The following is a 115343-nucleotide window of genomic DNA, read 5'->3' on the forward strand; positions in this document are numbered from 1 at the left end:
CCTCCCGGAGTACCCCTTGAGCAGCGACACCGGCCACATCCTCGACGTGCAGGCGATCCGTGACTGCTTCCCGGCGCTGAAGGCGGGCACCGCCCGCTTCGACGCGCCGGGTGGCACCCAGACGCCCCAGCAGGTCATCGACGCGATCACCGAGGCCCTCACCCGCCCGCTGGCCAACCGCGGCGTGCTCACGGAGGGCGGACGCAACGCCGAGGCGATCGTGACCGGCGCGCGGCAGGCCCTGGCCGACCTGCTCGGCTCGGAGGCCGGCTCCGTGGTGTTCGGGCGCAGCGCCACCCAGCTCGTCTACGACCTGGCGCGCACCCTGGCCAAGGACTGGGGTCCCGGGGACGAGGTCGTGGTGTCCCGGCTGGACCACGACTCGAACATACGGCCCTGGGTGCAGGCCGCCGAGGCCGTCGGGGCGACGGTCCGGTGGGCCGACTTCGACCCCGCGACGGGTGAGCTCGGCGCCGAGCACATCGAAGCCGTGCTGTCCGGCCGCACCCGGCTCGTCGCCGTCACGGCCGCCTCCAACCTCATCGGCACCTGCCCCGACATCCCGGCTCTCGCCGCGCTGGTGCACGGGGCCGGCGCGCTCTTCCATGTCGACGCGGTGCACTACGCCTCGCACGCCACGGTCGACCTGGCCGCACTCGGCGCGGACACCCTGGTCTGCTCGCCGTACAAATTCCTCGGACCGCATCTCGGCGTGCTCACCGGGCGGCGGGAACTGCTCCACAGCTTGCGGCCGGACAAGCTGCTGCCCTCCAGCGACGCCGTCCCCGAGCGTTTCGAACTGGGCACGCTGCCCTACGAACTCCTGGCGGGCGCGACGGCGGCCGTGGACTTCCTCGCCGCGCTCGTCCCCGGAACCGGCAGCCGACGGGGGGACCTGGTCCGCGCGTTCACCGCGCTCGCCTCGCACGAGAGCCGTCTGCACGGCCGCATGGAGGAGGGCCTGGCGACGCTGGACGGCGTCACGGTGCACTCCCGCGCGGCACGGCGCACCCCGACCACGCTGTTCACGGTGGCGGGCAGGAAGCCGGAGGAGGTCTCCCGGCACCTGGCCGAGCGAGGTGTCGACGCGCCGGCGGGCTCCTTCTACGCGTTGGAGGCGTCCCGCAGGCTCGGACTGGGCGAGAAGGGCGGTGTACGGGTCGGTCTCGCGCCCTACTCGTGCGACGAGGACATCGACCGGCTCCTGAACGCGCTGGACGTGCCCCGCCGCTGACACGGCGGCAGGCGCCGGGTGAGAGGCGCTCCCGGACGACCGCCGGTCAGCGCCAGTCGGGGGCGCCGGACGCGGGGGACAGGACACTCTCGATCTTCGTCCGGATCTCCCGCATCACCGCCACGACCCGGGTCTCGTGCTTCTCGCTGAGCCGCGCCACCGGCACCGAGCAGCTGATGGCGTCGATGGCCGGAGAGTCGTACCGGAGGGCGAAGCCGAAGCCCGCGATGCCCGTCACCGTCTCCTCGCGCTCGATGGAGTATCCGCGCTCGCGCACACCTGCGAGGTCGGCGACCAGCGTGGAGCGCTCGGTGTGCGTGTTCTCCGTACGGGCCGTCAGGGGGCCTTCGGGGAGCGGTAGCCGGTGGTCGGGGCGCTCGGCGAGCAGGGCTTTTCCGAGCGCTCCGGCATGGGCCGGGATCCGGCGGCCGACCCGGCTGATGGTGCGCGGGTACTCGTGGGACTCGCGCGTCGCGAGGTAGACGACGTTGGTGCCGTCGAGACGGGCCAGATGGATCGTCTCGCCGAGCGCGTCCGAGGCCTCGTCCAGATAGGGGCGGGCCGCGCGCACATGCGGGTCGCTGTCCAGGTAGCTCGTCCCCGTGTGCAGGGCACGGATGCCGATGCCGTACAGCGAGCCGGTGGTGTCGGTGCGCACCCAGCCGCAGTCGATGAGGGTCCGCAGCAGTTGATACATGCTGCTGCGCGGTACGCCGAGTTCCTCGGCGAGTTCGTCCAGGCGGGCCGGCCGGTCGCCCCGGGCGGCGAGGAGTTCGAGCAGCGCGACGGTGCGGGACGCCGACTTCACCCCACGTACCCCGTTGTTCTCCGGCATGTCCACATCCTAAATCCGCGTGGTCGCACCCATTGACCGCGTCGCGTTCACACGCCTAACCTCCGTTCTCATACATGTACGTCATCTGCATACAGGGATGAGTCGCGCGGTCCCCGAGGCGTCCCCACGCCGACGGCGCCGCGGAGGAGCCTCCGCAGGCCGGGGTTCCACAGCCCGACAGTCCGACAGTTCAAAGGGGAACTGACATGCCGCTCCTCGTGGTCGGGATCAGCGTTCTGGTGCTGCTGCTCCTGATGACCCGTATGAAGCTCAACGGCTTCGCCGCACTCCTGCTCGTGGCGGTCGGCGTGGCGCTGGTCCAGGGAATCCCCGCGGTCGAGATCCCGGACGTCCTCTCGGCCGGCATCGGGGACCAGATCGGCGACACCATGCTCACGATCGGCCTGGGCGCCATGGTCGGCCGGGTCATGGGCGACTCCGGAGCCGCCCAGCGGATCGCGGGCAAGCTGCTCGACGCCTTCGGGCCGCGCGGTGTCCAGGTGGCCATGGTGGTCACGTCCATGCTCATCGGCGTGACCATGTTCTACGAGGTCGCCTTCATCATCATCGTGCCCATCGCGTTCACGCTCGTCAGGGTCACCGGGGTGAACCTGCTCTGGGTGGGCCTGCCGATGTCGATCGCCCTGTCCACGATGCACAGCTTCCTGCCGCCGCATCCCGGTCCCACCGCCGTCGCAGCGACCTTCCACGCCTCCGTGGGCCACGCCCTCTTCTACGGCCTCTTCATCGCCGTGCCGGCCGGTGCGCTCGTCGCGCTCGTCTGGCCGCGGCTGCCGTTCGTCAGGGCGATGAATCCCTCCATCCCCAAGGGCCTGGTCAGTGAGCGCGAGTTCACCGACGAGGAGATGCCCGGCATGGGCTGGTCGCTCTTCGTGGCCCTCTTCCCGGTGGTGCTGATCGCCGGCGCGGCCGTCACCGACATGCTCACGTCCGGCGAGAGTGCCTTCCTGCACGGTGTCGCCTTCATCGGCTCGGCACCGATCGCGCTGCTGCTGGCCCTCCTCCTGGCGGCCTGGGCGTTCGGACCGCGGATCGGCCGCAGTCTGGCCGACGTCAGCGCCTCCTGCGCCTCGGCGGCCCAGGCCATGGCGATGATCCTCCTGGTCATCGGCGCGGGCGGCGCCTTCAAGAACGTCCTGGTCGAAGGCGGGATATCCGACTACATCAAGGACATCACCGAGCACTGGGCCGTCTCACCGATCATCCTGGCCTGGCTGATCGCCGCCATCCTCCGCATCGCGCTCGGCTCGGCGACCGTCGCCGTGGTCACCGCCTCCGGCGTGGTGCTGCCGCTCCTCGCGGGCAGCGGCGTCCACCCCGAGATGATGGTGCTCGCGGTCTCGTGCGGATCGATCGCCTTCTCCCATGTCAACGACCCCGGATTCTGGCTGTTCAAGGAGTACTTCAACCTCTCGGTCATCCAGGCCATCAAGGTCCGTACCGGCTACACGACGGTGCTCGCCGTCCTGGGCCTCGGCGGCGTCCTGGCAGCCGAGTGGGCCCTCGACGTCATCGGCCTCTGAACGCCCCCCTCCCATCCCCCTCCCGTACCCAAGGAAACGGACCAGCATGAACCAGCCGACCGTCACCCAATTCGCCGTCTATCCCGTCGCGGGCCGCGACTGCATGGAGCTGAACCTCTCCGGCGCCCACGGCCCCTTCTTCACCCGCAACATCGTCGTCCTCAAGGACTCCGAAGGCCGTACGGGACTGGGGGAGGTGCCCGGGGGCGAGAAGATCACCCGGACCCTGCGGGATTCCGAGTCGCTCGTCGTCGGCGCGAAGGTGGGCGACTACAAGCGCGTCCTGCGCGAGATCGGGAGCCGGTTCGCGGACCGCGACGCGGGCGGACGAGGCGCGCAGACCTTCGACCTGCGGACCACGGTGCACGCCGTCACGGCCGTCGAGTCGGCGCTGCTCGACCTGCTGGGCCAGCACCTCGACGTACCGGTCGCGGCGTTGCTGGGCGACGGCCTGCAGAGGGAATCCGTGCGGGTGCTGGGCTACCTCTTCTACGTCGGCGACCCGGACCGCACCGATCTGGAGTACGTCCGCGAACCAGGCTCCGAGGTCGACTGGTACCGCATCCGGCACGAGGAGGCCCTCACGCCCGAGGCGATCGTGCGCCAGGCCGAGGCCGCCTACGACCTGTACGGCTTCCGGGACTTCAAGCTCAAGGGCGGAGTCCTCGCCGGCGCGGAGGAGGTGCGGGCCGTACGCGCGCTCAAGGACCGCTTCCCCGAGGCGCGGATCACTCTGGACCCGAACGGTGCCTGGTCCCTCCGCGAGGCCGTCGAGCTGTGCGCCCCGCTGGTGGGCACGCTCGCCTACGCCGAGGACCCCTGCGGGGCGGAGGACGGCTACTCGGGGCGCGAGGTCCTCGCCGAGTTCCGCCGCGCCACGGGCCTTCCGACCGCGACCAACATGATCGCCACCGACTGGCGGCAGCTGACCCACGCCCTGGCTCTCCAGTCGGTGTCCATCCCGCTGGCCGACCCGCACTTCTGGACCATGCAGGGCTCCGTGCGGGTGGCGCAGCTGTGCAACGCGATGGGCCTGACCTGGGGCTGCCACTCCAACAACCACTTCGACATCTCTCTCGCCATGATCACGCACTGCGGCGCCGCCGCCCCGGGCGAGTACAACGCCCTCGACACGCACTGGATCTGGCAGGAGGGGCTGGAGCGGCTCACCGTCGAACCGCCGCGCATCGCCGGTGGCGAGATCGCCGTGCCCGACGCCCCCGGCCTGGGGGTGGAACTCGACATGGACCGCCTTCTCGCGGCCCACGAGCTCTACCGGAAGGAGGCGCTGGGGGCGCGGGACGACGCCGAGGCCATGCAGTACCTCGTACCCGGCTGGACCTTCGACGCCAAGCGGCCCTGCCTGGTGCGGTAGGGCATCGCCCCGTCAGGACGCGCGTGCCGCCGCCGCCATGAGTTCCGCCGTCCACCTGCGCACGGCCTCGGTGAGTTCAGGTGTGACGAACGCCAGGAGGGTGTCGTCCACGGTTCCGTCGGGCCCGACGACCAGGCCGGTCCGCCCTTCCAGGGCAGGATCGGTGGCGGCGGCCAGCGGGCCCTTCGCGGCCGACGTGACCGGAGCCGAGACGCCCTTCAGGACCTGCTCCCAATGGGGACGCAGCGCCGGCGGCAGGATGTCGATGGTCATGAGCGCGGCGTTGTCGGTGGCGGCGGCCCCGGGGTCGGCCGCGAGCACCGAGACGCCTCTGGATGCCAGACGCCCCGCCAGCTCCACGGAGTGCGCGAGGTGGGCCAGCTTGGCCCGCCCCGTGGCGGCCAAACCGTAGTGGGGACCCGCCGGTTCGACGTCGTCGAACACGCTCTCGGCCGCGGCGATGGCGCTCGACGTGACGTTCACGATGCGGCTCGGGGCCGCGGCGGCGAGCGCGTCGAGAAGCGTCTCGGTGAGGACGTAGGGCGAGAGGTGATTGAGTGCGATGCTCGCCTCGATGCCCTCGGGGCTCTCCCACCGTTCGGTCCACATGCCGCCCACGTTGTTCACCAGGAGGTCCAGGGCGCCTTCGCCGGCGAGGCGCTCCCCGAGCCGCCGGGTCTCGGCGAGCGACGACAGTTCCGTGCGGACGAAACGCCCCGCGCGGCGCCCGGCGGCCTCGTCGACACGGGCCACCGCCGCCTCCCCCCGAGCCGGGTCGCGGGCGACGAGAGTGACGTCCCATCCTTGCCGTGCCAGCCCCACGGCCGTCTCCAGGCCTATGCCGCCGGTGCCGGCCGTCACCACTGCCTTCGGGGTGTGCTCAGTCATTTCCGTGCTCCCATGCGCCGCGTCGTCCGTGGGCGGGTGAACCCCGTCCGTGCCTCCAGCAGACAGGCCACGCGCCGATCATGGAAGTTCCGGTCCGGCATGGGCCGATGCCGGGGCGGCATGGCCACAGGTGGGAAGATGTGCGCATGGGTGATGTGGAGATCCGGCAGGTCCACTACTTCATCGCTGTGGCGGAGGAAGGTAACTTCACCCGTGCCGCACAGAGGCTGTCGATGACACAGCCCGCGCTCTCCCGGGCGATCCTGGCCCTGGAGAGGACCGTTGGCACCACCCTGTTGCTGCGTACCCCGAAGGGCGTCACCCCCACCGCCGCCGGTCACGCGATGCTCGAAGAGGGCAGGTCGCTGCTGGCGCAGGCGGGGAACGTCACTTCGCGGGTACGCCGGGCGGCCGAGCAGCGGAACTCCGTGACGGTGACCGGGCCCGGCTGTGACGCCGCTCTGCTGGACGGCATGATCCGGGCGTACAACGAGACCGGTCCGCGGCATCCGGCCCGGATGACCGTCGGCACGATCGACGACCAGCTCGACCGGTTGCGGTCGGGGCAGGCGGACATCGCGCTCCTGCGCGCCGCCCTGCCCGGGCACGGCCTGGACAGCGTGGTGCTCCGCCACGAAAGCGTCAGCGTGCTGATGGGGGCCCGGCACCGGCTGGCGGACCGGGAGACCCTGACGATCGCCGACCTCGCAGACGAACCACTGCTCGGCTGGCTGGGCCCGGGCGCCCAGCTCAACGACCCGGGCCTCTGGCCGGACGGACTGCCGGGCACGCCGGGGCCCCAGGTGAGCGACGGCCTGCAGATGCTGGCGGTGGTCCGGCTCGGGCAGGCCGTCGCGCTCGCGGCCCCGCCGGCCGACGGCACCGGTGCGCCCGAGGGGACTGTCGGGATCCTCCTGGAGGACGGGCCTGCCGTGCCCCTGCGGCTGGTCTGGCCGCGGGAGCGTACGACACCGGCCGTCCGACGCTTCGTCAGGCACACCGTCGCAGCGGTCGGCTGAACCACCGGCGCAGGTCCTGAGAATCGCCTGAACGTTCTACGGCCCTTTATGTGGCGCATTCTCGTATGGCCGCCGCCTAGTTCCTGTGCGTCAACAATGAGTTGACCAATGAAGTCGTCAAGATTGTTGACACTTTTCCTCGAGGTCACCTACGTTCGCAGCGCAGGATCCGACGGCCGCGAGAGGGAGAGACCGTGAAGCACCGGGCAGTGAGGCGCAGGACCGTCGTCATGGGTGTGGGTGCGGCCGCAGGGGCCGTGGCAGGGGGCGGCTTCGCCCTCAGCGCCCATGCCTCGGGCAGCGCGGGATCGAAGCCCTCCGGTGGTGCCGGTTCCCTTGTCTTCGACAAGGACGGCTTCACCGAACTGACGACGACCATCACCACGGACGACGGCGACAAGGAAGTGACCTACCACTTCTACAAGGCTGTCACCTACGTAGCGCGTCCCGTGGACGAGAAATACCAGAGCCTGAATGTCAGCGTTCCCGTCGAAATCGACGGACAGCCGGTGAACGCCTCCGGCGCACCCATTCTCCTCGCCAACTCCGTGGGCGGCTACATGCCCTCGTCCGTGGCGGACGCGACCGGCGTCGGCGGTGGCGGAATGGGCGGCGGCATGCCCCCCGGCGGGGGTGGCGCAAGTCCCTCTCCCGGCGCCCCGGCGGCCGGCGGCACCGGTGAGGTGCCGTCCGGCGGCAACGGGCAGCTCGACGACGCCGGCAAGAGGGTCAGCAACGCCGAGCTCGCCCTGGCCGCGGGATTTGTCGTCGTGGAGCCCGGGGCGCGCGGCCGTACCCTCACCGACGCGGAAGGCACTTACTACGGCACGGCGCCCGCCGCGATCGTGGACCTCAAGGCGGCGGTGCGGTACGTCCGCTTCAACAAGAGCCGTATACCGGGCGACACCGACCGCATCGTCACCTCGGGCACCAGCGCGGGCGGCGCCCTCTCCGCTCTCCTCGGAGCATCCGGCGACAGCCCGCTGTACGCGGAGTACCTCGAGGAGATCGGTGCGGCCGACGCGAGCGACGCCGTCTTCGCCAGCGGAGACTGGTGCCCGATCGCCGACCTCGAGCACGCCGACATGGCGTACGAGTGGAACTGGGGCGCCAACGAGCTGAGTGGCGGCGGGCTCGTCGACCGGACCGTCTCCAAGGAGCTGGCCACCGCGTTCGCCGACTACCAGGCGTCCCTCAAGCTGCGTGCGAAGGGCTTCGGGAGCCTCACCGCGCGCAACCTCGACGACTACCTCCTGGAGACCTACCTCCGGCCGTCGGCGACCGCCTACCTGAAGGGCCTCCCGGAATCCGACCGTTCGGCCTACCTGGCCGCGAACCCGTTCATCACCTGGTCCGGTGGCAGGGCCACGTTCACGTGGGACGGCTTCCTGCAGCACGTGGGGGCGCGGAAGAAGAACACGCCGGCCTTCGACGCCTTCGACCTGTCCTCGGGCGAGAACAACCTGTTCGGTACGGGAACCACTCAGGCCAGGCACTTCACGCTGTACAGCCTTCGGCACGAGAAGGGCGGCAGCGCGCGGCTGGACCCCGACCTGGGCGAGAAGCTCAAGCTGATGAACCCGATGCACCACATCGTCAAGGAGCGCAACCCCGGCCGTTCCAGGCACTGGTGGATCCGCGTCGGCACCAAGGACAGTGACACCTCGCTCACGGTCGTCGCCAACCTCGCCGCGAGCCTGGAGCAGTTGGGCGACGACGTCGACGCGTACTACTACTGGGACCAGGGCCACGGGGCCAACACCGACGCGGCCGGCTTCATCGCATGGATCGCCGAGGTGACGGGTCACGACAGGAAGAAGGAGAACGGCGGCTCCGGCCGCTGAGGCCGACAACGGCCGGGGTGACGCGCTCCTGGTGAGCGCGTCACCCCGGCCGTGCGCCGGGCCTCAGCCGGCCCGGCGGCTCGTCCGCACGCTCCACCGGCCCTCGAAGCGGGTGAGGTGGACCGGGTGGTCGAAGCATTTGCTGATCTGATCGCTGGTCAGCACCTCGTCGGCGGGGCCCGACGCCAGGCACCGCCCGTCACGCAGCAGCATCACATGCGTCGTGCCGGGAGGAAGCTCCTCCAGGTGGTGCGTGACCAGGACCGAGGCGAGCTCCGGTGAGCTCTGCTGAAGGGTGTCGATCCGTTCGATCAGCTGCTCACGCCCCGCGACGTCCAGCCCCGTCGCCGGTTCGTCCAGGAGCAGCAGCCGTGGCCGCGGCATGAGCGCCCGCGCGATCAGGGCGCGCCCCCGTTCGCCCTGGGACAGGGTCGGCCACCTCGCCTCGCGGCGTCCGGCGAGGCCGAGCAGGCCGGTGAGACTGTCGGCCAGGGCCAGCTGTTCCGCCGTCGGCCGCCAACGGGGCGCCGGCTCGATGCTGTTGGTCAGGCCCGTCAGGACGACGTCCCTGACCTTCAGCGGCGAGCGCAGCGCGTGACGGGGGTCGACATGGCCGACGTACGTGCGCAACTGGCGCAGGTCGACGCGCCCCAGCTCGTGTCCCAGGACCTCGACCGTGCCCCGGGTGGGGTGTGCGAGCGCCCCGAGGAGGCCGAGGAGCGTGCTCTTGCCGGCGCCGTTGGCGCCGAGCAGGGCCCAGTGCTCGCCGGCGCGCACGGTCAGCGAGACCTCGCTCAGGATGTGGTTCCCGTCGCGGACGACGTCCACGTCGTGGACGCGGAGGACGGGGGTGTCGTCGGTCATCGGGTCTGTACTCCGGTGCGGTTGACGGCGGCCATGACCGCGTGGACGGAGGCGGCCAGGACCGAGGTGTCCCAGCCGGATCCCCAGCAGGTGGCCCCGTCCACACGGCACTCGGCGTAGGCGACCGCGGGGCTGCCCGGCCCGGTGGCGGTGGAGTGCTCGGCGTAGCCCAGGACGTCGACCGTGACACCGGCCGTACGCAGGGCGTCCGTCAGGGCGGAGAGGGGACCGTTTCCGGTGCCCTTGCAGGAGCGGACCCTCCCGTCGGCGCGCAGTTCACAGGTGAACTCGTGCTCACCGGGCCCGGTCTCCGAGGTGGTCCAGGCCTCCAGCGTGAGCGGACCGTCCTGCGCGGGGGTGATGTACGTGGTGCGGAAGAGGTCCCACAGCTCCTTGTGGGAGAGCTCGCGCCCGGTGCTGTCCGTGAGGTGCTGCACCGTACGCGAGAAGTCCGGACGCATCGCCTGCGGCAGGTCCAGCCCGTGGTGGGTGCGGAGCAGATGCGCGATTCCTCCCTTCCCGGACTGGGAGTTGATGCGGATGACCTCCTCGTACGTACGGCCGATGTCCTCCGGGTCGATGGGCAGGTACGGCACCTCCCAGGGCGCCTCCCCGGCGCTCACCCCGGACTCGGCTGCCTGCTTCGCGTGGTGGGCCATGCCCTTGGCGATGGCGTCCTGGTGGGTGCCGGAGAACGCCGTGTGCACGAGTTCACCGCCGTAGGGGTGCCTGGGGTGGACCGGGATCCGGTTGCAGTGCTCCACCACGTCACGGACCGCGTCGATGTCGGAGAAGTCGATCATCGGGTCGACGCCCTGAGCGTAGAGATTGAGCGCCAGAGTCACCAGGTCGACGTTCCCGGTGCGCTCGCCGTTGCCGAACAGGCAGCCCTCCACCCGCTGGGCGCCCGCCAGCACGGCGAGTTCGGCGCAGGCGACGCCGGTGCCCCGGTCGTTGTGCGGGTGCACGGAGAGGATCACGGAATCGCGGCGCGCCAGATGGCGGTGCATGTACTCGATCTGGTCGGCGTACACGTTCGGCGTGGCGATCTCCACCGTGGCCGGCAGGTTGTGGATCACCGGCCGGTCCGGGCTCGCCTCCCACAGCTCGGTGAGGCCGTCGCAGATCTCCAGGACGAAGTCCGGCTCGGTGAGGTTGAAGACCTCGGGGGAGAACTCGAACCTGACGTCGGCACCCGGTCGTTCCTCCACGCGGCGCATCAGATGCGTGGCGGCGTCCCTGATCAGCGCGTGGACCTCGGCGCGGGCCCGGCCCAGGACGACGTCCCGCCACACGGGCGCGGTGGCGGTGTAGAGGTGGATCAGGGTGCGGGGGAGCCCTTCGACGGAGTCGACGGTCCGGTCGATCAGGTCCTTGCGGGCCGGCGTGAACACCGAGATCGTCACGTCGTCCGGCACCGCCCCGCTCTCGGCGAGGTGGCGTACGAAGTCGAAGTCGGTCCGGCTGGCGGACGGGTAGCCGACCTCGATCTCCTTGAAGCCCATGGTGACCAGGAGATCGAACAGGCGGCGCTTGCGCTCGGTGTCCATGGGCTCGGCCAGCGCCTGATTGCCGTCGCGCAGGTCGACGGGCACCCACAGGGGAGCGCGCTCGAGCCGGCGCGAGGGCCAGGTGCGGTCCGTCAGGGGCAGGGCCACCCGGTCGTGAGCCGGGCGGTAGCGGTGGTGGGGCATCGCGCTCGGGCGCTGGGGATTCCAGGCCGGTGCGTCCGCCGGGAGGCCCCCGGCGGGAGTGCGCAGGGTGGGGAACGGCGTGGCCCCGGGGGGAGCCGGAGTGCCGGAGGAAGAAGTCATCGCGGAGAGAACTTTCGGTCGGCCATGATGACCGGCACAGCCCGACACCCGCTGCGGGGGGCCGGTCGGTCGTGTCAGGCCCCGCAGCGGCGGACGAGGAGAAGGAGCTCGTTCGGCGGCATGCCGGGTACAGTAGCCCTGACGAACTCCTCAGACAACCTGAGGTGTACATCGGAAAGTGACCTCACATGCCGCTGGGACCCCTGAGACCCTCGCCCCTGGTCGAGCAGGCAACCGAGCATCTGCGCGAGCAGATCAGCACGGGCGCCTGGCCGGTGGGGACGAAACTCCCTGGTGAGACGAGCCTGGCCGCCTCCCTGGGGGTCGGACGTTCCACGGTCCGCGAGGCGCTGCGCGCACTCGCGGGGGCGGGGCTGGTGCAGGCGAGACAGGGGGCCGGTGTCTTCGTCATCGCGACCGAGCCCGAGGAGGACTGGGCCACGCGGCTGCGGCGCGCGGCCGTCACCGACGTCTACGAGGTCCGCATCGGCATCGAGGTCGAAGCCGCGCGGCTGGCCGGACGGCGCCGGACGGACGACGACGTCGCCGCCCTCACCGCCGCCCTGGCCGGACGCCGCGCCGCCGCCGGATCGGGCGACGCCGCGTTCGTCGACGCGGACATCGCCCTGCACGCGGCCGTGGTCGCGGCGGCACACAACCCCGTACTCTCGGCGCTGTTCACCGAATTCGTCCCCACGCTGCGCAAGGGGCTGATCGACATGCTCGCCCTGCTCGAACTGCGCTCCGGGGACCCGAACCACGGCGACGAGGACCACGCCTCACTGGTGGACGCCGTCGCGCGGGGGGACGGCGACGCGGCAGGCCGCACGCTCCGCGAGGAACTGGAGCAGACGCTGGCCCGGCTCACGTCGCTGTAGCGGGACTCGCCGTCGGCCGAGAGGGAGGGGAGTGGGGATGAGCACGCCGAGAATCCGTGTCGCCGCGTATGTGATCCGGCGTCGCGAGAGCGCGGAGCTCCTGGTGTTCGACCACGTCGGCATGGCTGACGCCGGAACCCAGGTTCCCGCCGGGGGAGTCGAGCCGGGCGAGGAGCTGTCCGACGCCGTTCTGCGGGAGGTCGCCGAGGAGACCGGCCTGCTGACCGCCGACGTGATCCGGCCGATTGCCGTCGACGGGAGCCCGCACCCGCAGACGCGGCAGCCGCGCCGGACCACGTTCTTCCTGCTGCGGGCACCGGAGGGCTCGCCCGACGCGTGGGTCCACCGGGTGCGGGGTGACGGCGTGGACGCCGGCCTCACCTTCGCCTGCCGGTTCGAGGCCCTGCCGCTGCGGCGGTCCCTGGCCGACGGGCAGGACGCGTGGCTGGGGAACCTGGAGCTCTGAGAGGGACCGGGAAGCCGCACCGGCAGCCTCCGCACGTCAGTGGCCGTGGCCCCCGTCCGTGGTGCTGTCGTCGTGCCCGTCCGAAGGGGTCGCCGGACGGGGGGTGTCCGCCCCGGCCCGGGACGGGACGGTGAAGGCCGCCGTCCGGACCGTGCCGTCGTGCTTGAAGTCCAGGAACAGCCGGTAGGCGGCGGAACCGGGCGCCGTCGCGGTGAACGCGACCTCCGGTCCGGCTTCCGTGGAACCGTCGCCGGGCTCCCCGTCGGGGTGCACGTGGAGATAGGCGAGGTCGCCCGCGCGCAGGGCGACGAGATGCCCGTACGCGCCGAGATAGGGCTGCAGGTCGGTGACGGGCCGGCCGTCCTTCCGCACCGTGAAGGTGAGGTGCTCCGGCACGCCGGGGCGCAGGGTGCCGTTCAGGGAGACCGTGTACCCGTCGACCTCGGTCGTCGGAGCGGGCTTCGGGAGCTCCGCCTCCTTGTGCGTCCCGGACACGGCCAGATCTGCACCCAGGGTCAGGTCCACGGCGTTCCTGTCGGCCGGCGTGAAATCTGCGAAGACCCGGTAGTCGCCGGCCGCGGGCAGCTCCACGGGGGTGCTCCACGTACCGTCGGCCGCCCGCGTGGGGTGCAGGTGGCGGTAGGTCGCCAGGTCGCGGGAGGCGAGGATCAGATGCATCTCCCTGTCGTGCTCACGCTGGAAGTCGGTGACCGGACCGCCCGACCGGTCGAGAACGGCGAAGCGCAGCTCGCTGCGCCGGTCCGCCTTCACGCGTGGGGTCCTCAGGTCGAGCGTGTAACCGCCCTCGGAGATCTGGAGGCCCCCGGCCGGAGGCCCGGTGCGGCTGCCCTCGGAGTGTGGCGCCGCACTCTCCGTGCGGCTGGAAGGCTCGGTGGTGCCGGCACCCGGGTCCGTGACGGCTCCGATGCCGTATGCGGCGCCGAACGACGCGGCCAGAGCGGCGGTGAACGCGGTGATCTTCGCGGCGGGATTCATGACTGCTCCTGTTGCCTTCTGCGTGGAGGGCTCGCGACGGTCCGACGACTCAGACCATATACCCGTGGGGGGTATCTGCAAGTGATGCTGATGAGGCTTGCGATGCATACGGGTGGGGGGTATACCTGACCGACGGGAAAGATACCCGTGAGGGGTATACTGGGTTCCGTTCGGACGAGGAGCAGTAAATGACTTCAGCCACTACCGGCGCCGACCGGGTCGAGCTCGCCATCGGCGGCATGACCTGCGCCTCGTGCGCGGCGCGGATCGAGAAGAAGCTCAACCGCATGGAGGGGGTCGAGGCCACGGTCAACTACGCCACGGAGAAGGCCAGAGTCGACTTCGCCGGGGACGTCTCGGTCGACGACCTGATCGCCACGGTCGAGGCCACCGGCTACACAGCCCGGCGCCCGGCCCCACCCCTCCCCGAGCCCGGCGGCTCCGGCGAGCCCGCCGCCGGCCGGGGCGAGGACGAGCGCGCCGACGGCGAGCTGCGGTCCTTGCGCCAGCGGCTCGTCACCGCGGTGCTGCTCGCCGCGCCGGTCGTCGCGATGGCGATGATCCCGGCCCTCCAGTTCGAGTACTGGCAGTGGCTCTCCCTCACGCTGGCCGCCCCGGTCGTCACCTACGCGGCCTGGCCCTTCCACCGTGCGGCCTGGACCAACGCCCGTCACGGTGCGGCCACCATGGACACCCTGATCTCGGTCGGCACATCGGCGGCGTTCCTCTGGTCGCTGTGGGCGCTCTTCTTCGGAACCGCCGGGATGCCGGGCATGACGCATCCATTCGAATTCACGATCAGCCGCGGCGACGGAGCGGGGAACATCTACCTGGAGGCCGCCGCCGGAGTGACGGCCTTCATCCTGGCCGGCCGGTATTTCGAGGCCCGCTCGAAGCGCAAGGCGGGCGCCGCCCTCAAGGCGCTCATGGAGCTGGGCGCAAAGGAAGTCACCGTGCTGCGCGAGGGCCGTGAGATCACCCTGCCCACGGCCGGTCTGCACGTGGGGGACCGCTTCCTGGTCCGCCCCGGCGAGAAGATCGCCACGGACGGGACCGTCGTCGAGGGCTCCTCGGCGGTCGACGTCTCGATGCTGACCGGCGAGTCGGTGCCCGTCGAGGTCTCCACAGGTGACTCCGTCACCGGGGCGACCCTCAACGCCGGCGGCCGCCTGGTCGTCGAGGCCACCAGGGTCGGCGCCGACACCCAGCTGGCCCGGATGGCCACGCTCGTGGAAGAGGCCCAGAGCGGCAAGGCCTCCGCGCAGCGCCTTGCCGACAGGATCTCCGCGGTCTTCGTGCCGGTCGTCATCGGGCTGGCGCTCGCCACGCTCGGTTTCTGGCTCGGCTCGGGTGCGGCACTCACCGCGGCCTTCACGGCGGCCGTATCCGTACTGATCATCGCCTGCCCCTGCGCACTGGGCCTGGCCACACCCACCGCCCTGCTCGTCGGCACCGGCCGCGGGGCCCAGCTCGGCATCCTGATCAAGGGACCGGAGGTCCTGGAGAACACCCGCAGGGCCGACACGATCCTCCTCGACAAGACGGGCACCGTCACCACGGGCCGCATGACGCTGCTGAAGGTCCACGCGGCCGCCTCCACGGACGAGGCCGAAGTGCTGCGCCTCGGGGGCGCACTGGAGCACTCCTCCGAACACCCGATCGCCCGGGCCGTCGCCGAGGGCGCCGCCGGGACCGTGGGCGCGCTGCCCACGCCCGAGGGCTTCACCAACGTCCCCGGCCTCGGTGTGCAGGGCGTCGTCGAGGGCCGTGCGGTCCTCGTCGGCCGGGAGAAGCTGCTGGCCGACTGGTCGATCGAACTTCCCGAGGAGCTCAGGAAGGCCAAGGACCTGGCCGAGCAGGACGGGCGGACCGTGATCGCGGTGGCCTGGGACGGCGAGGCGCGTGCGGTCCTGGAAGTCGCCGACGCCGTCAAGGAGACCAGCGCCGAAGCGGTCCGGCGGCTGCGCGGCCTCGGGCTGACCCCCGTCCTGCTGACCGGTGACAACAAGGCGGTCGCCACAGCCGTCGCGGCCGAGGTCGGCATCGACGAGGTCATCGCCGAGGTGATGCCGCAGGACAAGGTCGAGGTCGTCAAGAGGCTCCAGGCGGAGGGACGCAGCGTCGCCATGGTCGGCGACGGGGTCAACGACGCGGCCGCGCTCGCCCAGGCGGACCTGGGCCTGTCCATGGGGACGGGCACGGACGCCGCCATCGAGGCCGGCGACCTGACTCTCGTACGCGGGGACCTGCGGGTGGCCGCCGACGCGATCCGGCTCTCCCGCAGGACGCTGGGCACGATCCGCTCGAACCTGTTCTGGGCCTTCGCCTACAACGTGGCGGCCCTCCCGCTCGCCGCCGCCGGCCTGCTCAACCCCATGATCGCCGGTGCGGCCATGGCGTTCTCGTCGGTCTTCGTCGTCGGCAACAGCCTCCGGCTGCGCGGCTTCCGCGCCGCCGGCTGAGAGGACGTCCGCGCCCCGCGGACCCGCGTCCCTCGACGGGGGCGCGGGAATCGGTGAGCGGGTAGGTTCAAGGCGTGGCCACTCTGCTGATCGTGCATCACACCCCCTCGCCCAACTGCCAGGCGCTGTTCGAGGCGGTGCTCTCCGGCGCGACGACGGAGGACATCGAAGGCGTCCGGGTCGTGCGACGGGCGGCGCTCTCCGCCACGGCCTCCGACGTGCTCGCGGCCGACGGCTACCTCCTCGGCACCCCGGCGAACCTCGGGTACATGTCCGGCGCCTTGAAACACTTCTTCGACCAGGTCTACTACCCGTGCCTGGACGGGACGAAGGGCCGGCCCTTCGGCTACTACGTGCACGGCGGCAACGACGTCACCGGCGCCGTACGGGGCATCGAGACGATCACCACGGGCCTCGGATGGCGGCGTACGGCCGACGCCGTGACTGTCACCGGTGAGCCGGGCAAGGCCGACACGGAAGCGTGCTGGGAACTGGGGGCGACACTCGCCGCCGGACTGATGGGCTGACAGACTCCCGGCTACGGTCACCCTCGCACCACCCGGGCCGGCACCTCCTGGGCATGCCGCCGTACCCGGACGGCAGATGCCGCGTCAGGTGCGGTCGATGTGCACGCTGGTCGACTTCACGCGGGCCGTGGCCTGCATGCCGACCTCGAGTCCCAGTTCCTCCACGGCTTCCCGGGTGAGCAGCGAGACGAGGCGGTGCGGGCCGGCCTGGATCTCGACCTGTGCCGCTACGTCGCCCAGCTTCACCGCGGTGACGATGCCGGGGAAGGCGTTGCGGGCCGAGGTGTAGGGGACCTCTTCCTCGCCGGGGGAGGCCTGACCGACCTCGATCGAGAACGCGGCCAGATCACGGCCGTCGATGAGGCGGCGCCCGCCCTCGTCGCGATGGGTCGCTACCCGGCCCGCGTCCGCCCAGCGGCGGGCGGTGTCCGGGCTCACGCCGAGAAGACGTGCCGCCTGCCCAATGGTATAGGTCTGCATGTGCTGCACGATATGGCTCAACGGCTTGCATTTGCAAGGTACTCATGAAGTCAGCCTCGCATCTGCGAATCCTTCTCAGGTCCGTTGCGCGACCTGCGGGCTTCCGCCGGGCGCCTGAGTCGACGCCCCCCGCCCGCCCCGTCTCAGTGCGGCCTCCAGGTGAGCTTGCCGCCGCCCACCCAGCGGATGACGGCCGGGTCGTCGAGGTCGTGGACCGGAATGCCGGCCGCCGCGGCGGCGATCAGCACATCCGTCATCGCCGTCGCACTCCCGATCACCTCTCCGTCGATCTCCACGATCCGGAAGGGGGGATGGCCGGGCTGGACGGGCAGGACGGTGATCCGGGGCGCCGAGGCGAGAGGGCTTTCAGTCATAGGCGGATCGGTTCCACGCGGGCGCCCTCGGTATGCGCCTGAGCCTCAGCTGTGAGTCGTATGCCCGATTTGAGGTAGTTTTTTGGAATTAATCCTGTAATCCATAAAAGGCCATTTCGTGTGACCTGGGGCCTTCGCGCGGGCGCAAAACGCCCGAATCGGACTCCGTGACCAGGGTCACTTCATGGGTCCCGGACGCAGGGGTGCGGTAGTCGGTTCCCTTCTGCGCCAAGAGAAATGGGCGACGCGATGTGGGGTGGATTACATGAATTCCCGAGAATTGATCTTGCGAATGAATTGTGATCATCGCGCCAGGCTTGTTCCTTTCCCTATTTCTCGCCTACGGTCACCATCACTCCGGGCGGAACGCCGAATCCTGCCGCCGTCCGGTTACCCGACCACTTCTCGTACGGCAGGAGCGGGGGACCCAAGTAAGCGCCGATCCGGTTTCCGGAGCGGCTCGGGGTGAAGTCGCATTCGCATGCGGCCGGGCATCTCCAGCCCGAACCCGACAGCTCACTTCGCAGGCGACGGAGAGGAATTCAGCATGCCCGAAAACGGTAAGCACCGTCGTTCCAGGACCAGTTCGCTCACCCGCGGCATCATCGCCGTGAGCACGGGCGGAGCCGTCCTGGCCCTCCCTGTGATCGGTGCGACCGGAGCCTTCGCGGCCCCGGCCCAGCCGGCCGCCGTGGAAAAGGCTGCGACGTCGACTGCCGCGTCCGGCAAGGGAATTGCCGCGCAGAAGTCCAAGTCCACCACCTATTCCGTGATCTTGGGTGACACCCTTGCGAAGATCGCACGCGAGCATTCCGTGAACGGTGGCTGGAAGGCCCTGTACGAGAACAACGAGAAGGCTGTCGGCGGAAACCCCGACCTGATTCACCCCGGTCTGAAGCTGACCATCGGCGGCAAGGCCGAGAACAAGTCGGCGGACAAGGGTGGGAAGGCCGAATCCAAGGCCTCCGCCTCGTCCGACCGTGCCTCTGAGGGCGCCGACCGCGCCGACCGGTCGGAGCGCACGAGCACCCCCACCGCCGCGGAAGGCGCACCTGCCGCCGCCGAGGCCGCTCCGGCCGCCGAGCCGGTCTCGTACACGAACGACCTCGACGGCTGGATCAAGGAGTCGCTCGCCGTCATGGCCGAGCACGGCATCCCCGGCAGCTACGAGGGCATCCACCGGAACATCATCCGCGAGTCCGCGGGCAACCCCCAGGCCATCAACAACTGGGACATCAACGCGATCAACGGCGTGCCGTCCAAGGGTCTGCTCCAGGTCATCGACCCGACCTTCCAGGCCTACCACGTGCCCGGTACGTCGATGGACAGCTACGACCCGGTCGCCAACATCACGGCCGCGTGCAACTACGCCGCGGACAGGTACGGCTCCATCGACAACGTCTTCGGGGCCTACTGAGCCTCGCCCAGGCGGGACCGCTGCCGCACGGGCGTGTGACAGAGGGACAGTAGTGACGGGTGGTGCGGGTTCGGCGGAACCCGCACCACCCGTCGTCCGTTTTCGGCGGGCCGATCGGCTCCGGAGGCCCCCGCGCCGTCGGCATCACGACGGCCGAGGTGTCGCCGACAGGCCGGGCGGGGTGCGGGTGACTGGTTTCGTACAGGTTCGTCGTCCATACTGCCCGCCGTGGAGCAGCGCATAGATTCGAACACCAAGCCCGAGTTCGCCGCAGGGACAGACCCGGCGTACATCCCTGGCCTGACGGCCCCTGTCCCCGCGCGGACGGAGGCGGAGAAGGCGGCGCCCCAGGAGCCCGAGGAGGCCCAGGAGACCCGGGAGACCGGGACTGCGGACGCGCTCGCCGACGGGGCCCCGGACGAGTCCGCGGCCGCCCCCGAGGACGCCGCCGTGGACGACAAGGCCTCCGACGACACGGCCGGGGGTGACGACGAGGCCCCGGCCGGCGGGACGGCCCCGGAGGCCGAGCCCGTGCCCGCCGGCAGGAGCGCCGTCGATGAGGACGGCCCCGTCTTCGAGGTCAGCGACCGGCGCGGATCCATCAGGGTGGACGCGGACGGCGTTCGCTTCCGCCTCGACGACCAGGAGGCGGAGTTCGACTGGGCCGAGATCGGTGCGGTCGAGGTCAAGACCGGCCGCTTCGGGCGCCGGTTCACCGTGACGGTCCACCTGTCGAGCCGCCGGTGGTTCAACGCCGAGGTCGAGGCCGGATCCCGGGGCGACCTCAAGGGGTGGACGGCGGAGCTCGACGAGGCGCTGGACGCTTACTTCGAAGAGGCCTGACCTCTTCGGGGCATGCCTGAGCACCGGGCCGGACGGCCGGCCCGGTGCTCAGGCACGCCGTGGAGCCGTCAGGCTCCCGGAGCCGTGCCGAGCACCACCGACCGGGTCAGATGGCGCGGCAGGTCGGGGTCGAGGCCACGGGCCGCCGCTCGGGCGATCGCCAGCCGCTGGACCCGGACCAGGTCGGCCAGCGGGTCCAGTCCGCTCTCCACCCAGCGGGCCCCGGTCGCCAGCACCTGCTCCCGCAGCCCCTCCGGAGCGGCGCCGAACATCCAGGTCGCCGTCCCGGCCGTGGCGATGCTGATGGGGCCGTGGCGGTACTCCATCGCCGGATACGACTCCGTCCAGGACAGGGACGCCTCCTTCATCTTGAGCGCCGCCTCGTTGGCGATCCCCACTGTCCACCCCTGCCCCAGGAAGCTGAACTGGTCGCATTCCAGGAGCCCTTCGGGCAGCGGCTCCGCCAGCGCGGTCTCCGCGTCCCGTACGACGTCCTCGGTGTGCAGCCCGAGATGGGCGCGGAACAGCGTCAGCGCGGTCGTCGCGAACCTCGTCTGGACCACGGACCGTTCGTCGGCGAAGTCGAGGACCACCACATCGTCGGCCGCGGTCATCACCGGGGTCCGCGGGTCCGCGGTGACGGCGACGGTCCGGGTGGCGCCCCGCAGTCGGTTCAGCAGGCCGAGGATCTCCGTGGTCGTCCCCGACCGCGTCAGCGCGACGACCCGGTCGTACGTGCGCCCGAACGGGAACTCCGAGGCGGCGTAGGCGTCGGACTCGCCCTGTCCGGAAGCCTCGCGGAGCGAGGCGTACGCCTGCGCCATGTAATACGACGTTCCGCAGCCGACGACGGCGATGCGCTCACCGGCGGCGGGCAGGGCCGCCTTCCGGTCGGCAGCGACCTCCGCGGCACGGCGCCAGCACTCGGGCTGGCCGGCTGTCTCGGTCTCGACATGCGACATGTCCGCACTCCGCTTCCACTGCTTCTCGCACCTGGTGGGACGGGGGTGTGTGAAATCGACGCCCGCTTGTTCAATTCTGCATATTACATGGGTCAATCGAGCAAGAACAAGCAAAGTGTTCACGCCTCCGTAACCCGAGCGGGGTCGGTTTTCGGCCATGCTCGGTGGGTAGCCGACTCGATCCGGTTCCGTCGAGGCTGTGTGGGTATCGGTCGCATGGCGCGAACTCCGCTGCCGACATCCCGTACATCAGGTGGAAAATGCCCCGTGGGGCTGTTTCTCGACAACCCCGGACGGTCACGGGGCGGCGGCGGGTGGCTCCGGTGAGGGGCGATTTCACGTCATCGGGCACGCACGTTGGCCGAGTTCGAACGCGCGGCCGGAATGCGGTCGGCATAATCAGCCCATGTCGATCACGGGTGGGGAAGTCGTGGACCTCGGCAGGGGTCTGTACGCCTGGCTGCCGCCGCAGCGGGGCTGGGGCCTGGCCAACTGTGGCCTGCTCGTGTCTCCGCGCGGGGGGCTGTGGATCGACACCCCGTACGACACGATGATGGCCGGTCAGTTCCTGGTGGAGAGCCAGAAACGGCTGCCCGACGGGGTGGGCGTCGACCGTGTGATCGTCACCCACGCCAACGGCGACCACTTCTGGGGCGCCGGGGTGCTTCCGGACGCGGAGATCATCGCGACCCGCGAGGCCCGGGAGCACATCCATTACGACCCCACCCCGCAGCAGCAGCACGCCCTGGTGGCCGGAAGTGATCCCTCCACTCCCCTCGGCGCTTATCTCCGCCGTCACTTCGGCGTCTTCGACTGGTCCGCCACCGACGAGGTGTCTCCGACGACCTACTTCACCGGTGAGCTCGAACTGACCCTGGGGGAGCACACGGTCCAGGTGTCGTCCCTGCCGCCCGCGCACACCGGGGGCGACCTGATCGTGTATCTGCCCGCGCAGCGCGCCGTGTTCAGCGGGGACGTCATCTTCTCCTCCACCTCCCAGCAGCCCGGGGACCACCCGGTGCACTGGGCGGGGCCGCTGGACAACGTGATCGACGCCTGCGAACGCGTCCTGGCCACCGGCGCCGAGGTGATCGTGCCGGGGCACGGGCCGGTGCTCGACCCTGCCGGAGTGCGCGGGCACATGGACTACCTCGCGTACGTACGCGACCGCGCCCACGCCCTTCACGCGGCGGGAGTGCCCGCGCTCGAGGCGGCCCGCCGGGTGATCGCCGAGGGCCGGTACCCGGAGCTCGGCCTGTCCGAACGGCTCGTGGTGACCATCGGGAGCGAGTACCGCCACCTGGACGGCTCCGAACTCCCCGGTGTACTCCAGGTGATGGCCGACGTGGCGGCCGTCGCCCAGGAGACCGGCGCGGCGTGCACCGGAGGGGCGGCGTGACGGCCCGCCGTTACGGCAGCCGGACGCCCCGCACCGGCGCGGGCTGTCGACCGTCCCCGACAACAGAGAGGCGATGACGCCGTGCTGGCATGGATCGTGGCCCTCATCGCCGTCGTGGTGGCGATCTGGTCGGCAGTACGCATGCACCAGGCGAGGCTGGACGCGTACGGTGCTACGGCCCGTGCGGAGCTCACCGAGCGGCAGTCCAAGGCGGCCGACGCCCGGACCCTCGCCCTCACCGAGGAGATCCGCCAGCTGGCCCGGAACCGGATACCCGCCGCGGCCACCGCACTCTCCCACCGCTCCGCGCCTGTCCCCGGGCTGCGGGAGGCCGCAGGGATCGAGGGGGACGCCGCGCGTCTGCTGACCGAGGCCGTACAGGCCGCGCGCACAGCTGTCCTGGAGGAACGCCGACGCGTCGACGCGGCAGCACGCTCGGCCATGCGCGGAACCTCCGCCAAGATCCAGTCGCTGCTCAACCAGTCGCAGCACCTGCTGCACGAGCTCCAGCACGAGTACGACGACCCGCGGATCCTCCAGCTCGACTTCCGCAACGAACTGGCGCTGCGCCGCACCCAGGCCACGGCCGTGCTCTGCGACGCCTGGCCCGGACTCGCCCGGCAGAACTCCTCGCTCGTCGAGGTCGTGCTCGGCGCCCAGTCCCGGGTGGCGGGGTACGAGCGGATCAAGGTCGCCAACCATCTGCGCCAGGAGCGGCTCGCGCTGGTCGCCCGGGCCGCCGAACCTCTCGCGATCGCGCTCGCCGAACTGCTGGCCAACGCCACGGCGTACTCGCACCCGGACACCGAGGTGCCGGTGACGGTCCAGCAGACCGCGGGGCGCGGGGCCCTGATCCTGGTCGACGACGCCGGGATCGGCATGGACGACGACGCGCTGAAGCGGGCCCGCGCACTGCTGTCGGGCCCCTCCGAGGTGCTGCTCACCGAGCTGGGGGACCCGCCGCAGACCGGCTTCGCCGTGGTGGGGCGGCTCGTCGCGCGTTACGGCTTCAGCTGCCACATCGAGTCGTCGCCGTACGGCGGGATGCGCGCGATGCTGCGTATTCCGGCGCATCTGCTGACCGTGATCGACGACGACCGCACCCTGTCCGTGCTCGCGCCGAAGCCGGTGCACGCGCGCGCCGAGGGCGTCACGGAGAGCCCCTTGCCCACCGGGCCCGCGGAACCCGTCGCTCCTGCCGCGCCCGCCGAGCCCGAACCCGCGCCGGCCGCCCCTGTCGAACCCGCCGCGTCCGTGCCCGCCGAACCCGCCGAGACCGCCCCCGCCGCAGGGGAAGCCGCGCCTCCGGCAGGCCTGCCCACCCGGCGGCGCAGATCCCGCCGGACGGCCGCCCCGGAGGCGCCGACGGCCCGGCAGCAGCCTGCCGAGAAGCCCGTGCTCCGTACGCCCGAGCAGGCCGGAGCGGCCTGGACCGCCCTTCAGGAGGGCACCCTCAGCGGCAGGAAGGCGCCCGCGCCCCCGGCGCGGACACCCTCAGCATCCCCATCGGACGACCAAGGAGACGACGAGACGTGAGCACCACCCCCACCGCCGGTGATCTCGCCTGGGTGCTGACCCCGCTGCTGGAGCTCCCCGGTGTGCAGCATGCCGTGGTCGCCACCGGCGACGGGCTCGTCGAGGGCGCGTCGCCCGGCCTGGACCGTGCGTCCGCCGAGCGCGTCGCCGCGATGACGGCCACCCTGCACGCGGCCGCCCGTGCCTTCACCACAGCGTTCACCGAGGCCGAGTCGCCGCGACTCGCCCAGACGGTCGTGGAGTCCGACCTGGGCTTCGCCGTCGTCGTACCGGCCGGCAGGAACACCACCCTGGCCCTGTTCGCGGCCCCCGACGCACACCTGGGGAACATCGCCTACCAGATGCAGGTGCAGGTGACCGCGCTGACCAGGGCCATGCACGCCCCCACCCGCCAACCGGACGCTGCCACCCGGCCATGACCCCCGGCCCAGGCCGCCGCCTGATTCCCCCCTACCTGGTCACCGGTGGCCGCTCCACGCCCACCGGCCCCGCGCTCGACCGGCTCGCCGTGCTCATCCGTACGGACTCGGCCCTGCCGGTGAACACCGGTTCGGAGCAGCGCAGGCTGTGTGAGCTCCTCGAGCCCGGAGCCCTCACCGTCGTCGAGTGCGCTGCCCATCTGGACCTGCCGGTCAGCGCCACCGTCTTCCTGGCCACGGATCTCGTGGCCGCGGGACATCTGCACGCTCGACCACCGATCCCCAGTGCCGGTGAGATCGACCGGTCGCTCGTCGAGAGGCTGCTCGTTGGACTCCGTTCCCTCCACTGACCGGGGCGGCATCGGTTATCTGCCGAGTGCCGCCGAGACCCTGATGAAGCTCGTCGTCACGGGTCCCTTCGGCGTGGGCAAGACGACCCTGATCCGTACCCTGTCGGAGATCCCGACCCTGCACACGGAAGAGGCGATGACGCAGTCCAGTACGGGACTCGACGACACCGCCGGGCTTCCGGAGAAGACCACGACCACGGTCGCCGTCGACTTCGGCCGGCTGACGGTCCAGGACGATCTGGTGCTGTACATGTTCGGCACGCCGGGCCAGGAGCGCTTCCTCCCCCTCTGGGAGGACATCGCGCGCGGTGCGCTCGGCGCCCTCGTCATGGTCGACACCCGGCGGCTCGAGGACTCCTTCGCCGTCATGGACATGGTGGAGGAGCAGGGGCTCCCGTACGCCGTCGCCGTGAACCGCTTCCCCGACGCCCCCGCCCACGCCGACGAAGTCCTGCGCAAGCACCTCGACCTCGATCCCCGCACCCCGCTGGTGCAGTGCGACGCGCGCGAACGCGGGGGCGGCATCGACGCCCTGATCGCCCTCGCCGAGCACGCGCTGACCTGCCTGCCCGCGCCCCAGGAATCGTCATGACGCCTCCCGAGACCGGCACCTCACCCGGCACCGCCCCCTCGCTCCACGAGCCCCTCGCGCTGTACGGGGCCGGCTTCGCCGCCGATCCGCACGGCCACTACCGCATGCTGCGCGACCAGGGGCCGCTGGCCAGGGTGCGGGTCGCCCCGGACGTCGACGCGCTGCTGGTCACCGACTACCACGCGGCCGTCGACCTGCTGCGGGACACCGAGACCTTCACCAAGGACCCGCGTGCCTGGCAGACGGGCGTGCCGGCCGACTCGCCGGTCCTTCCCGTGCTCGGCTACCGGCCCACCGCGCTCTTCACCGACGGCGCCGTCCACGCCCGTTACCGCGACGCCATCAACGACACCCTCGCCCTGATCGAACCCCACCTGCTGCGCGCGGAGGTCGCCCGGGTCGCGCAGCGGCTCATCGCCGGGTTCTCGGCCACCGGCACCGGTGACCTCATCGCCCAGTACGCCCGCAGGCTGCCCCTGCACGTCTTCACCGCCTCCTTCGGCGTGGCTCCCCAGGACACCGAGCGGGTGGTCCGCGGTACGGCGGGAATGATGGACTCCGCGGGGGACGCGACAGCGGCGTACGACGAGCTCGTCGGCGTCGTCACCGCTCTCGTCTCCGCACGGCGGCGCAGGCCGGGCCGCGATCTCACCTCGTACCTGCTGGCGCACCCGGCCGGTCTCGACGACGACGAGGCCGTGCGTCAGATCACGCTCATCATGAGCGCGGGCCACGACCCCACGACCAATCTGATCGGCAACGCCCTCCTGCGCATGCTCAGCGACACCCGTTACGGCGGCTCCCTGCACGGCGGCGCGATGACCGCGCACGAGGCGGTCGACGACGTCCTCTGGCGCGATCCGCCGCTGGCCAGCATGGGTGCGCACTTCCCGCGCCACGACACCGAGTTCCACGGGGTCCCGCTGCGCGCCGGGCAGTTGGTGCTGGTCTCCTTCGCCGCCGCCAACACCCAGTCGCCGCCGTCCGGATCGGACCCCGCGGTGCGCTCCGGCGACGGCGCCCACCTGGCGTGGTCGACGGGTCCGCACCGCTGCCCCGCCAAGCAGCCCGCCCTGCTGATGGCGATGACCGCGATCGAGCAGCTCACCAGCCAGCTCTGTGATCTGGAACTCGCCGTCGAACCCGGCGCGCTGGTCTGGCGGCCGGGACCTTTCCATCGAGCCCTGGCCCATCTACCGGTACGTTTCACACCGCTCGACACGCTTCCCGAACCGGGCGGTGCGGGCGCCCCGGAGGCCGCCGATCACGTTCCGACCCGTGTCGGTGGTACGCCGAACGGGTGAGGGGCGAGAGAATTGCCCGATGAACAGCGAGCGCAGCCGGCGCACAGCCAACCGGCATACGGACGGGGTGGTTCTGTGAGCAGGTACGACAGGTACGACAGATACGACGCCACCGACGAACAGTGGGAAGGGCTCGCCCAGGTCGTACCCCTGAGGGGCCGCAACGAATGGCCCTCCCGGGTCGACCACAGGACGGTCCCGGACCGGCAGGAGTCGGCCGAGCAGCGGCGCATGGTCGTCCTGCGCGTCCAGGTGTTCGCGGACGCGCGCGAGGTGGCCGAGTATCTGGTCGCCCAGATCCCGGTGCTGCTGGACCTGACCGGCGCCGAGAACGATGTGGCCAAGCGGATCCTGGACTTCAGCAGCGGTGTGGTCTTCGGGCTCGGCAGCGGGATGCACCGGGTGGACCGCAATGTCTTCCTGCTCGCACCGGTCGGCATGGAGGTCGAGGGAGTCACCGCGGCGGGCGTACCTCAATCGTAGGAAGGTCGTGCGGGCGGAACGGTTCGCCGCTCACGGGCGTGCGTACGGTCCGCTCATGACTGTTGTGATCTCCACGGGGAGGGCGGCCTCCGCGCCGTCCGGCGCGGGCCGACCCGCCCGCCCCTTCGTCAGCGAACTCCGCCTCGACGCCTTCGCGTCGCACCGCCGCACCGTCATCCCGCTCGGACCGCTCACGCTGCTCACCGGACGCAGCGGAAGCGGCAAGTCGACCGCCCTGCGCGGTTACGAGGCGCTCGCGCGGCTGGCCGCCGGCGATCCGCTGGAGGACGTCTTCCCCGACCCGGTGGCCTGGGTGCCCGAAGGGGCCGGGGCCGACGGGCAGGGGCGGCGCGGATTCAGACTCGGCTGCACGGTGGAGGGTCCGGCCGGTCCGGTGAGACTGGATCTCGCCGTGCAGGCCGAGCCCACCCTCCGCATCGTCGGCGAGCGGCTGACCGACAGCGGCGAGACGCTGCTGAGCACGGCGCTGCGGGATCCCCGGCGTTCCTCGGTCCAGGCGGCCTGGTACACGGCGGGGGCGGTGCCGGTGACGCGTGCTCCCTTCCCCGACGACCGCCTCGGCACGGCACTGCTGCCGTTGCGGGTCGCGGGAACGACGGACGGGCAGCTCAGGGTGCTGGCCGCCGCCGAGCAGGTGGTGGTGGCCCTGCGGTCGGCCTTCGTCTGCGATCCTCAGCCGGGGCGGATGCGTGCGGCGGTGCCGGTCGCGGAAGGGCGGCTGACCTCGTCCTGCGACAACCTCGCCGAGGTACTGCACCGCACCCACAGCCAGTGCGCGCAGCGGCACGCCCGACTGGTCGCCAGCGCGGACGCCGGGTGCGCGGGGCCGGTGACGGGACTGACCGCCGAGCGACTGGAGGGCGGCACCGTGCAGGCCCTGACGGGGCGGGGGCCGGGCCGGAGTACGCCCATCGGGCGCCTCGGCGACGGCGAACTCCGTTATCTCGCCTTCGCGCTCGTACTGCTGACCGGCCCTCATGTCCTGGTGGTGGACCCGGCGGCGGAGGTGCCGTCGGCCATGCAGGCCCTCACCGTGCTGGCCGACGGATTCGACCGGAGTCTGGACGCGCGGCAGAGTGGGGAGCTGCTGGCATTGGCCGCGTCGATCTGTGCGGACGGACACATGCGTCTGCTGGGGACGGTCGGTGAGGCGGCCGCGGCAGCCGCCCGGGAGACGGCCGGCGCGACAGTGGTAGACCTGACACGGTGAGCGAACTGGATGTAGCACAACTGCAGCGGCGGCTGGCCGACTTCGCGGCGGCACGGGCCTGGGAGCCGTACCACACCCCCAAGAACCTCAGCGCCGCGCTGAGTGTGGAGGCTTCGGAACTCCTGGAGATCTTCCAGTGGCTGACGCCGGAGCAGTCGGCGAGGGTGATGGAGGACCCTGCTGCGGCGTTCCGGGTCAGGGACGAGGTCGCGGACGTCCTGGCGTATCTCCTGCAGTTCTGCGAAGTCCTGGGAATCGACGCGCTGGCGGCGTTGGCGGCCAAGATCGACCGGAACGAGGAACGTTTTCCGGTGGCGACGGCGGGTGTTGAGCCGGTACCACCGGAAAGTATCGAGCAGGGCCAGGACGGCGGCGAGATGACTGCTCGTCACTCTTCGGAGTGATCGTTTTATTCACAATCGACTTCCTGTCCACAGATTTCCGATTTCCTCTGGCTTTCATGTGCCATGGCCCTCACTGTGGGTAATGAAGAAGTGAGCGGATTCTTGTACCGGCGGTGTCGGCGACGGGGGAGTGGCATGGAAGCGGAGCGACTGATCGCGGCGGGCCGGAGCGCGCTGGCGGGGAGCCGGGGGGTGCCGGCCGTCATGGCGGAGGCGTGGCAGGCCCAGGCGCTCGCCCGGGCGGTCGGCGGCAGGCTGGCGAGGTGCGGACCGGCGGAGTTGCGGACGGAGGCGCGCGAGCTCAGCGAGACCTGCGCCCTGGGGAGCGCCGTGCTCGACCACCCGATGGTCCCGGCCGGAGCCGTGCGGGCGTCCCAGCTCACCGAAGTGGATCACGTGCCCCGGGTGTTGGCCGCTCTCGGGCTGCTCCTCGGGGAGGCGGGCATCGCGCTGGTGGGTGTCGCCTGCGGCACGGAGGAGGAAGGGCTCTACTGGCAGTGCATCGAGGCGATAGACGCGGTCGACGAGTCCGTGGACCGGGTTCACGGGATGCTGAGGCGGCTTGCCGAGCAGGAGCGCGAGCGTGAGCACGAACTGGAGTTGGACCGGGAGCGCGACGGCCCCCACGGGGTGATCCACGGACCGGCCGGCTTCGTCGCCGGCCAGCCGTGAGTCGGGCGGCCCGGGGCACACCGGCCGCCCGGCAGGGGAAGAGTCCAAGAGAGGGGGCACAGCGGTTTCGAAGGTGCAGGATGGAGTCATGGATCTTCGAATCTTCACCGAGCCCCAGCAAGGGGCGAGCTACGACACCCTGCTCACTGTCGCCAAGGCCACCGAGGACCTCGGCTTCGACGCCTTCTACCGATCGGACCACTATCTGCACATGGGCTCCGGGGACGGTCTGCCCGGCCCGACCGACGCGTGGATCACCCTGGCCGGACTGGCCCGCGAGACCAAGAGGATCCGCCTCGGCACGCTGATGACCGCGGGCACCTTCCGTCTGCCCGGCGTGCTGGCCATCCAGGTCGCCCAGGTCGACCAGATGTCCGGCGGCCGGGTCGAGCTGGGCCTGGGCGCCGGCTGGTTCGAGGAGGAGCACAAGGCGTACGGCATCCCGTTCCCGAAGGAGAAGTTCGGCCGGCTCGAGGAGCAGCTGGCGATCATCACGGGGCTGTGGGAGACCGAGACCGGTAAGACGTTCAGCTACGACGGGACGTACTACCAGCTCACCGACTCGCCGGCCCTGCCGAAGCCCGCGCAGACGAAGGTCCCGGTCCTGATCGGGGGCCATGGCGCGGTCCGTACCCCGCGGTTGGCCGCGCGGTACGCGGACGAGTTCAACATCCCCTTCGCGTCGATCGAGGACAGCGCGAAGCAGTTCGGCCGGGTCAGGGACGCGGCCGTGGCGGCCGGGCGGGCCGCCGACGACCTGGTGTACTCCAACGCCCTGGTGGTGTGCGTCGGGAAGAACGACGCGGAGGTGGCGCGGCGCGCGTCCGTCATCGGACGGGAGGTCGAGGAGATCAAGGCGAACGGGCTGGCGGGCTCACCCGCCGAGGTGGTCGACAAGATCGGGCGGTACGCCGCCATCGGCTCGTCACGGATCTACCTCCAGGTTCTGGACCTGCACGACCTGGAACACCTGGAGCTGATCTCGTCGCAGGTCCAGTCGCAGCTGGGCTGACGGGAGGACCCGGCCCGCGGCAGGCCGGGCCCGTGTGGCCGCGGGACCGGCAGCAACCGCCCGACAGTGAGGAGCAGCTTTTGCATTCCGCCCGGACGCCGGGGGCCCCGCCCGGCCGTACGCTCGGCGAGGCGCTCGCCGAGGGGACCGTTCTGCTGGACGGGGGCCTCTCCAACCAGCTGGAGGCGCAGGGCTGCGATCTGTCCGACGCCCTCTGGTCGGCGCGGCTGCTGAGCGACGCACCCCAGCAGATCGAGGCCGCCCACGCCGCCTATGCCCGGGCGGGTGCGCAGGTGCTCATCACGGCCAGCTACCAGGCGACCTTCGAGGGGTTCGCGCGGCGTGGGATCGGGCGGGGCCGCGCGGCGGAGCTGATGGCCGGCAGCGTGGAGTCGGCGCGCCGGGCGGGCGCGGTGACGGGGCGCGAACTCTGGGTCGCCGCCTCGGTCGGGCCGTACGGGGCGATGCTCGCGGACGGGAGCGAGTACCGGGGCCGGTACGGACTCACCGTCCGGGAGCTGGAGCGCTTCCACCGGCCCCGGGCGGAGACGCTGGCCGAGGCGGGGCCCGATGTGATGGCTCTGGAGACGGTGCCGGACATCGACGAGGCCGAGGCCCTGCTGCGAGCGGTCGAGGGGCTCGGGGTGCCGGTCTGGCTCTCGTACAGCGTGGCGGGGGACCGGACCAGGGCCGGGCAGCCTCTGGCGGAGGCGTTCGCGCTCGCCGCCGGCATCGACCAGGTGGTGGCCGTCGGGGTCAACTGCTGCGAACCCGCCGACGCGGACCGAGCGGTGGAGGTCGCGGCAGCGGCCACCGGAAAGCCGGTGGTCGTCTACCCGAACAGTGGGGAGGAGTGGGACGCCGACGGCCGGGCCTGGACCGGGAGGGGAACGTTCGAACCGGGCAGGGTGCGGGACTGGCAGCGGACGGGCGCGCGGCTGGTCGGCGGCTGCTGCCGGGTCGGCCCGTCCGGGATCGCGGCGCTGGCCGAGCGACTGGAAGCGTCGGGAACCTGAAAATCCCTGGTGGGAGGCCGGTCGCCGGACCATACTCGGACGCGTGTTCCTGACTATCAGCACGACCGGCACCCCTGAGCGTCCCGCCACCGATCTCGGATACCTGCTGCACAAGCATCCCGAGAAGGCGCAGACGTTCTCCACCTCGCACGGGACCGCGCACGTCTTCTACCCCGAGGCGTCCGCGGAGCGCTGTACCGCCGCCCTGCTGCTCGAAGTGGATCCGGTGGCGCTGGTGAGGCGCGGCAAGGGCAAGGGCCGGGGCGGAGCCCCCGACGCGGCACTCGCGCAGTACGTCAACGACCGGCCGTACGCGGCGTCTTCGCTGCTCTCGGTCGCGATGACGACGGTGTTCAAGTCAGCGCTGAACGGGGCGTGCCGCGCAATGCCCGAACGGGCCGAGCAGCCGCTGCCGTTGCGGATCGAGGTTCCCGCGCTGCCCGCACGCGGTGGTGCCGAGCTGGTGCACAAGCTCTTCGCGCCGCTCGGCTGGACGCGGGTGGAGGCCGCGGCCGTGCCGCTGGACGAGCAGTTCCCGGAGTGGGGCGACTCGCGCTACGTACGGCTCGTGCTGGAGGGGGAGCTGAGGCTCGCGGATGCCTTGCGCCAGCTGTATGTGCTGCTGCCCGTGCTCGACGACGCCAAGCACTACTGGGTGGCGCCCGACGAGGTGGACAAGCTGCTCAGGGCGGGCGAAGGCTGGCTGGCCGGCCACCCCGAGCAGAAGCTGATCACCAGTCGCTATCTCTCCCGTCGCTGGGGACTCACCCGGCAGGCGATGGAGCGGCTGGAGCTGGTGCGGCTGGCGGAGTCGGACGACCTCGAGGTGGAGAGCGTCGACAACGCGGTGGACGAGACGACCGACACGGAGGAGAAGCCGGTGCCGCTCGCGGAGCAGCGCCGGGCGGCGGTCCTGGAGGCGCTCCGTGCGGCAGGGGCGACCCGTGTGCTCGACCTCGGCTGCGGCCAGGGTCAGTTGGTGCAGGCGCTGCTCAAGGACGTCCGCTTCACGGAGATCGTCGGGGTCGACGTGTCGATGCGCGCCCTGACCGTCGCCGCACGCCGGCTGAAACTGGACCGCATGGGCGAGCGGCAGGCCGGGCGGATCACCCTCCGCCAGGGCGCGCTCACCTACACCGACAAGCAGCTGAAGGGGTACGACGCCGCCGTGCTGAGCGAGGTGATCGAGCACCTCGACCTCCCGCGGCTCCCCGCCCTGGAGTACGCGGTGTTCGGCTCCGCGCGGCCGCGGACCGTGCTGGTGACGACGCCCAACGTCGAGTACAACGTCCGCTGGGAGACGCTTCCCGCCGGGCACGTACGCCACGGCGACCACCGCTTCGAGTGGACCAGGGAGGAATTCCGGGACTGGGCCGGCCAGGTGGCCGGGCGCCACGGCTACACGGTGGCATTCGTGCCCGTCGGGCCGGAGGACCCCGAGGTGGGGCCTCCCACACAGATGGCCGTGTTCACGATGACCACGGCCCAGGAGACGACGAAGGAGGCGAAGGCCGCATGACCAGTACCTCTCGCACGCTGCCGGTGACCGACCTGTCCCTCGTCGTCCTCATCGGCGCCAGCGGATCGGGCAAGTCCACCTTCGCCCGCAAGCACTTCAAGCCGACCGAGATCGTCTCCTCCGACTTCTGCCGGGGCCTCGTCGCCGACGACGAGAACGACCAGGGCGCCAGCGGTGACGCCTTCGACGTGCTCCACTACATCGCGGGCAAGCGTCTCGCCGCGGGCCGGCTCACCGTCGTCGACGCGACCAACGTGCAGCCGGAGAGCCGCAGACAGCTCGTCCAGCTGGCCCGGCAGTACGACGTGCTGCCCATCGCCATCGTGCTCGACCTGCCGGAGGAGCTCTGCCAGGCGCGCAACGCCGGCCGGCCCGACCGTGCCTCCATGCCCCGCCATGTCGTGCAGCGCCACCGCCGTGAGCTGCGCCGGTCGCTGCGCGGTCTGGAGCGCGAGGGCTTCCGCAAGGTGCACATCCTGCGCACCGAGGAGGAGGCCGACACCGCCGAAATCGTCCTGGAGCGCCGCTACAACGACCTCCGGCACCTCACCGGCCCCTTCGACATCATCGGCGACATCCACGGCTGCAGCTCCGAGCTGGACACCCTCCTCGGCAAGCTGGGATACAAGGACGGCACGCACCCCGAGGGGCGCACCGCCGTGTTCGTGGGCGACCTCGTCGACCGGGGCCCGGACAGCCCGGGTGTGCTGCGCCGCGTCATGTCCATGGTGGCGTCGGGGGACGCACTGTGCGTGCCGGGCAACCACGAGAACAAGCTCGGGCGTTACCTCAAGGGGCGCAAGGTCCAGCACAGCCACGGTCTCGCCGAGACGGTCGAGCAGCTGGAGCGGGAGGACGCCGAGCACCCCGAGTTCCGCAAGCAGGTCGCGGAGTTCATCGACGGACTCGTCAGCCACTACGTCCTGGACGGGGGCAAGCTGGTCGTCTGCCACGCGGGGCTGCCCGAGAAGTACCACGGGCGCACCTCAGGGCGGGTCCGCTCGCACGCGCTGTACGGCGACACGACCGGCGAGACCGACGAGTTCGGCCTGCCCGTGCGCTACCCGTGGGCCGAGGACTACCGGGGCAGTGCCGCGGTCGTCTACGGCCACACGCCCGTGCCCACCGCCTCCTGGGTGAACAACACCCTCTGCCTGGACACCGGGGCGGTCTTCGGCGGGAAGATGACCGCGCTGCGCTGGCCGGAGCGCGAGATCGTCGACGTACCGGCCGAGCGCGTCTGGTACGAGCCGGTGAAACCGCTGACCACCGAGGCGCCCGGCGGCCGGGAGGGCAGGCCGCTCGACCTCGCCGATGTCCAGGGCCGCCGCATCGTGGAGACCCGGCACATGGGCCGCGTCGCGGTGCGTGAGGAGAACGCGGCGGCGGCACTCGAGGTCATGAGCCGCTTCGCCGTCGACCCCAGACTGCTGGCCTACCTTCCGCCGACCATGGCCCCGACAGCGACCTCGCACGAGGAAGGCTTCCTGGAGCATCCGGCCGAGGCCTTCGCGCAGTACCGCGCGGACGGCGTCACCAAGGTCGTCTGCGAGGAGAAGCACATGGGCTCGCGTGCCGTGGCGCTGGTCTGCCGCGACGCCGGCACCGCGCGCGAGCGCTTCGGGGCCGACGGCCCCACCGGCGCCCTGCACACCCGCACCGGGCGGCCGTTCCTGGACGACACCGCACTCACCGAGGTCGTCCTCGGCAGGCTCCGCGCCGCCGTCACCGCGGCCGGACTCTGGGAGGAGTGGAACACCGACTGGGTGGTGCTCGACGCCGAGCTGATGCCCTGGTCCCTCAAGGCGGCGGGGCTGCTGCGCTCCCAGTACGCGGCGGTGGGCGCGGCCGCCGGCGCCGTCCTGCCCGTGGCTGAAGAGGCCCTGGCCGCGGCGGCCGCCCGCGGTGTCGACGTCGGCGCCCTGGCCGGCCGCCAGCGGGAGCGCGCCGAGGACGCCGCCGCGTTCACGGAGGCGTACCGCCGCTACTGCTGGAGCACCGAAGGGCTCGACGGCGTCCGGCTCGCGCCGTTCCAGATCCTCGCGGTGCAGGGCCGCTCGCTCGCCTCCGTGCCGCACGACGAGCAACTGGCGTGGCTGGACCGCCTCGTCGAGCACGACCCGACCGGTCTGCTCCAGGTCACCCGGCGCCTCGTCGTCGACACGGGTGACGAGGCCTCCGTCCGCTCCGGCATCGACTGGTGGCTGGAGATGACCGGCCGCGGCGGCGAGGGCATGGTCGTCAAGCCGCTCGGCGCGCTCGTCCGGGACGAGAAGGGCAGGCTCGTCCAGCCGGGCATCAAGGTGCGCGGCCGGGAGTACCTGCGGATCATCTACGGCCCCGAGTACACGCGGCCGGAGAATCTGGAGCGGCTGCGCTCCCGGTTCCTCGGCCACAAGCGGTCGCTGGCCCTGCGGGAGTACGCCCTCGGTCTGGAGGCCCTCGACCGGCTGGCCGACGGTGAGCCGCTGTGGCGGATCCACGAGGCGGTCTTCGCGGTGCTGGCGCTGGAGTCGGAGCCCGTCGACCCCAGGCTGTAGGACGACCGGTCGAAACCGGGTGGCGGTTCGCAGGGTGAACGGCGCCCCGCGCGGTGAGGATGAGGGCATGGGATTCCATGTCGATTCCGAGGCCGGGCGGCTGCGCCGCGTCATCCTGCACCGCCCCGATCTGGAGCTGAAGCGGCTCACCCCCAGCAACAAGGACGCGCTCCTGTTCGACGACGTGCTGTGGGTGCGCCGCGCCAGGGAGGAGCACGACGGTTTCGCCGATGTGCTGCGCGACCGAGGCGTGGAGGTCCACCTCTTCGGCGAACTGCTCCGGGAGTCCCTCGACATCCCGGTGGCGAGGAGGCTCGTCCTGGACCGGGTCTTCGCGGAGAAGGAGTACGGCCCGCTCGCCACCGAGCATCTGCGCGCCGCCTTCGAGGAGCTGCCCGCAGGGGAGCTGGCCGAGGCCCTGGTCGGCGGGATGACGAAGCGGGAGTTCCTGGAACGGCACAGCGAACCGACCTCGGTCCGCTTCCACGTCATGGATCTGGACGACTTCCTGCTCAGCCCCCTGCCCAACCACATCTTCACCCGCGACACCTCCGCCTGGATCTACGACGGTGTGTCCATCAACGCGATGCGCTGGCCGGCGAGACAGCGCGAGACCGTGCACTTCGAGGCGATCTACCGGCACCACCCCCTCTTCACCGGCCCCGACGCCGGAGTCTTCCACCACTGGTCACAGGGCCAGGACGACTACCCGTCCACCATCGAGGGCGGTGACGTCCTGGTCATCGGCCGGGGTGCCGTCCTGATCGGGATGAGTGAACGCACCACTCCCCAGGCCGTGGAGATGCTGGCCCGAGGGCTCTTCGACGCCGGGTCGGCCCGGACGATCGTGGCGCTCGACATGCCCAAGCGGCGGGCGTTCATGCATCTGGACACGGTGATGACGATGGTCGACGGGGACACGTTCACCAAGTACGCCGGACTCGGCATGCTGCGCTCCTACACGATCGAGCCCGGCGCTGGTCCACGTGAGCTGAAGGTCACCGACCATCCCCCGGAGCACATGCACCGTGCCATCGCCGCCGCGCTCGGCCTCGACAGGATCCGGGTGCTCACCGCCACCCAGGACGTGCACGCCGCCGAGCGGGAGCAGTGGGACGACGGCTGCAACGTGCTGGCCGTGGAGCCCGGGGTCGTCGTCGCGTACGAGCGCAACGCCACCACCAACACGTATCTGCGCAAGGAAGGCATCGAGGTCATCGAGATCCGGGGCAGCGAGCTGGGACGGGGCAGGGGCGGCCCCCGCTGCATGAGCTGCCCCGTGGTGCGCGATCCCGTGTGAGGCGGGGCCGGAGCGCGGAGCGCAGGGAGGCGCGGCACGCCCTGTATAGCAATACGGTGTCTCGTATAGACTTCCAGGACACCTGTCCGCATGCCCTCAGTCCGACCCAGGAGCAGTGACCATGGCCATAGACCTCACAGGCCGCCATTTCCTCAAGGAGCTGGACTTCACGGCCGAGGAGTTCCGCGGCCTGATCGCCCTGTCCGCCGAGCTCAAGGCCGCCAAGAAGGCGGGCGGTGAGGTGCAGCGGCTGCGTGGCAGGAACATCGCGCTGATCTTCGAGAAGACCTCGACGCGCACCCGCTGCGCCTTCGAGGTGGCAGCCGCCGACCAGGGTGCGTCCACGACGTACCTCGACCCCTCCGGCTCCCAGATGGGACACAAGGAGTCGGTCAAGGACACCGCCCGGGTGCTCGGCCGGATGTTCGACGGCATCGAGTACCGCGGCGACAGCCAGCAGGCCGTCGAGGACCTGGCGGTGTACGGCGGTGTGCCGGTCTTCAACGGGCTCACCGACGACTGGCACCCCACCCAGATGCTCGCCGACGTCCTCACGATGACCGAGCACAGCGCGAAGCCGCTGGAGGAGATCACCTTCGCCTACCTGGGTGACGCCCGCTTCAACATGGGCAACTCCTACCTGATCACCGGGGCCCTGCTCGGCATGGACGTCCGGATCGTCGCCCCGGCCGCCTACTGGCCGGCGCCGGAGATCGTGGACCGGGCCAACAAGCTCGCGGAGTCCAGCGGGGCCCGCATCACCCTCACCGAGGACGTCACCGAGGGCGTCCTGGGCGCCGACTTCGTCGTCACCGACGTCTGGGTCTCCATGGGCGAGCCCAAGGAGGTCTGGGACGAGCGCATCGCGGCCCTCTCGCCGTACGCGGTGACCATGGACGTCCTGCGCGCCACGGGCAACGAGGACGTGAAGTTCATGCACTGCCTTCCCGCCTATCACGACCTCGGTACGAAGGTGGCCAGGGAGATCCACGAGCGGCACGGCCTGTCGGAGCTGGAGGTCACCGACGAGGTCTTCGAGTCCTCGCACTCGGTCGTCTTCGACGAGGCCGAGAACCGGATGCACACGATCAAGGCGGTCCTCGTCGCGACACTGGCAGGTGGCGCGCACACCGCATGAACATGCACCCGATTGGGTGAACATGCGCACAAGTGGCTACGATGGTGCTACTTGGTGGGGTTCGGGCTCGCACGCCCGAACCCCTTTTCATGTGCCCCGTCAGGAGCGCGTGGCCAGGTGCGAGCCCCCCACAGGCTCATTCCCCCGCACCACCAGAGAAGAGACCCGTCCCCCCATGAGTCCCGCCTCCTCCACCCCGCAGAGCCCCCCGCGCAGGCCAGGGGCACGCGTCAAGAGTCCCGAACTGCTGCTCGCCGAGTCCGGAGCCGACCTGGAAGGGCACGGCCTGCGGCGCACCATGGGGCTGTTCCAGCTCGTCTGTTTCGGTGTCGGGGCGATCGTCGGCACCGGGATCTTCGTCGGGCTGTCCGACAGCGTCGCCGAGGCGGGCCCCGCCGTGGTGGTCTCGTTCGTCCTCGCTGCCGTGACCTGCATCTTCACCGCCTTCTCCTTCGCCGAGCTCGGCGGCGCCATCCCGGTCTCCGGCAGCTCCTACTCCTTCGCCTACGCCACACTCGGGGAGCGGGTCGCGTTCCTCGTCGGCTGGTGCCTGCTGCTGGAGTACGGCGTCTCGGTCTCCGCCGTCGCGGTCGGGTGGAGCCAGTACGTCAACGAGCTGCTGGACAGCCTCATCGGCTGGAACCTGCCGGCGGCGCTCTCCTCCGGACCCGGTGACGGCGGGGTGATCAACCTCCCGGCGGTCGTCGTGGTGATGATGGCGGCCACGCTGCTGGTGCGCGGCATCAGGGAGAGCGCGGGCGCCACGGCGGCGATGGCGGTGCTGAAGATCGGCATCCTCATCGCGTTCTGCGCGATCGCCTTCACCGCGTTCCAGGACGGACACCTCTCGCCGTTCGCCTCGCACGGCATGGCCGGGATCACCGCCGGTGCCTCGGTGGCGTTCTTCTCGTACATCGGCTTCGACGCCATCACGACCGCCGGTGAAGAGGTCAAGAACCCCCGCCGGAACATCCCGATCGCGATCATGATCTGCATCGGCCTGGTCACGCTGCTCTACTGCGCGGTCGCCCTCGGTGCCATCGGCGCGCTGGGCGCGGACGCCGTCTCCGACAAGCCGGCCGCGCTCTCGCTGGTCGTGGACAAGGTCACCGAATCGAGCGTCGGCGGTGGGATCATCGCCTTCGGCGCGGTCGTCGCCATCGCGTCCGTCGTCCTCGCGGTGATGTACGGCCAGACCCGCATCCTGATGTCGATGTCCCGCGACGGGCTGATCCCCCGGGTCTTCGAGCGGGTGTCGCCCAAGACCCGCACGCCGGTCGCCAACACCTGGATCGTGGCCGTCGTCTTCGCGGTCCCCGCCGCGTTCTCGTCCCTGGACGTCGTCGTGAACCTGACGACCATCGGCACGCTCGCCACCATGGCGGTGGTCAACATCGCCGTCATCGCCCTGCGCCGCCGCAACCCGGAGCTGAAGCGTTCCTTCCGGGTGCCGCTCTATCCCGTCAGCCCGATGCTGGGCGTCGGCTTCTGCGTGTACCTGATGTACGGGACGGGCTGGACGACCTGGGTGCAGTTCGTCGTCTTCCTCGCCGTGGGAGCCCTGGTGTACGCGGGATACGGCCGCAGCCGCTCCCGGCTGGTCAGCCCCGGGGAGCGGGCGGAGTCGGACCCGGCGGCAGGGTGAACCAGACCGCCTTGCCCTGCTCGGTGGGGCGGTGACCGCAGGCCGAGCTGAGGGCACGGATCAGGAGCAGCCCCCGGCCGTGTTCCTGCCACGGGTCCGGTGCGGAGCCGGGCAGGAGGCGGGACAGGTCGCCGGGCGGCCCCGGGTCGTGGTCGTGGACCTCCACCTGGCAGCCGGACGCCATGAGCTCGACCACCAGCTCGATGGGCCCCGCGCCGTCGGTGTGCTCCACGGCGTTGGCGACCAGCTCCGCGGTCAGCAGCTCGGCGGTGTCGCTGTCCGCGGGCGCATCGAGGTCCGCCAGTGCCGTACGGATGAGGGCGCGGGCGATCGGCACCGCGGCCGTCGAGTGCGGCAGGGCGATTCGCCAGGATGAGGGCGATGGCGCGGGGACGTCGGGCGGCAAGGCGGGAGTTTCCGTTCGGGAGCGGGACATCCGGCGGGGGAGCTTCGTTCCGGGGCGGCTGCGTCCGGGATGGCGTCCTCCGTCACCGGAGGGTACGGGGTCTGTACCAGGACTTCCTGCGCTCAACCATACGAAGCGCGACGCCGCAGACATAGAGGCAGTCGACCGTGACAAAGGGGACCTTCGCCACAGTGCCGCCCTATCGCGTACTCATGACGGAAGTCACAGATGAGTGATAGCTTCGAGGCGCATCAGCATCGGCCCGACGGCTGGAGGGGAACCTTCCATGAGCCCGTTCACCGGCTCCGCCCCGCGCACGGAGCGCTGGAAGCATCTGCGCCTCACCACGGACGACGGTGTGGCGACTGTGACGCTCGCCCGTCCCGAGAAGCTCAACGCGCTCACCTTCGGCGCCTACGCCGACCTGCGCGACCTTCTCGCCGAGCTCTCCCGCGAACGCTCCGTGCGGGCCCTCGTGCTTGCCGGAGAGGGCCGGGGGTTCTGCTCGGGCGGTGACGTCGACGAGATCATCGGCGCCACGCTCGCCATGGACACCGCGCAGCTCCTGGACTTCAACCGGATGACCGGACAGGTCGTACGCGCCCTCCGCGAGTGCCCCTTTCCCGTCATCGCCGCCGTCCACGGAGTGGCCGCCGGAGCCGGAGCGGTCCTCGCCCTGGCGGCCGACTTCCGGGTGGCCGCCCCGTCCGCTCGCTTCGCCTTCCTCTTCACCGCCGTCGGCCTGTCCGGCGGTGACATGGGCGCCGCCTACCTCCTGCCCCGTGTCGTCGGCCTCGGCCACGCCACCCGGATCCTCATGCTCGGCGAAGCCGTCCGCGCCCCCGAGGCCGAGCGCATCGGGCTGATCAGCGAGCTGACCGGCGAAGGGGAGGCCGACGCCCGCGCCGCCGCCCTGGCCAGGCGGCTCGCCGACGGGCCGGCCCTCGCCCTCGCCCAGACGAAGGCGCTGCTCACCGCCGAGCTCGACATGCCGCTCGCCGCCTCGGTGGAGATGGACGCCGCCACCCAGGCCCTCCTGATGAACGGCGAGGACTACGCCGAGTTCCATGCCGCCTTCACCGAGAAGCGTCCGCCGAAGTGGCGGGGCAGGTAGCGCGATGCCCTCCTCCGACACAGGACGCATCGCGGTCATCGGCGGCGGACCCGGCGGGCTCTACGCCGCCGCCCTCCTGAAGCGGCTGGACCCCGGCCGCGAGATCACCGTATGGGAGCGCAACGCCCCCGACGACACCTTCGGCTTCGGCGTGGTCCTCTCCGACGAGACGCTCGGCGGCATCGAGCACGCCGATCCCGTCGTGTACCGGGCGCTCAGCGACGCGTTCGTCCGCTGGGACACCATCGACGTCGTGCACCGGGGCGCCACCCTGACCTCGGGCGGCCACGGCTTCGCCGCGCTGGGCCGCCGTACGCTCCTGCGGATCCTGCACGAGCGCTGCGCGTCCCTCGGGGTACGGCTCCGCTTCCGGACCGAGGCGCCGCCCGCCGCAGAGCTCGCGGCCCGCCACGACCTGGTCATCGCCGCCGACGGGGTGCACAGCGCCACCCGCGAGGCCCACGCCCGTCACTTCCGCCCCACCGTCACCGACCACCGCAACCGCTACATCTGGCTCGCCGCCGACTTCGCGTTCGACGCCTTCCGCTTCGAGATCGCCGAGACCGAGTACGGCGTGATGCAGCTGCACGCCTACCCCTTCTCCCGCCCGTCGCCCGACCACGGCCCCTCGACGAGGCCCTTCGGGCCGCCGCGTGAATCCGGCGCCTCCACCGTCATCGTCGAGATGCGCGAAGAGGTATGGCGGGCCGCGGGCCTCGACACCTGCGACACCGCCCGGTCCGCCGAGCACTGCGCCAAGGTCTTCGCCGAGGCTCTCGGCGGCCGGCCGCTGCGCTCCAACAAGTCCTCCTGGCTCACCTTCGCCACCGTCACCAACGCGCACTGGTCGCACGGCAACACAGTCCTGCTCGGCGACGCCGCCCACACCGCCCACTTCTCCATCGGCTCCGGCACCAAGCTCGCCGTCGAGGACGCCCTCGCCCTGGCCGCCTGCGTCGGGGAACAGCCCGACCTGCCCACCGCCCTGGCCGCGTACGAGGCCGAGCGCCGCCCCGTCGTCCTGTCCACCCAGCGCGCCGCCGCGGCCAGCCTGCGCTGGTTCGAGGAACTCCCGCAGTACGTGGACCAGCCGCCCCGGCGCTTCGCCTTCAACCTCCTCACCCGCAGCCGCCGCGTCACCCACGACAACCTGCGGCTGCGCGACCCCGCCTTCACGGAGGCGGTCGAGGCAGAGTTCGGCTGCCCGCCCGGCACGCCGCCGATGTTCACCCCGCTGCGCCTGCGCGGCCTCGAACTCCGCAACCGTGTCGTCGTCTCGCCCATGGACATGTACTCCGCCGTCGACGGGCTGCCGGGGGACTTCCACCTCGTCCACCTCGGCTCCCGTGCGCTCGGCGGCGCCGGTCTCGTCATGACCGAGATGGTCTGCGTGAGCCCCGAGGGCCGCATCACCCCCGGCTGCACCGGCCTCTGGACCGATGAACAGGCCGAGGCCTGGACGAGGATCACGCGCTTCGTGCACGACTCCGGCTCCGGCGCCGCGATCGGTGTCCAGCTGGGCCACTCCGGCCGCAAGGGCTCCACCCGGCTGATGTGGGAGGGCATCGACCAGCCGTTGGACGAAGGCAACTGGCCGGTCAGCGCCGCCTCGCCCCTGCCGTACGCGCAGGGCGTCAACCAGATTCCTCGGGAGCTCGACCGGGCCGGGATGGACGCGGTCAGGGACCGGTTCACCGAGGCCGCCCGGCGCGCCGCCCGCTGCGGTTTCGACCTCCTCGAACTGCACTGCGCCCACGGCTATCTGCTCTCCGGCTTCCTCTCCCCGCTCACCAACCTGCGCACCGACGCGTACGGCGGGGTCCTGGAGAATCGGCTCCGCTTCCCCCTGGAGGTCTTCGACGCGGTCCGCGCCGTCTGGCCCGAGGACCGGCCCATGACCGTACGGATCTCCGCCACGGACTGGGCGCAGGGCGGCACGAGCGACGAGGACGCCGTGGCGGTCGCCCGCGCCTTCGCGGCCCACGGCGCGGACGCCATCGACGTCTCCACCGGCCAGGTCGTCCCCGACGAACGCCCCGAGTACGGCCGCTCCTACCAGACCCCGTACGCCGACCGGATCCGCAACGCCCTGGACGTGCCCGTCATCGCCGTCGGCGCCATCTCCTCCTGGGACGACGTCAATTCGCTGCTGCTCGCCGGCCGGGCCGACCTCTGCGCCCTGGCCCGCCCCCATCTGTACGACCCGCACTGGACGCTGCACGCGGCGGCCGAGCAGGGCTACGCGGGACCGGGCGCCTCCTGGCCGCTCCCGTACCGCGCGGGCAGCCGCACCCCGCCGACGGGCCGCACCGACGCTCCCAGGCCCCGGCTCACGCTTGACTGAGCGTCAGACACTCATGACAGCGGCACGGGCAGGGATGAGGCATGGCCCAGTGCGTGGTGCGGTACTCGACGGACAGCCGGCCGAGCAGGACCGCGACCTCCTCGGCGTCCTGACGGGACGTCCACCAGCCGCCCACCCCGGCCGCCTCGCACAGCCGCAGCACGGTCGGGCTGTGGACCTGCACGGCCCGGAAGGTGTGCAGATTGCGGGTCGACATGTCGATCGTGATGTATGTGCCGGTATGGCGGCCGCGCCCGATCGTGGTCAGCTGCTCGTGACCCGAGCCCGGGTAGGTCTCGATCACGTACACCTTGGAGCCGCCCCGGTAGGACTTGGTCCCGGGCCGCAGCTCCTGGCCACCCTCGCCGTACCGCCTCCACCGCACGACGTTCGCGGCGATCAGCCATGCCTGCCCGGCCGGTATCTCCCCGGCCCCGGCCGTCACTCCGGCTCCGCGGTGATCAGCAGACGGTCGCCGACGGCCTCGTAACCGATGCGCCGGTAGACGCCGTTGCTCGTCGGATTCGCGAGGTCCGTGAAGAGCAGCACCTCCCGGGCGCCCGCGTCCCGCGCCGCGCGGCTGACCTCCGCGGTCACCGCCGCCGCGTAGCCCCGGCCCCGGAGGCCCGGCGGCGTGTAGACGTTCGCCACCCGCACCGTGCCCGCGATCACGCGTGAGACGCCTGCCATCGAGACCGGCTCCCCTCCCGCCTCCCAGAGCGTCAGCCCGCCGTGCGCGGTGCGTTCGTCCACGATCCGCTCCGCCCGGTCGCCCGACTGGCCGGTCTCCTCGCCGAAGTCACGGATCCAGTCGACCAGCAGCGCCCGGTCGGCCGTGGTGGCGGTCCTGGGCCGGCCCGCGGGCGCGGGGGAGGGCGGCACCAACGTGCCCAGCCGGTACAGCCGGTGCTCCCCGTCCACGCGGTGGCGTGGCCAGTGGGCGGCCAGGGCCCGGGCGGTGTCACGGTCCGCGTTGACACCGGGGAGCGGCAGCGCGTCGGCCAGCGGGCCGAGCGCCTCCGGGTCCACCGTGCCCAGGATCGGCACGAAGGGCGGTGTGCGCACCAGCGCCCCGGCCACCTCCCCGTCCGCCCCGCGCCACCAGCCCAGCACCGGTGGCACGGTGCCGTAGGCGTGCGGCCCGCTCGCCCTCAGGGTGGCGGTGACGGTCAGCAGCAGGGTGTTCTCCGCGGGGCGGGCGGCCAGGGACGCCCCGGCCGCGGCCAGGAAGGCGTCCACATCATCGGTGAAGGTCCAGGGCATTGCCTCATCCTGGCGGGTCCCCCGGCCTCGGGTCATCCCGATTTCGCGGGCGGTTCAGGGCCCTCCCGGACGAACCGGGCGCCCGCGTCCCGCAGTCGGGCGTGCAGCAGCCCGAACACCTCCGCCGAGCGCCCGCCCGGCCAGTCCTTCGGCAGCAGCTCCCCGGGCAGTCCCGGGTCCGCGTACGGCAGTTGTCGCCAGGAGTCCAGCGCGCGGAGGTAGTCCCGGTAGGCCTCCTCCGGGTCCGGGGCTTCTCCGCCGGCCCGTGCCTCCCAGGACCGCAGCACCGGCTCCTGCTGTTCCAGGAAGTCCAGGTGGAGCCGGGCGATCGCATCCAGGTCCCACCAGCGCGCCACCGCCTCCCTCGTGGCGGCGAATCCTAGGTGCTCCCCGCGGAACAGATCGACGTACGGGGCGAGTTCGAGGCGCTCCAGCGTGTGCCGGGTCTCCTCGTGAAGACCGGCGGGCGCGATCCACACGCCGGGTGCCGCCGTGCCGAAGCCGAGCCGGCCGAGGCGGGAGCGCAGCAGGTGGCGCTTGTGGCGTTCGGCCTCGGGTACGGAGAAGACGGCGAGCACCCAGCCGTCGCCGGGCAGGGGGGCCGGACGCCGGTAGATCCGCCGGTCTCCGTCGTCCAGCAGCTGCCGGGCGTCGGACGACAGGGCGTACCCGGCCGCCCCGTCCGCCGTCCGGGCGGGGACGAGCAGCCCCCGGCGCTTGAGGCGGGACACGGACGAGCGCACGGACGGCGCGTCGACCCCGACCGCGTGCAGCAGCCGGATCAGCTCGGACACCGCCAGCGGGGCGTTGCCGGGGCGACGGCCGTACGCGCCGTAGAGGCTGACGATCAGGGAACGGGGAGTGTGCTCGGCCACGTGATCACTCTAGAGCGGTGCCGCGCAGCAGGAAGCGCTGGAGCTTGCCCGTCGCGGTCCTCGGGAGCGCGGGCAGGAATTCGATGGCCCGCGGACACTTGTGCGGCGCCAGCTCGGCCTTCATGTGCGCCCGCAGATCGTCGGCCGACAGCAGCGCGCCCTCGCGCGGCACGACGTACGCGGCCACGATCTGCCCGCGCAGGTCGTCGTCCCGGCCCACCACCGCGGCCTCGGCCACGTCGGGGTGGCGCAGAAGAGCCTCCTCGACCTCGGGGCCGGCGATGTTGTACCCGGCGGAGATGATCATGTCGTCTGCGCGGGCGACATAGCGGAAGTAGCCGTCGGGCTCGCGGACATAGGTGTCGCCGGTGATGTTCCAGCCGTGGCGTACGTACACCCGCTGGCGCTCGTCGGCGAGGTACCGGCAGCCGACCGGGCCGCGCACGGCCAGCAGGCCCGGCTCGCCGTCGGGCAGCTCCTCACCGTCGTCGTCCACCACGCGTGCCTGCCAGCCGGGCACGGGGACACCGGTGGTGCCGGGCCGGACTGCCCCGTCGGCGGCGGAGATGAAGATGTGCAGCAGCTCGGTGGCCCCGATGCCGTTGATGATGCGCAGCCCCGTCCGCTCGTACCAGGACCGCCAGGTCGCGGCGGGGAGGTTCTCCCCGGCCGACACGCAGCGGCGCAGCGCGGACAGGTCGTGGCCGTCGAGCGCGTCGAGCATCACGCGGTACGCGGTCGGCGCGGTGAAGAGGACGGAGACACGGTGCGCGGCGAGCGCGGGCAGCAGCTGCTTGGGTCCGGCGTGTTCCAGCAGCAGGGCGGAGGCGCCGGCCCGCAGCGGGAAGATGACCAGTCCGCCGAGCCCGAAGGTGAAGCCGAGCGGCGGGCTGCCCGTGAACACGTCGTCCGGACCGGGCCGCAGGACGTGGCGGGCGAAGGTGTCGGCGACGGCCAAGACATCGCGGTGGGCGTGCATGCAGCCCTTGGGCCGCCCGGTGGTCCCCGAGGTGAAGGCGATGAGCGCGATGTCGTCGGCTGCGGTGTCCACCGCCGGGCAGGGTCCCGGCCGGGCGGCCGCGAGCGCCGCCAGGTCGTCGGGGGAGCCGCCCCCGTACGTCGTGATGCGCAGGCCGGGCACCTCGGCGGCGGCCAGGTCGTCGACGGACCTGATGTCGCAGAGCGCGTGGCCGACACGGGCGAGGGAGCAGATGGTGGCGAGCTCCGACGCCCGCTGCTGCGCCAGCACCGTCACCGCGACCGCGCCGGCCTTCATCACGGCGAGCCAGCAGGCCGCGAGCCAGGGCGTGGTGGGGCCGCGCAGCAGCACGCGGTTGCCGGGCACGACGCCCAGATCGTGCGTCAGCACCAGGGCGATGCGGTCCACCCGGTCCCGCAGCTCCCCGTAGCTCCAGACGCCGCCGTCGGCGCTCCGGAAGGCCGGGCGGTCGGGGCCGAAGCGGTCGACGGTGCGGTCGAGCAGCTCGTACCCGCAGTTCAGCCGGGCCGGGTAGGCCAGCTCGGGGAGGTCGAAGACCAGCTCGGGCCAGTCCTCGGCGGGTGGGAGATGGTCGCGCGTGAAGGTGTCGGTGTGCGCGCTCGCGGTACCTGACGGCTTCATGAAGCATCGCTCCCTGATCCGGCCTGATCCAAACGAAAGACCCTGGTCGCCCTTGGAGCGTATCGTTTGAGTGACGGTAGTCAACGGTCCGCGATAAGTCGTGACAAGAGAGGCGCCGGTATGACGGCATTCTCCCTCGATCCCGGTCAAACCGCCTGGTGCGACGAGCTCTACACCCTCGCCCGCGACGAACTGCGCCCCCTCGCGGAGAAGGGCGAGCCAGGCCATGTCAACCGCCCGCTCGTCGCCGCTCTCGGCGGACTGGGGCTCCTGGACCGGCTCCTCGGCTCGGGAGCGCTCGATCTCTGCCTGCTGCGCGAATCGCTGGCGCGCGGCTGCACCGAGGCCGAGACCGCACTCGCGCTCCAGGGCCTCGGAGCCGGCCCGGTCCGCCTCGCGGGGACCGAGGCCCAGCGCGCGCGTTGGCTCCCCGAGGTGCGCGCGGGACGCGCCGTCGCCGCCTTCGCGCTCAGTGAGCCGGGCGCCGGATCCGACGCGGCGGCGCTCGCCCTCGCCGCGCAGCCGGACCCCGGCGGGGGCGGCTGGCGGCTCACCGGCGAGAAGTGCTGGATCTCCAACGCGCCCGAGGCCGACTTCTACACCGTCTTCGCCCGGACGGGGGAGGGCGTCGGAGCCCGCGGTGTCACCGCGTTCCTCGTCCCCGCCGACCGCCCCGGGCTCACCGGGACGCCTCTGGAGATGCTCTCGCCGCACCCCATCGGAGCGCTGGACTTCGACGGCGTGCCCGTGACCGCCGGCGACGTGCTCGGTGAGCCGGGCCGGGGGTTCCGGGTCGCCATGGAAACCCTGAACCTCTTCCGGCCCAGCGTCGGCGCGTTCGCCGTCGGCATGGCACGCGCCGCGCTCGACGCCACGCTGGAGCACACGGCGCACCGCACCGCCTTCGGCGCGCCGCTCAAGGACCTCCAGGCGGTCTCGCACCAGGTCGCCGAGATGGCCACCCGCACCGAGGCCGCCCGCCTCCTGGTGTACGCGGCGGCGGCAGCCCACGACGCGGGCGAGCCGGGCGTGCCCCGGCGCGCCGCCATGGCCAAGCTGTACGCCACCGAGACCGCGCAGTACGTCGTCGACGCGGCCGTCCAGCTGCACGGCGCCCGCGCCCTGCGCCGGGGCCATCTGCTCGAACATCTCTACCGGGAGGTCCGCGCGCCCCGGATCTACGAGGGGGCCACCGAGGTACAGCGCACCATCATCGCCAAGGAGCTGTACGCGACACAGGAGACGTCCGCATGAATCCGATCACCCGGATCAACCCCGCCGAACTGGCCCCGCCCACCGGCTTCTCGCACGCCGTCACGGCCACCGGCGGCCGGCTGGTCTTCCTGGCCGGCCAGACCGCGCTGGACGGTGACGGAAAGATCGTCGGCGCCACCCTGCCCGAGCAGTTCGAGACGGCCCTGGGCAATCTGCTCACCGCCCTGCGTGCGGCGGGCGGCGCCCCGACAGCCCTGGCCAGGGTCACCGTCTACGCCACCGACGTGGCCGACTACCGCGCCCACGCCCCGGAACTCGGCGAGATCTGGCGGAGGCTGGCAGGACGCGAGTACCCGGCCATGGCCGTCATCGGAACGGCCCGGCTCTGGGACGAACAGGCCATGGTCGAGCTCGACGGCATCGCGGTGCTGGACTGAGGCACCACGTGCGCAGGGGGCGTGCGACCGGCCGGACCGCCCCCTGCCACCATGCGGTGCGGATGAGTACGGCTTGACCAGTACGAGCGCTCCCGGACGGGCGTGCCGAGGAGATGGACCACCAGCTGCGGACCGACTGTGATCCGGAGCAGGTGCTCCTCCTGCGGGCTGTAGTACACGATGCCCGACGGCTGACCCGCCTCCTCGGCCAAGAGCCGCTGATCTGCCCGGCGTTGGAAGTCCTGGAAGGTCCGACCGCTGGTGACGGCCCACAGGGCTGCCGGTGCGACGGTCTCCGCCGTGACGCGCGCGTGCGCAGAGATGCTCCTTGCCGATGATGCCGGCCGCTGACTGGTCGAAGCGGTCGAGAACTTGGGCACATGGACATGGGCCACCGCGCAGAATGGGAAGAGAGTGGCCTCACATGTGCGACACGGCGCTCGCACCCGGAGCCCACACTTGCCCGCCGAAGCATCGGGAACGCCGGTAACACCCGGGTAGCGGCATGCACGCTCCGGAGAGACGCTGGAGGTGCCCGGATACGTTCTCCGGCACACCTGGAGGCGACGGCGATGACCGGCGGACCGCCCCCGTGCACCGTGAACAGGTCCCCCGACGGCGAAGGCCTCACGGTCCGTGACGCCCCGCCCCGCCGCCCGTGCGTCGCCGGAGGCGTCCGGGGCATGCCCGACGAAGTGCCCGACGAACCGCGTCATCTGTCGCTGAACGCCGACCGGGTGCTCCGCGACGGGAGGCGCTCCGGGGCGGCCGTGCCGGAAAGGTCCCACGTCATACCGTGTGACCGCGGGCGGACAGGGCAGACGCGGTCCTGTGACCACAGCGGGACGAGTACCGACCACAGCCGCCGACCGTAACCAGCGGGCGGGCCGTCGCGCGGCGCGCCGGACGGGTGAACCGGGCCGGGGGATATATCTGTATTCGGTGCCCTTTGTTCCGGACCGCCTGTCGTGATCGCACTTATCCTCTGCCATTTCGCACTGGCGGCGTGCTCGGCGCCGCTCGTGCGGCGGCTCGGCAGATACGCCTTCGTCGTGCTCGCGCTGCCCCCTGCGGCAACCACGGTGTGGGCGGCCACCGAGTGGGGCGGCACGGAGGCGGGCCGGGCGGTCACCTGGTCATGGGAGTGGATCGGCACCTACGACGTGTCCATCGCCCTGCGCCTGGACGCGCTCGCCGAGCTGATGGTGCTGCTCGCGGCCGGGGTGGGCATGCTCGTCCTGTTGTACTGCGCGTACTACTTCACCGACGACTCACCCCAACTGGCCCCCTTCGCCGGGAACCTGCTGGCCTTCGCCGGCGCCATGCTCGCCCTCGTCCTCGCGGACGACCTGATCTCGCTGTACGTGTTCTGGGAACTGACCACGGTCTTCTCGTACCTGCTGATCGGTCACACCAGCCGGCGCAAACAGAACCGCCGCTCCGCCCTCCAGGCCCTGACGGTCACCACACTGGGCGGCCTGGCGATGCTGGTCGGCTTCCTGATCCTCGGTGAGGCCGCGGGCACCTACCGGATCTCCGCGATCGTCGCCGAGCCGCCGGAGCCGACCCTCGCCGTATCCGTGGCCGTCGTCCTCGTGCTGTGCGGGGCCCTGTCCAAGTCGGCGATCTGGCCGTTCAGCCTCTGGCTGCCGAACGCCATGGCCGCGCCCACCCCCGTCAGCGCCTATCTGCACGCGGCGGCCATGGTGAAGGCCGGCGTCTACCTGGTGGCACGGCTCGCCCCCGCCTTCGCCGACGTCCCCGTCTGGCGGCCGATCGTGCTGGTACTGGGGGGAGCGACGATGCTCCTCGGAGGCTGGCGCGCCCTGCGTCTGAACGACCTGAAGCTCGTCCTCGCCTACGGCACCGTCAGCCAGCTCGGCTTCCTCACGGTGCTCGCCGGGGCGGGGAACCGGAACGCCGCGCTCGCGGCCCTCGCGATGATCCTGGGGCATGCCCTGTTCAAGGCCGCGCTGTTCCTCGTCACCGGCATCGTGGACCACGCGACCGGCACCCGTGACCTGCGCAGACTCTCCGGCCTCGCCCGCACCACGCCGTACGTCTGCGTGGTCGCGGTCCTCGCCGCCGCCTCCATGGCCGCCGTGCCTCCCCTGCTCGGATTCGCCGCCAAGGAGGCCGCCTTCGACGCGTTGTTGCACGGCGACACCGCCGACCGCTGGGTGCTGGCCGTCACCGTCGTGGGCTCGGTGCTGACCGTCGCGTACACCCTGCGCTTCGTCTGGGGGGCGTTCGCCCGTAAGCCGGGTGTCCCCGACACCCCCACCCACCGCGTCGGCGCCGGCCTCCTGGCCCCGCCCGCCGTTCTGGCCGTCGCCGGACTGGTGCTCGGCCCCGGCGTCGGATGGACGGACCGTCTGTTCGCCGCGTACGCCGACGTCTTCCCGGCCCCCGCCCACCCCTACCACCTCGCGCTCTGGCACGGCTTCGGGACGGTCCTGCTGCTGTCCGCCCTGACCTGGGCGGGCGGCGCCGTGCTCTTCGCGCGGCGCGTGACGATCACCCGGTTCTCCCGACGCGTCGCCTGGCCGACCGCGGACAGTGTCTTCGGGCACCTCCTGCTGGGCCTGGAACGTGTCGCCCTCCAGGTCACCGGCTTCGTCCAGCGCGGCTCCCTCTCCGGCTACCTGGCCATCACCCTGCTGGTGATGCTCTCCGGCCAGCTGGCGGTCCTGATCACGGACCGTCCCTGGGAAGGAGCGGTCGCCCCCCGCGTGTGGGACGCCCCCCTCCAGGGCGCGGTGGCCCTGCTCACCTGCGCCGCGGCCCTCTCCTGTCTGACCGTCAGCCGCCGGATGAAGGCCGTCGTCCTGGCGGGACTGACGGGCTACGGGGCGGCCCTGCTCTTCGTCGTACAGGGCGCGCCCGACCTGGCGCTCACCCAGTTCTGCGTCGAGACCGTGTCGATGATCGTGTTCGTGCTGGTCCTGCGCCGGCTGCCGGTGCGTTTCGAGGAGTCGATCGGCACGTGGCGGCGCGCGATGAGGATCCCCGTGGCGCTGGCCGCGGCGGCGACGGTCGGCGTGGCCGTCTGGGCGGCGGGAGCCGCCCGGGTCGCCGAGCCCGCGGGCGCGGCGATGGTCGAGGAGGTCGCCCATCACGGCCTCAAGGACGTGGTGGCCACCATCCTGGTCGATCTGCGGGCCTGGGACACGATGGGAGAGTCCGCCGTCCTCGCGGCGGCGGCGATCGGCGTGACCAGCCTCATCTACCTGCACCGCCGCGGCGAAGCCCCCATGCAGAGGGAGGAGTTGCGGGGGGAGACCGCCTGGTCGCTGTCCGGCCGACGGCTGGCAGGTCTGCCGCAGGGCGACGACACGGCGCCCGAACGCAGCTGGCTGGCCGCCGGATCGACCCTCGCCCCCGAGCACCGTTCCGTCGTCTTCGAGGTGGTGGCCCGGCTGCTCTTCCATCCCATTCTGGTGCTCTCCCTCTATCTGCTGTTCTGCGCGGAGAACATGCCGGGCGGCGGCTTCGTCGCCGGACTCGTCGCGGGCCTCGCCCTCATCACCCGCTATCTGGCGGGCGGAAGGTTCGAACTGGCGGAGGCCGCGCCGCTGCAGCCCGGCCTCTTCACCGGACTCGGACTCTTCGTGTCCACCGGGGTCGCCCTGGGCGGCCTCGCGGAGGGGACGGTGCTGCACGCCTGGACCTACCACGGGCATCTGCCGCTCTTCGGCGACTACCACCTGAGCACATCGGTCCTCTTCGACTTCGGTGTCTATCTGCTGGTGCTCGGTGTGGTCCTGGACATCGTGCGGGCGCTGGGCGCCAAGGTCGACCGGCAGATCGAACGGGCGGCGGGCGCGCTGATCGCCGCGACGGACACCGGGAAGGGGGAGCCGAAGCGATGACCATGAGCGCCTCGCTGCTCGCCACCGCCGTCGTCCTCTGCGCGGTCGGAGGCATCCTCATGCTCACCCGCCCGCTCACCCGCATCCTGCTCGGTGCCGTGATCGCGGGAAACGGCATCAACCTGCTGGTCCTCTCGTCGACCGGCTCGGCGGGTGCGCCGCCCCTGCTCTACGGCGTGCCGCTGCGGAGGATCACCGACCCGCTGCCCCAGGCCATCGCCCTCACCGCCATCGTCATCACCCTCGCCACCACGGCGTTCCTGCTCGCCATGGCCTACCGCAGCTACCAGCTGACCGGCACCGACGAGGTCCACGACGACCTGGAGGACCGGCGCATCTTCCTGCGCGCGGAAGTGCTGGGGGAGCGGGCCGAGCTCCGTGAGGAGTACCGGGCGGGGCCGCGCCCCTCGCGGCAGGAGCGTGCGCGCTACCGCGAGGAACACCGCCGGCTGCGGGCCCGGCTCCGCGCGGACCGCGCACTTCAGGCCCGGGGCCGCGATGCAGGCGGAAACCTGTGGCACGACGTGCTGGGAGCCGATCCGGAGGACTACGTGAAGGACAAGGACGACGACCGAGGAGCCGCCGGATGAACGCGCTCGTCCCGCTGCCCGTCCTGCTGCCGCTCTGCGCCACCGGGGTGAGTCTCGCCTTCGGCACCAGGCTCGCGCGCTTCCAGCGCTTCATCAGCGTGGCCGTCCTCACCGCCGTCCTCGGTCTCTCGGTGGCTCTGATGATCGCCGCCGACCGCCTGGGACCCCTCTCCGTCCATCTCGGGGACTTCGCGCCGCCGCTGGGCATCACGCTGGTCGCCGACCGGCTGTCCGGGCTGATGCTGACCGTCTCCTCGGCGGTCACCCTCTCCGTCCTGGTCTACTCGCTCGGCCAGGGCATGGCGGACCGGGACAAGGAGACGCCCGTCGCCGTCTTCCACCCCGCCTATCTCATCCTGGTCTCCGGGGTCTCCCTCACCTTCATCGCGGGCGACCTCGTCAACCTCTACGTCGGCTTCGAGATCATGCTGGTCGCCAGTTTCGTCCTGCTCACCCTCGGCGGAACGGGCGCGCGGATCCGGGCCGGCTCCACGTACGTGATCATCTCCCTGTTCTCCTCGATGCTGTTCCTCACCGCGATCGCCATGACCTACGCCGCCACCGGAACGGCCAACCTGGCCCAGCTTGCGGTCCGGCTGCCCGAACTCCCGCTCGGTGTGCAGACCCTGATCCAGGCCATGCTGCTCACCGTCTTCGCCATCAAGGCCGCGGTCTTCCCCCTCGCCGCCTGGCTCCCCGACTCCTACCCGACGGCGCCCGCGCCCGTCACCGCCGTCTTCGCGGGCCTGCTGACGAAGGTCGGCATCTACTGCATGCTGCGGACCGAGACCCTGCTCTTCCCCGGCAACCGGCTCGGCGATCTGATCATGGCTGTCGCCCTCGTCTCGATGCTCGTGGGCATTCTGGGGGCGGTCGCGCAGACCGACCTGAAGCGGCTCTTCTCCTTCACCCTCATCAGCCACATCGGGTACATGGTCTTCGGTATCGGCCTCGCCACCCGTGAGGGGTACGGCGGCGCTATCTTCTACGTCGCCCACCACATCACCGTCCAGACCACCCTCTTCCTCGTGGCGGGACTCATCGAACGCCGGGGCGGGACCAACGAGCTCACCCGGCTCGGAGGACTGGCCAGATCGGCTCCGCTGCTCGCGGTCCTCTTCTTCGTCCCCGCGATGAACTTCGCCGGGATCCCGCCCTTCTCCGGTTTCATCGGCAAGCTCGGACTCATGCGGGCCGGGGTCTCGGACGGCGGTGTCTGGGCCTGGATCCTCGTCGCGGGCGCGACCGTGACGAGCCTGCTCACCCTGTACGTGATGGCCAAGATCTGGAACCTGGCCTTCTGGCGTACCGAGCCACCGGGCCAGGCCGCCTACGGCACCGTCCTGGAGACCGCCGACGACAGCGACGACGAGGACACCGACACCGGGCCCGACCGCATCCCCGGCACGGGCGACGAAGGGGTGGGGCCCCCACCGGCCGGCCAGACCCAGGCCGCGACCCTCCAGGGGAGGGCCGTCACCACCACGATCCGCCCGCCCAGGGCCATGACGGCGGCCACCGCGGGAGCCGTCCTGCTCGGCCTCGCCTTCACCGTGCTGGCCGGCCCGCTGGCGGCGTTCACCGACCGTTCGGCAGCCGAACTCATCGCGCGCCGTCCCTATGTGGAGGAGGTGCTCGGCCGGTGAGGCGCCTGATCACCCTGTCGTACCACAACCCCGATCTGCCGCCGTACAGCGTCGAGTTCGCCGGCCGCCGGCGCCGCGTCCTCGACCTTCCGCTGATCGCCTGGCTCACCCTGATCTGGGTCATGCTGTGGTCCACCCTGACCTGGGCCAACGTCGTCACCGGCGTGGTCGTCGCCGTGGCCGTCTGCCTGGCGTTCCCGCTGCCGCAGGTCGATCTGGGGCTGCGGCTGCACCCCTGGGGCATCCTCCGGCTCGCCGGCTATCTGCTCTACGACATGTACACCTCGGGCGTGAAGGTCACGCGGCAGATCTTCGTCGGCCGCCCGCACCGGCCCGCCGTCATCGGCGTACCGCTGCGGTGCCGCAGCGACCTGATGCTCGCCGCGACGGCCGTCTCCGTGTCCAACGTGCCGGGCGGCTCCGTCGTGGAGGTGCGCAGGGCCACCGCCACGCTCTTCATGCACGTGCTGGACGCGGACAGACCGGAGGAGCTGGAGGCGGCACGGCGCTCCGTCTGGAAGCTGGAGGAACTGACCGTCCGGGCGTTCGGCACCTCCGACGAGATCGCCCGGGTCTCCGGGCCACCACCACCGGTCGCCGGGTCCGACGGCGGAGAGGAGGAATCGTGAGCGGCCCCGAGACCCTCGACCGCGTGCTGATCACCGCCGCCGTCGTGTTCGTCGTCGTGGCGGCCGCGCTGCTGCTCTTCCGGATCAGCCGCGGGCCCTCCATGCTCGACCGGGCCATCGGGCTCGACGTCTTCGCCGCGGTGATCATCGCGGGGCTGGGGGCCAAGTCCGCTTTCGCCCGGGACCCGTTCTACTTCCCGGTCATGCTGGTGCTCGCGTTCCTCGGCTTCACCGGCTCGGTGGGCATCGCACGCTTCATCGCCGTACGCGACAAGCCGCTGTCGCGCCGGAAGGCCGAGGGGAAGGAGGGGCAGCGGTGAACGTCTGGCTCCAGATCACGGACACGGCCGGCGCGGTACTCGTCTTCCTCGGCGCGGCGATCTGTCTCCTCGGCGTCGTCGGCATGCTCAAGCTGCCCGACGTCCTCTCACGCAGCCACGCGGCGACCAAGCCGCAGACCCTCGGGCTGCTGCTGGTGCTGGCCGGTGTCGCGCTGAGGCTGCGCAGCGGGATGGACCTGGCGACGCTCGCCCTCATCGGCTTCTTCCAGCTGATGACGGGCCCGGTGGCCGCCCACCTGGTGGCCAGGTCGGCATACCGGACGGGGCAGATCGAGCGCGGTGAGCTCCTCTTCGACGACCTGGACGCACAGCTCACCGAGCCGGGGCCCGAACCCGGTGGTGGGCCGGAACCGGGGGGTGGATCCGAGCGCGGCCAGGGGAGTTGAACGCCCCGGACCACGGTACGTCTCCGTATCCCCACGCCCCGCACACGATTTCTGCGATGATGCGCCGGGAATCCACCGGGCGCTGGGGGGCGTATGGGAAGCACGGGTACGGTGCTGCGCGAATTGCGCGGCGCGCAGAAGTCGTCCAAGGGTGTCTCGCTCTACTCGCGGTACGTGAACCGTCCGGCCGGGCGCATGCTCGCCGCCGGTGCCTACCGCGTCGGACTGACGCCTAATCAAGTCACCTCGGTCAGTGCGTTGTTCACCTTCGCGGCGATCGCCGCCGTGGCCCTGGTGGAGCCGTCCTGGTGGCTCGGGGTGGCTGTCTACGCAGGTCTGGCCGTCGGCTTCGCCTTCGACTCCGCCGACGGCCAGCTCGCGCGGCTCACCGGGCGGGGCGGGCCGGACGGCGAGTGGCTCGACCACGTCGTCGACTGCGCGAAGATGATCCTCGTCCACAGCGCCGTACTGATCTCCTTCCACCGCTTCGGCTCCCTGCCGGGCGAGGGCTGGCTCCTGCTGCCGCTCGGTTTCCTGTTCGTCGCCGTGCTCACCTTCTGCGCGGGTCTCCTGCGGGAACAGCTCGGCAAGGCGGCGGCCCGCGCCGCACCGGTAGCCGAGGGTCCCGCGGCGCCGGTGTCCCGGGTCCGGGCGGTGGCCCTGCTGCCCGCGGACTACGGGGTCTTCTGCCTGGTCTTCCTGCTGCTCGGCGCACCCGGGGCGTTCCGCGCCGGGTACGCCGTGCTCGCGGTCGTGCACGCCTTGTTCCTCGTGGCGTTCCTGGTCAAGTGGTTCAGGGAGCTGAAAGCGCTCCGGGCCGGCTGACGAGCACGTCCAGCGCCCGGCGCAGCTGGGTGCTGGACGTGTGCACCGTGTACGGGAAGTAGACGACCTCCACCCCGACCTCGGCGAAGTCCCGCTCCAGACGTTCGCCCTTCTCCGTACCCCGCCAGTCGTCACCCTTGAAGATGACGTCGAAGCGGACCTGCTGCCAGGTCTCGACCTTGTCCGGAACGGTCTCCACGAACGCCGCGTCCACGTGACGGATGCTGCGCACGATCTCCAGCCGCTCGGGCAGCGGGATCACCGGTCTGTGGCCCTTGGCCAGCTCGGCCATCTCGTCGGAGACGACTCCGGCCACCAGGTAGTCGCACTGGCTGCGGGCGTGCCGCAGGATATTGAGGTGGCCGACGTGGAACAGGTCGTACACCCCCGGCGCGTAGCCGACTCTGTGCTGCACCATCCGTTCTCTCCCCCCACGGTGGAACTGGTTCAACGACCTTACTGTGAAGAACACTTGTGCAACCCGTGAACGGATAAGCTCGGAGGAGAGGCTGTTCCGGGGGGAAGGCGATCATCCGTTGTCCGCAGCTGAGCATCTGAGACCGTTCGAAAACCGCAGACTTCTCGTGGTCTCCACCAACTACGCCCCCGAGCTGACGGGCATCGGGCCGTACGCCACACAGCTCGCCGAGCACTGGGCGGCGTCGGGGGCCCGGACCGAGGTCCTGGCCGGCATGCCGCACTACCCCGCCTGGCGCGTGGACGAGGGGTACCGGGGCGTGTGGCGCAAGGAGGAGAGCCGTGAGGGCGTACGGATACACCGGCGACGACACTATGTGCCGCCCCGTCAGACCGCTCTGCGCAGAGGCGCGTTCGAGGCGAGCGTGCTCGCCCACGGGATCCTCGCCCCGCCGCCCGGACGTTTCGACGCGGTGGTCTCCCAGATGCCGAGCCTCGCGGGCGGTGTGCTCGGCGCCCGGCTGGCGCGCCGCCACCGCGTCCCCCACATACCCGTCGTCCAGGACCTGATGGGCGCCGCAGCCGCGCAGAGCGGCATCCGCGGGGGAGGCAGGGCGGCGGACGTCGCCGCGAAGGCCGAGCGTTACGCGCTGCGTGGCGCGGCCCTCGTCGGTGTCATCCACGGGAGCTTCGTGGAGGGGGTCACCGCCCTGGGCGTGGACCCCGGACGCATCCGGGTGGTCCCCAACTGGACGCATGTGACGAGCCCTTCGGCCGACCGGGCCGCCACCCGGGCCCGCCTGGGCTGGGACGTCTCCACCCCCGTACTGCTGCACTCCGGGAACATGGGCCTCAAGCAGGGGCTCGAAGTCCTCGTCGGCCTGGCACGGCTGGCCCCGGACATCCGCGTCGTCCTGATGGGCGACGGCAACCAGCGCGACGGACTGCGCGAGCTTGCGGCAGGGCTGCCCAACCTCGACTTCCTGCCGCCCGCGGACGCGGACGACTTCACCGATGTGCTCGCCGCCGCGGATGTGCTCGCGGTGACCCAGCGGGCCTCCGTGCTCGACATGAGCGTGCCGTCCAAACTCACCTCGTACTTCGTCTCCGGACGCCCCGTCGTCGCCTCCGTGGCCGACGGGGGCGGTACGGCGGACGAGGTGCGCCGCTCGGGCGCGGGCGTCCTCGTGGCCCCCGAGGACCCGGCCGCGCTCCTCGGAGCCGTACGCCGGCTGGCCGCCGACCCGGTGGCGGCCGACGCGCTGGGAGCGCACGGCCCGCGCTACGTCGCACAGCACCTGAGCAGGGAGGCAGGCCTCGCCCGCTTCGACGCCCTGCTCACCGAAGCGCTCGGGGACGCGCGAACAGGTGACACACGAGGGGGAGCACGCCGATGACCCATCAGATCCGTCCCCTGGACGACCAGGACGAACCGGCTCTGCTGCGCGACCAGTTCCGCCAGCTCCTGCGCTACCGCCTCCTGCTCGCCGGGGGCGTCGTCGTGGGCCTTCTCGGCGGGGGCTTCCTCGCCCTGAGCGGCGACGACACCTACACGGCCACCGGCGAGGTGCAGGTGCGCTCCGCGACCGCGGACCCCTTCGCCACCGGGGCCTCCGCGGACAAGGGCATCAACATCGGCTCCGAACGGCAGACAGCCGTCAGCGACACCGTGGGCGACCTGGCCGCCGGGACCCTGCTCAAGAAGGGCGACGACGTCACCGCCCGGAAGCTGCTGGCCGGCCTCCAGGTCACCAACCCGCCCAACACCCTCACCCTCCGCTTCTCCTACACGGGGGCCGCCCCCGAACAGGCCAGGTCCCGCGCCGAAGCGCTGGCCAACGCCTACCTCGCGCACCGGAAGGCGCGAACCCAGGAAAGCCTCGACAACATGGCGAACGGCTACCGCGCGCAGCTCGAACCACTGGAGGAGAAGCGCGATCTGCTGGAGGAGCGGACCGGCGTCGACGCCGCGGACGACGTCAGCAGCGCCCGCGCCAACATCATCGTCTCCATCTCCGAGCTGAGCCGGAAGATCTCCGAGCTCAAGGCGCTCGACACCACTCCCGGCTACCTCAACAAGAAGCCCGTCGCCCCCACCGAGCCCGCCGGCGCGGGTCTGCCGCTGCTCCTCGGGCTGGGCGCCGTCGTCGGCCTCGCCCTCGGCCTGCTGCTGTCCTGGGTGCGTCTCGTCTTCGACCCCGCCGTACGCTCACCCCGCGAACTGGTCCGCTCCCTCGGGGCCCCGCTGCTCGGCACGCTGCCCAGGGAACGCGCGGCCGGGGACGGCCTGCTCGCGATCGGGCGCAGCGGTTCGCGGCTCGCCGAGGAGTACCGCGCGGTCGCCTTCCGGCTCGCCTACGACCCGTCGTTCGCCGAGCGGCGCAGGCTCCTGGTCACCGCCCCGCGCGGGGACAACGCGGCCGCGGCGGCCGCGGCGGTCAATCTTTCCGCCGCCTTCGCAGAGATGGGCCGCGACGTCCTGCTCGTCGAAGCCGATCTGCGTACCCCCTCCCTCGCCCATGACCTGGGGCGGGCGGCCCACGAGGTGCGGCCGCCGCGCTGGGCCGCCGACGAGAGCGACCGCGGCTGGCCGGCCGGCGGCCGCTCCAACGTGGACGTGCCCGGCTCCGGCGCGTTCGCCCTGGTCGCCGGGGTCACCGCGGACAACGTGCCGCGCGCCCTGACCTCCGCGTCCGTCGGACGGGTCGTGGCCGAGGCCGACCGCCCGGGCACCGTGGTCATCGTCCTCGCCCCGCCGGTGCTGTCGTACGCCGACGCGGTCGCCCTCGTCGACCGCGTGGAGGGCGTCATGATCGTCTGTGATCCGCGCGAGGTGCACCGCAGCGACCTGGAACGCATCCGCGAGATCATCGGCGCCTCCGGCGGCTCGGTGCTCGGCGCCCTCCTCCACCCCGGCCGGGCCCGGCTGCGCCGCTCGGAACGCCGGCACAAGTCCGCCCGGCGCCGCACCGGCGGACCGGACGGCCCGGCCGCCGACGTGGACACGCCGGAGACCACCGGGAGCCCCGACGAGACCATGGGGCTGCGCTCCTTCACCCTCCCGGGGGCGCGCCGGTGAGAGCCCGCACCGCGATCCTCTGCTCGGTCGCGGACCAGGGCGTGGCGGCGCTCACCAACATCCTGGTGCTCGTGGCCGCCGCCCGGCTCTCCACCGTGGCCGACTTCGCCCGTTTCTCGGCGGTCTACCTCGTCTTCACGGTGCTGCTGGGTGTCTCCGGCGCGTACACGGGGCAGCCCTTGGTCCTCCGGCGCGGCGGGGGTGAGGAGACCCGGGGCGCCTGCCGCTCGGCCGTCGTGTTCACCGTCGGGGCGTCGGCCGCCCTCGGCGCGCCGCTGGCCGCCGTCTGCCTGTTGGTCCCGGGGGACACCGCCCGCGCCCTGCTGGCGCTCGGCCTCGTCCTGCCGGTGGTGCTTGGACAGGATGCGCTCCGCTACGCCTTCTCCACCCTCCAGAAGCCCCATCTCTCCCTGATCGCCGACCTGTTGAGACTGACCTGCGTGCTGGGTGCCCTGGCCGGCCAGGAGTACGGGGCAACCCCCGCCCGGCTGATCGCCGTCTGGGGGCTCTCGGCCCTGCCGGCCCTTCTGCTCTCCGCCGTGCTGCTGCACCGCTCGACCGCAGGGGCCCCGGTGTCGCTGCGCCCGCTGCTGAGGCGCGGCCATCTCGGGCAGCGCTTCACCGTCGAGTTCGGTGTCGGCAACGCGACCAGCCAGCTCTCCGTCCTCGGGCTCGGCGCCGTCGCCAACCCCCTCCTGGTCGGAGCCCTGCGCGGGGCGACCACCCTGTTCGGGCCGCTCAACGTGCTGTTCACCTCCGCCACCTCCTTCGGCCCCCCGATCCTCGGCCGGATCGGCGACGAACGGCGCCGGGTGCGGGCCACCGCGGGCCTCGCCGCCGTGCTCGCCGCCACCGCCGCCCTCTGGGCCGCCGCACTCGCCCTGCTGCCCGAGCGGGCGGGGCGCGAGCTCCTCGGCGACACCTGGCCGACGGCCGCAGCCCTGCTCCCGGCGACCGGCAGCCAGTACGCGGCGATGGCCGTGGGCACCTGCGGACTGCTCGCCCTGCGCATGCTCGACCCGCGTACGACGCTGAGCATCCAGGTGGTCTTCTCACTCACCGCCGTGGCCCTCATGGCCGGGGGCTACGCCCTCGGCGGTGTCCCCGGGGCCGCCTGGGGGCTGTGCCTCGGATCGCTCTGCAAGGCCGCCGCCACCTGGACCCGGGTCGCCCGGCTGCGCCGCCGGGGCACGGCGCGGACCCTCAGCGCCGACGCGCTGCCCGCTGCTCCCTGAACGTGCTGACCAGCACCAGACACAGGGCGGCGATCGCCAGCTTCCCCGCGGCCTGGAGCAGCGGCCCCCGCAGCAGGATGAACGTGTACCCGGCGATCAGCGGCGCCGCGATCGCCAGCACGCTGCCCGGCCCGGGGCCCGCCCGTGTGACGGCCAGGGCGTACCTCCGGTCCGTGCGGGCCGCCGCGTAGCCGATCAACGCCAGCCCGCCGATCATGCCGGACGCGCCGAAGTCGACCCAGAACTCGGTCCACAGCGGAGCCGACAGGTTGGTCATGTTCATCCCCATCCACTCGCCGACCCGGACCCCGGTGTCCTCGGGCTTTCCGCTCCACACGGCCCTGGGTACGAAGAAGAGGGCGGAGCCCGCGAGTTGACGGCCGTAGGTGTGGCCCCGGGTCTCCACCCAGGAGATGGTGTTGGCGAACATCACCGTCTGGTCGTAGTCCTTGGTGGCCAGCGGCTCGAAGACGGAGGCCGACTGCACGGGCCGGTACCCCTCGTCGTCGTAACGGAAGCGGTCGGCGTACGGGAACAGCACCAGTGCCCCCACCACGCCCATGGCGAGCACCGAGCGGTACACCGCCGCACTGCTGGGGAACGCGGTGAACAGCAGGGACACCAGCACCGTCAGGAACCAGTAACGCGCGTTGGATATCGGGTTGTTCACGATCAGGTTGACCGCCGCGAGCGCCACCCACACCAGCGCCGTCGAGGGGGAGCGCCGGGCTCGGCGGGAGGTCACCAGGCGCCGGGTGTAGAAGAGGAACGCCAGCAGCGCGGGGACGGTGCCGAAGCCCTTCAGGAACGCCGAGCCGACGTTGGACTCCGCAGAGGCCACCCCGCTCTGCGCCACCGTGTCGCTGATCTCCTGACGGCTGGAGAAGAAGACGGCCGGCCCGCCGAGCTTCAGTACGTAGTACGCGCTCGCCAGCAGGGCGAGCAGCACCAGCAGCCGCAGCCTGACCGGGTGGGCCACGGCGGGCCCGCCCGTGGCGCGCGAGGGAGCCCGCCTCTTCAGCGGGCGGCGTGAGGCCAGCAGCGCACCCAGATCGAAGGCCGCGCACCCCACCAGGATCATCGCGATCGCCGTCACCAGGTCGGAGCGCGGTCCCACCATCGGCGTCGGGGTCTGCCCGATCACCACCTGGGCGAACGGCGCCACACCCATGGCGATGTACACGAACATCCAGAAGACGCCCTGGAGCAGCCGCCTGCGGGTCGAAAGGATCATCGTGGCGAGCCGGGCCCCCGCATAGCAGGTCAGGACGAGCTGCAGCCAGTAGGCGGTGTCCCGTACCCCCGAACCGGGCTGGGCGGCGATCACCGCAGGCAGGAAGCAGACCAGGCCCAGGATGAGCGGCACGGACAGCGCCCGCGAGAGCATCGCCCACGTCAGGGGCCTCGCCGGAGGCTCGGCCGGCGGGCGCGGAGCGCTCTCCCGGACGGCGACGGCCTTCTCCGACTCGCGCACGGACGTCATGACCCCCCCCGATCACCGGCCCCGAGGGCCCCATGGCCCACGAACACCTTAACGAATGCGCCCACTTGAGGTGATGAGATGGCTAGTCTGTGAACAGTCGGCCGAGGTTGAGGGGAACCCTGGTGAAGGTCCTGCACATCGTCACGCTGCACACTCCGGACCACGCGTTCGGCGGCCCGACCCGGGTCGCGCTCAACCTGTCCAAGGTACAGCGGGCCGACGGCGACGACGCCCGCATCATGGCGCTCGGCGACGGCTTCGCGGGCGCGCTGCCGGACACGGTCGAAGGGGTGCCCGTACACCTCTTCCAGGCGCGGCACCTGCTGCCGATGTTCGAGGTCAGTGGCATCACCTCCGGCGCCCTGCTGAACACCGCACGCCGCATGATGCGCGGCGCCGACCTCGTCCACGTCCACCTGATGCGCGACCTCGTGACCCTGCCCGCAGCGCTCCTCGCCCTCGCCACCCGCACCCCCCTCGTCGTCCAGACGCACGGCATGGTCGACCCGACCGAGAAGCGCGTCGCCCAGCTCACCGACCTGCTGGGCGTGCGCACGGTGCTGCGCCGCGCCGACGCCGTGCTGCACCTCACGGAAGCCGAGCGCCTCGACGTGAACGCGGTCGCCGCACCGGTCGCCCTCACCAACACCGTCAGACTCGTCAACGGCGTCCGGCCGCAGGAGCGTAAGCCCGCCCGGGACGAGGGCCGCCCGCCCACCGTCCTCTTCCTGGCCCGCGTCCAGGAGCGCAAGCGGCCCGAGGACTTCGTCGCGGCGATGCCGGCCGTCCTCGCCCGGCACCCCGACGCCCGCTTCGTCCTCGCGGGACCGGACACCGGTGCGCTTCCCGGCACGCTGGCGCTCGCCCGGAAGCTCGGCGTCATGGACTCGCTGGACCATGTGGGTCCCCTCGGCCACGAGGAGGTGCTCGCGGCCGGGCGGCAGGCCGATGTGTATGTCCTGCCGTCGATCGAGGAGCCCCTGGGCGTGTCCGTCCTGGAGGCCATGTCGGTCGGCACGCCCGCCGTGATCACCCGTACCTGCGGACTCGGCCCCGACGTGGCGGCGGCCGGGGCGGGCCGGGTGATCGACAGCCGGGTCGGCGAGGACGCGGAGAACGCCCGCAAGGTCGCCGACGCGGTCCTGGAACTGCTGGAGCCCGAGGCCAACGACCGTGCGGGGAAGGCCGCGTGGAACCTGGTCAACGAGCAGTTCACCATCGAGGCCGTCACACGGACCCTCCGGGGGACCTACGAGGACGTGGTCCGCCGGAGGGCGTGATGCCTCAACCTGTCGGTTTCTCGCGTGACTTGAGGGCTATCTGCCAGCGGTAGAAACTCATCGCCAGTGCGAAGTCCAGGCCCGCACGGCCGTCGAGGAAGCCCCGACGGTAGACGTACATGTAGGCGAAGGACACCAGCGGCTTGAACGGCGCCTTGTGGAAGAGCTGGCCCTGCCGGGACTTCACCTTCCGTACCTGCTCCTTGACATCGGGGTGGTGCTCCAGCCAGGCCTCCCAGTCGGAGTAGCGGTTGTGCCGCTCGAACCAGTCGGTGACGGGGTCCAGGTCCTGGTGCTCGATGGGGTTGCTCAGCGCCTCGGCCGTCGCCGCGACCGGCTGGTAGTGCCCCTCGACCTCCCCGATACCGGGCGCCGCGAGGTCGCCGACCTCCGGGTAGTGGCACCGGGTCCGGTCGGTCAGGGACCGCTTGCGGATCGTGTAACCGTGCCGCAGCCGCTTCCCCGAGAACCAGTAGCCCAGCGGGATGTCGTACGCGGCGGGCTTCGGGCTGTCCGCGTCGGCGAAGATCCTCCGCAGCTCCGCCAGCAGCCCGGGACTCAGCCGCTCGTCACCGTCGAGCAGCAGGATCCAGTCCAGGTCCGTGCGGACGTTCTCCAGGCACCACTGCTTCTTGCGCGGATGCCCTCCGTCCCAGGTGTACGTGACGACTTCGGCCCCGCACTCCTCGGCGATCTTCGCCGTGTCGTCGGTGCTGTGGGAGTCCACCACGACGACCGCCTCGAAGTGGCCCAGGACCGACTTCACCGCTTCGGCGATGTTCAGACCCTCGTTCTTCGTGGGGATCGCCACGGCGATGGGCAGCTTGCTCATCAGTTGTCTCCTTGAGGCAGCCAGGCGTAGCAGCCTGTGGAGGTGAAGGTGCGGGCGGACCGGGCGACGGTGATCTCCACCTGCCCGCCCGTGCCGGAGGAGCCCGACTCCAGCTCCTTGCCGTCCGCCGCCGCCACCTGCCAGCTGCAGGCCTTGGTGGGGGAGGGGGCCCTGTACCGCCCCGGCCGGAGCCCGGCGCCCTTGTGGGTGCCGTCGGCGTAACCGAGGGCGGCCTCGTCGACGACGTCCTGATGCTGGGGGCAGAGATGGGTCACGGCCGGTTTCGCGTCCGCGACCTCACCGGAGACGATCGCGGCGACGGCGATGTCCCGGTCGGCCTTGACCAGGTAGCGGAGCCTGTCACAGGTCTCCTGCCCGGTCTGGAGCACCGCGGCCGGATCCATCCCCTTGGGTACGCGGTCGGTCAGATACTCCTTCTGCTTCTTGGTGAAGGACCCCGTGGCCGGGGTGATGTCCCCGGCGGGAGCCTTCGGCGTACTGCTGGACCTCCGAGGTGCCGGGGCCGTCGTGCGGGCTGCGGACGGCGTGGGGGAGGCCCCCGTCGCGGCGGACGGCGTACTGTCCGCCGCGGCTGCGGCCTCCTTGCCCCCGTCGTCGGACCCGCCGGACGAGCCGCAGGCGGCCAGCACCGCCGTCGCGAGGGCGACGGCGGTGCTGGCCAGGAACGGGTGTCTCATTCAGCGTTCCTCAGGCCGTAGTGCGCGCTGACCTGGGAAGCGCTCAGCGCGGTCGGGTAGACGGCGGTCTCGTCGATCTGGCCGGCGAAGAAGTTGCTGGTCGGCCGGTTCGGCCAGTTGGCCAGGTTGTCGCCGCCGACCCGCCAGTACCCGGGGTAGTTCTCGTTGCCGGTGTAGAGGAAGTTGGAGGCACGCAACTGCCCGTCGACGTAGAGCGCCATGCCGCCGGTGCCCTGGGTGGCGACGACGTGGTGCCAGTTGCCGTCGTTGAAGGCCCCGGTCGTGGTGACGGTGCGGTATCCGCCGCTGTAGACGCCGAAGACGAGGCGCCCGTTGTTGGCCATGTAGACCTGCTTGTCGTAGCGGGTGCTGTTCTGCATGGTCAGGTTGCCGAACCCGATGACCTTGCCGCCCCGGGTGGTGGTGGTCTTGATCCAGGTCTCCACGGAGAAGCGGGCGGGCTGCGCGTGCAGCTTGTTGCTGTAGGCGTATTCGGAGGCACCGTCGAACCCGATGGCCGTCGAATCACCCGCGATCGCGGCCGGGGTCTGCTGGTAGGACGGTGCGTTGCGCAGGAAGCCGTTGGCGAGCCGGCCCGTGGTGTCCGCCGCGAAGGTGGAGGTCCCCTCGTCGTAGCGCCAGTACAGCGAGGCGCCGTCGGACAGCACCCGTGCCGGATAGGGCTGCGTGGAGGACGCCACCGTCGCCGACTGTGCCGGGGACTTGGCGCTGGTGTTGGTGCCGTCGCTCGCGGTGATGCGGTACGAGTGCGTCTCGCCCACCGCCACATCGGTGTCCGTCCACTTCAGCTGCGGGCGGTCCCAGAAGAGCGAGTATCCCGTGACCGTGTGCACGGGCGTGCTCGCACCGTCCTTGTAGATCCGGTAGGTCAGCTCCCCGTCGTCGGTGTCGAAGCTGGTCTGCCAGTTCACGTCGATCCGCCCCGGGGCGACCGTGGAGAGACTGACGTTGGGCACCCAGGGCGCCCCGGTGTCCGGGCCGTCGGCGAACCGGGTCAGGCCCTGCTGCCCTGCGCCGTTGACGGTGGTGAACTCCCCGCCGACCCACAGGTAGTGGTGGCCGCCCTTGTCGGTCTGGGCCATCACGCGGGGCCCGACCGGCTCACCGATGCCGTCGTTGGTGTCCGGGAACCAGGGCAGCAGCGTCGGGTCGTCGACGGACTGGGCCAGCAGATGCTTGCGCGGCTGGTCGGCGAACCCGCCCATGCTTGCGCAGTCATGGGCGTGACTCCCGCTGTACAGCACGCCCGAGTGGACCAGGACGGCCTGGGTGGCGCCCAGGCAGGTGTCCCGCCAGCGCTGCTGGTAGTCGTCGAGGTCGATGGCGATCCGGCCGTCGAACACACCGCCGCCGGTGCCCTCGTTGGCGGTGTAGAGACCGGTCGCGTCGGTCGTGAGATCCTGCACCGTCGAGGTGTTGGGGATGAAGCCCGGGTAGCTCTTGGTGAGCGCTCCCGTGGTGGCGTCGACGACGGCGAGTGCGTGCGAGGTGGTGCCGTTGACGGTGAAGAAGTCACCGCCGAGCGCCACGTGCTGCCCGTCGGGGGTCACCTGGACCGCCCGGGCCACCTCGTCGGCGTTCGCCGTCCACGGCAGCAGGTCGGCGTCGGTGGTGACGGCGGCGAACTTGTTCCTCGTCTGCCCCCCGACGCTGTTGAAGTCACCGGCCAGATAGACGGTGTCCGTGGTGACGTCCAGGGCCCGTACGGTCGCCGAGACGGAGATCTTGAAGTCCGTTCGGGGCGTGCAGGTCGCCGTGTCGACGGCGGCGATGTTGCTGACACCTTCGCCGTTCACCGCGCCGAACTGCCCTCCGGCGTACAGGGTTTCACCGTCGGGCGACAGGGCGAGCGCCCGTACGGTGGCGGTCCCCGAGGACAGGGTGAACGACAGGCTGCACCCCGTGGGCGCGCCGGTCGCCGCGTCGAACGCGGCGAAGTTGACCGCGGGCTGCTCCGAGGTCCCCGCCGCCGCGTCCGGCGGCCGGACGGTGGAGAAGGTGCCGCCGGCGTAGACGGTCCCCTCCGTCGCGGCCATCGACCAGACGATCCCGTTGGTCTGCCAGGTGGAGAGGTCGTCCGCGGTGATGGATACCGGCGGTGTCAGCGCCGCCGCCGGGGAGGCCCCGGCCGCTGTCGCGGTCAGGGCTCCCGCGAACAGGCAGAGTGCGGCGGACGCGGCCCGCACACGGCCGCTTCCCCAGGGTCTCCGCCCCGTGCTTCCGTTCATCATTCAACTCCGAAGGTGAGGACGAGCTGCGGCCGGTAGGCCGCGGTTGCCTCGCTCGACCAGATGCGGAGACTGTCCGTCCCGCTGCTGGTCAGGGCGAGTGAGGTGACGGAGCCGAGGGCCCCGTCCAGTGCGGACGCGTCCAGTTCCACCGAGTGGTCGGTGGAGACCGATGCCGCGCCGGTGATGGTCCCCAGCACGGACGTGGACAGCGCCGGCCGGGTGTTGTAGGTGACCGCCGATTCGGTCCACGCGCCGGTGACCGGCACGATGCGGTGGCTCTCGGCCGATCCCGCCGTCGGGTCCGACGAGGTGCGGAAGGTGAGCCGCGCGCCCGTGAGCACCTGGCCGGCCGGGGCGGACGGCAGGGTGAAGCGCAGATAGCTCAGGTAGGAAGTGGTGCCCCGTGAGGCGAGCTGGCTGTCGTTGTAATTCGTGTTCGCCGCCACGCCGTTGACATAGGCGTCCTCGTCCGGGGTGAGGGTCGAGGTGCTGCCGCCGGGGTCCGGCGGGGCGCCAGCCAGCTCGTGGTGCGCGGCGACCTGGGCGGCGGTCAGCGCCGACGGGTAGACCGCGGTCTCGTCGACCTGGCCGGCGAAGTAGTCGCTGGTGGGGCGGTTCGGCCAGGCGTTGTTCATGGCGTCCCCGCCCACCCGCCAGTAGCCGTTGTACGAGCGGTTGCCGGTCGCCGGGTTCGTGCCGACCGCCTCCCCGTCGACGTACAGCACCATGCCGGACGGTCCCTGCGTGGCGACGGCGTGGTGCCAGGCGCCGTCGTTGTAGGAGCCGGCCGAGGTGACCGTGGGCCGGGTGCTTCCGCTCTGGACGCCGAATGCCAGCCGGCCGTCGTCCGTCAGATAGACCAGCTTGTCGGAGATGCTGCTGGTGTGGCCGCGCTCCGTACCGATGTTGTTGCCGTAGCCCACGATCCGCCCGCCGCTCGTCGACGTGGTGCGGAACCACGTCTCGACGGAGTAAGGCGCGGGGGAGGTGTGGTGATGCAGCCGGTCGCTGTAGACGTACTCGTTCGTACCGTTGAGGGAGAGCGCGGCGGAACCTGCCACCGCGGACGGCGTGGCCCGGTAGGAGGGCGCGTTCATGTACACCCCGCCGTTACGGCTCGCCGACGCGTCGGCCGCGAAGGCGCCGCCGGCCTCGTCGTAGCGCCAGTACAGATCGGCCCCGTCGGCCAGCACCTTCTCCTGGTAGGGCGACGCCGACGACGCGGCGGTCACCGAGGCGGCGGCGGAGAGCGCGCTGGTGTTCGTGCCGTCGCTCGCCGTGATCCGGTAGCTGTACGACCGGCCCGCCACCACGTTCCGGTCGGTGAAGGTCAGCTGCGGCCTGCTGAAGAACAGCGACGAACCCGTCGTCGTGTACACCGGCGTCGCGCCGCCGTCGCGGTAGACCCGGTACGTCAGGAGGCTGTCGTCCAGGTCCAGGCTGCTGCGCCAGCTGACCGCGACCTCGCCGGCCCGCGGCGCGGACACACTCACCGCCGGTGCGGGCGGCGCCCCGGTGTCCGGCGTGTTCGCGAACCGGGTCAGCGCCTGCTGGCCGGTTCCGTTGACCGTGGTGAACTCGCCGCCGACCCAGAGGAAGTCACGGCCGCCCTTCGAGGACACGGTCAGCGCCCGGGGGCCGACCGGCTCACCGATGCCGTCGTTGGTGTCGGGGAGCCAGCCCAGCAGGTCAGGGCTGTCGACCGACTGCGCGGTCAGATGCTTGCGGACCTGGTTGGGGAAGCCGCCCATGGTCGAGCAGTCGTGCACATGGCTGCCCGCGTACAGCACCCCCTGGTGGACCCGGAGCGCCTGCGTCGCACCCTGGCAGGTGTCCCGCCAGCGCTGTCCGAAGCCGTCGAGCTCCATGGCCAGCCGGCCGTCGAACGAGGTCGGGCCCGAGCCCTCGCCCGCCGCGTACCAGCCGTCGGACGCCTCGTCCGTGACGACGTCCTTGATGACGGCTGACCGGGGGATGAAGGAGGCGCCGTAGGCGTGGGTGACGGCGCCCGAGGAGGCGCTCGTCACCGCGAGCGCGTGCGAGGCGGCGCCGCCGACCGTGAAGAAGTCACCGCCGATGAGGACGCTGTCCCCGTCCGGGGTCACCCTCAGGGTGCGGCCCGGTTCGTCGGCGTCCGGGTTCCAGCCGGTCAGGGCTCCTGCGGCGGTCACCGCGCCGAAGAAGCGCCGTGCCGTCCCGTTGACCGTCTGGAAGTCGCCGCCCGCGTAGACGGTGCCGTCCGCCGCGACGTCGAGGGCGCGGACCGTCGCGCCGAACTGCGGGGCGAAGCCCGCTCGCGGCCGGCAGGTGGCGGTGTCGATCGCCGTGAGGCCGTTGACGGCCGTGCCGTTCACGGCGTTGAAGTAACCGCCCGCGTACAGCGTGGTTCTGTCGGGCGAGACGGCGAGCGCCCGGACCGTCGCCGTGCCGCTGCTGCGGGTGAAGGAGAGGGAGCAGCCGGCGGGCGCCCCGGTCGCCGCGTCGAACGCGGCGAAGTTCACTGCGGGCGTCGTGCTGCTCCCGGCCGGGGAGCCCGCCGGCCGGATGCCCGAGAAGGTGCCTCCCGCGTAGACCACCCCGTCCGCCTGGGCCAGCGACCAGACGATGCCGTTGGTCTGGTACGTGGACAGGGCGTCGGCGGTGAAGCCGACCGGCGGGGTGAGCGCGGCGGCCGGGGGAGCGGAGAGCGCCGTGAGCGTGCCCGCCACGAGGCCCAGCACGGCGGCGAACACACCGCCCCGGATGTGTCCGAGACGACCGGCCCCTCTCATCTGTCCACCCGGACCGCGGACCCCGCGAGCTGGTCGCTCAGCAGCCGGATGTCCGCGTCCACCATGATCCGGGCCAGCTCGCGCGACTTCACCTCCGGCTTCCAGCCGAGGCGTTCCTCCGCCTTCGACGCGTCGCCGATCAGCGCGTCGACCTCGCTGGGGCGCTCGTACTTCGGGTCGTAGCGCACATGCTCGGCCCAGTCGAGGCCCGCGTGCTCGAAGGCGTACTCGAGGAACTGCCGGACGCTGACCCCCTCACCGGTGGCCACCACGAAGTCGTCGGGGGTGTCGCACTGGAGCATCCGCCACATCGCCTCCACGTACTCGGGGGCGTACCCCCAGTCGCGTACGGCGTCGAGGTTGCCCAGGTGCAGCCGGTCCTGCAGGCCCGCCTTGATCCTGGCCACCCCGCGGGTGATCTTGCGGGTCACGAAGGTCTCGCCGCGGCGCGGGGACTCGTGGTTGAACAGGATGCCGTTGGTGGCGAACATGCCGTACGCCTCGCGGTAGTTGACCGTCGCCCAGTACGCGTACACCTTGGCCACGCTGTACGGGCTTCGCGGGTGGAACGGCGTCGCCTCGTTCTGCGGGGGCGGGCTCGCGCCGAACATCTCGGAGGAGGAGGCCTGGTAGACCCGGGTCTCGATGCGGCTGGCCCGTATCGCCTCCAGCAGCCGGACCGCTCCGAGCCCGGTGACGTCCCCCGTGTACAGCGGCGCGTCGAACGACACCCGGACATGGGACTGCGCGCCGAGGTTGTAGACCTCGTCGGGCTGTATGTCCCGCAGCAGGTTCACCAGCGCGACCCCGTCGGCCAGGTCGGCGTGATGGAGCACGAAGGAACGGTTCGCTTCCTCCGGCCCCTGATAGATGTGGTCGATCCGCTCCGTGTTGAAGCTCGACGAGCGGCGTATCAGGCCGTGGACCGTGTACCCCTTCTCGAGCAGCAGTTCCGCCAGGTACGAACCGTCCTGTCCGGTCACGCCGGTGATGAGTGCGGTTTTCGCCATGACTCCCCCCTTCTCTGGTCGCCCGTAGGGCGGTTCGGTGCATCGAAATATCGCGATCTGAGCGGAATGCGACAAAGCGTCACCCGGATGCCGTGCTCCTGGCAGAATCCGGGCCATGACGACTGATCTCCCAGGACCGTCCCAGGAATCCGCCCGCCCCCTGCTGCGCCCCGGCGCCCGCATATTCGTCGCGGGCCACCGCGGCCTCGTCGGCTCGGCGCTGGTGCGCCGCCTCACCGCCGACGGCCACGACGTGATCACCCGAGGCCGGGACCAACTCGATCTGCGCGAGGCCGCGCCGACCGAGGCGTTCCTGCGCGACACCCGCCCGGACGCGGTCGTGCTGGCCGCCGCCAAGGTGGGCGGGATCATGGCCAACAGCACGAGCCCCGTGCAGTTCCTGGAGGACAACCTCCGTATCCAGCTCTCGGTGATCGCGGGCGCGCACGCCGCCGGGATCCAGCGGCTGCTCTTCCTCGGCTCGTCGTGCATCTACCCCAAGCACGCCCCGCAGCCGATCCCCGAGGACGCGCTGCTCACGGGCCCGCTGGAGCCGACCAACGAGGCCTACGCGCTGGCCAAGATCGCCGGGATCGTGCAGGTCCAGTCGTACCGTCGGCAGTACGGCGCCTCCTACATCAGCGCCATGCCCACCAATCTCTACGGTCCGGGGGACAACTTCGACCTGGAGACCTCGCATGTGCTGCCCGCCCTGATCCGCCGCTTCCACGAGGCGAAGCGGGACGGTGCGGACGAGGTCACCCTGTGGGGCTCCGGCAGCCCCCGTCGCGAATTCCTCCACGTCGACGATCTCGCCGCCGCCTGTGCGCGGCTGCTGGAGGTGTACGACGGTGCCGAGCCGGTCAACGTCGGCTGCGGCGAGGACCTCACCATCCGGGAACTCGCCGAAACCGTACGGGATGTGACGGAGTACCAGGGCCGTATCGTCTGGGACACCTCGAAGCCCGACGGCACCCCGCGCAAGCTCCTCGACGTGTCCCGGCTCTCCTCCCTCGGCTTCAAGCCGCAGATCCCCCTGCGGGACGGCATCGCCCGCACCTACGCCTGGTGGCTCGGCCGGAACGCCCCTCAGGGCTGACGCTCCGGCCGTACGGCCGCGGTACGCACTGAACCCGTGCACGCCCGTCCCCTCGTGTCCCCCCACCACGTCTCAGTACGCCCCGCGGCCGTCGGTGACGGCGCGCACCGTTCTGGCGAGGAGCCCCATGTCCGTCGCCACGGACCAGTTGTCCACGTACCAGAGGTCCAGCGAGACCGTCTCCTGCCAGGACAGGTCCGACCGCCCGCTGACCTGCCACAGACCCGTCAGCCCCGGCCGTACCGCCAGCCGCCGCAGCTCCCGCTCGTCGTAGCGCGAGACCTCCTCCGGCAGCGGGGGACGAGGACCGACCAGGGACATGTCACCCCGGAGCACGTTGAGAAGCTGAGGGAGCTCGTCCACGGAGGTGCGCCGCAGGGCATGGCCTATGCGGGTCACCCGGGGATCGCGGCGCATCTTGAACATCGGGCCCTCGCTCTCGTTCGCTGCCGAGAGCTGCTCCCTGAGGGACTCCGCGTCCGCCACCATCGTGCGGAACTTCCACATGGTGAACGGCCTGTTGTGCAGACCGTGACGCGTCTGGCGATGGAAGACCGGGCCGGGCGACGAGAGCCGCACCGCCAGCGCAACCCCGAAGAACAGGGGCGCGAGCGCCAGCAGCCCGAGAGCGGCGCCCGCCCGGTCCACGACGGCCTTGAGCGCGGCCTGCGGACCGCGCCGCAGCGGCGGCGCGACATGCAGCAGCGTCAGCCCGGCGGCGGAGGCCGGCCGCACCCGGGCGGCGGCGACGCCCGACAGCTCCGAGAGGACGCAGAGGGCCAGCCCGCCGTCGTGCAGACCCCACGCCAGCCGGCGCAGCCGGTCGTCGTCGAGCTGCGGGCCGGGCGCGACGAGCACCAGATCCGCGTCATGGGCGAAGGCGCCGCCGAGCACCGTGGACACATCGTCGTCGGCCGGTTCGGGCGCCAGGCGCCCCGGTACCGGAGTCCCGCACTCCGGCACCGCCGGACCGACCGGGATGACGGCCACCGCCGTATACGGGTGATCCGGACGGGAGTTGAGCAGATTCACCGCCCGGTCCAGGCCCGCGGCCTCACCGACGACCAGGACCCGGCGCCCCCCTCGCCGGCCTGCCGAGCGCCGCAACCGGCCGACGGTCCCCACCAGGAGGGCAATGGCCAGACCGGGCACCAGAGCCGCGACGGCGGTCGCCGGGTCGAGGCCCCCGCCTGTCACGGCCAGCAGCACCGCCAGCACTCCGACTAGGGCCAGCCAGTCACCCGAGGAAGCGTGAGCCGCTCCGGCCGCTTCCCCCGGCAGCCGGGGCGCGTACCGGCCGCGTGCCGCACGCACCCCGCTCCACACGAGCGCGGCCGACGCCGCGGCGGCCAGCGGCCCCGGCTGATCACCGGCCCGCAGCACGAGCCAGGCCGGAACCCCCAGGCCCAGCAGATCGGTCAGGACGAGGAAGGGCACACGCGGACCGGGCGACTTCCTCGCCCGCGGTCTCTCCGCGTGATCGCGCTCAACAGCCGTCGGGGCTCTCCACAACTGCCGTGGAGCCACCGTGTGGTTCCGGGACCCGGCGGTACGCGGTCGTGGTGCTCCCGCGAGCCCGACAGGCCCGGATATATCCGATTCAGGTATTTCGACATGCCCCATGAACCCCCCAGTCACAGTTGCATCCCCACAAACGGGGCGCATCCGCCGATCCTGTGGACTGACGGATGCGCCCTCGCTCGGTGCACGATATCCACACACGTGCCATTTCGCTGGAGTTCCCGTGAAGTTCAGACACGGCGGGCGATGTGATCCGTGTCGCCCTGTCCGGAGGGTTGCGGGGGCACACACCTAGAGTGGAGGTATGGAACCGCTTTCCGAGGAACAGACCCAGCAACTCGTCGTGATCGTGACGGACCTGGCCAGGCAGGGGCGGACGGAAGAGCTCCTGGAGTTCTTCGACCACGGGCTGCCGGTCGACGTCCAGGACCAGGAGGGCAACACCGCCCTCATGCTCGCCGCGTACCACGGGCGGACGGAGACGGTGCGGGCGCTGGTCGGGCGGGGGGCCGACGTCGATCTGCGCAACGCCAGGGACCAGTCACCGGTGGCGGGGGCCCTGTTCAAGGGCGAGGACGCGATCGTCGCGGCGCTGGTCGCCGCGGGCGCCGACCTGGACGCGGGGACGCCCAGCGCGCGGGCCACGGCGGAGATGTTCGGGCGGACGGCGCTGCTGAAGTAGCCGCCACCGCGGAGGGGCCCCGGGCGACGCGTCGTCGCCCGGGGCCCCTCACGTGCAGCTGGATCAGGCCTGCTTGGAGGCCTTCAGGGCCTCGATGGCCTTGCGCACACCCTCGCCGTAGGCCGGGTCGGCCTGCGTGCAGTGGTGGATGTGGCGCTCGATCGTGGCCTGCGAGGCACCGTCGATCGCCCGCGCGGTGTTGCCGAAGAGGGCGTCCTGCTGCTCCGGCGTCATCTGCCGGAACAGGTTGCCCGGCTGCTCGAAGTAGTTGTCGTCGTCCTCGCGGTAGTCGAACCGGTCGGCCGCGGCGCCGTCGAGCGCCAGACCCGGCTCGGCGAACTGAGGCTGCTCCGCCCAGCGGCCGTAGCTGTTCGGCGTGTAACCGGGGACGGCGCCCTGGTTTCCGTCCACGCGCAGCTGGCCGTCGCGGTGGTAGGTGTTGACGTTCTTCGCGCCGCGGGGCTGGTTCACCGGGATCTGGTGGTGGTTGACCCCGACGCGGTAGCGGGCGGCGTCACCGTACGAGAACAGCCGGCCCTGCAGCATGCGGTCGGGCGAGGCCCCCACACCGGGGACGAGGTTGGCCGGCGTGAAAGCGGCCTGCTCCACGTCCGCGAAGTAGTTCTCCGGGTTGCGGTTGAGCTCGAACTCGCCGACCTCGATGAGCGGGTAGTCCTTCTTCGACCAGACCTTGGTGAGGTCGAAGGGGTGGTAGCGGTACGTCGCCGCGTCCGCCTCCGGCATGACCTGGATGTAGAAGGTCCACTTCGGGTGGTCGCCGCGCTCGATGGCGTCGAACAGGTCCGCCTGGGAGGACTCGCGGTCGTCGGCGACGATCGCGGCGGCCTCCTCGTCGGTCAGGTTCTTGATGCCCTGCTGCGTGCGGAAGTGGAACTTCACCCAGAAGCGCTCGTTGCTCTCGTTGATGAACGAGTAGGTGTGCGAGCCGAAGCCGTGCATGTGGCGGTAGCCGTCGGGGATGCCGCGGTCCGACATCACGATGGTGATCTGGTGCAGTGCCTCGGGGAGGTTGGTCCAGAAGTCCCAGTTGTTCTCCGGCGAGCGCAGGTTGGTGCGCGGGTCGCGCTTCACGGCGCGGTTGAGGTCCGGGAAGTGGTGGGGGTCCCGGTGGAAGAAGACCGGGGTGTTGTTGCCGACGACGTCCCAGTTGCCCTCCTCCGTGTAGAAGCGGAGGGCGAAACCGCGGATGTCGCGCTCCGCGTCGGCCGCGCCGCGCTCACCGGCGACGGTCGAGAACCGGGCGAAGACCTCCGTCTCCTTGCCGACCTCGGAGAAGAGGGCCGCCCTGGAGTAGCGGGTGATGTCCTGCGTCACCTTGAAGGTGCCGAAGGCGCCGGATCCCTTGGCGTGCATACGACGCTCCGGGATGACCTCACGGCTGAAGTGGGCCAGCTTCTCCAGGAACCAGACGTCCTGGAGCAGCATCGGGCCGCGCGGACCGGCGGTGACGGCGTTCTCGTTGTTCGCGACCGGTGCGCCGGCGGCAGTGGTCAGCGGCTTCGTGTTGTCAGAAATTTTCCTGCTCCTCCGTGTGGAAACTTGCAAGCACCGACTCCGGGTCCCGCCGGCCACGGGCGGTCCGACATCCGGGACACAGGCCCCAGTACGTGACCTCCACGTGGTCGATGGTGAACCCGTGATCCTGGGGCGCCTCGAGGCGCGGTGAGCTCTGGGGGACATCGACGTCGGCGATCGTGCCGCACGAGCGGCAGACCACGTGCTGATGGTTGTCCCGGGGCTGCCCTTCGTACCGTGCCGGAGAATTCGGCAGGTCGATCCGCCGCGCCAGTCCGGCGTCGACGAGCGTCTTGAGTACGTCGTAGACGGCTTGGGTCGAGACCGCTCCGATGCGTGTGCGTACCAGAGTGAGGAGGGTACTGACATCGGCGTGCGGGGCCTCGTGGACCGCCGAGAGCACGGCGACCCTGGGACGGGTCACTCGCAATGACGCTCCGCGCAGGAGAGTCCTGGCCTCGGTTTCGATCACCTGCGCAGTCAACCACCTTTCTGGAATGATTCCAATAAAAGACTGATACCAGTTCTGGGAGCCGGGGTGTGCGGTCAGCGCGGTGTCTGATTCCCGCCAGCTCCAAGGGTGCGCATGACGCATCCTTGAAGCATGACCAGTGACGACAGCAGGTACGAGGCGGTGACCAGCCGCGACGCCCGGTTCGACGGCGAGTTCTTCTTCGCCGTGTCCACGACCGGGATCTACTGCCGTCCGAGCTGTCCCGCCACCACGCCCAAGCGCCGGAACGTCACGTTCTTCCCCACCGCGGCCGCCGCCCAGGGCGGCGGGTTCCGCGCCTGCCGGCGCTGCCGCCCGGACGCGGTGCCCGGCTCGGCGGACTGGAACGCGCGCGCCGACCTCGTCGGCCGGGCGATGCGGCTGATCGGCGACGGAGTCGTCGACCGGGAGGGTGTGGCCGGGCTGGCCGCGCGCCTCGGCTACAGCGCCCGACAGGTGCAGCGCCAGCTGAACGCCGAGGTCGGCGCGGGACCCATCGCGCTCGCCCGCGCCCAGCGGGCCCACACGGCGCGGGTCCTTCTGCAGACCACCACCCTGCAGGCCGCCGAGATCGCGTTCGCCTCCGGGTTCGCCAGCGTGCGGCAGTTCAACGACACGGTCCGGGAGATCTACGCGCTCACCCCGGGTGAGCTGCGCACCGCCCGGCCCGGCAGCTCCTCGCGCTTCGGCTCCGTCTCCACCGCCGACGGGGCCGGGGGAGTGCCGCTGCGGCTCGCCCACCGGGGGCCGTACGCGGCGGCCGAGATCTTCGACCACCTCGCGGCCCGCGCCCTCACCGGCATCGAGGAGATGGCCGGCGAACGGGGGGACCGCACCTACAGGCGCACCCTGCGCCTGCCGCACGGCACCGGCATCGCCGAGGTCCGCGAGCGGACCGGCGACGGCTGGCTGGAGTGCCGGCTGCACCTGGGCGACCTGCGCGACCTGACCACCGCCACCCAGCGGATGCGCCGCCTCTTCGACCTGGACGCCGACCCCGACGCGGTCGCCGAACGCCTGGGCGCCGACCCCGTGATGGCCGCGCTCGTCGCCCGTACGCCCGGGCTGCGGGCCCCCGGCGCCGCCGACGTCCACGAACTGGCCGTCCGGGCGGTCCTCGGCCGGCAGGCCTCCCCGGCCGCCGGACGCCGCCTCGGCAGCGCCCTGGTGACGGCCTACGGCGCGCCCCTCCAGGTACCGAGCGGCGCTCTCACCCGTACGTTCCCCGACCCCGGCGACCTGGCCGGAGCCGGCCTGGAGGAGCTGGGGACCGGCCGTTCCTCGCGCGACACGCTGCGCGCCGTCGCCACCGCCCTGGCCGACGGGCGGATCGGGCTCGACCCGGGCGCCGACCGCGACCAGGTGGAGAAGGAGCTCCTGAGCCTGCCGGGCGTCGGCCCCTGGGCGGCCGGCTACATCCGCATGCGGGCGCTCGGCGACCCCGACGTGCTGCTGGTCGGCGACACGGCCGTCGACGCGGGCATGCGGCACGCGGGCGCCGGTGCGGGGGACGCCGACGCGTGGCGCCCCTGGCGTACGTACGCCATGCACCACTTCTGGAACGCGGCCGCCGACCGGACCCGTCTCGTGGCAGCGTGACGTCCGAATCCCGCCAGCCGTTTCGCCGCGGACCTCGCACAGTTGACGTGTACGACCGATGATTCCGGAAGGACCATGACGATGACGCTCTACACCACGATCGACAGCCCGCTCGGCGAGCTGCTGCTGGTGGGCGAGGAGTCGGCCACCGCGGAGGGCGGCACGGCCCTCGCCTCGCTCTCCGTGCCGGGCCAGAAGGGCGGGGCGACGGTCCAGGACGGCTGGACGGAGAGCCCGGAGGCCTTCACCGTGATCACCGCCGAGCTGCGCGCGTACTTCGAGGGGAGCCGGACCGGCTTCGGCATCGAGTGCACCGTCAGCCGTGGCACCGACTTCCAGCGGCGTGTGTGGGGGGCCCTGGAGGCCATCCCGTACGGCACCACACTCAGCTACGGCGAGATCGCCGCGCGGATCGGGGCCCCGCGCGCGGCCGTCCGCTCGGTGGGCACCGCGATCGGCGCCAACCCGCTGCTGGTCGTGCGCCCCTGCCACCGCGTGATCGGCGCGAGCGGAGCCCTGACCGGCTACTCGGGCGGCCTCGACCGCAAGAGGCAGCTCCTGGACCTGGAGAACCACCAGGCGGCCTGAACGGCCGCGCGCCCCACCGCGTGCGAACGCCCTGGGGTCATGCGAGGAAGGCGTACCGATGACCGACACCCTTCACCTGGCCGCACCCCCGGCCGCTCCCTTGGGCGCTCCCTTGAGCGAGCGCGTCGCGGGCCAGGACTGGGACGCCCTGGCCGAGGACCTCGACGCGTACGGAAGCGCCCTCACCGGCCCCCTCCTCGCCCCCGAGGAGTGCCACGCCCTCACCGCCCTGTACGACGAGCCCGAGCGGTTCCGTACGACCGTCGACATGGCCCGGCACCGCTTCGGCTCCGGCACCTACCGCTACTTCACACACGACCTGCCCGAACCGGTGTCCGCGCTCCGCGAGGCGTTCTATCCGCGGCTGCTGCCCATCGCCCGGGACTGGGCCGCCAGGCTCGGCAGGCTCGCCCCCTGGCCCGACGGCCTGGCCGAGTGGGTGGCGATGTGCCACGACGCCGGGCAGGCCAAGTCCTCCCAGATCCTGCTGAGTTACGGAGCCGGGGACTGGAACGCGCTGCACCGCGACGTGTTCGGGGAGATGCTCTTCCCGCTCCAGGTCGTCGTCGGCCTCGACGTGCCGGGCACCGATTTCACCGGCGGCGAGTTCATCATGACGGAGCAGCGGCCCCGGGCGCAGTCACGGGGATCGTCCACCACCCTGCCGCAGGGCCACGGGCTGATCTTCACCACCCGCGACCGGCCGGTGGCGGGCAGGCGCGGCTGGTCGGCCGGGCCGATGCGGCACGGCGTGAGCACCGTCCGCTCCGGGCGGCGCCACACACTGGGCCTCGTCTTCCACGACGCGGCATGACGGCGGCGGCCGGCACGCGAGGAGCGACACCATGAACCACCTCACCGAACGCCCGTCCCCGTTGATCAGCGACCACGACCTCGCCGCCCACGGCATGCCGCGGGACCCTGTAGCCCACACCCACGAGGAACTCGCTGCGCTGGTAGCCCTGTTGCTGGAACAGCGGAAGCCCCGGATCGAAGCCGTCTCCGTGGGTCACAGCAGGGACACCGCGTCCCGAGCGGCTGCCGCCGCCTTCGCCACCGTGTGGACGGCATGCGGCGGCACGGTCCTCACCACGGTGGACTGGCCGGAGACAGCCGCCTCCTGGCTGCGCCCGGCGACCCGGCTGGCGAGCGGGCCCCCCGACGCCTGGGTGATGGCGGCAGCTCTGCCCGGATTCGCCCAACTAGCCCGGCGGCTGCGCCGTTCCACCGACTGGGACCCGGCCCGTACCTACGCCTTCGCCTCCCTCCAGGACTCCCGTCTCCCGGCGTTCGCGGGCCCAGACACCGTCCACGGCATGCGTGGTGCCACGGCGGACGGCGGCACCTGGGACATTCGTGGCAGGTGGCTCACCGCCTGCCCGCCCGGGCAGGTGCCGTCATGAGCGCCCTGATCCCGCGCCCCGCCATGGAAGTCGCCCCGGGCGCCTGGCACGTGCCCGGCTGGCTCAGCCCCGCCCAGCAGCGGGAACTGGTGACGGAGTGCCGCGCCTGGGCCACCGGCCCCGTCCCCATCCGGCACACGCGGCTGCCGCGCGGCGGCGTCATGTCCGTACAGACCGTGTGCGTCGGATGGCACTGGCAGCCGTACAGGTACTCCCGCACGGCGGACGACGTGAACGGCCGGCAGGTCGCCGCCTTCCCGGACTGGATGGTCCGGCTGGGCCGCCGGGCCCTCCTCGACGCGTACGGCGACGAGGCGGCCGCGCGGGACTACACCCCGGACACCGCGCTCATCAACTTCTACGACGGACAGGCCAGGATGGGCATGCACCAGGACAAGGACGAGCGGTCGTCCGCCCCGGTCGTCTCCCTGTCCATCGGCGACACCTGCGTCTTCCGCGTCGGCAACACCGAGACCCGCACCAAGCCCTACACCGACATCGAACTCTCCTCGGGCGACCTCTTCGTCCTCGGCGGGCCCTCGCGCTTCGCCTACCACGGCGTTCCGAAGGTCCACGAGGGCACGGGCGACCCGGACACCGGGCTGAGCTCGGGGCGGCTGAACATCACGATGCGGGTCACCGGGCTGTCCTAGGTGTATTGACCCGCAGGGTTGTTCACGCGACTTTGCGCAAACGGCCTAGAGCTGCGACGCCCCTCCGTCGACAGGGAACTCCGTTCCCGTCGAGAAGGTCGCACCGAACGCCAAGTACGCCACTGCGGCGGCCACTTCCTCGGACGTCCCCAGCCGCTGCATCGGGTTGGTGCTCCGGTAGGTGTCCTTTATCGTCTCGGCGACGTCGGCGGGGACGGAGCGGTCCAGGATGCCCGTGTCGGTCGGGCCGGGGCTCACGGCATTGACCCGCACCTTGTGCGGCAGCAGCTCGCGGGCCAGGGTGCGCGTCATCGACCGCAGGGCTGCCTTGCTCGCCGAATAGACACTGAGCGTGTCGAGGCCCAGGACGTTCACCACCGACGTGGTGAGGACCACGCCGCTTCCCTTGCGCAACAGCGGCGCCAACGCCTGCACCGTGAAGTAAGGGCCCTTGGTGTTGATGTCGAACAGCGTGTCGTACATCTCCTCCGTCGTCGAGTCGAACGGCGCGGACTCGGTGACGCCGGCGTTGACGAACAGCGCGTCCACCGCACCGAACCGCTCCTGGACCGTGCCGGCCAGCGCCTTGATGTCCGCCAGGGACGCGGCGTCGCTGCGGACGCCGACCGCCTTGTCCCCCAGCTGCTCAAGCGCAGCGTCCAGAGTGGATCGGGTGCGGCCGGTGATCAGTACGTGCGCCCCACCGTCCGCGAACAACCGGGCCGTAGCCAGGCCGATACCGCTGCTTCCGCCCGTGATCACGATCTTCTTGCCGTCATAAGTGGTCATGCCCTCAAGCCAATATCCACCCGCACACCCTGTCCAAGACCTGTTCCGTATGCCGTCATGCCCCAGGCGTATGACGACGCGCGACGTACCCTGAGCGAATGGACATCAGTCTCCGGCTCGTGCGCTATTTCACAGTCGTGGCGGAGTACGGCAACTTCGGCCGGGCCGCGACCAAGCTGCACCTGGCACAGCCGTCGCTGAGCCGCCAGATCCAGCGACTTGAGGCTCAGCTCGGTGTCCGGCTTTTCGACCGCTCGCCGCAGGGCAGCAGCCTCACCGACGCCGGTCAGGCATTCCTTCCCAGGGCCCGGATACTGCTCCAAGAGGCCGAGCAAGCCGCTCGCACGGCCAGAGCCGCCGTCCAGCCCCGTATCGTCACCGTCGGCTGCGCCGAAGGACTGGTCATCACCGCCTGTGTGCAGGAACTGCGCCGCCGGCACCCCGACGGTCAGGTCCGCACCCGGCACCTCGACTGGCGGGACACGCGCGCCCTCGCCGAGGGGCGGGTCGACGCCCTCGTTCTGTACAGGCCCCTGCCCTTCCCCACGGACGGCTTCCGGGTGACCAAGCTCCATCAGGAATCGCGGGTACTCGTCACATCGGCAAGCCATCACCTGGCGAACGAGAAAGCCGTCAGCCTGCGGGCTCTGTCGGACGAGGAACTGGTGGCCTGCGTCAGCACTCCGGTTGTCTGGAGCACGCCCAAGCCGGTCGACGGCCGCCCGGCACCACCCCCACCCGCGATCGACGACAGCTACGAGGACAAGCTGGAACTCATCGCCACCGGCCACTGTGTCGCGATCTTCCCCGCCGCCGATCGACGTGCTGCTGTGCGCGAGGACATCGCCCTGGTGCCCGTCATCGACATCGATCCCTGCGAGCTCGTGCTCGTCACGCGCGCCGGCGACCCAAACCCGTTGCTCGGGTCCCTGGAAGACGTCGCACGTACATTGCTCGGCACAGCCTCCCGACAGGAGAACAGCACGCTGCCGATCAGCTGACCCCTCGCGGCGGTGTCTACAAATGATCTTGTGTGGTGGATCATGGTCGGGTGATACGTCGCCATGAACTGTCCGATGCCGAGTGGGAGTTCGTCCGTCTGCTGTCGCCTCGGTCGGAGCGAGGGCGGAAGCGGTCGGATGACCGGACGGTCCTCAATGGACACCTTCGAGCGGATGCTGCGTGAAGCCCTGGCACGGGCGGATGCGGCCGGTGAGGTCGATTGGCCGGTATCGGTCGACCCCACCATCGTCCGGGCCCACCAGCACGCGGCCGGGGCCCGAAAAGGGGGCTCCGGAACCCCGCACTCGGCCGCTCCAGAGGCGGACTGACCAGCAAGGTTCACCTGGTCTGCGACGCTGTCGGCCGACCGCTCGCCTTCGTTCTCACCGGCGGGAACACCAATGACTGCACCCAGTTCACCGCCGTGATGGAGGCGATACGGGTGCCCCGCACTGCGCAAACGGGTCCTGGCCGACCCCGCGTACAGCCCGATCATGTCCAGGGAGACGAGGGCTACAGCTCGAAGGCGATCCGGGCCTGGCTGCGGCGCCGGGGCATCACGCACACCATCCCGGAACGAGCCGGCCAGATCCGCCAACCGGGCCCGGCGCGGCAGCCTCGGCCGACGTCCGCCAGTGGTCGATCGCGAGATCTACAAGCAGCGCAACGTTGTGGAACGGTGCTTCAACCGCTCGAAGCAAAGGCGCGGCGTCGCGACCCGCTACGACAAGACCGCCGAGTCCTACCAGGCCGCCGTGACCCTCGCCTCGCTGCTGATGTGGGTGTGACACCTTGACGACAACTCCTAGGGGCGTCCGCAAAGTCCCGCCCTGTCCGCGACGCCCTTCGGGCGTGCGGCGGGACTTCGTGGCCCCCTGGGCCTTCTCCGACTCCCGTTGTCAGTGGGCGCCAGTAGGTTCAGTCGTGTTCCGCCGGTCCGGCGGAAACAACCCCTCAGCTGTGCATTGGAGATGGCGCGTTGTCCGATTGGGAGAGGTCGAGCACGGCACGGGTGATACCACCCGCGCGGCCGCGCAAGCTCGCCAAGGTTCCGTTCGTCGAGCTGGCCGACGGGCGCCTGCAGGGTGTGGTGTCCAGCGGCTCGGACATCGGCCGGGTCTACGTCTCGTCCGTCGCCACGGGGAGCTACGCGTTCGCCTGCAGCACCAACAACAACCGGCCGTGCGGCGGTGCGCGCGGATCGTTCTGCAACCACATCGGCGCCCTGATCAACGAGGCGGTCCTGCAGTACGGCGCGGAGCGCGTCGTCCGGTATCTGAAGGCCGAGGTCCCGGAGGGGGAGGTGGACGGGGCCACGCTGGCCTCGGCCATGAGGAGCACCCGTCCCCAGGCGGACGGGACGAAGGCCGCGGCATCCGTCTTCAGCCGCTTCCTGAGGCACCTGGCCTATCTCGAACACCCCCCGGTCACGGCCCCGCTGCCCGAGATGCACTTCTTCCCGCCGACCCGGGCGGTGGCATGATGCACGCCGGACTGCTCACCGAACCCGTCGACGGACTGGACGAAGCCCTGGAGGCGGTCGACGCCTTCGACCGGGCTCTCGTCGGCGGTCTGCTCCGCCCCCAGCCCGCCGGGACCACCGGCCCGACGCGACTGGCCGACGCAGTGGTGGGGACACCCCTGGCCGCCAGGGTCGCCGAGGCGGCAGGGAAGGCTGCGGCCGGCGCGGCCGGGGAGGACCATTTCCTGGCCCTGGCCGCCGCGCGGACCGCGCTGCTCGGCTCCGTCCACGACGCGCTGCTGTCCCGTGCCGAGGAGGCGGCCGGCCGTCCGCCTGGCCCGGGGACCGTGCCGGCCGCCGGTGGGCAGCCGACGGCGAATCTGCTGACGGCCGCCCGCGCCTGGCTCTCCGACCTGGCGCGCTGCGGGTGGCAGGGCCTCGACCACGAGGTGGTGTCCGGGGCGGCGGAGGTCGTGTCCGCGATGCTTCCCGATCCGTCCCTGCGCCGCCTCGCAGCCCTCCTCGACGGCTTCGCCGCCGAACTCGCCGCATCCTGTCCCGGTGCGTCTGCGGAGGGTTTTCCGCTACGCCGCTGGGCCGATCTCTGGTCGCGCGGGATGCTGCTGACGGTGCCAGGAGCGGCCGTCGCCCCCGCCGTCGGGACCGCCGTCGGACGCCTGCTGCCCCTCGGCATCGACGTACAGGAGCACGCGACCGCCGCGCAGGCGCAGGTGCACGCGGTGTTCGAGCCCGCGGACGGATCCGCTCCCCGCCTCGTGCGCGCCAGTGTGTCCGTGCCGAAGCCCGACACGGTCCTCGGAGCCGGGATCTGGCAGCTGCTGCGCCCGCACATGTCGCTCCTCGCCGCCGCGGGCGAGGGCCGCTCGATGGACCTCACCGGTATGCCGGTCACCGCCGAGGGCGACCTCCTCTGGAGCGACGAGCACGCACGCGCCGGTCAGCCGGCCGAGGCGTTCGCCACCGCACGCGTGGCGCTGCCCGCCGCGACCGCCCCGGTGACCGCGCCTCTTGACCGGCATCCGGCGCGCATCGCCGTTCCCGTCTTCCTGGAGGGCTACACCGCCCGTACGGATGACGACGGCCGGGTGACCTTCACGGTCGCCGGGACCGAACTGGTCGTGGACACCGACCGGATCCCGGCCGCCGGGCCGCTCACGCCCGAGGCCGTCGCCACGTCCGGCGCGTGCATCGCGCTCATCCGCTGGGACGCCGGGAGGTTCGGCGTACAGCCGCTCGCCGTCGAGACCACGGTGCGGAAGAAGGTGACGTCGGTCCACGCGGGGGCGTGGGCCGGAGGGACGGCCGACAAGGCCGGGGTCAGAGCGGAGAAGGCGGCCACCGACGCCGCGAAGGTGCTGAGCGAGCGCGCGGGAAGGCTGCTGCGGAAATGACCGGACAGCAGAGTCCCGAGGGGACCGGAGAGCCCTCGCACGACAACCGCCGCCAGGTCATGTACTGGCGCCTCCTCGCCCGGCTCTTCGACCACGAGGAGCAGTCGGCCCTGGAGTCGGCGAGCCTCGCCGTGGTGGAGGACATCGGCCTGCCCGCCAAGCTGCTGGATCCGCAGGCATCGGTCGATTCCGTGGTGCAGCGCCACCCCGAGCTGGCCGCCGAGTTCGACGGTCTGATGGTCCCGGAGGCGGAGGCCGACGGAGATGCCGACGCCCGCGACCGGGCGGCCGAGGTGCGGCGCGCCGCACTGGTGTCGAAGGTCCTGCTGAACGTGTTCCACTCCCCTCCCGGCACCGTCACCGCAGGCCGGCTGGCACGGTGGCAGTCCGACGCGGGCTGGCTGGAGCGCGCGCTCGGCTGCAGGCCCGGGGAACTGCGCGGCGGACGCTCCGGAGGGGCCGGCGCCGCCCCGACGGGTACGGGAGGCGGGGGGAGGACCCCGGACCTCAGCCGTCTCATCCCGGAGATCGGCCCGGAGCTCGGCTCCATCGAGGCCGGCCTGGTCAAGCGGATGCGGCTGCGCGAGGTGCTCGCCGACCCCCAGCTGGCCGGACAGCTGACGCCGAGCATGTCGCTGATCGAACAGCTGCTGCGCGACAAGGACAACCTCTCCGGTGTGGCCCTGGCCAACGCCAAGGCGCTGATCCGCCGCTTCGTCGACGAGGTCGCCGAGGTGCTGCGCACACAGGTGGAGAAGTCCACCGTCGGCGCCCTGGACCGTTCGGTCCCGCCCAAGCGGGTGTTCCGCAACCTGGACCTGGACCGCACGATCTGGAAGAACCTCACCAACTGGAGCCCTGAGGAGGAACGGCTCTACGTCGACCGTCTCTTCTACCGCCACACCGCGCGCAGGACCACGCCCCAGCGACTGATCGTGGTCGTCGACCAGTCGGGCTCCATGGTCGACTCGATGGTCAACTGCACCATCCTCGCCTCGATCTTCGCGGGTCTGCCCAAGGTGGACGTCCACCTCATCGCGTACGACACCCAGGCACTCGACCTCACCCCATGGGTGCACGACCCCTTCGAGACCCTGCTGCGCACCAACCTCGGGGGCGGCACCGACGGCACGGTCGCCATGGCACTGGCCCAGCCGAAGATCGCCGAGCCCCGCAACACGGTCGTGGTGTGGATCTCGGACTTCTACGAATGGCAGACCGAGCCGCTGTTCGAGAGCATGGCCGCCATCCACCGCTCCGGAGCCAAATTCATCCCGGTCGGCTCCGTGACCAGCTCCGGCCGCGCCAGCGTCAACCCGTGGTTCCGGGAGCGCTTCAAGGACCAGGGGACGCCGGTCCTCTCCGGCCACATACGCAAGCTCGTCCACGAGCTCAAGACCTTCCTCACCTGAGGCTTCTCGGCCCGGTGCAGTTGAACCCGAATTCCCAGAAAGGCACACCCATGTCCGACCTGTTGCGCGCCCCCGCCGAGATCAAGTACGCCGAGGAGCTGGACTGGCTGGAGTCGGTCGACGACGGCCCGAAGCCCTTCTCCTGGCGCCTGTCCCCGAAGATGGTCCGCCTCTTCATCCTGGGCTCCGAGCGCTCCGACGGCCTCGACCGGGAGATCTCCCAGAAGTGGTACGGCGACCGCAGCTTCGTCGAGCGTTCCATCGTCACGCTGGCCTCCGACCGCGGTCTGCTGCTCATCGGCGACCCGGGCACGGGCAAGAGCTGGCTGGCCGAGTTGCTCTCCGCAGCCATCTCCCGCAACTCCACCCTCGTGGTGCAGGGCACCGCGGGCACCACCGAGGACCACATCAAGTACTCCTGGAACGTGTCCATGGTGATCTCCAAGGGCCAGTCGCGGGAGTCGATGATCCCCTCACCGATCATGACCGCGATGGAGACCGGGGCGATCGGCCGTTTCGAGGAGCTCACGCGCTCCACCAGCGACGTACAGGACGCGCTGATCTCGATCCTCTCCGAGAAGTACATCTCGGTCCCGGAGATGGACAGCGACAACATCGTCTTCGCCAAGCCGGGCTTCTCCGTCATCGCGACCGCCAACAGCCGTGACCGGGGCGTCAACGACCTGTCCTCGGCGCTCAAGCGCCGCTTCAACTTCGTCCGCATCCCGGTGGTGACGAACAAGAAGAGCGAGGCGGAGATCGTGCGCTTCCGCACCGAGGAGCTGCTGCGCCGCCATCAGATCGAACTGGACGTCCCGCCGACCCTGCTCGACGTGCTGCTGCAGAGCTTCGCCGATCTGCGGGCCTCCGCCGCCGCGGCCGGCAGCGACGACGAGAAGCTGGAGTCCGCGCTGTCGAGCGCCGAGCAGATCGGCGTGCTCGAGGACGCGATCCTGCACAGCAACTTCTTCGGCGAGAGCGCGCTGACCGCCCGGACACTCGCCTCCTCACTCGTCGGGTCGCTGGCGCGGCGCGAGCCCGAGGACCTGGCCATCCTCAACAAGTACCTGCACGGTGTCGTCGAGCCGCGCAGCAAGGAGCAGGGCGGCTCCTGGCCGGAGTTCCTGGAGGGCGGCCGCGACGCGATCGCCACCCTGTCATGAGCGCCCTGACGGAAGGGACCCCCTTCGAGGCGCTACGGGGGCAACTCCAGGACGCGGCGACGGAGTTCGCCGACGGGCCCGACGCGCTGCAGGGCATCCTCCTGGGCATCGTCGACGACGTCGACCGAGCCGTGCGTGAGCCGCTGGAGATCTTCCCCGTCTGTCATCACTCGCCCGCGTCTGCGGTGGCGATGGCACGGCGGCTGCGGGAGAAGCAGCCGAAGGTGGTGTATCTGGAGCTGTGCGAGGACATGGCCCCGCTCCTGCCGGAGCTGCGGAACTGCCGGCTCCCCGTGGCCGTCCAGGCGTTCGCGAGCGAGGTCAAGGGCTTCCCCGCGGAATGGGCACCGCTGTCGGTCGTCGCCCCGGTCACCGAGGCGTCGGCCGAATACCAGGCCATCGCCTACGCACTGGACACCCCGGGCGTCGAGCTGGTCCTCGTCGACCGCTCCTCGGACCATGTGTTCCAGTGGCAGGACGGTGCGACGGAGCCCTCGGACCCCGACGCGCCGCCCGCCGAGGAGGAGGCGGCGCTGCACGGCGATGCCGTCGGGGTCGAGATCGGTGACCTCCGGCCCCGCTTCGCCGAGCTGGAGGAGCACCTCCTGCACCACGGCCGGGTGCGGCACTGGTCGGAGTGGTGGCACCAGTACGTCGAACTGCCGCTCGGCGACAGCGACCACGACACCTACCGCCAGGTGATGCTCCTGATCGGCAGCCTGTTCCGCCGGCTGGCCCCCGGGGACACGGACCGGGTCAGGGTGGACGAGGACCGTGAGCGCTACATGTGGACCCGCATGCGCGAACACCTCGCCGCGACCGGTACGGACCCCGAGGACTGCCTCTACGTCTGCGGCGCGTTCCACGCGTCCAGCCGGGTGGAGGAGTTCGGCGTCAACGGCAGTGACACCTTCGAGATCACCCCGCCGAGCGAGAGCACCTGGCAGCACGGCCTGATCCCGTCCAGCCACGCGGCGATCGAGGCGCAGTTCGGCCTGGCGGCCGGGTCCGTGTCGATCGCCGCCACCCAGTGGGCGAAGAACCTCAGGCGCACCCGGGTGGAGCCGTACCGGCTCGCGGGTCAGGCGGGCGCCAGGAAGGCGGCGAAACCGAGGACGGCCGTCGCACCGGCCGCCCCCGTGGCACCGGAAGAGCCCTCCGACAAGCTCTCCGGCTTTCTGCAGAGCCCGCCCGCCCTCGACCGGCTCGACGAGGCCGAACTACTCGGCTGGTCGGTGGAGATCGTGCGCTCCGCCCGCCGTAACGGCTACCTCGCCTCGACCGCGGACGCCATCGCCGTGTTCGAGACGTCGATCCTGCTGGCCGGCATGCGGGACCGGGCCAGGCCCACGCCGTACGACTTCCAGGACGCGGCGGTCACCTGCATCGAGAAGGAGACCGTGCCGGGCAGGCGCGATGTCCGCCGCCTCGTGGAGATCCTGATGGGCGGCGACCGGATCGGCCAGGTCGGCTACGACGCGCTGCCGCCCCTCGCCCGCGACGTCCACGACCGCCTCGCCCCGCTGGATCTCAAGCTCCAGCAGCGCGGGGTGCAGCGGGCCCTGCTGGACATGACGTCCCGGCCGGAGCTGCGGCAGTGCTCCGATGTGCTGTGGATGCTGCGCCACCTCATGCCCCACGGCGCCGCACGGCCGATCATGGGTGAGCGGGAGCTCGGCAAGCAGTCGGTCCAGGAGTCCTGGGACCTGGCGCTGGGCACCCATCAGCGGGCGCTCATCGAGCTCGGTTACGAGGGCGTCAGCATCGAGCAGGTCCTGGAGCAGCGCCTGCGCCGCGCCGCGTACGCCCCGAACGCCACCACGGCGCAGGTCCTCGCGGCCGTCGAGGACGCCGTGCTGCATCTGCGCAGCGGCCGCCTCGCCGACGAGCTGGGCACCCGCGCCCTTGAGGTGCTGGCCACCGAGCGCAGCGTCGACGGAGCACCCGAGGTGCTGCGCAGGGTGCGCCGGCTCCTGGCGTACTACCGGATCAGCCGGCCGGTGCTGCCGTCGTGGATCGAGTCCTTCGCCAAGACGGGTTACGCGCACTACTGCACGCTCCTGCCGACGGCGTTCACCGACGAGGACGCGACCGTCCGCCAGGTCGCCGCGATGCTGGGGTTCCTCTTCAGCATGGAGAGCCTGGCCCTGTCGCTCGGCTGCGACCGGACCCAGCTGGACCTGGCCTTCGCGCAGTCGCACCCGCAGGAGCCCTCGAGGGTGGCGCTGCTGTGGGCCGCCCAGGTGCAGCTCGGGCAGCTCTCCCGCGCCGAGCTGAGGGAGCGGTGCGACGAACTCCTGGCCAACCCGCTGGTGGTGCCGACCTACCCGCGCTACCTCAGCGGGTTCCTCCACGCCCTGGAGCCGGTGCCGCAGCTGGCCGACTTCGTCGTGGAAGCGGTCTCGAACGCCTTCGCACGGCTGCCGGACCCGGTGCTGCTGCCCTGGCTGCCGTCCCTGATCACCACGCTGCGGGCCGAGGGCGCCGACCTTGCGCCGCTGCTGATCCGCGAGGCCGGACGCGTCTTCCCCGGCCGTCTCGCCGCGCTGGACGCCTGGGTCCCGCCGTGGCGCGGCACCCCGGAGACGGTGTCCGCGCCCGCGGCGGCCGGCGGCGACAGGGCCCGCCGTGCCGCGCTGCTCACCGCCCACCCGGAGACCTGCGACAGCGTGGCGGAACTGCTCGGCTGCGAGGGCACCTGGGAGGCGGAGGCGGCGGCCCCCTCGGGGGCGGTACTGGTCGGCCGCCACCCGGAGACGGCGGCGGCACTGGAGGCGCTGCTGGCGGGAGTCTGACGGGGCGGGGGAGTGGCCGGATCCCGCGTGTGCCGTACTGGCGCCACACGCGGGATCCCGCCACCGGCCTCGGCCGTACGGGGCCCTCGGCTCACTCCTACGGCACTGTCACGCGGCGTCCTGCCGTGCGGGCGGGGAAGGTAGGCCTGTCGGAAAGAAGCCCGACGTCGCGCGGTACGGCGGAGGGGCCGGGCTACAGCGGAGGGCAGCATTCTCATGCACCGACCGAGACGACAGCCACGTGTCCTCCGGCAACAGGGCGAGCGGTCGGCGACGGACCGGATGGTGCGGACGCTTCTGCGGCGGCGCAAGAAGTCCCTGGCCGCCGGGGACGTGATGGTCACCGATCCGCCGAAGGTGCGCCGCGCCGTCACGGCGGCGGCGCTCGGCAACACCATGGAGTGGTTCGACTTCGGTGTCTACGCCTACCTCGCGGGGACCCTGGGCAAGGTCTTCTTCCCGTCCAGCTCGCCGGGCGCGCAGGTCGTGTCGACCTTCGCGACCTTCGCCGCCGCCTTCCTCGTGCGTCCGCTCGGCGGGTTGGTGTTCGGGCCGCTCGGCGACCGCGTGGGCCGGCAGAAGGTGCTTGCCATCACCATGATCATGATGGCGGCGAGCACCTTCGCCGTCGGCTTCCTCCCCACCTACGCGGCGGTCGGCTTCGCCGCTCCGCTCCTGCTCCTGGTGTGCCGTCTGGTGCAGGGCTTCTCGACAGGTGGCGAGTACGCGGGCGCGACGACGTACATCGCGGAGTACGCGCCCGACAAGCGCAGAGGGATCCTCGGCAGCTGGCTGGACTTCGGGACGTTCGTCGGATATTCGCTCGGGTCAGGTCTGGTGACCGTGCTGACCGCGGTGCTCGGTACGGACGGGCTGACGGACTGGGGGTGGCGGATCCCGTTCTTCGTCGCGGGCCCGCTCGGTCTGATCGGTCTGTACATGAGGCTGAAGCTGGAGGAGACCCCAGCCTTCCAGCGGGAGGAGGAGGCGCAGGCCGAGGCCCTGTCCGAGGGTGATCCCGTGGAAGAGGCGCGGCAGTCCGGCAAGGGCCGGCTCAAGGAGATCTTCACGGAGCACTGGGAGGCGGTGCTCATCTGCATGGGCCTGGTGCTGCTCTACAACGTCACGAACTACATGGTGACCTCCTACCTGCCGACGTACATGTCCGAGACGCTCGGCGAGCCGGAGACGACCTCCCAGTTGCTGGTCCTCGGCACGATGCTCCTCGTGGTGCTCAGCATCACGGCGGTCGGCAGATCCTCGGACCGCTGGGGCCGACGTCCGGTGTTCATGGCCGGGAGCGTGGCGCTCATCGTGTTCGCGATCCCGGCCTTCCTGCTCATCCGCCAGGGCGGCATCCTGCTTCCGGCGATCGGCTGCGGGGTGCTCGGGCTGCTGCTGGTGTGCTTCGCGGGGACATCCGCATCCACGCTTCCGGCGCTGTTCCCGACGCGGCTCCGCTACGGCGCCCTGTCGATCGCCTTCAACATCTCCGTGTCGCTGTTCGGCGGGACCACGCCGCTGTTCGCCTCCGCCCTTGTGGAGATGACCGGAAACGACATGATCCCGGCCTACTACCTCATGGTCGCGGGTGCCGTCGGGCTGGTCGCGACCCTCTTCCTCCACGAGACGGCGGGCAAGCCGTTGCGCGGTTCCGGCCCCATGGTGGAGACGCCGGAACAGGCGCGCACCCTCGTCGCACGCAGCAGGACGCGGGCGGGCAGGCAGGCGCGCGACGTGTGGATCCGGATGCGGCATCCAGGGGGCGGAGGCAAGGAGAAGGAGTGAGGGCTGCTCGGCCCGCGCTGGGTGGCTGCAGCACGAGGTTCTGTCTTCCGGAGCTCCCACGGGTCGGTCGTCTCACGGGTCGGACAGGGGAGCGCACCCGGCGCATGGGAGCTTGCCGTGATCTGGGTGTGTAACAGAAGTACGCGGGCGCACGCCGGAGGCTATCCGAAAATGTGTGGTGTATATCAAGCTGTACCCGCATCGAGCGGACATCCCGTGGCTGAATACTTTCGCACAGGGGCAGTTGGCATATACCCCAGGCGGGTGCGCGTCCCGGCGTGCGGTCAGGTACTTTTAAGTAATCGGGCGAATACGCGTCGTTCGTTGCCTCCGGTCCTCTAATGTGATCGGCATGAGCGGGTGACGTCGGGTTAACCCTGGTTCGGCACATGTGAGTTGACGGAATGCGGAGATGTAACGTATCTCCGTTTTGTGCGACCGGTGCCGCGTCATGGGGGTCGGGGGCTCGATGGTGTATCGCGGAATCGACCGACGCGGTACGCCCGTACACAGCTGATGAACGTGTCGTGAAAAGAGTGAGAACAGGTGGGGGGACGGCCGTGACCAATCCTTTCGATGACGAGTCCGGACGGTTCGTGGCGCTGGTGAACGACGAGGGTCAGTACTCGTTGTGGCCCGCACATATCGACGTTCCGGGCGGCTGGCGCGCCGCCGGGCCGGAAGGGTCGCGTCAGGAGTGTCTCGACGTGATCGAAGGCGCCTGGACCGACATGCGGCCCGCCGGCCTGGTGCGGGCGATGGGGGCCGACGCCGGATAGGGAGGCGGCCAGGCCGTCGAGGGCGTGTCTGCCGCCCGGGTCGAGTGGCCTGTCCAGACTCCGGCCTGATCGATTTCGTTCTCATTGCAGCGAAGTCGATCAGGTGTGATCAGGAGTCGATGCGTCTCGCTCAAGCATGCTCATTTCGCCTTCATGTGGCGTTCATGCATTATCGATGGGCCGCCTTGCGGGACGCCCTCGATGTGCCGACGAAAACCTGTCTTCTGCTGGGCGGCAATGCCCCGCGGGGGATCTCGGCCGCACCTGATGCCGTGGGTGCGGCGATTGCCCTCTCCGCTTGCGCCGACCCATGCCCCAGCGATCGGTGCACTGGTGTGGTCGGTTTTACCCCGGCCCTTCTTCACCGTCCCCGAATACTCTCCCCAAAGGTGTGGACCGGCATGCAGGAAAACCGTTCTCTTCCGACCCCCGAGGTTGTTCCCGAAGACTTTCTCGAACTGACCACGGCCCAGCGGGGCGTCTGGTACGGGCAACTCGTCGACCCGGCCAGCCCGAAATACAACATCGGGGAATGCTTCGAGATCCATGGTGACCTCGACGAGGAATTGTTCGGCGCGGCGCTCGACCGGGCCGTCACCCTGTGCGACAGCCTCCATCTCGAGTTCGTCACCCAGGGCGAGACGGTACGGCAGCACGTCGGTCACCGGGCCACGGCGGACAGCGGCCGGCTCCGCCGGGTGGATCTGTCCGGCGCGGACGACGCCGAAGCGGCGGCCGAACGCTACATGGCCGCCGACATGTCCACCGTCGACCGGCTCGACGCCCCGCGCCACCACTTCGCGCTGCTGCGTATCGGCGTCCGGCTGCACTACTGGTACGTCCGCTTCCACCACATCGCCGTCGACGGCCTCGGCGGTGCCGTCTTCGGCCGCATCGTGGCCGACCTCTACGGGCGAGCCGTGCGCGGCGAGGACCTCGCCGAGGCCGAGCTGCCCGCCGCGCCCCTGCGCGACCTCATAGCCGACGAGGCGGCCTACCGCCGCTCCGGTCGCTTCGAGGCCGACCGCGCCTACTGGACCGAAAAGTTCGCGGACCTGGCGGGCGACGGCGCGCGGGTCACCGCGGGAACCGGGGAGGACGCGCACGCCCGGGGCGGCACAACGCTCGTCCGGCGGCGCACCGACGCCCCGACAGCGGCCGTGCCCGCCGGGACGGACGTCCGGATGCACACCGGGGAGACCCTGCCCGTCACCGTCCTCGACGACCTGCGCAGACTCGCCTCCGGCCACCGCACCCGGTGGACGGCCGTCCTCGTGAGCGCGGTCGCCGCCTATGTGGCCCGGGTCACCGGGGCGGAGGACGTCACCGTGGGGCTCGCCTCCAACGGCCGTCACGGCGGGCTGCGTCACATCGTCGGCATGACCGCCAACATCCTGCCGCTGCGCCTGACCGTCACCACCGACATGACGGTCGGTGCCCTCGTACGTGCCGTCGCAGCCGAGATGGGCGGCGCCCTGCGTCACCGCCGCTTCTCCCGCGAACAGCTCGCCCGTGAACTGAACATGGCCGACGGTGCGGCGCACCTCACCGACGTCGTCGTCAACATCATGGGCTACGACTACGACCTCGACTTCGCCGGCAGCCCCGCCGCATCCCGTGTGCTGTCCATCGGCCCTGTCGACGACGTGTCCCTCTTCATCTCCGAACGGGCGGAGGGCAAAGGGCCGTTGATCGGCTTCGACGCCAACCCGGAGCTGTATCACCCCGATGACGTGCGGCTGCTCCAACAGGCCCTCGTCTCCTTCCTGTCGGCTGTGGCCGGTGCGGACGCCGGCACGCCCCTCCGCGACCTGCCGTTCCTGGACGGCACCGCCGCCGAGGCGCTGCTCGCCCACGGGCGTGGCACCGCTCTGCCGGCCGGGACAGCGGCCTCCGGCCTGCCGGAGGCGTTCGGCGCGCGGGCCCGTCTGACTCCTGACGCCCCGGCAGTGGTGGACGGCGCCGTCACACTCTCGTACCGGGAGCTGGCGCGGGCGGCGGAAGACCTCGCCGGAGCCCTGACGGGATGGGGCATCGGCGCCGAGGACGGCGTCGGCGTCCTCATGGGCCGCTCGGCGGCCGTGGTGTCCGCCACGATCGGCACGGTCGCAGCCGGGGCCGCGTACGTGCCCATGGACGCGGCCTGGCCGGCCGAACGCCTCGGCCGCGTGGCCGAAGTGGCCCGCGTCCGCGCCCTGGTGGTCGACGAGACCACCGCCCGGCAGCCCTGGGTCCAGGAGAGGGCCGCCGCTCTGCCGGTGATCGTCCTCGACGGTCTCGGCGGCGTCGTGCGCGGAGAGCCACCACGACCGGGACCGCTGCCCGGAGCGGCCCTCGCCGGCCGGCTCGCGTACGTGATGTTCACCTCCGGCTCCACCGGCCTCCCCAAGGGCGTCGGCGTCACGCATGCCGACGTTCTCGCACTGGCCGCCGACACCACCTGGTCGGACGGTGCGTGTGACGCGGTACTCCTCCACTCGGCCTACGTGTTCGACGCCTCCACGTTCGAGATCTGGGTGCCGCTCCTGAACGGCGGCCGCGTGGTCGTCGCGCCCGGCGGCGTGTTGGAGGCGCCCGCCCTCAAGGACGTGGTGGACCGGCACGGGGTCACCGCACTGTTCCTGACGACGGCCCTCTTCAACGTGGTGGCCGAGGCCGACCCCGCGGCGTTCGCCGGACTGCGCCTGGTCGCCGCAGGCGGTGAGGCCGCCACCCCGGATGTGATGCAGCAGGTGGCCGCGGCCGCGCCCGGCACGCGCGTGCTCCACGTGTACGGGCCCACGGAGACCACGACCTTCGCCACCCGCCACCAGGTGGACGCCGGGACCCCTGGCACGCCGCCCGTCGGCCGGGCCCTCGACGGGATGCGTCTCCTCGTGCTCGACGGCACCCTCGGACTGGTGCCGCCCGGCGTCGTGGGGGAGCTCTACGTGAGCGGCCGGGGCGTCGCCCGCGGCTACCAGGGCCGCCCGGCGCTCACCGCCACCCGGTTCGTCGCCGACCCGTACGACGCGCGTGGCGGACGCATGTACCGCACCGGCGACCTCGTGCGCTGGACCGCGCGCGGCGACATCGAGTACGTCGGGCGTGCGGACGGGCAGGTCAAGCTCCGCGGATTCCGCATCGAGCCCGCCGAGATCGAGAACACCCTGCTCGCCGACCCGGACGTGCGCGCCGCCTGCGTCCTGGTCCGCGAGGACATACCGGGCGACCGGCGTCTCGTCGCCTATGTCGTGCGGACCCCTGGCGCCGGGCCGGACGACGCCGCCCTGGCCCGCCGCGTGGGGCGCGCCCTGCCCGCGTACATGGTGCCTTCCGTGTTCGTCCTCCTCGACGCGCTGCCCCTGAACGCCAACGGCAAGGTCGACCGCCGCGCCCTGCCCGCCCCCCGTGCCGCGGCCATCACGGGCCGCGCCCCGCGCACGCCGTACGAGGAGGTGCTGGCGGGGCTGTTCGCCGACGTCCTGGGCGTGGAAGCGGTCGGCATCGACGACAACTTCTTCTCCCTGGGCGGCCACTCGCTGCTCGCCACCCGGCTCACCGGACGGGTGCGGGCCGCCCTGGGCGCCGAACTCGACATGCGCACGCTCTTCGACCACCCCACGGTCGCCGCTCTCGCCGCCGCCCTCGACACCACCGGGACGGCCCGGCCCGCCCTCGTCCCGCAGCGACGTCCCGACACGGTGCCGTTGTCCTTCGCGCAGCAGCGCCTCTGGTTCCTCAACCGCGTCGAGGGCCCGGGCGACACCTATACCGTCCCGCTGGTCGTGGAACTCGAAGGCCCCTTGGACACGGACGCCCTGCGCGGCGCGCTGGCCGACGTCGTCGTCCGGCACGAGAGCCTGCGCACCGTGTTCGCCGAGGAGGACGGTGTCGCCCGCCAGGAAGTCCTCGACCCGGCCGCCGCCGTGGCGCTCGTCCCCCTTGTCGTCGAACTGTCGCCGGCGGAGGAGAGCGCCGAGGCCTGGGCCGGGACGACGGTGCGCCGCTTGTCCGCGGTGCCCTTCGACCTCACCGGGGACGTCGGCGTCCGCGCCCATCTGCTGCGCCTCGGACCCGCCCGCCACATCCTGGTGCTCGTCCTGCACCACGTCGTCGCCGACGGCTGGTCCCTCGCCCCGCTCAGCCGCGACCTCGGCGCCGCCTATCGCGCCAGGAGCTCGGGCGCGGACACTCCCGACTGGCCCGCGCTGCCCGTGCAGTACGCCGACTACGCCCTCTGGCAGCGTGAGCTGCTCGGCTCGGCCGACGACCCGGACAGCATGGCCGCACGCCAGACCGCCTTCTGGCGGAAGGCGCTGCGGGGCGCGCCCGACCTGCTCGACCTGCCTCTCGACCGGCCCCGCCCGGCTGTGTCCAGCCACCGGGGCGACGCGGTCCCCTTCGAGCTGCCCGCCCCCGCGCACCTCGCGCTCACCCGGCTCGCACGCGCCACCGGCTGCACCCCCTTCATGGTGCTCCAGGCCGGCCTCGCAGTGACGCTGCACGCCCACGGCGCCGGGACCGACATCGCGCTGGGAACCGCGACGGCGGGGCGCACCGACGAGGCGCTCGACGATCTGGTCGGGTTCTTCGTGAACACCGTCGTCCTGCGCACCGACCTGTCCGGCGACCCGACCTTCCGCGAACTGCTGGAGCGGGTCAAGGAGTTCGACATCGCAGCGTTCAGCCACAGCGACATCCCCTTCGAAGGGATCGTGGAGGCGCTCAATCCTGAGCGGTCCGGCGACCACCACCCGCTCTTCCAGACCATGCTGGTCCTTCAGAACCAGGAGCGGGCGGGGCTCGACCTCCCCGGCGTCACGAGCCACGACCGGTCCCGGCACACGGCGGTCAGCAAGTTCGACCTGACGTTCTCGCTCACCGAAGTCACCGAAGTCACCGAAGCCGCCGAAGCCGCCGAAGCCGCCGAAGTCACCGAAGCCGCCGAAGTCGCCGTGCCCGAACTCACCGGACGCGCAGAGCCGGCCTCCGCACACGTCCCCGTCGACACGAGCGGCACCAGCAGGGCCGACGGCATCGGGGGCATCGGGGGCTACCTGGAGTACGCCACCGACCTCTTCGACGCCGCCACCGCCCGCGCCCTGTGCGCCCGTTTCGCCCGCGTCCTCACCCAGGCCGTGAGCGACCCGGACCGTACGGTCGGCGACCTCGACCCCCTCGCGCCGGGCGAGCGCGACCGTCTCCTCGGCCAGGGACGCGGTGCGGAGCTCCCGGCGCCCGCACGCACCGCCCCCGAAGCGGTCCGGGAGTGGGCCGCGCGCACCCCTCGCGCCGTCGCCGTGCGTGACGCTCACACGAGCCTCACCTACGCCGAACTCGACGCCCGCGCCGACGCCCTCGCCCTCGTCCTGCGCGAGCGGGGCACCGGACGTGAGGACCGGGTGGCCCTCGCCGCGCCGCCGTCCGCGGACACCGTCGTCGCCATGCTGGCCGTACTGCGCGCCGGTGCCGCCTACCTGCCCGTGGACCCGCAGTATCCGCCCGCCCGTATCCGGCACATGCTCGACGATGCCCGCCCCGTCCTGCTGCTCACCACCACGGACGTCCACCCGGACCTGCCCGCCTCCGACGTACCGTGGCTCGCCCTCGACGGTCCGGACGTCCGCCCCGCGGGCCCCGCAGCGCCCCTTCCGGACCGTCCGCATCCCGCGGATCCCGCGTACGTCATCCACACCTCCGGCTCCACCGGCCGTCCCAAGGGCGTGGTCGTGACGCACGCCGCCCTGGCCAACCACATGGCCTGGATGGCGCGGTACCTCGAGGTCACACCGGACGACCGGGTCCTCGCCCGCACCTCCACCAGCTTCGACGCCTCCGTGTGGGAGCTCTGGCTCCCTCTGATGAGCGGCGCCGAAGTCTGTGTGCTGCCGCCTGAAGCCAACCGGGAACCCGGCACCCTCGTCTCCTGGATGAGCCGGTTCGGCGTCACCCTCGCCCAGTTCGTCCCCTCGCACCTGACCCTCGTCCTCACGGAGGCGGCGCACGCTGCGCCGCTCCCCGCCCTGCGCGCCGTCCTGTGCGGCGGCGAACCGCTGCCGCGCGCCCTCGCCGACGACGTCACCAGGCTGTGGCGGGCCGAGGCGCACAACCTCTACGGGCCGACCGAGGCGACCATCGACGCGACCGCCCACCGCGTCGGCGGCCCGGAGACGAGCGGCCACGTGGACGCCCGCTCACCGTCCGAGACCGTGCCGATCGGCCTTCCCGTCGACACCATGCGCGCCTACGTCCTCGACAGCCGGCTGCGGCCCGTACCCCCCGGCGTCACCGGGGAGCTGTACCTCTCGGGCCCCAACCTCGCCCGTGGCTACCTGGGCCAACAGGGCCTGACCGCCTCCCGGTTCGTCGCCGACCCGTTCGACGCGACCGGCGCCCGCATGTACCGGACGGGCGACCTCGTACGGTGGAACCGGCACGGTCTGCTCGACCACGTGGCCCGCGCCGACGACCAGGTCAAGCTCCGCGGCTTCCGCATCGAACTGGGCGAGGTCGAGGCCGCACTCCATGCGCGGCCCGGAGTCACGGCCTCCTGCGCCGTGATCCGCGAGGACGTACCCGGCCGCCGCCGGCTCGTCGCCTACGCCGTCACCGGGGACCCGGCCCTGCGCCCCGCCGCTCTGCGCGACGCCCTCGCCGAGACCCTTCCCCACTACATGGTGCCCGGCGTCGTCGTCGTCCTGGACGACCTCCCGCTCCTGCCCAACGGCAAGGTGGACCGGCGTGCCCTGCCCGAGCCGGAGCCGGGCGACGGTGCTCCCGCCGGAGCGGGACAGCGCTCCCTCCAGGAGGACCTGCTCGCCGGGGTCTTCGCCGACGTCCTGCACCAGCCGCTCGTGGGCCCGCACGACAACTTCTTCGACCTCGGCGGGCACTCGCTCCTCGCCATGCGCGTCGTCAGCCGTGTCCGCACCGTCCTGGGCGCCGAGATCGCCGTACGCACCCTCTTCGAGCACCCCACCGTCGCGAGTCTCGCCCGCGTCCTCGACACGCCGGGCCGGGCCCGCCCGCCGGTGGTGCCCGCGGCGCAGCGGCCCGATCCGCTGCCGCTGTCCTCCGCGCAGCAGCGCCTGTGGTTCCTCAACCGGCTCGAGGGCCCCAGCTCCGCCTACAACATCCCGCTCGTCCTCGAGCTGGAGGGCACCCTTGACACCGACGCCATGCGGGCAGCCCTCCGCGATGTCGTGCAGCGGCACGAGGCGTTGCGCACTCTCTTCCCTGAACGGGACGGCACACCGCACCAGTTGATCCTTCCCGTCGACACCGCCACGCCCCGCCTGCCTGTCGTGGCCGTGGCCCCCGGGGAGCTGGAGGAAGCCGTCCTGGCCGCCGTGCGCGAGCCGTTCGACGTCGTCGTGGATCCGCCGTTGCGTGCCCTGCTGCTCCGCACGGCGCCGGGTCACCACGTCCTGGTGCTCGTCCTGCACCACATCGCCGGCGACGGCTGGTCCCTCGCCCCGCTCGCCCGCCATCTCGGCGACGCCTACCGGGCCCGTCTCGTCGGCCGGGAGCCCGGGCTGGCGGCCGGTACGCCGCTCCAGTACGCCGACTACACGCTCTGGCAGCAAGCGGCTCTCGGCGACGGCGTCGCGCCGGAGAGCGCGCTGCGACAGCAGCTCGACCACTGGCACTCCGCCCTGGCCGGTCTGCCCGGGCTGATCGACCTGCCGCTGGACCGGCCACGCCCGGTCACCGCGGACCCACGCGGTGCCGTCCACACCTTCGACGTGCCTTCCCCGGTGTACACGCGACTCCTGCGACTGGCCCGTGAGTCGGGAAGCAGCCTGTTCATGGTGCTCCAAGCCGCGGTGGCCACCCTGCTGCACCGGCACGGCGCGGGCGACGACATCCCGCTCGGTTCGCCCGTCGCCGGCCGCACGGACGAGGCGCTGGAGGATCTGGTCGGGTTCTTCGTCAACACGCTCGTCCTGCGCACGGACCTGTCCGGCAACCCGACCTTCCTTGAACTCCTCGTACGTGTGCGAGAGTTCGACCTCGCCGCCTACGCGCACCAGGACGTGCCCTTCGAGCGCCTCGTCGAGAGTGTCAACCCCGTCCGGGCGCGCAACCACCACCCTCTGTTCCAGACCATGCTGGTCCTGCAGAACCAGGAGACCGACCGCCCCGACCTGCCGGGTCTCACCGTCGAGGACCGGCTCGTCCACAACGGCCTGAGCAAGTTCGACCTCACCTTCGCCTTCACCGAGGAGCAGGGCGCGGGCGGCGGGGAGCAGGGCGCGGGCGGTCTCACCGCCGGGATCGAGTACGCCACCGCCCTCTTCGACCGGGCCACCGTCGAAACCCTCGCGGCGCGCCTGGTCCGCCTCCTGGAGCAGGTGGCCGACGACCCCGGCCGGCCCTTGGCGGGCTACGGCCTGATGACGCCGGACGAGCACACCCGGGTCACACACTGGGGCACCGGCCGCGGCCTGCCGGACAGCGCGGACGCCACCCTGCCCGCACTCTTCGCGGCCCAGGCGCACCGCACACCCGACGCCGTGGCCGTGACCGACGGCCACGACACCCTCACCTACGCCGGGCTCGAAGAGATCTCCGCCGGCCTCGCCCACACCCTGGCGGGCCTCGGGGTGGGCCCCGAGTCCGGGGTCGGCGTGCTGCTCGCCCGGTCGCCGGCCGTGGTGTCGGTGTCCCTGGGGGTGGTCCGCGCGGCCGGCGCCTACGTCCCGCTGGACGCCCGCTGGCCCGGGGAACGGCTCGACCAGGTCGCCGGGGTGGCGGCCGTGCGGGTCCTCGTCGTCGACGAGGAGGCCCGCGCCACCCCCTGGGTCGCCGCGAAGGCCCGCCGGGTGCCCGTCGTGGTCGTGGACCGGGCCGGCCGGGTCCTGCGGGGCGCCCCCGAGCAGCCGGGCCGTCCGGCAGCGGTGCCGGGCCCCGACGCGCTCGCCTACGTGATGTTCACCTCCGGCTCGACCGGCCTGCCCAAGGGCGTCGGGGTCACGCACGGCGACGTGGCCGCGCTCACGGCCGACTCCGCGTGGCGCGGCGGCGCCGCCGACGCAGTCCTGATGCACTCGGCGTACGTCTTCGACGCCTCCACGTTCGAGATCTGGGCCCCGCTCCTGAACGGCGGCCGGGTCGTGGTCGCACCGGCCGGCGTCCTGGAGGCCAGGGTCCTCGGCGACGCCGTCCATGAGCACGGTGTGACCGCGGTCTTCCTGACGACGGCCCTGTTCAACGTGTTCGCCGAGACCGATCCCGGCGCCTTCGCCGGCCTCCGACTCGTCTGCGCCGGCGGGGAACTGGCCTCTCCGGACGCGATGCAGCGGGTCGCCGGCACCGCGCCCGACGCCCGCGTCCTCCACGTGTACGGACCCACCGAGACCACCACCTTCGCCACCCGCCACGACGTGGCGGCCGACCTGCCCCCGGGGCCGCCTCCCGTCGGCCGCCCCCTGGACGGCATGCGCGGTTACGTCCTCGACGGCTCCCTGGGCCCGGTCCCGCCGGGTGTCGTGGGCGAGCTGTATCTGGCCGGACGCGGCGTGGCACGCGGGTACACCGGGCTCCCGGGACTGACCGCCGCGCGCTTCGTGGCCGACCCGTTCGACCCGGCGGGCGGGCGCATGTACCGCACCGGCGACCTCGTCCGGTGGACCCACGACGGCCGGATCGCGTACGTCGACCGCGCCGACGGCCAGGTGAAACTGCGGGGCTACCGCATCGAACTCGGCGAGATCGAGGGCGTGATCGCCTGCTGCGACGGCGTCGCCGACTCCTTCGCCGTCGTCCGCGAGGACACACCCGGCGACCGCCGGCTGGTCTCGTACGTGGTGCCCGCCGGCGGCGCACGCCCCGAACCCGGCGACCTCGCCCGGGCCGTCGGCAGGTCCCTGCCCGCCTACATGGTGCCCTCCGCGTTCGTCCTGCTCGACGCGCTGCCGCTGACCCTCAACGGCAAGGTGGACCGGCGCGCTCTGCCCGCCCCCGAGCATCACGCTCCGGCCCGCGGCCGCACCGCGCGCACCGCCCGCGAGGAGATCCTCTGCGGACTCTTCGCAGACCTGCTCGGCATCGACGGGGCGGGCATCGACGACGACTTCTTCGCCCTGGGCGGCCACTCCCTGCTCGCCACCCGCCTCGCCGCGCGCATCCGCACCGTGCTCGGCGTGGAGGTCCAGGTCAAGGTGGTCTTCGAGCACCCCACACCGGCGGCGCTCGCCGCCGCGCTGGACGGCGCCGAAACGGCCAGAAAACCCCTTGTGCGCGCCCCGCGCCGCCCGGATCCGCTGCCACTTTCCTACGCACAGCAGCGCCTGTGGTTCCTCAACCGGTTCGAGGGGCCCAGCGCCACGTACAACGTGCCACTCGTGCTCCGTCTGCACGGACCGCTCGACCCCGACGCCCTGGAGAGCGCCCTGTCGGACGTCGTCGAACGCCACGAGAGCCTGCGCACCGTCTTTCCCGACACCGACGGTGTGGCGCGTCAGCTCGTCCTCGCCGCCGACGGCGCCGACCTCGACCTGACGCCCCGCGACACCGCGCCCGCCGGCCTCGACGAAACCCTGGGAGCGGAGGTGGCGCACACCTTCGACGTGAGCACGGACATCCCCGTACGGGCCAGGCTGCTGCGGCTGGGAGCCGAGGACCACGTCCTCGTACTGGTCGTCCACCACATCGCGGGCGACGGCTGGTCCCTCGCCCCGCTCGCGCGCGACCTGGGTGAGGCGTACCGGGCACGTACCGAGGGGGTGGAGCCCTCCTGGACGGAACTCGGCGTCCAGTACGCCGACTACACCCTGTGGCAGCGCGCGCTGCTCGGCGACGAGAGCGACCCGGACGGCCAGACCGTCCGCCAGCTGGAGTTCTGGCGGACCGCGCTCGCCGGCGCTCCCGATCTGCTCGACCTTCCCTGCGACCGGCCGCGCCCCGCCGTCACGGAGCACCGCGGCGACGCGTTCGCCTTCCCCGTCGACGCGGACACCCACCGGGCCCTGGCCGAACTCGCCCGTGCCCGCGGGTGCAGCCTCTTCATGGTGCTCCAGGCGGGCCTGTCGGTGCTCCTCTCCCGGCACGGCGCCGGCGAGGACATCCCGCTCGGCACCGCCGTCGCCGGACGCACCGACGAAGCCCTCGACGACCTGGTGGGTTTCTTCGTCAACACCCTCGTCCTGCGCACCGACCTGAGCGGGGACCCCACTTTCCGCGATGTACTCGACCGGGTACGGGACTTCGACCTGGCTGCCTACGCCCACCAGGACGTGCCGTTCGAGCGGCTGGTGGACGCCCTGAGCCCGGTCCGGGCCCAGAACCACCATCCGCTCTTCCAGACCATGCTCGTCCTCCAGAACCAGGGGGACGCCGTGGTCGACCTGCCGGGTCTCACGGTGACGGAACAGCCCGTGCGCACGGGCATCAGCAAGTTCGACCTGACCTTCACCTTCAGCGAGAAGCACGACGGCACAGGCCGCCCTGCGGGCCTGGACGGCATCCTGGAGTTCTCCACCGAACTCTTCGACCACGACACCGCGCACACCCTGGCCCGCCGGCTGACCCGCCTGCTCGCCTCACTCGCCGCCGACCCGGGCCGCCGCGTCCACACCACCGACGTCCTGGACCCGGCCGAGCGGCGGGCCGTCGACCGCGCCGCCCACGGCCCGGTGCGGCAGGTGACGGCGCGCACAGCGCCGGAGGCGTTCCGGGCGCAGTGCGCACGGACCCCCGCGGCGATCGCGGTGCTGGACGGCCGCCACCGCCTCACCTTCGGCGAACTCGACGCCCTCTCCGACGATCTCGCGCACCACCTGAGCACCCGGGGCATCGGGCGCGGCGACCTCGTCGCCCTCGCCCTCGAAGGCACCGCCGACCAGGTGGTGGCCATGCTGGCGGTGGCCAAGGCCGGGGCCGCGTACCTGCCCGTCGACCTGGAGTATCCCGAGGCGCGCATCGCCCACATGCTCGACGACGCCCGTCCGGCCCTGCTCCTCACCCATGGAACCGCACGTGCCGAGCGGTACGGCCCGTCCGTACCCTGCCTCGCCCTGGACGACCGGGCCGCCTGGTCCACCGGCGGGGCCGTGCCTCCGGCCGCCGCGCCGGACCCGCGCGACGCGGCGTACGTCATCTACACCTCGGGCTCCACGGGACGCCCCAAGGGCGTCGTCGTCACCCACGCCTCCCTCACCAACCACATGGCGTGGATGGCGGACCACCTCGGCCTCACCGACGAGGACCGGGTCCTCGCCCGCACCTCGCCGAGCTTCGACGCCTCGGTCTGGGAGACGTGGCTCCCGCTCCTGCACGGCGGCTCCACCTGCCTCGTGCCGCCCGCCCTCAACCACGACCCGGCGGCCCTCCTGGCCCGTATGCGCGAAGTGGGGGCGACCGTCGCCCAGTTCGTGCCCTCGCACCTCTCACTCGTCCTCACCGAGACGTCTCCCGACGAGGCGCCCACGACGCTGCGGGCCGTGCTGTGCGGCGGTGAACCCCTGCCCCGGAACCTGGCGGAGCGCGTCGGGCGGACATGGCAGGCCGAGGTACACAACCTCTACGGGCCCACCGAGGCGACCATCGACGCCACCGCCCACCACCACCGGCACGGGAGCGAGGACGCCCCCGCCGGAGAGGGGAACGTGCCGCTCGGCCGCCCCGTCGACAACACCCGTGCCTACGTCCTGGACGCCGGCCTGCAGCCGGTGCCCCCCGGCGTCACCGGCGAGCTCTACGTCGCGGGCGAGGGCCTCGCACGCGGCTACCTGGGGCGCGCGGGACTGACCGCCGGGCGGTTCGTCGCCGATCCGTACGGCCCCGCCGGCAGCCGCATGTACCGCACGGGCGACCTCGTCCGACGGGACACCGACGGTCTGCTCAGCTATGTCTCGCGCGCCGACGACCAGGTCAAGCTGCACGGCTTCCGCATCGAACTCGGCGAGATCGAGGCCGCTCTCACCGCGCTCGACGGCATCACCGCCGCCTGCGCCCTCGTCCGCGAGGACCGTCCGGGCGAGCGGCGGCTGGTCGCCTACACCGTTTCCGGCGAGCGCGCCGGCGCCGCGGCCCTCACGGACGGCGAACTGCGCGCCCGCCTGATGTCGGCCCTGCCGCCGTACATGGTGCCCGCCGTCCTCGTCCCCCTCGACGCGCTGCCGCTGCTGCCCAACGGCAAGACCGACCGGCGCGCCATGCCCGCCCCGGAGCGCCCCGCCGCCCTCCGGCCGGGCGGAGAGCCGCGCACCGCGCAGGAACGCGTCCTGTGCGAGGTGTTCGCCTCCGTCCTGCGGGCTCCCGCCGTCCGCGCCGACGACGACTTCTTCGCGCTCGGCGGCGACAGCATCCTCTCCATCCAGCTCGTCAGCCGCGTCCGCGACGCGGGCCTCGGCGTCACCCCACGCGATGTCTTCGTCCACCGCACGCCCGAGGCCATAGCGGCCGTCGCCACCGCCCTCGGCCGGGAGCCCGCCGCACCGGCCGGGCAGGGTACCGGCGAGATGCCCGCGACGCCCATCGTCGCCTGGTTCCTGGAGCGTCCCGGCACCACCGACGGATACAACCAGTCCGGGGTGCTGCGCACACCCGCGGGCGCCGACGAGGACTCCCTCGTAGCCGCCCTCCAGCTCCTCATCGATCAGCACGACATGCTCCGGCTGCGGACCACCCGGTCGGCCGACGGCGCACCCGTCCTCGAGGCCCTGCCGCCCGGCGCCGTCCCCGCCCGGCGCCGCTTCACCCGGGTCGACGTCGCGGGTCTCGACGCCGAAGCCGTCCGCGCCGCCGTCACCGAGGCGGGAGAACAGGCCCGCAGACGGCTGCGGCCCGCGCACGGGGAGGTGGTCGAGGCCGTCTGGTGCGACGCCGGGCCCCGCACCCGCGGGCGACTGCTGCTCGTCGTGCACCACCTGGCCGTCGACGCGGTGTCCTGGCGCATCCTCGCCGCCGACGTGGCGCTCGCCTGGCAGGCCGTCACCGGGGTGACGACCGCGGCACCACGCCCGTCCACCACGTCCTACCGGCAGTGGGCGCAGCTCCTGGCCTCCCAGGCGCACGAGCCGAGACGCGAGGAGGAACTCGCCCTGTGGCAGACGGCGTTGCGCACCCCCGACCCGCAGCTGGGATACAGGCCGCTCGACCCCGATCTGGACACCGCCGACCGGACGCGGACCCTCGTCACCCACCTGCCCGCCACCTGGACGAAGTCCCTGCTCACCATCGCCCCTGCCGCCTTCCACGCCGGGGTGGACGACGTCCTGCTCACCGGCCTGGCCCTTGCCGTCTGCTCCTGGCGTGCGGAACGGTCCGCCGCCCTCGGCGGGTCCCAGCTGGGGAGCACCGCCGTCCTGCTCGACCTGGAGGGACACGGCCGCGAGCAGATCGCCGACCACCTCGACCTCTCCCGGACGGTCGGCTGGTTCACCAGCCTCTACCCGGTCCGGCTCGACCCCGGACCCGTCGACGCCCGCACCCCCGGACGCTTCGACGCCGCTCTGGTCGAGCGCGCCCTCAAACGCGTCAAGGAGCAGCTGCGCGCCGTCCCCGACCACGGTGTCGGCTACGGAATGCTGCGCCACCTCAACCCCGCCACCCGCCAGGCGCTGGCCGCCTCGTCCGGTCCTCAGATCGGTTTCAACTACCTCGGCAGGTACGCCGCTTCGCCCGTCGAGGCGGGCGGGGGCGACGGCGCCGACTGGGACGTCCTGCTCGACGGCGGCGGACCACGCAGCCAGGACCCCGACATGCCCGTGCACCACGTCCTCGACATCAACGCGCACACCGAGGACCTGCCGGACGGCCCGCGTCTGGTGACCCGCTGGACCTGGCCCAGCGACCTCCTCAAGGAGGAGGACGTGGAGTCCCTGTCCGACGCCTTCACCCGCGCCCTGCGCGCCGTGTCCGAACACGCCGAACGACCCGACGCGGGCGGCTACACGCCGTCCGACCTTCCCCTGGTCTCGCTCGGCCAGGCCCAGATCGACCGACTGCAGAACAAGTGGGGTGGCCGCAAGTGACCGGGTTCCGACTGGAAGACGTACTGCCGCTGACGCCGTTGCAGGCGGGCATGCTCTTCCACGCGCTGTACGACTCCCGTGCCGTGGACGTCTACACCGCGCAGTTCGTCTTCGACCTCGAAGGCGCCGTGAGCTTCCCCGCCCTGCACGCCGCCGTGGGCGGTCTGCTGCGGCGGCACGCCAACCTGCGGGTGGGATTCCTCCACGAGGACCTGGACGAGCCCGTGCAGGCCGTCGCCGCCGAGGTGCCGGTGCCGCTGGAGGAACTGGACCTGACCGGGGCGGACGGTGCGGGCACGGCACAGGAGCGCCTCACCGCGTTCCTCGCCGCCGACCGGACCCGCCGCTTCGACCTCACCACCCCGCCGCTGATGCGGTTCACCCTCGTGCGTACCGCTCCCGAGAGCCACCGGCTCGTCATGACGAGTCATCACATCCTGCTCGACGGATGGTCGATGCCGCTGCTCGTGCGGGAGCTTTTCGAGCTGTACGCGCGCCGCGGCGACGACAGTGCTCTGCCGCGCGTCGTCCCGTACCGCACCTATCTCGCCTGGCTGGCCCAGCAGGACCGTACCGCCGCCCTGGGCGCCTGGCGCACCGCCCTCGCCGGTGTCGAGTCGCCCACCCTGCTCGCCGGCCGGCGCGGGACGGATGTGCCGGGCTCCGGCGAGCTGCCCGAGACCCTCGTCCTCGGTCTGGACGCGGCCACGACCCACCGGCTGCGCGAGACGGCCCGCGCGCACCGCCTCACCCTCAACACCCTGGTCCAGGGCGCCTGGGGTCTGCTGCTCGCGTACCGCACCGGACGCTCCGACGTCGTGTTCGGCACCACCGTCTCCGGCCGGCCGCCGGAGATCCCCGGCATCGAGTCGATGGTCGGCCTGTTCATCAACACCGTGCCGGTACGGCTCCGTCCGGCACCCGGTGAGACGCTTGCCGCGCTCCTGACCCGGCTTCAGGAGGAGCAGAGCCGCCTCCTCGGCCACCAGTACCTGGGCCTGACCGAGATACGCGGCGTCACCGGGCTGGACGAACTCTTCGACACCCTGGCCGTGTTCGAGAACTACCCGATGGACGCGGAGGCCCTGCGCACCGCGCAGCAGGGGCTGCCCGGGCTCGCCGTCACCGGCTTCAGCGGCACGGACGCGGCCCACTACCCGCTCACCCTCACCATCGCTCCCGGCGCCACCCTGAAAATCACCTTCGGTTACCGGGCCGCCGTCCTCGACCACGACGAGGTGGCCCGCACGGTCGCCCGTATGCGACACCTGCTGACGGCGATGGCGGACGGGCTCGACAGCCGCGCCGACGCAGTCCCCGTCCTTCTGGACGGTGAGCGCGAGACGCTGCTCTCCCGGGGGATCGGCGCCGGACTCGTCCGCGGCACCCTGGACGAGAGCATCCCGGCCGCCGTCGCCCGGCGCGCCGGCCTCCACCCGGAGGCGGTGGCCGTTTCCGGAGCCGGCGAGCGGCTGACCTACCGGCAACTCGACGGGCTGTCAGCCGAGCTGGCCGGCGCGCTGACAGGGGCCGGAACCGGCGCCGAGGACGGCGTCGGCATCCTCATGGGCCGCTCGACGGCCCTGGTCACCGCATCCCTGGCAGCCCTGCGGGCGGGCGCCGCCTACGTACCGCTCGATCCGCGCTGGCCCGCCGAGCGGCTCACCCGCGTCGCGGAGGTGGCCTCCCTCCGCGCCCTGATCGTCGACGGGACCACCCGCACACACCCGTGGGTGCGCGGCCTCGGACCTGACGTGCACGTGGTGACCGTCGACGCGGCGGGCCGGGTCATGGAAGGAAGCCCCTCCGCCCCGGGGACCGGCCCCGGCGTCGCGGGCGGCGACCGGCTCGCGTACGTGATGTTCACCTCCGGTTCCACCGGTCTGCCCAAGGGGGTCGGCGTCACCCATGCCGACATCACCGCCCTGGCGTCCGACCGGACGTGGTGTGACGGCGCTGCCGACGCCGTCCTGCTGCACTCGGCGTACGTCTTCGACGCCTCCACCTTCGAGATCTGGGCCCCCCTCCTCAACGGGGGCCGTGTCGTCGTGGCCCCCGAGGGCGCCCTCCAGCCCGCGGTCCTGCGCGACCTCGTCGCCCGCGACGGCGTGACGGCGGCGTTCCTGACGACGGCCCTGTTCAACGTCATCGCCGAGACCGACCCCGGCGCCCTCGGACTGCTCCGCCTGGCCGCCTCAGGAGGCGAGGCCGCAGCGCCCGGCGTCCTCCAGAGTCTTGCCGCCGCGCACCCCGGCACCGCCTTCTTCAACGTCTACGGACCCACCGAGACCACCACGTTCGCCACGCTCCACCGCGTACGCCCGGGCGACACTCCGGGCGTTGTGCCCCCCATCGGCCGCCCGCTCGACGGCATGCGCGCCTACGTCCTGGACGGGGCGATGCGCCCCGTGCCGTCCGGCGCCGAGGGCGAACTGTACGTCGCGGGCCCGGGTGTCGCGCGCGGCTACCTGGGCCGCCCCGGCCTCACCGCCACCCGCTTCGTCGCCGACCCGTTCGCCGGTACGGGGGCGCGGATGTACCGCACCGGCGACCTCGTGCGCCGGGACCCCGACGGCACCCTGCACCACGTGGCCCGGGCCGACCAGCAGATCAAGCTCCGGGGCCACCGCATCGAGCCCGCCGAGATCGAGGCGGTGCTCCGCACCGACCCGTCCGTGCGCGCCGCCTGCGTCCTGGTCCGCGAGGACCTGCCGGGCGACCGCACCCTGACCGCCTACGTCGTCCCGGCACCCGGACGTACCCCGGACCCGGAGCTGCTCGCCGCCCACGTCGGAAGTCAGCTGCCCTCCTACATGGTGCCGTCGGTCATCCAGCCGCTCGACGCGCTTCCGCTGACCACCAACGGCAAGCTCGACCGGTCGGCCCTGCCCGCCCCCGCCACCCTGCCCGGCGCCGGCGGGCGCCCGCCGCGCACCGCCCACGAGGAGATCCTCGCCGGGCTGTTCGCCGATGTACTGGGGATGGACCGGGTCGGTGTCGACGACGACTTCTTCGCCCTGGGCGGCCACTCCCTGCTCGCCACCCGCCTCGTCGGCCGCGTCCGCACCGCTCTGGACACCGAGACGGAGATCCGCACCCTCTTCGAGAACCCCACCGTCGCCACGCTCGCCACCGCCCTGCGGGACGCGGACCGGCCCGCCCGCCCCGCCCTCGTCCCGCAGGAACGCCCCGCCGCACTCCCGCTGTCCTACGCCCAGCAGCGCCTGTGGTTCCTCCACCGTCTCGAAGGGCCCTCGGCCACCTACAACATCCCCTTCGCCCTGCGCATCGACGGACCGCTCGACACAGAGGCACTGCGCCTGGCCCTCCGGGACGTCGTCACCCGGCACGCCGCCCTGCGCACCGTCTTCCCCGAGTACGACAGCCGGCCGCGCCAGCACATCACCGCACCGGAGGACGTCCTCCTCCCGTTCGCGGTCGAAGCCGTCGACGAGCAAGGACTGCCCGGCCGGATCAGGGCAGCCGCGGCCGCACCGATCGACATCGAGCACCGTCTCCCGCTCCGGGCGACCCTGCTGCGCCTGGCCGACGGCGCCCACGTCCTGGTCCTCGTGATCCATCACATCGCGGCCGACGGCTCGTCCCTGGCATCCCTCGCCCGCGACCTCGGCGCCGCCTACCGCGCGCGCATCCGCGCCGAGGCGCCGGGGTGGACGGAACTCCCCGTCGACTACGCCGACTACACGCTCTGGCAGCGCCGCCTGCTCGGCGACGAGCACGACCCCGAAAGCCTCGCGGCACGACAGCTGGCCCACTGGAGAGACGCGCTGGACGGGCTGCCGGAGATGGTCGCCCTGCCCTGGGACCGGCCGCGCCCTGCCGTCCCCCGGCACACCGGCGCCACCCACGACTTCGCTCTCGGCGCCACCACCGCCCGGCGGGTCGCGAACCTCGCCCGCAGCAGCGGATGCAGCGTCTTCATGGTGCTTCAGGCCGCCCTCTCGACCGTCCTCTCCCGGCACGGCGCCGGCCACGACATCCCGCTCGGCACGGCAGTCGCCGGGCGCACCGACGAGGCGGCGTCGGACCTCGTCGGCTTCTTCGTCAACACACTCGTGCTGCGTACGGACCTGACGGGCGACCCCACGTTCCTCGAACTCCTGGACCGGGTGAAGGAGTTCGACCTCTCCGCGTACGCGCATCAGGACGTCCCGTTCGAGCGACTGGTGGAACTGCTCAACCCCGCCCGCTCGCAGAACCACCACCCGTTGTTCCAGACCATGCTCGTCCTCCAGAACCACACCCCGGCCGCCCCCGTGGACCTGCCGGGCCTCACCACCTGCGGTGTGCCGGCCGCCCCCGGCGTCAGCAAGTTCGACCTGTCGTTCACCTTCACCGAGACGTACGACGACGGCGGCACGCCCAGCGGCATGCGGGCCGCCGTCGACTACGCGACGGAACTCTTCGACGCGGCCACCGTCCGCGACCTCGCCGCACGGCTCGTCCTGCTGCTCGACTCCGTGACCGCCGACCCCGACCGCCCGCTGAGTACGTACGACGTGCTCACGGCCGGCGAACACACCCGCCTCGCCGCCTGGGGGACCGGCCCCGTCGAGAACCTGCCGGAGTCGACCGTCCCCGCGCTCTTCGAGCAGTGGGCCCGGCGCACCCCGGACGCCCCGGCGGTCCGCGACGCCGGTACGACTCTCACCTACGGCGAGCTCGCCGCCCGCGCCGACGCCGTCGCCCGTCACCTCGCGGCGCGGGGCATCGGCCCCGAGGACCGGGTGGCGGTCGCGCTGCCCCGCACCCACGACCTCGTCGTGACCTTGCTCGGAGTCCTCAAGGCCGGGGCGGCATACGTGCCGCTCGACCCCGACTATCCGGCCCCGCGCCTGTCGTACATGCTCGACGACGCCCGGCCGCGCCTCCTCCTCACCACGCCCGCCATCCGTCGCCGTCTCCCGGAGTCCCCGGTGCCCTGCCTGTACACCGGCGACCTGGAGGCCGGCACGCCGGCGTCCGCGCACACCGGTCCCGACCGGGCCCTCCTCCCGGCGCACCCGGCGTACGTCATCTACACGTCCGGCTCCACCGGCCGTCCCAAGGGCGTCGTGGTCACCCACCGGGGCGCCGGCGCCATGGCCAGGACCCAGAGCGAGCGGCTGCGCGTCGCCCCGGGCAGCCGGGTGCTGCACCTGGCCTCCGTCAGCTTCGACGCCGCGTTCTGGGAACTCTGCATGGGGCTGCTCTCCGGGGCCTGCCTGGAGATCGACGAACGGGAAGCCCTGCTGCCCGGCCCCACCCTCGCCGCCCTGGTCCGCGAGCGGGGCGTCACCCACCTCACCCTGCCGCCCGCCGCACTCGCGGTCATGCCGCCGGGTTCGCTGCCCGCCGGGACGACGATGGTCCTCGCCGGAGAGGCATGCGCTCCGGCCCTGGTGCGCGCCTGGGCGGGGGACCGGTTCCTCGTCAACGCCTACGGCCCGACCGAGACCACCGTGTGCGCGACCATGAGCACCTTCCAGCACGCGGACGGGCCGCTCGCCCCCGACCGCACCGTGTCCATCGGCATTCCCGTCAACGGCACCCGTGTCCAGGTCCTGGACGACAGGCTGGCCCCCGTGCCGCCCGGCGTCGTCGGCGAACTGTACGTCTCCGGCGAGGGAGTGGCCCGTGGGTACCACGGCCGGGCAGCCCTGACCGCGTCCCGCTTCGTGGCCGACCCGTCCGACCGCGCGGGGGGCCGCATGTACCGCACCGGTGACCTGGTGCACTGGACGGCCGACGGGGAACTGGTCTACGTCTCCCGCGTCGACGACCAGGTCAAACTACGCGGCTTCCGCATCGAGCTGGGTGAGATCGAGGCAGCCCTCACCGCCCTGCCCGGAGTCGCCGCGGCCTGCGCCGTCGTCCGCGAGGACCGGCTCGGCGACCGGCGCCTGGTCGCCTACACCGTGCCCGCGGACGGTGCGGACGGCCCTGACGACGCCCGGATACGGGCGCACCTCGCCGCCACCCTGCCCGACCACATGGTCCCCTCGGCCCACGTACGGCTCGACGCCCTGCCCGTCACCCCCAACGGCAAGACCGACCGGCGCGCCCTGCCCGCGCCCGACCGTGCCGTACCGGCCGGCGGCCGTGCGCCTGACACCGCTCTCGAACGCGCCCTGTGCGAGGCCTTCGCGGAGACGCTCGGCGCATCCGAGGTCGGCGTCACTGACGACTTCTTCGCCCTCGGCG

Annotated in this window: 84 protein-coding genes, 1 pseudogene and 1 riboswitch (1 of these 86 only partly in view); of the genes and pseudogenes, 61 read left to right on the forward strand and 24 right to left on the reverse strand. The window is 71.8% G+C overall.

The window, feature by feature from the left end; translation table 11 throughout:
• The first annotated feature begins 16 nt into the window (after positions 1 to 16).
• Positions 17 to 1234: a cysteine desulfurase-like protein gene (locus OG379_RS29110; protein ID WP_405665923.1), complete on the forward strand. Its 1218-nt coding sequence runs from the start codon at positions 17 to 19 to the stop codon at positions 1232 to 1234.
• Positions 1235 to 1280: 46 nt separating this feature from the next.
• Here the strand turns inward: OG379_RS29110 and OG379_RS29115 are convergent, their stop codons facing one another.
• Positions 1281 to 2069 (reverse strand): IclR family transcriptional regulator, encoded by a 789-nt coding sequence (locus OG379_RS29115; protein ID WP_405665924.1) that lies wholly within the window; start codon positions 2067 to 2069, stop codon positions 1281 to 1283.
• 206 nt (positions 2070 to 2275) lie between these two features.
• On the opposite strand from OG379_RS29115, the gene OG379_RS29120 reads away from it, so the two are divergent.
• Both OG379_RS29120 and OG379_RS29125 read left to right on the forward strand, forming a co-directional pair.
• Entirely contained in the window at positions 2276 to 3613 is a 1338-nt protein-coding gene (locus tag OG379_RS29120) for a gluconate:H+ symporter (RefSeq protein WP_405665925.1), read from the forward strand.
• 46 nt (positions 3614 to 3659) lie between these two features.
• The gene (locus OG379_RS29125) at positions 3660 to 4988 is read left to right on the forward strand and encodes an enolase C-terminal domain-like protein (protein WP_405665926.1); all 1329 of its coding nucleotides are present in this window, start codon (positions 3660 to 3662) and stop codon (positions 4986 to 4988) included.
• Between the two features lie 12 nt (positions 4989 to 5000).
• On the opposite strand, the gene OG379_RS29130 is transcribed toward OG379_RS29125, so the two are convergent.
• Positions 5001 to 5876 (reverse strand): SDR family NAD(P)-dependent oxidoreductase, encoded by an 876-nt coding sequence (locus OG379_RS29130; protein WP_405665927.1) that lies wholly within the window; start codon positions 5874 to 5876, stop codon positions 5001 to 5003.
• Between the two features lie 146 nt (positions 5877 to 6022).
• Here OG379_RS29130 and OG379_RS29135 point away from each other — a divergent pair, with 146 nt between their 5' ends.
• Positions 6023 to 6895, forward strand: coding sequence for a LysR family transcriptional regulator (locus OG379_RS29135; protein ID WP_405665928.1), 873 nt, complete (start codon positions 6023 to 6025; stop codon positions 6893 to 6895).
• Between the two features lie 230 nt (positions 6896 to 7125).
• On the forward strand, positions 7126 to 8739 hold the full coding sequence (locus OG379_RS29140) for a subtype B tannase (RefSeq protein ID WP_405668693.1): 1614 nt from the start codon (positions 7126 to 7128) through the stop codon (positions 8737 to 8739).
• Between the two features lie 63 nt (positions 8740 to 8802).
• Here the strand turns inward: OG379_RS29140 and OG379_RS29145 are convergent, their stop codons facing one another.
• Positions 8803 to 9603 (reverse strand): ABC transporter ATP-binding protein, encoded by an 801-nt coding sequence (locus OG379_RS29145; protein WP_405665929.1) that lies wholly within the window; start codon positions 9601 to 9603, stop codon positions 8803 to 8805.
• On the reverse strand, positions 9600 to 11417 hold the full coding sequence (leuA, locus tag OG379_RS29150; protein ID WP_405665930.1) for a 2-isopropylmalate synthase: 1818 nt from the start codon (positions 11415 to 11417) through the stop codon (positions 9600 to 9602). Before leuA ends, OG379_RS29145 begins: the two co-directional genes overlap by 4 nt.
• Before the next feature lie 188 nt (positions 11418 to 11605).
• On the opposite strand from leuA, the gene OG379_RS29155 reads away from it, so the two are divergent.
• Positions 11606 to 12295 (forward strand): FadR/GntR family transcriptional regulator, encoded by a 690-nt coding sequence (locus OG379_RS29155; protein WP_405665932.1) that lies wholly within the window; start codon positions 11606 to 11608, stop codon positions 12293 to 12295.
• A gap of 37 nt (positions 12296 to 12332) precedes the next feature.
• On the forward strand, positions 12333 to 12761 hold the full coding sequence (locus OG379_RS29160; RefSeq protein ID WP_405665933.1) for an NUDIX domain-containing protein: 429 nt from the start codon (positions 12333 to 12335) through the stop codon (positions 12759 to 12761).
• A 36-nt stretch (positions 12762 to 12797) separates the two neighbouring features.
• On the opposite strand, the gene OG379_RS29165 is transcribed toward OG379_RS29160, so the two are convergent.
• Positions 12798 to 13757 carry a hypothetical protein gene (locus OG379_RS29165; RefSeq protein ID WP_405665935.1) on the reverse strand — a complete coding sequence of 320 codons (960 nt, stop codon included), beginning with the start codon at positions 13755 to 13757 and terminating at the stop codon, positions 12798 to 12800.
• 188 nt (positions 13758 to 13945) lie between these two features.
• On the opposite strand from OG379_RS29165, the gene OG379_RS29170 reads away from it, so the two are divergent.
• Both OG379_RS29170 and OG379_RS29175 read left to right on the forward strand, forming a co-directional pair.
• A complete protein-coding gene (locus tag OG379_RS29170) occupies positions 13946 to 16219 on the forward strand; it encodes a heavy metal translocating P-type ATPase (protein WP_405665937.1) in 2274 nt (757 codons plus the stop codon).
• 74 nt (positions 16220 to 16293) lie between these two features.
• Complete coding sequence (locus tag OG379_RS29175) at positions 16294 to 16746, forward strand: flavodoxin family protein (protein ID WP_393762179.1); 453 nt, start codon at positions 16294 to 16296, stop codon at positions 16744 to 16746.
• An 84-nt stretch (positions 16747 to 16830) separates the two neighbouring features.
• Here OG379_RS29175 and OG379_RS29180 read toward each other — a convergent pair whose 3' ends face one another.
• Both OG379_RS29180 and OG379_RS29185 read right to left on the reverse strand, forming a co-directional pair.
• On the reverse strand, positions 16831 to 17226 hold the full coding sequence (locus OG379_RS29180) for a helix-turn-helix transcriptional regulator (RefSeq protein ID WP_362931164.1): 396 nt from the start codon (positions 17224 to 17226) through the stop codon (positions 16831 to 16833).
• A 143-nt stretch (positions 17227 to 17369) separates the two neighbouring features.
• Positions 17370 to 17600 carry a hypothetical protein gene (locus tag OG379_RS29185; protein ID WP_405665938.1) on the reverse strand — a complete coding sequence of 77 codons (231 nt, stop codon included), beginning with the start codon at positions 17598 to 17600 and terminating at the stop codon, positions 17370 to 17372.
• A gap of 357 nt (positions 17601 to 17957) precedes the next feature.
• Positions 17958 to 18143: riboswitch (cyclic di-AMP (ydaO/yuaA leader) on the forward strand.
• A gap of 4 nt (positions 18144 to 18147) precedes the next feature.
• Here OG379_RS29185 and OG379_RS29190 point away from each other — a divergent pair.
• Complete coding sequence (locus OG379_RS29190) at positions 18148 to 19017, forward strand: transglycosylase SLT domain-containing protein (RefSeq protein ID WP_405665940.1); 870 nt, start codon at positions 18148 to 18150, stop codon at positions 19015 to 19017.
• Between the two features lie 228 nt (positions 19018 to 19245).
• A complete protein-coding gene (locus OG379_RS29195; RefSeq protein WP_405665941.1) occupies positions 19246 to 19860 on the forward strand; it encodes a hypothetical protein in 615 nt (204 codons plus the stop codon).
• Between the two features lie 68 nt (positions 19861 to 19928).
• Here OG379_RS29195 and OG379_RS29200 read toward each other — a convergent pair whose 3' ends face one another.
• Positions 19929 to 20822 carry an SIS domain-containing protein gene (locus tag OG379_RS29200; RefSeq protein ID WP_405665942.1) on the reverse strand — a complete coding sequence of 298 codons (894 nt, stop codon included), beginning with the start codon at positions 20820 to 20822 and terminating at the stop codon, positions 19929 to 19931.
• Between the two features lie 406 nt (positions 20823 to 21228).
• On the opposite strand from OG379_RS29200, the gene OG379_RS29205 reads away from it, so the two are divergent.
• From OG379_RS29205 to OG379_RS29285, 17 genes are all read left to right on the forward strand, one after another.
• Complete coding sequence (locus OG379_RS29205) at positions 21229 to 22221, forward strand: MBL fold metallo-hydrolase (RefSeq protein ID WP_405665943.1); 993 nt, start codon at positions 21229 to 21231, stop codon at positions 22219 to 22221.
• Positions 22222 to 22302: 81 nt separating this feature from the next.
• On the forward strand, positions 22303 to 23757 hold the full coding sequence (locus OG379_RS29210; RefSeq protein WP_405665944.1) for an ATP-binding protein: 1455 nt from the start codon (positions 22303 to 22305) through the stop codon (positions 23755 to 23757).
• Entirely contained in the window at positions 23754 to 24176 is a 423-nt protein-coding gene (locus tag OG379_RS29215) for a roadblock/LC7 domain-containing protein (RefSeq protein WP_124275220.1), read from the forward strand. The genes OG379_RS29210 and OG379_RS29215 overlap by 4 nt, the downstream gene beginning before the upstream one ends.
• Positions 24173 to 24526, forward strand: a complete 354-nt coding sequence (locus tag OG379_RS29220) for a DUF742 domain-containing protein (RefSeq protein WP_362931180.1) — start codon at positions 24173 to 24175, stop codon at positions 24524 to 24526. The genes OG379_RS29215 and OG379_RS29220 overlap by 4 nt, the downstream gene beginning before the upstream one ends.
• Positions 24504 to 25118 carry an ATP/GTP-binding protein gene (locus OG379_RS29225; protein WP_393764659.1) on the forward strand — a complete coding sequence of 205 codons (615 nt, stop codon included), beginning with the start codon at positions 24504 to 24506 and terminating at the stop codon, positions 25116 to 25118. The genes OG379_RS29220 and OG379_RS29225 overlap by 23 nt, the downstream gene beginning before the upstream one ends.
• On the forward strand, positions 25115 to 26422 hold the full coding sequence (locus OG379_RS29230; RefSeq protein ID WP_405665945.1) for a cytochrome P450: 1308 nt from the start codon (positions 25115 to 25117) through the stop codon (positions 26420 to 26422). Before OG379_RS29225 ends, OG379_RS29230 begins: the two co-directional genes overlap by 4 nt.
• A gap of 75 nt (positions 26423 to 26497) precedes the next feature.
• A complete protein-coding gene (locus tag OG379_RS29235; protein ID WP_393764655.1) occupies positions 26498 to 26905 on the forward strand; it encodes a cell division protein SepF in 408 nt (135 codons plus the stop codon).
• Between the two features lie 7 nt (positions 26906 to 26912).
• A complete protein-coding gene (locus OG379_RS29240) occupies positions 26913 to 28136 on the forward strand; it encodes an AAA family ATPase (protein ID WP_405665947.1) in 1224 nt (407 codons plus the stop codon).
• Complete coding sequence (locus OG379_RS29245) at positions 28133 to 28540, forward strand: nucleotide pyrophosphohydrolase (protein WP_405665949.1); 408 nt, start codon at positions 28133 to 28135, stop codon at positions 28538 to 28540. Before OG379_RS29240 ends, OG379_RS29245 begins: the two co-directional genes overlap by 4 nt.
• 135 nt (positions 28541 to 28675) lie before the next feature.
• Positions 28676 to 29212 carry a DUF6099 family protein gene (locus OG379_RS29250; protein ID WP_405665951.1) on the forward strand — a complete coding sequence of 179 codons (537 nt, stop codon included), beginning with the start codon at positions 28676 to 28678 and terminating at the stop codon, positions 29210 to 29212.
• An 88-nt stretch (positions 29213 to 29300) separates the two neighbouring features.
• Positions 29301 to 30224 (forward strand): LLM class F420-dependent oxidoreductase, encoded by a 924-nt coding sequence (locus tag OG379_RS29255; RefSeq protein WP_393764647.1) that lies wholly within the window; start codon positions 29301 to 29303, stop codon positions 30222 to 30224.
• Between the two features lie 80 nt (positions 30225 to 30304).
• Entirely contained in the window at positions 30305 to 31240 is a 936-nt protein-coding gene (gene mmuM / locus OG379_RS29260) for a homocysteine S-methyltransferase (RefSeq protein ID WP_405665953.1), read from the forward strand.
• A gap of 43 nt (positions 31241 to 31283) precedes the next feature.
• Complete coding sequence (locus tag OG379_RS29265; RefSeq protein WP_405665955.1) at positions 31284 to 32759, forward strand: 3' terminal RNA ribose 2'-O-methyltransferase Hen1; 1476 nt, start codon at positions 31284 to 31286, stop codon at positions 32757 to 32759.
• Complete coding sequence (locus OG379_RS29270) at positions 32756 to 35299, forward strand: polynucleotide kinase-phosphatase (RefSeq protein WP_405665957.1); 2544 nt, start codon at positions 32756 to 32758, stop codon at positions 35297 to 35299. The genes OG379_RS29265 and OG379_RS29270 overlap by 4 nt, the downstream gene beginning before the upstream one ends.
• 67 nt (positions 35300 to 35366) lie before the next feature.
• Positions 35367 to 36599: an arginine deiminase gene (locus OG379_RS29275; RefSeq protein ID WP_401631487.1), complete on the forward strand. Its 1233-nt coding sequence runs from the start codon at positions 35367 to 35369 to the stop codon at positions 36597 to 36599.
• A gap of 121 nt (positions 36600 to 36720) precedes the next feature.
• Positions 36721 to 37737, forward strand: coding sequence for an ornithine carbamoyltransferase (gene argF, locus OG379_RS29280; RefSeq protein ID WP_405665959.1), 1017 nt, complete (start codon positions 36721 to 36723; stop codon positions 37735 to 37737).
• 175 nt (positions 37738 to 37912) lie between these two features.
• Positions 37913 to 39382: an amino acid permease gene (locus OG379_RS29285; RefSeq protein WP_405665961.1), complete on the forward strand. Its 1470-nt coding sequence runs from the start codon at positions 37913 to 37915 to the stop codon at positions 39380 to 39382.
• Here the strand turns inward: OG379_RS29285 and OG379_RS29290 are convergent.
• Positions 39339 to 39788, reverse strand: coding sequence for an ATP-binding protein (locus tag OG379_RS29290; RefSeq protein ID WP_405665962.1), 450 nt, complete (start codon positions 39786 to 39788; stop codon positions 39339 to 39341). The two genes, OG379_RS29285 and OG379_RS29290, sit on opposite strands and share 44 nt — an antisense overlap.
• Positions 39789 to 40074: 286 nt before the next feature.
• Here OG379_RS29290 and OG379_RS29295 point away from each other — a divergent pair, with 286 nt between their 5' ends.
• Together OG379_RS29295 and OG379_RS29300 are read left to right on the forward strand one after the other, a co-directional pair.
• A complete protein-coding gene (locus OG379_RS29295) occupies positions 40075 to 40902 on the forward strand; it encodes an enoyl-CoA hydratase family protein (RefSeq protein WP_393764631.1) in 828 nt (275 codons plus the stop codon).
• 4 nt (positions 40903 to 40906) lie between these two features.
• Entirely contained in the window at positions 40907 to 43246 is a 2340-nt protein-coding gene (locus OG379_RS29300) for a bifunctional salicylyl-CoA 5-hydroxylase/oxidoreductase (RefSeq protein ID WP_405665964.1), read from the forward strand.
• Here the strand turns inward: OG379_RS29300 and OG379_RS29305 are convergent.
• Genes OG379_RS29305 through OG379_RS29320 form a run of 4 tightly spaced genes read right to left on the reverse strand, consistent with a single transcriptional unit; the run spans position 43233 to position 47005 of the window.
• Positions 43233 to 43691, reverse strand: a complete 459-nt coding sequence (locus OG379_RS29305; RefSeq protein ID WP_405665965.1) for a hypothetical protein — start codon at positions 43689 to 43691, stop codon at positions 43233 to 43235. The two genes, OG379_RS29300 and OG379_RS29305, sit on opposite strands and share 14 nt — an antisense overlap.
• Complete coding sequence (locus OG379_RS29310; RefSeq protein ID WP_405665966.1) at positions 43688 to 44509, reverse strand: GNAT family N-acetyltransferase; 822 nt, start codon at positions 44507 to 44509, stop codon at positions 43688 to 43690. The genes OG379_RS29305 and OG379_RS29310 overlap by 4 nt, the downstream gene beginning before the upstream one ends.
• A gap of 32 nt (positions 44510 to 44541) precedes the next feature.
• Entirely contained in the window at positions 44542 to 45384 is an 843-nt protein-coding gene (locus OG379_RS29315; RefSeq protein ID WP_393764624.1) for a PaaX family transcriptional regulator C-terminal domain-containing protein, read from the reverse strand.
• Between the two features lie 4 nt (positions 45385 to 45388).
• A complete protein-coding gene (locus OG379_RS29320; protein WP_405665967.1) occupies positions 45389 to 47005 on the reverse strand; it encodes an AMP-binding protein in 1617 nt (538 codons plus the stop codon).
• Positions 47006 to 47125: 120 nt separating this feature from the next.
• Here OG379_RS29320 and OG379_RS29325 point away from each other — a divergent pair, with 120 nt between their 5' ends.
• The 9 genes from OG379_RS29325 (at position 47126) to OG379_RS29365 (ending at position 56946) form a co-directional block, all read left to right on the forward strand.
• Complete coding sequence (locus OG379_RS29325; protein ID WP_405665968.1) at positions 47126 to 48259, forward strand: acyl-CoA dehydrogenase family protein; 1134 nt, start codon at positions 47126 to 47128, stop codon at positions 48257 to 48259.
• Entirely contained in the window at positions 48256 to 48657 is a 402-nt protein-coding gene (locus OG379_RS29330) for a RidA family protein (RefSeq protein ID WP_401631457.1), read from the forward strand. Before OG379_RS29325 ends, OG379_RS29330 begins: the two co-directional genes overlap by 4 nt.
• Positions 48658 to 49625: 968 nt before the next feature.
• Positions 49626 to 52529 carry a Na+/H+ antiporter subunit A gene (locus OG379_RS29335; RefSeq protein ID WP_405665969.1) on the forward strand — a complete coding sequence of 968 codons (2904 nt, stop codon included), beginning with the start codon at positions 49626 to 49628 and terminating at the stop codon, positions 52527 to 52529.
• Positions 52526 to 53119, forward strand: coding sequence for a Na(+)/H(+) antiporter subunit C (locus OG379_RS29340; protein WP_405665970.1), 594 nt, complete (start codon positions 52526 to 52528; stop codon positions 53117 to 53119). The genes OG379_RS29335 and OG379_RS29340 overlap by 4 nt, the downstream gene beginning before the upstream one ends.
• Positions 53116 to 54765 (forward strand): Na+/H+ antiporter subunit D, encoded by a 1650-nt coding sequence (locus OG379_RS29345; protein WP_393764612.1) that lies wholly within the window; start codon positions 53116 to 53118, stop codon positions 54763 to 54765. Before OG379_RS29340 ends, OG379_RS29345 begins: the two co-directional genes overlap by 4 nt.
• A complete protein-coding gene (locus OG379_RS29350; RefSeq protein ID WP_405665971.1) occupies positions 54762 to 55394 on the forward strand; it encodes a Na+/H+ antiporter subunit E in 633 nt (210 codons plus the stop codon). Before OG379_RS29345 ends, OG379_RS29350 begins: the two co-directional genes overlap by 4 nt.
• Positions 55391 to 55714 carry a monovalent cation/H+ antiporter complex subunit F gene (locus OG379_RS29355; RefSeq protein ID WP_393764608.1) on the forward strand — a complete coding sequence of 108 codons (324 nt, stop codon included), beginning with the start codon at positions 55391 to 55393 and terminating at the stop codon, positions 55712 to 55714. Before OG379_RS29350 ends, OG379_RS29355 begins: the two co-directional genes overlap by 4 nt.
• A complete protein-coding gene (mnhG, locus tag OG379_RS29360) occupies positions 55711 to 56121 on the forward strand; it encodes a monovalent cation/H(+) antiporter subunit G (protein WP_405665972.1) in 411 nt (136 codons plus the stop codon). Before OG379_RS29355 ends, mnhG begins: the two co-directional genes overlap by 4 nt.
• Positions 56122 to 56214: 93 nt before the next feature.
• A complete protein-coding gene (locus OG379_RS29365) occupies positions 56215 to 56946 on the forward strand; it encodes a CDP-alcohol phosphatidyltransferase family protein (protein WP_405665973.1) in 732 nt (243 codons plus the stop codon).
• Here OG379_RS29365 and OG379_RS29370 read toward each other — a convergent pair.
• Positions 56915 to 57364, reverse strand: coding sequence for an adenylyltransferase/cytidyltransferase family protein (locus OG379_RS29370; protein WP_393764603.1), 450 nt, complete (start codon positions 57362 to 57364; stop codon positions 56915 to 56917). The genes OG379_RS29365 and OG379_RS29370 overlap by 32 nt on opposite strands.
• Before the next feature lie 118 nt (positions 57365 to 57482).
• Here OG379_RS29370 and OG379_RS29375 point away from each other — a divergent pair, with 118 nt between their 5' ends.
• From OG379_RS29375 to OG379_RS29385, 3 genes are read left to right on the forward strand one after another with little or no spacing between them, the layout of a single operon-like run.
• Positions 57483 to 58760 (forward strand): glycosyltransferase, encoded by a 1278-nt coding sequence (locus tag OG379_RS29375; RefSeq protein ID WP_405665974.1) that lies wholly within the window; start codon positions 57483 to 57485, stop codon positions 58758 to 58760.
• On the forward strand, positions 58757 to 60442 hold the full coding sequence (locus tag OG379_RS29380; RefSeq protein ID WP_405665975.1) for a lipopolysaccharide biosynthesis protein: 1686 nt from the start codon (positions 58757 to 58759) through the stop codon (positions 60440 to 60442). Before OG379_RS29375 ends, OG379_RS29380 begins: the two co-directional genes overlap by 4 nt.
• Positions 60439 to 61677: a hypothetical protein gene (locus OG379_RS29385; RefSeq protein WP_405665977.1), complete on the forward strand. Its 1239-nt coding sequence runs from the start codon at positions 60439 to 60441 to the stop codon at positions 61675 to 61677. Before OG379_RS29380 ends, OG379_RS29385 begins: the two co-directional genes overlap by 4 nt.
• Here the strand turns inward: OG379_RS29385 and OG379_RS29390 are convergent.
• The gene (locus OG379_RS29390; protein WP_405665978.1) at positions 61646 to 63160 is read right to left on the reverse strand and encodes a hypothetical protein; all 1515 of its coding nucleotides are present in this window, start codon (positions 63158 to 63160) and stop codon (positions 61646 to 61648) included. The two genes, OG379_RS29385 and OG379_RS29390, sit on opposite strands and share 32 nt — an antisense overlap.
• A 122-nt stretch (positions 63161 to 63282) precedes the next feature.
• Here OG379_RS29390 and OG379_RS29395 point away from each other — a divergent pair, with 122 nt between their 5' ends.
• On the forward strand, positions 63283 to 64440 hold the full coding sequence (locus OG379_RS29395) for a glycosyltransferase (RefSeq protein WP_405665979.1): 1158 nt from the start codon (positions 63283 to 63285) through the stop codon (positions 64438 to 64440).
• 4 nt (positions 64441 to 64444) lie between these two features.
• Here the strand turns inward: OG379_RS29395 and OG379_RS29400 are convergent, their stop codons facing one another.
• Genes OG379_RS29400 through gmd form a run of 5 tightly spaced genes read right to left on the reverse strand, consistent with a single transcriptional unit; the run spans position 64445 to position 72003 of the window.
• Positions 64445 to 65272: a glycosyltransferase family 2 protein gene (locus OG379_RS29400; protein ID WP_405665981.1), complete on the reverse strand. Its 828-nt coding sequence runs from the start codon at positions 65270 to 65272 to the stop codon at positions 64445 to 64447.
• Complete coding sequence (locus OG379_RS29405; RefSeq protein WP_405665982.1) at positions 65272 to 65970, reverse strand: hypothetical protein; 699 nt, start codon at positions 65968 to 65970, stop codon at positions 65272 to 65274. The genes OG379_RS29400 and OG379_RS29405 overlap by 1 nt, the downstream gene beginning before the upstream one ends.
• Entirely contained in the window at positions 65967 to 68222 is a 2256-nt protein-coding gene (locus OG379_RS29410; protein ID WP_405665983.1) for a LamG-like jellyroll fold domain-containing protein, read from the reverse strand. The genes OG379_RS29405 and OG379_RS29410 overlap by 4 nt, the downstream gene beginning before the upstream one ends.
• Positions 68219 to 70993 (reverse strand): DNRLRE domain-containing protein, encoded by a 2775-nt coding sequence (locus OG379_RS29415; protein WP_405665984.1) that lies wholly within the window; start codon positions 70991 to 70993, stop codon positions 68219 to 68221. Before OG379_RS29415 ends, OG379_RS29410 begins: the two co-directional genes overlap by 4 nt.
• Positions 70990 to 72003 (reverse strand): GDP-mannose 4,6-dehydratase, encoded by a 1014-nt coding sequence (gene gmd / locus OG379_RS29420; RefSeq protein WP_405665986.1) that lies wholly within the window; start codon positions 72001 to 72003, stop codon positions 70990 to 70992. The genes OG379_RS29415 and gmd overlap by 4 nt, the downstream gene beginning before the upstream one ends.
• 115 nt (positions 72004 to 72118) lie before the next feature.
• Between gmd and OG379_RS29425 the strand changes: the two genes are divergently transcribed.
• On the forward strand, positions 72119 to 73102 hold the full coding sequence (locus OG379_RS29425; RefSeq protein WP_405665987.1) for a GDP-L-fucose synthase family protein: 984 nt from the start codon (positions 72119 to 72121) through the stop codon (positions 73100 to 73102).
• A 72-nt stretch (positions 73103 to 73174) separates the two neighbouring features.
• Here the strand turns inward: OG379_RS29425 and OG379_RS29430 are convergent, their stop codons facing one another.
• On the reverse strand, positions 73175 to 74725 hold the full coding sequence (locus OG379_RS29430) for an exopolysaccharide biosynthesis polyprenyl glycosylphosphotransferase (protein WP_405665988.1): 1551 nt from the start codon (positions 74723 to 74725) through the stop codon (positions 73175 to 73177).
• A 286-nt stretch (positions 74726 to 75011) separates the two neighbouring features.
• On the opposite strand from OG379_RS29430, the gene OG379_RS29435 reads away from it, so the two are divergent.
• A complete protein-coding gene (locus OG379_RS29435) occupies positions 75012 to 75305 on the forward strand; it encodes an ankyrin repeat domain-containing protein (protein WP_405668695.1) in 294 nt (97 codons plus the stop codon).
• 63 nt (positions 75306 to 75368) lie between these two features.
• Here OG379_RS29435 and OG379_RS29440 read toward each other — a convergent pair whose 3' ends face one another.
• Complete coding sequence (locus tag OG379_RS29440; protein WP_362932511.1) at positions 75369 to 76841, reverse strand: catalase; 1473 nt, start codon at positions 76839 to 76841, stop codon at positions 75369 to 75371.
• Positions 76834 to 77313 (reverse strand): Fur family transcriptional regulator, encoded by a 480-nt coding sequence (locus OG379_RS29445; RefSeq protein ID WP_405665989.1) that lies wholly within the window; start codon positions 77311 to 77313, stop codon positions 76834 to 76836. The genes OG379_RS29440 and OG379_RS29445 overlap by 8 nt, the downstream gene beginning before the upstream one ends.
• Positions 77314 to 77445: 132 nt before the next feature.
• Between OG379_RS29445 and OG379_RS29450 the strand changes: the two genes are divergently transcribed.
• From OG379_RS29450 to OG379_RS29470, 5 genes are all read left to right on the forward strand, one after another.
• On the forward strand, positions 77446 to 78933 hold the full coding sequence (locus OG379_RS29450; RefSeq protein WP_405665990.1) for an AlkA N-terminal domain-containing protein: 1488 nt from the start codon (positions 77446 to 77448) through the stop codon (positions 78931 to 78933).
• An 81-nt stretch (positions 78934 to 79014) separates the two neighbouring features.
• Entirely contained in the window at positions 79015 to 79521 is a 507-nt protein-coding gene (locus OG379_RS29455; protein ID WP_405665991.1) for a methylated-DNA--[protein]-cysteine S-methyltransferase, read from the forward strand.
• A gap of 58 nt (positions 79522 to 79579) precedes the next feature.
• Complete coding sequence (locus OG379_RS29460; RefSeq protein WP_405665992.1) at positions 79580 to 80335, forward strand: 2OG-Fe(II) oxygenase; 756 nt, start codon at positions 79580 to 79582, stop codon at positions 80333 to 80335.
• A gap of 31 nt (positions 80336 to 80366) precedes the next feature.
• Positions 80367 to 80924: a hypothetical protein gene (locus OG379_RS29465; protein WP_405665994.1), complete on the forward strand. Its 558-nt coding sequence runs from the start codon at positions 80367 to 80369 to the stop codon at positions 80922 to 80924.
• A complete protein-coding gene (locus OG379_RS29470; protein WP_405665995.1) occupies positions 80921 to 81577 on the forward strand; it encodes an alpha-ketoglutarate-dependent dioxygenase AlkB family protein in 657 nt (218 codons plus the stop codon). Before OG379_RS29465 ends, OG379_RS29470 begins: the two co-directional genes overlap by 4 nt.
• Before the next feature lie 45 nt (positions 81578 to 81622).
• Here OG379_RS29470 and OG379_RS29475 read toward each other — a convergent pair whose 3' ends face one another.
• On the reverse strand, positions 81623 to 82366 hold the full coding sequence (locus OG379_RS29475) for an SDR family oxidoreductase (protein WP_405665996.1): 744 nt from the start codon (positions 82364 to 82366) through the stop codon (positions 81623 to 81625).
• Positions 82367 to 82464: 98 nt separating this feature from the next.
• On the opposite strand from OG379_RS29475, the gene OG379_RS29480 reads away from it, so the two are divergent.
• The 11 genes and pseudogenes from OG379_RS29480 to OG379_RS29530 all read left to right on the forward strand — a co-directional run.
• The gene (locus OG379_RS29480; RefSeq protein ID WP_405665997.1) at positions 82465 to 83367 is read left to right on the forward strand and encodes a LysR family transcriptional regulator; all 903 of its coding nucleotides are present in this window, start codon (positions 82465 to 82467) and stop codon (positions 83365 to 83367) included.
• 50 nt (positions 83368 to 83417) lie between these two features.
• A pseudogene (locus OG379_RS29485) lies at positions 83418 to 84156 on the forward strand (IS5 family transposase).
• 191 nt (positions 84157 to 84347) lie between these two features.
• Positions 84348 to 84851, forward strand: coding sequence for a hypothetical protein (locus OG379_RS29490; RefSeq protein WP_405665998.1), 504 nt, complete (start codon positions 84348 to 84350; stop codon positions 84849 to 84851).
• On the forward strand, positions 84851 to 86242 hold the full coding sequence (locus OG379_RS29495; protein WP_405668698.1) for a hypothetical protein: 1392 nt from the start codon (positions 84851 to 84853) through the stop codon (positions 86240 to 86242). Before OG379_RS29490 ends, OG379_RS29495 begins: the two co-directional genes overlap by 1 nt.
• Positions 86239 to 87654: a vWA domain-containing protein gene (locus tag OG379_RS29500; protein WP_405665999.1), complete on the forward strand. Its 1416-nt coding sequence runs from the start codon at positions 86239 to 86241 to the stop codon at positions 87652 to 87654. Before OG379_RS29495 ends, OG379_RS29500 begins: the two co-directional genes overlap by 4 nt.
• Positions 87655 to 87704: 50 nt before the next feature.
• The gene (locus OG379_RS29505) at positions 87705 to 88817 is read left to right on the forward strand and encodes an AAA family ATPase (RefSeq protein WP_393764560.1); all 1113 of its coding nucleotides are present in this window, start codon (positions 87705 to 87707) and stop codon (positions 88815 to 88817) included.
• Entirely contained in the window at positions 88814 to 91612 is a 2799-nt protein-coding gene (locus OG379_RS29510) for a hypothetical protein (protein ID WP_405666000.1), read from the forward strand. Before OG379_RS29505 ends, OG379_RS29510 begins: the two co-directional genes overlap by 4 nt.
• 282 nt (positions 91613 to 91894) lie before the next feature.
• On the forward strand, positions 91895 to 93400 hold the full coding sequence (gene proP, locus OG379_RS29515) for a glycine betaine/L-proline transporter ProP (protein WP_405666001.1): 1506 nt from the start codon (positions 91895 to 91897) through the stop codon (positions 93398 to 93400).
• Between the two features lie 560 nt (positions 93401 to 93960).
• Entirely contained in the window at positions 93961 to 94179 is a 219-nt protein-coding gene (locus OG379_RS29520) for an MbtH family protein (protein WP_405666002.1), read from the forward strand.
• Between the two features lie 401 nt (positions 94180 to 94580).
• Positions 94581 to 109139, forward strand: a complete 14559-nt coding sequence (locus OG379_RS29525; RefSeq protein WP_405666003.1) for an amino acid adenylation domain-containing protein — start codon at positions 94581 to 94583, stop codon at positions 109137 to 109139.
• A protein-coding gene (locus OG379_RS29530) for an amino acid adenylation domain-containing protein (RefSeq protein ID WP_405666004.1) crosses the window boundary here: on the forward strand, positions 109136 to 115343 show its 5' portion. It continues 1358 nt past the right edge of the window; the window shows 6208 of its 7566 coding nt (coding positions 1-6208); the start codon lies at positions 109136 to 109138; its stop codon lies off the right edge, out of view. Before OG379_RS29525 ends, OG379_RS29530 begins: the two co-directional genes overlap by 4 nt.

Origin of the sequence: Streptomyces sp. NBC_01166 (assembly GCF_045039765.1) — a bacterium.
Taxonomy (GTDB): Bacteria; Actinomycetota; Actinomycetes; order Streptomycetales; family Streptomycetaceae; genus Streptomyces.

Excerpts from the sequence above, each read along its gene's own strand:
- OG379_RS29115 (WP_405665924.1), bottom strand. The coding sequence starts at position 2,069 with ATGCCGGAGAACAACGGGGTACGTGGGGTGAAGTCGGCGTCCCGCACC.
- OG379_RS29120 (WP_405665925.1), top strand. The coding sequence starts at position 2,276 with ATGCCGCTCCTCGTGGTCGGGATCAGCGTTCTGGTGCTGCTGCTCCTG.
- OG379_RS29125 (WP_405665926.1), top strand. The coding sequence starts at position 3,660 with ATGAACCAGCCGACCGTCACCCAATTCGCCGTCTATCCCGTCGCGGGC.
- OG379_RS29130 (WP_405665927.1), bottom strand. The coding sequence starts at position 5,876 with ATGACTGAGCACACCCCGAAGGCAGTGGTGACGGCCGGCACCGGCGGC.
- OG379_RS29135 (WP_405665928.1), top strand. The coding sequence starts at position 6,023 with ATGGGTGATGTGGAGATCCGGCAGGTCCACTACTTCATCGCTGTGGCG.
- OG379_RS29140 (WP_405668693.1), top strand. The coding sequence starts at position 7,126 with ATGGGTGTGGGTGCGGCCGCAGGGGCCGTGGCAGGGGGCGGCTTCGCC.
- OG379_RS29145 (WP_405665929.1), bottom strand. The coding sequence starts at position 9,603 with ATGACCGACGACACCCCCGTCCTCCGCGTCCACGACGTGGACGTCGTC.
- leuA (WP_405665930.1), bottom strand. The coding sequence starts at position 11,417 with ATGACTTCTTCCTCCGGCACTCCGGCTCCCCCCGGGGCCACGCCGTTC.
- OG379_RS29155 (WP_405665932.1), top strand. The coding sequence starts at position 11,606 with ATGCCGCTGGGACCCCTGAGACCCTCGCCCCTGGTCGAGCAGGCAACC.
- OG379_RS29160 (WP_405665933.1), top strand. The coding sequence starts at position 12,333 with ATGAGCACGCCGAGAATCCGTGTCGCCGCGTATGTGATCCGGCGTCGC.
- OG379_RS29165 (WP_405665935.1), bottom strand. The coding sequence starts at position 13,757 with ATGAATCCCGCCGCGAAGATCACCGCGTTCACCGCCGCTCTGGCCGCG.
- OG379_RS29170 (WP_405665937.1), top strand. The coding sequence starts at position 13,946 with ATGACTTCAGCCACTACCGGCGCCGACCGGGTCGAGCTCGCCATCGGC.
- OG379_RS29180 (WP_362931164.1), bottom strand. The coding sequence starts at position 17,226 with ATGCAGACCTATACCATTGGGCAGGCGGCACGTCTTCTCGGCGTGAGC.
- OG379_RS29185 (WP_405665938.1), bottom strand. The coding sequence starts at position 17,600 with ATGACTGAAAGCCCTCTCGCCTCGGCGCCCCGGATCACCGTCCTGCCC.
- OG379_RS29190 (WP_405665940.1), top strand. The coding sequence starts at position 18,148 with ATGCCCGAAAACGGTAAGCACCGTCGTTCCAGGACCAGTTCGCTCACC.
- OG379_RS29200 (WP_405665942.1), bottom strand. The coding sequence starts at position 20,822 with ATGTCGCATGTCGAGACCGAGACAGCCGGCCAGCCCGAGTGCTGGCGC.
- OG379_RS29205 (WP_405665943.1), top strand. The coding sequence starts at position 21,229 with ATGTCGATCACGGGTGGGGAAGTCGTGGACCTCGGCAGGGGTCTGTAC.
- OG379_RS29220 (WP_362931180.1), top strand. The coding sequence starts at position 24,173 with ATGACCCCCGGCCCAGGCCGCCGCCTGATTCCCCCCTACCTGGTCACC.
- OG379_RS29230 (WP_405665945.1), top strand. The coding sequence starts at position 25,115 with ATGACGCCTCCCGAGACCGGCACCTCACCCGGCACCGCCCCCTCGCTC.
- OG379_RS29250 (WP_405665951.1), top strand. The coding sequence starts at position 28,676 with ATGGAAGCGGAGCGACTGATCGCGGCGGGCCGGAGCGCGCTGGCGGGG.
- OG379_RS29255 (WP_393764647.1), top strand. The coding sequence starts at position 29,301 with ATGGATCTTCGAATCTTCACCGAGCCCCAGCAAGGGGCGAGCTACGAC.
- OG379_RS29270 (WP_405665957.1), top strand. The coding sequence starts at position 32,756 with ATGACCAGTACCTCTCGCACGCTGCCGGTGACCGACCTGTCCCTCGTC.
- OG379_RS29275 (WP_401631487.1), top strand. The coding sequence starts at position 35,367 with ATGGGATTCCATGTCGATTCCGAGGCCGGGCGGCTGCGCCGCGTCATC.
- argF (WP_405665959.1), top strand. The coding sequence starts at position 36,721 with ATGGCCATAGACCTCACAGGCCGCCATTTCCTCAAGGAGCTGGACTTC.
- OG379_RS29285 (WP_405665961.1), top strand. The coding sequence starts at position 37,913 with ATGAGTCCCGCCTCCTCCACCCCGCAGAGCCCCCCGCGCAGGCCAGGG.
- OG379_RS29295 (WP_393764631.1), top strand. The coding sequence starts at position 40,075 with ATGAGCCCGTTCACCGGCTCCGCCCCGCGCACGGAGCGCTGGAAGCAT.
- OG379_RS29300 (WP_405665964.1), top strand. The coding sequence starts at position 40,907 with ATGCCCTCCTCCGACACAGGACGCATCGCGGTCATCGGCGGCGGACCC.
- OG379_RS29310 (WP_405665966.1), bottom strand. The coding sequence starts at position 44,509 with ATGCCCTGGACCTTCACCGATGATGTGGACGCCTTCCTGGCCGCGGCC.
- OG379_RS29320 (WP_405665967.1), bottom strand. The coding sequence starts at position 47,005 with ATGAAGCCGTCAGGTACCGCGAGCGCGCACACCGACACCTTCACGCGC.
- OG379_RS29325 (WP_405665968.1), top strand. The coding sequence starts at position 47,126 with ATGACGGCATTCTCCCTCGATCCCGGTCAAACCGCCTGGTGCGACGAG.
- OG379_RS29330 (WP_401631457.1), top strand. The coding sequence starts at position 48,256 with ATGAATCCGATCACCCGGATCAACCCCGCCGAACTGGCCCCGCCCACC.
- OG379_RS29340 (WP_405665970.1), top strand. The coding sequence starts at position 52,526 with ATGACCATGAGCGCCTCGCTGCTCGCCACCGCCGTCGTCCTCTGCGCG.
- OG379_RS29345 (WP_393764612.1), top strand. The coding sequence starts at position 53,116 with ATGAACGCGCTCGTCCCGCTGCCCGTCCTGCTGCCGCTCTGCGCCACC.
- OG379_RS29365 (WP_405665973.1), top strand. The coding sequence starts at position 56,215 with ATGGGAAGCACGGGTACGGTGCTGCGCGAATTGCGCGGCGCGCAGAAG.
- OG379_RS29370 (WP_393764603.1), bottom strand. The coding sequence starts at position 57,364 with ATGGTGCAGCACAGAGTCGGCTACGCGCCGGGGGTGTACGACCTGTTC.
- OG379_RS29380 (WP_405665975.1), top strand. The coding sequence starts at position 58,757 with ATGACCCATCAGATCCGTCCCCTGGACGACCAGGACGAACCGGCTCTG.
- OG379_RS29390 (WP_405665978.1), bottom strand. The coding sequence starts at position 63,160 with ATGACGTCCGTGCGCGAGTCGGAGAAGGCCGTCGCCGTCCGGGAGAGC.
- OG379_RS29400 (WP_405665981.1), bottom strand. The coding sequence starts at position 65,272 with ATGAGCAAGCTGCCCATCGCCGTGGCGATCCCCACGAAGAACGAGGGT.
- OG379_RS29405 (WP_405665982.1), bottom strand. The coding sequence starts at position 65,970 with ATGAGACACCCGTTCCTGGCCAGCACCGCCGTCGCCCTCGCGACGGCG.
- OG379_RS29410 (WP_405665983.1), bottom strand. The coding sequence starts at position 68,222 with ATGATGAACGGAAGCACGGGGCGGAGACCCTGGGGAAGCGGCCGTGTG.
- OG379_RS29415 (WP_405665984.1), bottom strand. The coding sequence starts at position 70,993 with ATGAGAGGGGCCGGTCGTCTCGGACACATCCGGGGCGGTGTGTTCGCC.
- gmd (WP_405665986.1), bottom strand. The coding sequence starts at position 72,003 with ATGGCGAAAACCGCACTCATCACCGGCGTGACCGGACAGGACGGTTCG.
- OG379_RS29425 (WP_405665987.1), top strand. The coding sequence starts at position 72,119 with ATGACGACTGATCTCCCAGGACCGTCCCAGGAATCCGCCCGCCCCCTG.
- OG379_RS29430 (WP_405665988.1), bottom strand. The coding sequence starts at position 74,725 with ATGGGGCATGTCGAAATACCTGAATCGGATATATCCGGGCCTGTCGGG.
- OG379_RS29450 (WP_405665990.1), top strand. The coding sequence starts at position 77,446 with ATGACCAGTGACGACAGCAGGTACGAGGCGGTGACCAGCCGCGACGCC.
- OG379_RS29455 (WP_405665991.1), top strand. The coding sequence starts at position 79,015 with ATGACGCTCTACACCACGATCGACAGCCCGCTCGGCGAGCTGCTGCTG.
- OG379_RS29460 (WP_405665992.1), top strand. The coding sequence starts at position 79,580 with ATGACCGACACCCTTCACCTGGCCGCACCCCCGGCCGCTCCCTTGGGC.
- OG379_RS29465 (WP_405665994.1), top strand. The coding sequence starts at position 80,367 with ATGAACCACCTCACCGAACGCCCGTCCCCGTTGATCAGCGACCACGAC.
- OG379_RS29470 (WP_405665995.1), top strand. The coding sequence starts at position 80,921 with ATGAGCGCCCTGATCCCGCGCCCCGCCATGGAAGTCGCCCCGGGCGCC.
- OG379_RS29475 (WP_405665996.1), bottom strand. The coding sequence starts at position 82,366 with ATGACCACTTATGACGGCAAGAAGATCGTGATCACGGGCGGAAGCAGC.
- OG379_RS29480 (WP_405665997.1), top strand. The coding sequence starts at position 82,465 with ATGGACATCAGTCTCCGGCTCGTGCGCTATTTCACAGTCGTGGCGGAG.
- OG379_RS29495 (WP_405668698.1), top strand. The coding sequence starts at position 84,851 with ATGCACGCCGGACTGCTCACCGAACCCGTCGACGGACTGGACGAAGCC.
- OG379_RS29500 (WP_405665999.1), top strand. The coding sequence starts at position 86,239 with ATGACCGGACAGCAGAGTCCCGAGGGGACCGGAGAGCCCTCGCACGAC.
- OG379_RS29505 (WP_393764560.1), top strand. The coding sequence starts at position 87,705 with ATGTCCGACCTGTTGCGCGCCCCCGCCGAGATCAAGTACGCCGAGGAG.
- OG379_RS29510 (WP_405666000.1), top strand. The coding sequence starts at position 88,814 with ATGAGCGCCCTGACGGAAGGGACCCCCTTCGAGGCGCTACGGGGGCAA.
- proP (WP_405666001.1), top strand. The coding sequence starts at position 91,895 with ATGGTGCGGACGCTTCTGCGGCGGCGCAAGAAGTCCCTGGCCGCCGGG.
- OG379_RS29525 (WP_405666003.1), top strand. The coding sequence starts at position 94,581 with ATGCAGGAAAACCGTTCTCTTCCGACCCCCGAGGTTGTTCCCGAAGAC.